Genomic DNA, 115,343 nt, shown 5'->3' with positions numbered 1-115,343 from the left:
GAAATTGTCTGGGTAGTAACCATAACTATAAATACGGTTTTGTTGCAGTAATTTCATCCAATCAATGAGTTCTACTTCTGGAATTGGCTTTTGGGTTCTCCAATTCACTACTTGAAATTCAAATAGGACTTTATTTAATGGCACTTGCGCTTTGACTTTTTCAATGAGAGATGAGAACCATCGATGAGCTTCTTTTTCTGAAATAGAATGCTCGTTTTCCATATATGGCATTGCCATAATTGCGGTTGTATCATAATTTTCAGTGAGCGTTTTTAAATTTTGAGCTAGCCATTCTTCTGCATTTGGATCTGTTATAACTGATGCATAAAGATTACGAGCAGTTTTAAGCGAGTAAGAGCCACGTAAGAAATAAGGTTTTAAGGCATCACTAAGTTGGTGGGTTAAGCTAATAAGATCTAGTGTTTTTTGTTTGGCTTGAGAGCTAACAACTCCAGTTGCATGATTACCTTCGTTTCCTTCAAAATCAGTTAGAAATGCATCATCATGGAATAAAATGCCATTAAATTTGGCATAGAAAGATAAATCGTTGTAAATAGATTTAATAATTTCAATATTCTTACGATTATAGGGGGAAAGACGTAAATATGACTCTTTTGATGGTTTTCCAGTACGGCTATCGATAACATATTTTGCATCTTTTACTTTATTACGTAAATCAAAGGCAAGCACAGGCATCCAAGCATATACTTCAACACCAGCACGGGTTTGTAATTGCCATGCTATACGGCCAAAAATATCATCTCGAACAGGTAGATATTGGTTTGGAAAATATAAAGCGTCAGCTACACCATTCCCATCCGGATCAGAGAACGCTTGAAGATAAACGGTTGTAATTCCATAGTTATGAATTCTTTCAATAAGTTTATCAAGGTTTTTAGCTTGCTGTTTTTTATCTACATCGTAAACATAATCTAAGTCAATATGCACTACACGTTGAATTTTACGTTCTTCATCTACTCTGTTTAAATAGTTTTTTATTGTGGCTAAGTCAGTTTCAGTATTTAACAATAAACGGCCGATATGTCTATCCCCGACCTTGTTGATAAGCTTTTCTCCTAAAGAAAAATGATAGGGCATGTCTGTTTGTTTAGCTGTTTCAACAGCAATATCATTAAATTGTCCATAAGGCCATACTATAATTCGAGGTTTTTTCCCAATATGATTGAAAATAGTTTGAGATGAATGTTTAAAATCTTCTAATAACCTTTTTTGATAGGATTCTTTAGTTTCATATTTACCATTTTTATATTCAGGTACGATTGCTGCAGGTATTTTGCTACCAGCAGGGTTAGCATTTACCCCTTTATGCATATCATGAGTATGAGAGGCTATTTCAATTAGACCGCTTTGCTCCATTTCTTTTACTTGTTCCCAGGTAGCAAAGACGGAACGATCTAGTATTTTATCGGCATAATGAATTTTTTGATTTTGAGGTGTATCCAACCAACTGGTTACAGGTGCAAAAATAGCTGGATAGTTGTACGCTTTTAATAGTGGAAAAATAACGCTATACATAGTTTCGTAACCATCATCAAAACTTAATAGTACTGCATTATCGGGTAATGTACCTTTCCCATTTTCCGCATCAATGACTTGCTGCCAGCTAATAATGTTGTACTTATTTTCTTTAAGCCAGTTGAAATGTTTAATTAACAATTGGGCCGAAATGGTTTGTGGAAAATAGATTTTTTTATCTTTAGATGCAGTTTCATCTACGACCGAATGATAAGCCAGAACACTATAGCGTTCTTGAGCAAAAGAAAAAGCAGATAAAAGAGAAATGGAGCAAATAATTGCTCTGAAAATATTTTTTAGAGATTTCATAAAATAGTACCACTTAAATAGAATTAATTAGTAATAAATTGAAAAAGTTAAATTTCCAAAGTTATTAAATTCAGCTGATCCATCATAAATATTTTTTTTACGGCCAACTTCATAGGATATTGCATAGCTTTTCCCAATGCGCCAGTTGTGGCTATAACTAATTGACCACATTTTTTCTCGGTATTGTTCAGCTTGTTTATAGGCACCTATACTAGCTTTAAGATGATGAGTTAAGACTAAACCGTAGTTTAGGGGCTGGTAGTAACTTAAATCGGTGCCAAATTCTACGCTTATTGTTTTTGATGGGTTGTAGTATTCAGCTGAATTTATGGTTTTATTTTTGCTGTAGTCTACTCTGAAATTATTAGTAAGCGCCCAACGATCATGTTTGAACGTATTGAGATTCAACCATAAATTGGCTTCTTTTCTTAAGTTGCCGTCATCAAATTTCATGACGCTGCCACCTAGTCCAGCTTGGAAAATATCGGAATAGGAATACGTGGTAGAGAAACCAATATCTTTAGTATACACACCTTTATTGATAGCTTTAATTAGGGTATCGCTACCATTGATATTGGCATCTAAATTAAATGCCCAATGTTGATTAAGAGTGTAATTTACCTCTGTCGAGAAGTATGCTTTTTCATTGAGCTTAATACCTTTGCCGCTTTCTATTTTTAATTGAAGTGGATAGAAATTAAATTCTGTTCCTACGCCAATTCGACGAGAAATGAGACTTTCTTTATCATAAGGAGAGCGAGTTTCTAAGTAATGAACATAGAGATCATGCCCATTTGCAGTCTTGGGTGTATAAATAGCGTAATCTTGGTGGCTTTCATTATGATAATTTGCTGGTGATGATGTTGCAAACCGATATTACCAACTATCTTTCCTAAAAGAGCCCGATCATAACTATTGATTAATGTTTTTGCAGATCGACGTTGATCTTTATCCATAGCATTCAATGTTTTTGAAACAGTTGAAAAATCATTTTGGCTTAATGCAATTTCAGCTAGGCTTTTGCGAGATTCCAGTTGGTCATTTTCATTTAAAAAATAGCTCGCTTTTTCAGCCCAAAATTTAGCGTCGTCATAGTTTTTTCGATTTCTTTCTAATTCTGATTTTTGTAACATTACCCAAGGGTCACCTGGGGTTTTATTGAACACACGATCGTCAATAAGTTGTTGGGCTAATTGGCTATTCCCTCGCCACAATGCAAGATGAGCTAAGCCGAAATATCGTAGGTCATAGCTAGGATTTATAATTCTAGATGTTCTAGTATAATCATTGATATAAGCATTAGATGTTATTTGCTCTAAATACTTTTGAGCTAACTTAAATTCTCCAGCATCACTTGCAGCAAGAGATAATTTTTGAAGCAAAACATCACTTACCGCACGTTTATTTTTTGATGATCTTTGTTCAATATTTTGATAAGTGCTTAGAGCTTTATGTGGCGAGCCTTTTGCCATCCAGTAATCACCAAATGCTTCTTCTAAATAATCAGGTGTATTAGGCTGAGATTGCAATAATTGAAAGTCATCATCAATTTCGTTGAATTTATTTAGCCGAACGCCCACTACAAAACGATCTTGTAATGTCTGTTGGTAGAGTGGATGTTGAGGATTAATTTTTGCTAAAAGTGCGGTTAATTCATCAAATGATCTTTCTTGCTGTGTTATTGTTGAGGCATTTTTTGCAGAAATGATAACCTTATCATGTTCCAACCACATAATATCTTTAGAATTAAATTGTTCTGGATAATTGTTTTGCAGTTTTTCTCGTAATGGTTGAACGTTATACTTTGAGGCTAAACGATATAGCTCTTTCATTAAAGTAAGATTTTTAGGATTATTTTCTAATTGACGTTGCCAACGGCCAAGTTTAGCCATATCAGATTCAGTAAAATCAAGTAAGTAACTTTCAGCATCAAGGTAGGCATTATCTAGCCCAAAGTGTTTTCTATAGCTATTTAATGCATGTTTAGCCACATCATAGTTTTTATTTTCTGTCGCAGCTAACGCGGCACCAAGCCATCCATTAGGGTTTTTAGGGGAGAGTTTTTGTAGTTGTAAATAAAAGGTAAGTGCTTGATTATATTGCTTTTCATTTCGAGCGGCTTTGCCTAAATTTTCGAGTTCATTTTGGGAAAATTGCGCTGGAGCGCAGCTTTCGCAAAGTGAAAGTGCTTTAGCGGATTGATTCGTCCTCAGATAGAGTGTCATTAAATCATCGCGCACTTTCGAATCCTGAGTCCTCTTAAATAAGGCCTCAAGTTTGGGAATAGCTTGATTTAATTGGACATCGCCTTGACGGGAGAAAATGATGATGTTTTCTCGTTCGGTATCAATAGCGGATTTTTGGGCATAGGCAACCTGCGCTACCGAGGTACTGACACCTACTAATAGCACAGTCTTAAAGACATGGGATAGAGACTTCATATTAACTTCTACTATGTTTAATTATAATTATTTATTGTGGACTCCATATTTATGACAATGTAAAGAAAGTGTAAGTTTTGTAAAGTGATCCGACCTCAAGTTGAGCTATGAAAAATATTAGTTATGTATAACAGCGGATGTTTTAGGTGAAAAAATAGGCGTTTTAGTAAAATAAAACGCCTATTTGATATTTAGAGAAGTGATTGAAAGTTATTTCAAAATAAACATCGGTGTGTTGCTGATAGGATCACGATGAATGATGACATCCAAATCAAACACATCCTTCAGCAACTCTTCGGTCATCACTTCATCGGGCGTACCTTGTGCCATTACGGCACCTTTTTTCATGACGATTAAGTAATCGCAATAGCGGCAGGCTTGGTTGAGATCATGCAACACCGTAATCACGGTTTTGCCATTTTGTTGCATTTGTCGCATCATGCCCATGAGTTCAGCTTGGCGGTTTAAATCCAGATAAGTAGTCGGCTCATCGAGTAGCACTAATTCAGCATCTTGCGCAAGTGTCATGGCTAAGAAGACGCGTTGTTGCTGACCACCGGATAAATCGGAAACCAACTGTTCGGCGAGTTCTGCAGTTTGCGTTTGTTCCATCGCCCAAGTGACCAATTCTTCATCTTTTTGACTGAGTTTACCCCATAGATTTAAGTAAGGCGAACGCCCGTAAGCGATCAATTCGCGTACTTTAATGCCTTCAGGTACCAGGTGTTGCTGCGGGAGAAAAGCCAATTCTTGGGCATATTCTTTAGGGCTTTTTTGCCAAATGTCCTTGCCTTTATGGGTGATTGAGCCTTGTTTCGGTTTGAGCAATCGCGCTACCGCTTTTAATGTGGTGGATTTACAGCAGCCATTTGGGCCGATTAACGCAATCACTTTATTTTTCGGGAATTTTAGCGACAGATTTTTAACCACGAGTTTATCTTGATAACCTAAAGATAAATTATTGATTTCAATGCTCATTATTTAGTTCTCATCAATAAGTAGAAGAAATATGGCGCACCGATAATTGCAGTCAGAATACCTGCCGGCAGTTCAGTTGGTGGGTCAATCACCCGCGCCAAAATATCCGAAAGTTGTAATAAGAGGGCGCCAATAATCAAGGCTGCCGGTAATAGGGTACGATGTCTGCCACCGACTAAACGACGGGCAAGATGCGGCGCAACTAAGCCTAAAAAGGCAATTGGACCACAAATTGCCACGGCTGTAGTGGAAAGGGCGACCGCTAGCACTAAAACGCTGATTTGCACTTTATTCACGGTTACACCCAAGGTGGAGGCTTTATTTTCACCTAAACCAAGGGTGTCGAGATCGCGACAGAAAATAAATGGCAAGGGCAGCAATACTAGTAACCATGGCAATACCACATTCAAATAAGACCAGCTGCGCCCCCACAAGCTTCCTGTGAGCCATAACATCGCCGTGTTGATCTCGACTGGATTGGTAAGCATTAGATAATGACTAATAGCAGCCCATAATGCGGAAAGTGCGACCCCAATGATTGCCATTTTGATAGGGCGGAAGTTAAAACCGCACACGACCCATAAAATGACAAAAGAGAGCACACCACCTAAAAAGGCAAAAATTGGCATCCAGTAAAATGCTAAGTTTGGTAAGAACATCAATACCGAAACAGCAACCAACCCCGCCGCATTGTTAATCCCTAAAATATCGGGAGAAGCAAGCGGATTACGCACTACGCTTTGCACTAGCACACCGGAAATTGCTAAGGCGCCGCCTAATAAAATCGCTAACACCGCACGGGGGAGGCGATATTCCATCAAGGTAAAATAGTTTTTATCGTCAGGCTGAAAGGCTGCCCAAATTTCTTCAAAGGAAAGTGTATAAGTGCCGAGACGAATACTCAACCCAAAGAGTAGTACCATCAGACTAAGCGTAATGACATAAAAGCCGATAGCGCGAAAAGATACATGAGAAGCTCGCATTAGTGTCTTCCTCTGGCAAATAATACAAAGACTGGTGCTCCGATTAAGGCAAGCACCGCACCAGCAGGCACTTCGCTAGGAAAGTTGACCGCGCGGGCAATGGTATCTGCAGCGAGCATTAAAATTGCGCCGAGTAACATCGCCATCGGGAGTGATTTTCGCAAGTCATAACCAATCCAATAGCGTGCCAGATGGGGCACGAGTAAGCCGATAAAGGCTACTGGGCCAGCAACACTCACGCTTGAACCTACAATCAATAACGCCATGATATTAGCGTACCAACGTAAACGGAAGAGATTGATGCCTAACGAACGCGCAGATTCATCGCTTAAATTGAGTAAATTTAAACGACTAGCAAAGAATAGACAGAAAAGTGCGGTCAAAATAAAGAACGGAAATAACGTCAATAATTCATTCCAACGAGCATGTGCAATGCCGCCAGCTAGCCAGCTCATAATACCGAAGGCATGATCTTCCGCGATAATGAGCACCAATTTCGTGAGCGCTGCACAAAGTAGTGATACGGCAATCCCCGCTAAAATCACTCGGCTACGATCTCCACTATTATCTTTCCATCCGTTGCTGATCAGCATCACCACAAACCAACTTATACCACCACCGATACTAGCCACTAAGGCAATGCTATAACCAGAAAGAATCAAGGGGCTAAACGCACTGGCGGTCACCATGGCAAGACTAGCACCCGAGTTCACGCTGAGTAGCGTAGGGGAGGCAAGCGGATTGCGCGTAATGGTTTGTAGCAACGCTCCTGCCACCGCAAGATTGGCGCCTAAAATCATGCCAACTAATGCGCGCGGTAGGCGTAAATCGGTTACCGTAATTTTGGCAATTTCATCGCCATCGGGGAGGAACGCTTGTAACGCTGCAAGCGGTCGAATTTCGATGGGATAATACAAAAACAGGCTTCCCCATAATAGGAAAGCCAGAATGATAAGGGGAAGTCCCCAACGGAAAGCAGACTTCATCATTATTTTTGTTTCACGAAACCTTCAATTTGTTTTGCCATAATTTTGCTCGCTTCTAAGCCACGACCACGCGCCCACATGTCGGAGTCAACACTGTAAACATGGTTTGCTTTTACCGCAGGAATGGCTTTCCAAAGTGGCTCAGCTTCCCATTTGCGCGCAATGCTTTCATCACGATAATGGGCAATGAACAAGTATTCTGGTTTTTCCATCACTAATTGTTCAAGGTTGATTTCTACGAAAGATTGATCACTATTGAGTTTAGTTGGGGCAAAACCTAATGTCGTTAAGAAACTACCCACATAGCCATTGTCATTTTGGATATTAAATTTATCTTCTCGGGAAGTACCAAATGAGGCTTTTTTGCCTTGCACACCTAAATTTTTTGCGATGTTGGCAATGTAATCATTATGTTCATTGATTTTTGCTTTCATTTCGCTACTTTTACCGACTAAATCACCAATTTTCTGCGCGGTTTCAAGATTTTCTTGGTAGCTTTCATGACGGGAATCAAACATCACCGTTGGCGCGATTTTTTTCAATTCTTCAAATACTGCAGTATGGCGAGATGGATCAGCAATAATTAAATCGGGTTTGAGAGAAGCAATCACTTCAAGACTCGGTTGAGAACGCGTGCCAACGGATTGCCATGCAGCAATTTTTTCGCGCACTTGCGGCAGAATACGATCGACTTTGTTGTCGTCAGCCACACCTACTGGGCTTACACCGACTTGGGCTAAAGCATCCACAAAAGAATATTCCAATGCCACAACACGGCTTGGGGTTTTATCAAGGATAAATTCACCTTTCGCATCTTTAACCGTCACGGCGCTAGCGAATGCGGATACCATTAATAATGCGGAAGCTAAAGTAGTTTTGAATAATTTTTTCATGTTGTGTCCTCAATAATAAAAAGCATTTGGATTATACACTCAAACAATGTTATTGAGAATAGTTATATTTTAGCTATTTGGTCGGATTTCTCTATTTTGCCCGCATTCTAGCAAGTAAACTGACGGCAATAATAATAACTAATGAACCGATCCAGAAATTTAGGCTTGGTACGTTATCCCAGAATAACCAGTCACAGATACTGGAAAAAATGACACCGGTAAAAGCAAAAGGCGTAATGACATTGGCAGGCGCGTATTTAAAGGCGCGAGTGAGTAATAATTGGAAAATAAGACCGAATCCACCCACTAAAAGCAGTAATGTGAATCCATGTAGTGTTGGTATTTTCCATTGAGCAATAAAAAAGAGCGGCAACAAAATCGAGCCTAATAAGTGAAAGTAAAACACGATATTTTTAGGTGAGTTGTGTTTATTGAGTTCTTGTAAACTGATAAACGCCATCGCAGCCAAGACGGCAGCACCTAAGGCATAGCCTACATGGATAGGGTTGATATTCATTGAGCCGTTGGTCAGCATAATGATGGATACACCAATAAACCCCATAAAACTGCAAGCTAATACTTTTAATGGTGTTCTGACTTTAAAGAAAAACAGCAATAAAGGCACAAAAAGTGAGGACGTATTCATCAATAAAGTCGCAATGGAAATTGGTAAATATTTAATCGCGTAAAAGGTTAACAACATACTGGCAATGCCGGCGAGATTACGCAAAACGAGAAACTTCCATTGCGACATATCAACTTTGAAATCGCCATCTTTAATTAAAAAAGGCAGGAGAAACACAAAACCAATAAAAAAACGGGAAAATAAAATTTCACTGGACGGTAATTCATCAGAGGCGTATTTTACAAATACGCCCATTAAGGCAATGCTGATGTAAGCTAACACCATACAAACAACAGCTTTTTGATAATTATTGCGGAGATGTATGTTTGGCATAAGGGTTCCTTGCATAAAGTGCGGTAAAAAATTGCCTTATTTTGTAAGAAAGTGGGCTTCTCTTCGTCTAATGAAATGTAGGCTGAAGATTTTTCTATAATAAGGAAAGAAAATGAAATATACAAAAACATTTCTCATATTGACCGCACTTTTTGGCGGTTTGCAAAGTAGTTTAACGTATGCTGATGATCCAACTTCATCAAAGGAGCAAAAAATGACAATGGAAAGTAAACAAGAACAACGCATTATTTATCTTGCAGGTGGTTGTTTTTGGGGACTAGAAGCTTATATGGAACGTATTCAAGGCGTGACCGATGCCGTTTCGGGCTATGCCAATGGAAAAGGTGATACCACGAATTATCAATTATTGCATGCGACAGATCATGCAGAAACCGTGAAAGTGACTTACGATCCAAATAAAATTTCGCTAGATAAATTGTTGCAATATTATTTCCGTGTTATCGATCCAACCAGTATTAACAAGCAAGGCAATGATCGTGGCAGACAGTATCGCACGGGCATTTATTATCAAAACGAACAAGATAAAGCGGTTATAGAGGCAGCATTGAAAACTTTACAAAGCAAATATCAAGAACCGATTCAAATTGAAGTAGAGCCACTGAAAAATTATGTGAAGGCGGAAGAGTATCATCAGGATTACCTCAAGAAAAACCCGAATGGCTATTGTCATATCGACATCAAAAAAGCCGATGAGCCATTAATTGATGATAAAAAATACCCAAAACCAAGTGATACAGAATTAAAGCAAAAATTGACCGCACTTCAATATGACGTGACACAAGGCAAACATACCGAACGTTCTTTTAGTAACGAATATTGGGATAATTTCGCGCCTGGTATTTATGTGGATATCACCACGGGAGAACCGTTATTTTCTTCTAAAGATAAGTTTGAATCCGGTTGTGGTTGGCCAAGTTTTACCAAACCGATTGCCGCTGAAGTAGCGGAGTATCAAAGAGATAATAGCTTTAATATGACTCGTATTGAGGTGTTAAGTCGCAGTGGTCATGCCCATTTAGGCCATGTGTTTGATGATGGTCCGCGTGATAAAGGTGGTTTGCGTTATTGCATTAATAGTGCATCGATTAAGTTTATTCCATTAGATGAAATGGAAAAACAAGGCTATGGCGATTTGATTCCCTTTGTGAAATAAGAGGAAAAAATGAAAAAAATATTGACCGCACTTTTATTGTTTTTGAGTCCATTGAGTTTTGCACAAGAGAAAGTGTCTTTGGCGGATATCCCCTTGAAGACGCTGGATAATCAAACCGTCTCTTTATCACAATATCAAGGCAAACCGCTTTATATCAAAATGTGGGCATCTTGGTGTCCAATTTGCTTAGCAGGCTTAGCGGAAATTGATGATCTAAGTGCAGAAAAAAATCTTAATTTTAATGTGATTACGATTGCCTCACCTGGACAAAAGAACGAACAAAATAGCCAAAAATTTATCAATTGGTATAAAGGCTTGGAGTATAAAAATATCACTGTATTATTGGATGAAAACGGTGAAATCATTAAACGAGCCAATGTATTAGGCTATCCGTTTAATTTACTATTGGATAAGGATTTAAATCTTATCAAAGCACAGCCAGGTCATTTGAATTCAGATCAAATTAAACAATTTGTGAAGGAATAAAAAAGTGCGGTCATTTTTGACCGCACTTTTTATATTGGCTTGATTATGCAAATGCCTGTAATTCAGGGTTGATTGGGGTTTCAGCGATGTTGTTCACATAGTTGCATAATGTGGCGAGGCTGACACCTAAAATCACATCAATGGCATTTTCTTGGGTATAACCTGCATCAAAGAACGCTTTAAGCTGTGCTTCAGTTAATTTTGCTTTTTGCAAAATAACGGCAAGGGTGAAACGCGCTAAAGTATCCAGTTTTTTATCACTTTCAATACGAGCAGTTGCACGAATTTGGTTTACAAGCTCTTCTTCAAGTTTTAATACTTTTAAAGCGATCTTCGTGTGGCCAGCTACACAGAAACCACATCCATTGACTACGGCAGCGGTAATTTGCACCACTTCGCGTTCTGTTGCCGTTAAGCTGTTACGACCATTAATACCGCCTACCGTGCGATAAGTTTCAAGTGCAGTAGGGGCATTCGCGAGAACACCAATTAAATTTGGAATAAAACCATTGGCATTTTGTACGGCTTTTAAGGCTTCTTGTGCTGCTTCAGGTGCTGATTCAATGGTGTGAATTTTAAATTGAGACATAAACTACTCCTAAGGGATAAATCATAAATTTCCGCTTGATAATACCTTTCTAACTTAAATAAGAAAAAGAAGAAAAGCTTATTTCATATAGCTAAAAGTTATGATTATTTTGGCGTCGCTAGGCTAAATGCGTTTTGACGACAGACAGTAATCTCTCCAACTCTTTTTTGCCTTTTTCGGAAAGCACTTTGTTGTCGCGCAACATTTGGGTGGCTCGAGCTTCAATAAAGCGGAGATAATCGCTGTTTTGGGTTTCTTGGAATTGCTTTTCGGCTAATTGCATTTCGGTGAAGTCTTTATTGGTTTGAGCAATCAGCATTTTTTGTCCGATTAATACAATTAATGCGGCAATTAAAGCGATGACGGCGCCATAGCCATTAGTGGGATAATAAAGAATGCCCGCCAGAACAAAAAGAGCGGTCACTAAATTGGATGAATTTTTAATATAGCCTTCAGCCGGTGGTGGCTTGATGAGATCTTTCAGGTTCATAGGATTTATATGTCATGCTAAAAATTTGCCTTCCCTTAAGCGAAAGAGGGAAGGCAATATCATAATATATTACGCTAACACACCAAAATGATAGCCTAAAATACCCACGCCGAATAAGGCGAAGATGATGTACATGGCGTTGACTTTTTTACGTAATAAATACATACATAAGAAAGTTAAACCTAATGCTGCAAGGCCAGGGAGAAGATCGTTTAACACGCTTTGTACGGTGGTCACCACTTCTTCGCCCATTTGGTTTTTATAGCGAGAAAGTTCTAATGGAATGTTGATACTCGTCCATTTCGATACCAGTGAGCCCATGACAAAGAGACCGAGGATAGACGCCCCCTGCGTCAATTTTTGTAAGCGGCCACCGCCCATATCGTTAACGATGGTGGTGCCTTTTTCATAACCATATTTAAAACCATACCAACGAGTTAACCCACGGCAAAGGTTAATACCGATGAAGAAAAGCAATGGCCCTAAAAGGTTACCGGTAATGGCTAAGCCCGCACCAAGTGCCGCTAGTACAGGACGTAATGTTCCCCAGAAAATTGGGTCACCCACACCGGCTAATGGTCCCATTAAACCGACTTTCACCCCGCTGATTGCTGAGTCATCAATATCGTTGCCATTCGCGCGTTCTTGTTCCATCGCGGCGGTTACACCGATGATAGATGAGGCTACCCAAGGCTGGGTGTTGAAGAATTCTAAGTGGCGTTTTAATGCCGCCGCTTGATCTTCTTTTTTGCTGTAAAGACGTTTAATGGCTGGGATCATCGATACACAGAAACCCATTGCTTGCATACGTTCAAAGTTGAAGGAACCTAGCAAGAAAGTTGAACGCCAGTAAGTGCTACGAATATCGCCTTTTGTTAATGATTTTTTAGTTTGTTCAGTCATAATTTCTTCCTTATAGTCCTTCAAGTTCATCGTCAGCTAATTCACGTTTTGCAACTGCTTGTGGAGCAGTAGATTGATGGAAACGTGGGTTTAATTGAATGTAAATCATCGCTAAGCATGTGCCTAAAATACCGAGACCTACAAGGTTGTAATTGGTGAAAGAGGCGATTACAAAGCCTAGGAAGAAGAATGGCATTAATGCGCCTGCACGCATCATATTGATGACCATTGCATAACCTACGACTACGATAAAGCCACCGGCAATTTGTAAACCGCGAGTGACCACTTCTGGAATGGCATTCAATGCTTCAGTCACCGTATCTGTACCGGCCACTAACGCAACGAAGAAGGTTGGAATTGCCACACGTAATGCTTGTAATGCAAGACCGCTGAAGTGACAGAATTCAATGCCACGGAAGTTCGCTTTTGCGGCAAAATCATCGGCTTTGTGTTGAAGGAAGATGGTTAAAGTACGAACGAAGATCGTTAATACTTGACCTGCTGCCGCTACTGGAATCGCAATCGCTAATGCGCTCCCTTTATCTTGGCCGCCTTTGATGACGAGGATAGTTGCAATCACACTGGCTAATGCTGCATCCGGTGCCATTGCCGCACCGACGTTCATCCAGCCTAATGCCACTAATTCAAGGGTACCACCGACAATAATACCGGTTTCTAAATTACCTAATACTAAACCGATTAGGGTACAAGCAACTAAAGGACGATGAGTTTGACGTTCGTCCAATACACTACCCATACCGCAAATGGCGGCAACGAGCGTGACTAAAATAATTTCCATTGTTGTCATAATGAATTGTCCTCGTAATTAAAATTGAATCGCATCAAGCTCTTTGTGCGTGAGCATTGATTTCGGGCTGCTCGCCACTTGTTGTAAGCTTAATTCCACACCTTTATCTAAAAGCTGTTTAAATGCGGCGACATCTGTTGGGTTGACCGCAACCGCTTGAGAAATAAGTTTGTCTCCTTCGCGATAGGTCATGCCGCCCACGTTGACTTTATCAATTTTCACGCCGCCTTCAATTAAGCGTACGATATCTGTTGGGTTGGTCACTAACCAAAGAATGTTTTTACCCGCATATTTCGGGTTGTGATACACCTTAATGGCTTTTTCCACTGGAATCACATAAGCTTTCAAATGTTCAGGCGCGATTTGGAGTAACAAATCACGACGAAGTGGATCATTCGCCACATCATCATTTACTGCAAAAATCGCTTCACATTTCACCGCTTTTGCCCAAGAGGTTGCCACTTGACCGTGGATCAAACGGCTATCAATACGCAATAAGGAAATGTTCATATTGCCTGAAAGTGCGGTTGGATTTGGAGCGGTTTTTGGTGCTTCAGCTGGTTTGGCTGCTGGCGTTGGAGCAGGCTTGCTTTCTTTAGGTTGACGGAAGGATTTTACGGCAGCGACCCCGACTTCTTTCGCGGTTTCTACCAATTTATCTAAGCTGGCGCCATCTTTGGCATCGAGCACTTCTAGTAACATCGGTAGATTAATGCCAGTGACGATATCGGTATTATTTCTTTCACTGGCGACTCGGCTTGCCGCGTTATAGGGGCTACCACCAAATAAATCAACCAGAAAGAGCACCGGTTCATTTTCAGGCAGCGTGGCAATAATCGCATTGTATTTCTCGATTAAATGCTCACCGCCTTCACCCGGTAAGAAAGTCACGACATGGCAGTTTTCATCTTCGCCATACACCATAGCGGCGGAATTGACGATTTCTTCAGAAAACTTACCGTGCGTTGCAACGATAATGTGGGTCATGGATATTCCTCCCATTGAGTTGATAAAATCAGTCTATTTTGCTTTCAATACGTTAGGCAAACGATTGCTTCAAATGGAGTCAAGTGTATTGATTTGAAGATTACCGTCAAATCAAGAATAGTCAAATGGTGATCGAGATCAAATAAACAGGTAAGATGACTTACAACTTTTGAGGTATTTATAAATGAAATGCAAAGTGCGGTAGATTTTTGATTATTTTTTCAGAATGGAAAGCATTTCGCGACAAGACAAATAGGAAAAGGTTAAAATAAGCCAAATTTTCTGTTGGGAGTTTCAATGTTTTTTGTTTATCTCATTATCGCCTTAGCGGCAGGTGTCGCACTCGCCACGCAATCGGCAATTAATACACAACTCGCGAAAGCCATGAGTGGCGAAGCGGTGATCGCGACCTTTATTTCTTTTGCCGTGGGAACGATAGTTCTCTTTTTTATTGCTTGGGTGAAAACCGATTTATGGGGAAATTTGTCTGCTATCCCTTCACAACCTTGGTGGAAATTAATCGGTGGGGTACTTGGTGCAATCGTCGTCTTCACAACGGTTTTGCTTGCGCCTAAATTAGGCATTACCGCGATGTTATTTTTTATCATCGTAGGGCAATTAATCACCGCAACAACCATCGATCATTTTGGACTTATCGGTATGCCAATTCGAGAAGTAAATATCACGAAATTCATCGGATTAATCATTGTTGCTTTTGGATTAGTATTTTATTTCTTTGGAGATAAGTTGGTTGAGCTATTTAGATAAAATTAATGTTAAGAAAATAGTTTTTATATCACCTAAGTATAAATATTTATAATATGAAAAAAGTTATTTTATTATCTTGTGTATCAAAGAAAGCAAATGAAAAGGCAAAGGCAAAAGATTTGTACCTTAGTCCACTATTTAAAAAGAGCCTGGCTTATGCCTATAAACTTAAGCCTGATGCGATATATATTCTATCGGCAAAGCATCATTTACTTGAGTTAGATAGTGTAATAGAACCTTATGATGTAACACTGAATAAAATGAAAAAAAATGATAGATTGAACTGGGGCAAAAAAGTTATTGAGCTACTGGAATGGAAAGTTGACTTAGAAAGTGATCGATTCATTATTTTAGCGGGTAATAACTATATTTTACCAATTAAAGATAGCTTAATTCATATTGAACAGCCGTTCTATAAAATGAGATTAGGTGAGAGATTAAGTTTTCTAAATAAAGAACTAGAGGATTATAAAGAAGAATGACTTCATTAGCTTGTGAATTACATTGTCTGCTGAATAAGAAAGAACGATTTACGTTTCCTTTTGACAAGTTTAAGCTACCTAAGAATGGTATTTATATCATCTTTGAGAAAGGTGAAAGTTTTGGAAAAATGGACAGAATAGTTAGAATCGGTACTCATACAGGTGAAAATCAGTTACGTTCACGTCTGATGCAGCATTTTGTCAAAGAAAATAAGAATAGAAGTATTTTTAGAAAAAATATAGGTCGCTGCTTTTTGAACATAGAAAATCAAGATTATTTAGATTCATGGGAACTTGACATAACTTCAAAAGAAGGAAGAGAAGATAAACTGAAAAGGATTGATCTTGAGTTTGAAAAAACGTTAGAAAAACGTATTAGCCAATATATTCAGACTAATCTTTCATTTTGCGTTTTTGAAGTTAATGCTAAAGAAGAACGCTTATTTTGGGAAAGTAAAATCACTTCAACACTTTCTAATGCTGCTAAATTCGGTGAAATTAAACCTTCAGAAAATTGGTTAGGCAATCACTCTACAAAAGATAAAATTAGAGAAAGTGGCTTATGGCAGGTTAATGAGCTATATAAAGAGAGTTTAACTGAAGCTGAATTAGAAAAACTATTGGCTCTTGTGAAATAATTATTTAGGTCTAGATATTTCTATTTGTAACTGTGTAATTGGGGAATCTATGCGAAAGCGTTGCCTGTGGGCATTGATTATTTTGTTGCTGTTGATCGTAGTAAGCGTTGGTTTAGTGCGCGTTTTTGCGACCCCAAAACGTGTGGAACAACTTGCCAATCATTTTTTAGCACCGCATTATCACATTGAATTAGCCGATGACTGGCAATGGGAAACAACAGGTTTAACGCTGCCAGAGCTAAAAGTGAAAACCGACCAATGTACGCTTGTGAACCTGAATAATACTCAGGTGACTTGGTGGAATACGCGTAGTCTTGATGTTGAAAAGGCTAGCTTGAACTATGATTGTTTAACCCATTTATCCAGTGATAATACCGAAAAAACACCGCCAAATTTGACCGCACTTTGGGCGGCACTGCCTATTTCTCATGTTAACGTTAAACACTTTCAATTAACGAATACCGAAGCATTGACACAAGGGGCTTTAAAACCTTTCTTATCGGCTGATTGGGCGTTAGACGCAAACTATAACGGCAACCAATTAGCACTCGAAGCTCAAGCCAATAATGACGGTCTTGAGCTTCATCATCAATCGACTGTCACGCCACAAGATGGCATTTTCCAATGGGCGGGGAGTAGTGAAATCAAACAAGCGGGAGATAAAACCTACGATCTTCATTTCTCTGCGAATTTTGATCCTGATCTGTCTCAACTCCCTCAACAAGGCAATGTTTTACTCAATTGGAATAATCCTGATCTCGCTGTGACAAAAGGCGAGGCAAAAGTCTCTTGGCAAGGCGCAGATGGCCAGTTAAATGCTCAAGATTTAACAGCAAATTCACCGTTGTTGGATGTACCTTTCGTCTTCACCAAAGACGGTTTGGATATTTCATGGGGGAAATTTTATTGGACTTTCGACAGCTATCAACCGATTAAAGGTTTCCTTGGCTTATCTATTCACCGTGCGGCAGAAGGCTTGTTGCCATTAAGCATTGATATGAACGTGATCTTGCAAACCTTTGGCGAAATGGGCAAAGGGGAGATCGTGATTTCAGGAAAGAACGGTGAAATTGGTGGTGGCGATGACAATAATGAATTGGATTTTGAGCTGAAAACACGTGGGGATTTACGTTATAACTCGACTGTGGCTCTTACCAATTTAACCTATCATTTTGGCGGAATTTTTACGCATCCTGTGGTGTATTTTTACCCGGGTTCTGTCTTTAAAATGGATAACGAGCAAGAGGATACCAAGTTACATGTTCGTTTGCCGTTAGATGACATCATCATTGGGCGTTATGGCTTGGAAGGACGATTGCAGGCAACGTTGAACGGCACAACCCCGCAGTTTGAAAATCTCAATTTAAAATTAGACGGAAACGCTCGTGAGTTTATTGCCGGTATTAAGACTGTGTTTGATTTCCGAGATGAAGAACATAAGTATCAGTCGGTGGAAAATCAAGCAACAAACCGTTGGGATTGGATTATCAATGGCAGTGCAAACTGGAAATCCTTAAATACGCCAGTCAAAATGGAAGGTAAAGGATTTTGGGAAGCCGATCATATTGAATTAAATCAACTTTCTGCTCATTCCAAAGAAGTCAAAATGAAAGAGGTAAAAATGGCACCACTTTCATTGGAACTTAAAGATCGACTCCGATGGGATTATGAAGAAGAACATATTCGAGGCTTGTTACAAGCGAAAACTGATTGGATTGAACTGGCTTATGGCGGTCGTTTTATTTCGCCTGTTTTTGGCTTAGGCATTGATGGTAAGAGTATCAGTAACTTCAATTTTGCAGGTGATTTAAAGGCGGGTTCGCTTGGGCCTTTAGATGTTTTGGGTGTATATCAGAATAGTGCACTTTCAGGTGAAATCAGTTGGAAAGAACAATCCGCAAAAGTATTCCAATCACTCTTCCCACAAAAATGGAACTGGTTAATTCATGAGGGAAGCATCAAAGGACAGAGCAAATTCGTGATTAATACCAATGGCGTGAAAATGGGCGGAGAGCTGAATCTGAAAAACGGTAAAATCACCATGCCAGATGGTGAGATTTATGGCTTGAATATTCGTTTTCCAATGAATTATGAAAACGAGGCATTACAAGTGGCTTCGGGTAAACCGATCCATATTTCGACTAAAAATATTCGCTATGGCGCGATTTCTGTCGCAAATGGGGAATTGGATTTATTCGGGCGCTATCCGAATACGATGAAAAATCCACTTATCTTAAAAAATGTGAAAGTTTCCTTATTTGATGGTGAATTGACGGTACCTCAGCTCACGTTCCCACAAAGTAAAATGGCGACACTTTCTTTTACCAATATTGATTTAGCCCAAGTGTTAGCTTTGGCACAATATAATCAAGTAACCTTAACCGGCCGTGCTAATGCGACCCTGCCATTTTGGCTCGGACATAAGGAATGTTTGATTTGTAATGGCACATTGGAACAAGTGGGAAATGTGTCCATCAAATTAACGGATGAAATGGTGAAAGGGCTGAAAAAAGGTGGTTGGACAGAGAATATTTTGGTGGATTTATTAAAAGAAATGGAACTGCAAAATTCCCATGCGGCAGTGACGCTCGATCCGAAAGGACAAATGACGTTGCGTGCGAGCATTAGTGGATTTAATCCAACCAAGCGAACTAATAATCCGATAACGTTAAATTATACGCACCAAGAAAATATGTTTGAATTGTGGAATATGATTGACTATGGCTCACAATTTGAACAAAATCTGCAATATAAACTTTATAAGCAATTAGACAAAGACAAATGATAAAACACCTTAAATTTCACCCGCACTTTTTTATTTTTGCGGCAATGTTCACGCTAACAGCTTGCACTCCAACCATTCAATTAGATACACCAAAGGAAGGCATTACCATTAATATGAATGTGGTGGTGGACCACAATATTAAAGTAGAAATGGATGAAAAATCCCAGAAAGCTGTGGGTGAGGTAGAGCCTGCGAAGAAATAATTGAATAAAAAAGACAATCTGAAAAGATTGTCTTTTTTATAGTTTATTCGGTTTGTATTATTTTTATAAAAAGGAAAATTGAAAAATGCTCTAGTGAACATTTTAGATTTGATATTTTATTTTGACATGATTCCAGCACTTTGGATGGAAAGCTTTATTAGCCATCCGAAAATTATTCAGGCTCAGATTCTTCTAATCTTCGTTGTAGATGAGATAACAAACCTAATGCATCTAAACAATCTTTCTCTGTAAATAAACTAGAATTCTTTAAATCTTTAATTTCTTCATGAGCAAGTGGATTACGGCAACCGCTTACTACCCCCATTGAAAGAAATTTTTGACCCTCTTCTATTGCAAATAATGTATTTTCGGTAAATGGTTGTCCATTTGGTTTGAGTTGGCGTTTTCTTGTAACCGTTAATTTTCTTTTAGATTTATCTCCGCCAAACGCATCTCCCATTAGTCCTTGTTCAGAAGATTGTGTACTTTTTGATTTTTCCCGAGTGTTGGCGATATATCTTTTTATGCTTTCAGTAAATGCTTGATAATAGTCTTGTTGCTCATAATAATTTTTTGAGGCATCTTTGATTTCTGAATGTAAGCCTCTCCAATGGTAATAAGGATACTCTGGAATCAAACCATGTAAATCTTTAATTAAATCTGCTTGTTCATCATTAGCTAATTCAGAATTTCTAACCTTATTTAAAATATTATTAATTGGGGCTCGTATTTCCTCTGGAAGTTTATTTTTCCAATCTTTAATATTAATATTATTCTTATTTTGAATATTTTTATCTTGATGTTCTCTTCTTTTTTTTCTCCAATCCCGTTCAATAGCGATAACAACTTCTCCTAAAAACTCTCTTAACATCGTTGTAATAGGTTGTTTCCAATCTAAAGAAGTTCGATCCGTAGAGATCAAATCCTCATGATCATCATCGATAAAATCGACATTTAACCACCCTGTTAAGTAAGAATAAAAGTGGCTGGATTCGCTACTTCTGAAAAACTCAGGAGCATTAACCATACGCCCATTTGCAAAAAGCGTAATACCTTTCATATTATTTTTTAAGGGTTTTTCTGTAGTGATGAATTTACCTTTAATTAGTCCAGAGGACATATATTTTTCAGCTTTTTCTGCCAATACGTCCGTAAGAATTAGCTCTTCATATTTCCATTCAAATTGGGGAGTTACGGATTTATACTTCAACATACTATCTATAATTTTGGGTTCCCCATCATTTAAACTAATTTTGATGATGAAGTTAGGATCTGGGAAATCAAATAACCTTGCAAGATGATCTGTGTAGTTATCTAATGGATAGCCTTGTTTTTTTGTCAATTCTGTTAAGGTAATGACTGTTCCATTCGGAACGGACGAGTCTACGGGGTTACTATCGAATTTAGGTTCATAATCTCCTTCACTCTGTAAAATATCGGCATAATCCAAAATAAAAGTAACCTGTTCACCATCCTTTACAGTAGATATTTCAATTCTATTTCCTAAACCAAATAATGCTAACTTGCCTAATCCTTTTTTTCCAGTAGGCTTTCTATTTAAGCAAGAAGGTTGATTTTCTCTACGTCTATTTCTACCAATTCTTAGATAAAAATCATTAATTTCATCAAAGCTCATCCCTGTGCCGTCATCTTTTATAACTATTTTATGTTCTGGTTTGTCATAAAGCAGAACCTCCGCAACTGTTGCTCCAGCATCATAGGCATTTGCCACAAGTTCTGCGATAGCTGGTACGGTATGTGAATACATTTTTACACCAAGATGCTCGATTACGGTCGGTTGAAAACTCATTTTTAATTGTTTGTCAGGCATTTTTTATTCTCCATATTTAGTTCTATAGGCATTATTAACTATTGCCTTACCGATTTGTTCCGCATATTTGGGAGGAACTGCATTACCTATTAATCGTGCGATCTTATCTCTGCTGTTTGTTTTGAAAACATAAGTTTTAGGAAAAGATTGTAATGTTGCGCCTTCTCTCAAAGATAGGGCACGATCTTCTTCGGGATGAACGAAACGACCGTTGGAAATGCTGAAAAATTTGGTTGTGATGGTTGGAGCTGGTCGATCCCACCATAATCGACCAAAAGTGTCTTTGAAACTATCGTCTTTTCCGATAAAACATTTTAATTGCAAATCAGGACAATCGGCGAACGCTGAACGGTTACCACCATCTTTTGGTATCAATTTCAAACGTTGTAGATTGATCTCGGAAAGCCCTGCGCAACTGTGCATATAATCGCTTCCATCTTGATACCCAGCTGGTATTTTTGGAAATCCGTTTTCTACGCCAAGAACATCCCTAACAGTCAATACTTTATCTTGTAACTCAATCGGCTCAAGCTTGTCTTCTGTAACCCTATTTGCCACTAATGTAAAACGTTTTCGGCTTTGTGGTACACCATAGTTCTTCGTATTGTGAATATCGAAATGAACGACATAACCCAAAGATTCCAGTTTTTCGATAAAAACGTCCAAACCGCTTTCTTTACGACGACTAAAAACACCAGGAACGTTTTCCACAACGACATAACCTGGAGTAAAATATTCGACAAATCGTTGAAATTCAGATAATAAGTTTTTAGATTGTTCGGATTTTTTTTTGCTGGTTTGAATAACGCTCCAATACTGACATGGGCTACAACCAATCAATATTAAGTCGTCATCATTTTTGGAAAGATTAAGCGTACTCTCTAATTCCTTTTCTGTTAATTCGAAAACATTTGCATGGATAAATTTGGCGTTCTTGATATTTGCCTCATAGGTTTCCTTACAGCTAATTTCATAGTCAATTCCTGCGAGAATCTGAATGCCCGCATTTTGTAAACCATAACTCATGCCACCGCCACCGCAGAAGAAATCAACTGCTTTCAATAGATTATTCTTCATATTTTTTATTAAATGGAATTAATTTACTATTTTTTACTATTTGTTGATAGTAACATTTTTTTGTTTTTTTCTCATTATATAGGCTACTTATTTTCAGGGGCAATTTTACTATTTTAAGATTAAATGTGTATTTTTGTGTTTCAAAATTTATAAAGTGCGGTCAGATTTCCAAATGTTTTTGTAAATATTTTATCCCACTAAAACCGACGTCATACTGAGCGAACCAGCAATCAAGTTATCGTTGAAAAACGTAATATCGTCTTGCGATTCGCGTAACGCCATAATGTAAAGCAACGGCAAGTAATGATCTGGTGTTGGGACAGAAAGCTCAGCTTTTTCGCCTAGCTGTTCATAATGCACCAAAGTTTTATCATCTTGTGTCGCAATTGCTTGATTGACTGTTTCACGGAAAGCAAACGCCCAGTCATAACCTGCACCGATTTGGTCGATATGTTCCCAACTTATCGCTCTTAGATTATGCACAATGTTGCCACTGCCAATAATCAACACACCTTGTTCTCGCAAAGCAGATAATTTTTTTGCCAAATTGAAATGCCATTCTGCTGATTGCAAGCGGTTAAGGCTCAGTTGCACCAAGGGAATATCAGCATCAGGATAGAGATATTTCAACACCGCCCAAGCACCATGATCAAAACCACGCGTTGGATTTAGCTCAACATTTTCTGGCTGTAATAATGACTGCACTTGCTTTGCTAACTCAGGCGAACCGGGCGCAGGATATTGCACTTGGCTGAGTTCATCAGGAAAATCGTAGAAATCGTAAATCATTTCAGGGTGTTCACCTGATGTCACCTGCAAACGGCTGCTGTACCAATGCGCTGAAATCATCAAAATGGCTTTGGGTTTTGGAAAGTTTTGTGTAATTAGGCTGAAATTCTGATTGAACGGGTTTTCTTTATCTAACACGTTCATCGGGCTACCATGCCCAACAAACAATACAGGCATTTTTTTCATTATTTTCTCCTCAATATTTGATGGGGCAGATTGTACGGTTAAATCTTTGTGTGAAAAATACTACTTTATGAACAACATCTTTTACTAATCAGAAATAATGAATAATGAGGTTTAGAGAGATTGATGTGTTAAATAAGGTAAATATTACAAAGTGCGGTTAAATTTTACGAAAATTTTACTTAAAATTTACTTCATTTACAGTTTATTATCTTTATATTTAGGCGTATGATGACTATTAGTTTTACATAACCCCTAAATTTATTTAGGTAAATATATTATTTCTATTTAATAGGAGATTGAATAATGAAAAAATTATTCACAGCGGTACTTTCTGCGGCAGCCATTGCTGTACCTTTTTTTGCTTCTGCGAATACTGCGCCACAAACAGAACAAAGTGCGGTACAACCTGAAAAAGCAAAAGGCGTTTGGATTGATGTACGTTCAGCTGAGGAGTTTAATGCTGGTCATTTACAAGGTGCGGTGAATATTCCACATGATAAAATCATTGAAGGTGTTAAAGCGATTGGCTCAGATAAAGATGCACCGATTAACCTTTATTGCCGTAGCGGTCGCCGTGCCGAAGCCGCACTCACTGAGCTGAAAAATGCAGGCTATACCAATGTCACCAATCATGGTGGTTATGAAGATTTGGTAAAAAAAGGTTTGAAATAGATAACATATTATTTAAAGCAAAAATCCCCTAGATAAGTATTTAGGGGATTTTTTGTATACGATTTTTTTCAACAAACCATGATAGACTAATATCTAATCAATCCTTCTATACTAATGTGGGGAGACTATATCAAGAATATCTTTGAGAGAGTTTCCAACGGACCTCTAGATTAGTGGTAGTAAAATGATATCAGATGAAATTAAAAAATTACTTTCAAATATAACAAAATCTTTAACTAAGGTTGATGTAAAAGATTTGGATGCCTTTATTTCAGGTGAGTTTACTCATGTAACTAATATTGATTTTCATAGATATGAAATATCTCATAAGGAAGTCATTAATGTTAAATTTTCTTTGAGCTCATTTCGTGGCGCTTTCATAATGTATAGCTCATTTACTAACTGTAGTTTTGTTAATTGTTCTTTTATCGCAACAATGTTTAGCAATACAAGATTTACCAATTGTACCTTTACTGATTGTGTATTTAGGGCGATGCATATAGAAGATAATGTAATACGTAATTGCACTTTTAAAAATTGTTTTATTGGTGATAACATATTTTCTTCAGATGAAAGTGTAAGTTGTTGATTTGTATCTATTACGTATGTGAAATATGTGTAAAGTCTTTAGACTAAGTTATAGTTGATTTGATAATTTAACTTGCCTACTAAGGTTATAATGTTATGGATATAAGAAAAGAATCTAACGATTATATTTTAAAATTAAACGGTGATGAGGTATTGGTTTTTTTGAATGGATCGTTAAGTTTAATAAAGATAATGAACTAAGTGATAAGGCTGAACAAAAGATATTATCTAACTTAGAGTGTTTATTAGAGTCTGTATTAGAAGAACCTTTTATGGAAGATTATAAAGATATAATAAATCGAGCAAAAAGATACATTATTGATAATTAGTTATTGTAGGTGACTTCTTCCTTATAACGCCCATAACAACCAGTTAAATGAGTAACGAAACCTTCTATATTCTAAAGTGCGGTCAAATTTTCCAGTATTTTTGCAAATGCTCTTCAAAAATTGACCGCTTGTATTTTTACTTTAATTTAACTGTAGTAGTCGTTGTTTAAAGTCGTTTTTTCAATGTCGGCAATATTGCATCCCAAGCGGTTAAAGCCTCTTTCTCACTGAGTGGCGAACCCTTGGTATTTTTCTTATTAGTACCGAAAGTCATCTTAAATCTCACGCTGCCATCATCTTTTTCCCAGATAAATAGATAGCGTTTTCCTTGCCATTTCACCAATTTTTCATTACCCGCCATACCATTAATATCGCGTTTTCCTTTGCGGATGGTGCTGTATTTCGCCCACGAGAGGAGTTTATCCCAGGCACTATCTTTAGCGAAAAGATCTCGTTCTAATAGTGGTTTATCACCTTCCTCCAAAGCTCCACCTGTCGTTAGCTCGGCATAAACGTCTTTATAGTCTTTGATTTTGATGCCCGCACTGCCAAAAAACGGCTCAGTTCCCTTATCGGCAATAAATCCTTCTGTTAAACAGACACCTTGTTGCTGTGGCATTTCACTATCTTTACGATCTCTCAGCTTGTCGAAAAAATCATTCCGCATATGCCCAATAGCTTCGTCAACTTTACTTTTTTCCAGCTGCTTAAGGTTTGGGGGAGCTTTGCCGTTAACAGGCATAATGCTTGACAGGGTTTGAATGGAATAAGCATCATTCTTGCCTAACTTGAAATAGAACGTGACATAATAGATCATACCTTTTAGGTGCTTTGACACCGCGTGTTCCCATGAACCAGGAGCCTGTGTGACCATCGCTATCGCTTTATTAGGAATAATAGTGCGGTTTTCTATAAAACTCTCGCTTCCGTTATATCCTTTTTCTTTAACCTCTAATACGGATTCTACTTCTAGATTCCAATAATCTGGTCGCACTCTTATTTGCCAACCATTGTATTTAAGCCAACCAGTCCCACTTATACGGTTGGCAGGTAAATTAATTTGGTAACGCCCGCTGCAAAATGGCTGCTCAGTCCAGTACGTAGCCGCTTTTTGAGCATAATTGCTCGCTGTATTTTCAACTGTTGAGTGGGTTTGGGCGTGTTGACTACAAGAAGACAACATAACACTAGTTAAAACAGTGCTATAAAACATCAATTTAGAAATTTTCATCTTCGGCATGTGATCTCTTCCTTACTGTAAATTTGAGAATGCTAAATAAAATGGAAATTCGGCTAATACTTTTCTTTCCATATTGATCTTAATATGATGAGTTTACATGTTTTTAGTGTAAAGTGCAACTTTACACTATTTAGAAGGATATTGAGTTAATTAAGAGGGGATTCAATGCATTTTAGAGAGAATAAAAGGCCTGTTGACATTTCAAAAGACCTTTTTCACGCCAAAGTGCGGTAGATTTTCGTTTACTAAATACAATAATCTTCTTTTAATAAGTGACGATAAGCATAAAGATAAGACGCGCCGACAAATGCTGCACCACCCGTGACATTGCCTAAAAAGACAGGAATCATATTGAAGAAGAATTGGCTCCAAGTTACATTAGCACCAGCAAAAATCCCAGCTGGAATAATAAACATATTGGCGACAAAGTGTTGTAATCCGATAAGCACAAAAATCATCACTGGGAACCATATGGCGAGGATACGACCGGAGGTTTGTTTGGCGCCAAAATAGAACCAAATCCCCATGCAGACCATCCAGTTACAGGCAATAGCAGAAACAAAGGCGCGACCAAAATCCATTTGCACTTTTGCCTCGGCGATAGCAATGGTTTTAGCAGAGGCAGCACCTTCTGATAAACCGACATAATGCCCTAAGAAATATGCCATAAACAGTGCACCGAGCAGGTTGCCTAAACTCACAACAATCCAGTTACGAAATAATTTTTTAAGGCTTACTCTTTTTGTTAAGCGGCCTAATGCCATCATCATCATATTTCCCGTGGCTAATTCACCACCACCGATTAGAATACAAATCAAACAAATAGGAAACACGGCTGCACCAAGTAATGTTGATAGCCCACTCCACTCTGGAGGAATACCGCTCACGACTTTTAAATAGGCCATATAACCAAAACTCACATAGCCACCACCTAAAAAACTTAAAATAGCCAGTGTTTTTAGGTGTCCTTCCGACTTAGCATAACTTTTATCAATAACATCTTGTAAGATTTCATGGGGATAAAGATCGCGATGCTGCATAATTGTACCTCTAGTGAAAATAAGATGGTAAAAATGTAGCAAACCACATAGTAAAACCGAAAGAATTGTTAAGTATATATATTGATTTTTAGTTATAACGAAATTGAATAATAATCCGAACCTAAAATTAGGTGTTTGAGTTTTTTGGGGAGGAGAAAAAAGAGCGGTCAAATTTTCAGGTGTTTTTGCTAAAAGTTATAAAAATCTGACTGCTTGTATGTATAAAAAAGCGTTGCTCTAGTGATATAGAACAACGCTTTTATTTTTAAATTATATGTAACTTAGAATGGTTGTTTCTATATTATAGAAAAATGTAAATTGTATAATCGCTCAAAATCAATTAGTTGATTTTAATATTTCAATTTATCGCATAAATATGTAAAAATAAAGTGAAAAAGACCAAATTTTAGATCTTATTTTTTACACGGCGTTATAATCTCGCGCACATTTTGTCACTATTTCGCTATCGTTTTGTCATCGCGCAATGACAAAATGGCTGCAAAGCGATATGCCAATCAACATCAAAACGCTCCATAGCAGCTCTGAACAGCAATTTGATAAAAGCATAAGGAATATCGCAAATACTTTACCGCCAAATTCCTTCCTATACACCGAGATCTTTGCAAAATCCCCCTAAACTCCCACCAAGACATTTAGAGGATTTTCCATGAGCACCTTCTTCCGGCAAACCGCCCAAGCCGTGATTGCCAAACACATCGACCGCTTCCCTCTATTGAAGTTGGATCAGGTGATTGATTGGCAACCGATCGAACAGTACCTGAACCGTCAAAGAACCCGTTATCTCCGAGACCACCGCGACCGTCCCGCCTATCCCCTGTTGTCCATGTTCAAAGCCGTCCTGCTCGGACAATGGCACAGACTCTCCGATCCCGAAATCGCCATTGAGTTTGACAGCGACCCCAAACAGGCACGCGCCAGCCGCCAAGCCGCGCTCAAAGATGCCGCCACACGTAAAATCTGGATAGCTGGCGCACATATGCCCTTCCCCGGCATCGGACACATCCGTGCCGAAAGCAACGGCAGCTATACTTGGGTGCCGGTGGAATATACCCCGATCGAAATCGACGGCAAAGTGCAATAAATTAACAAAAACCGACCGCACTCTTCTTAGAGGAAGCCGTCAAATGACGGCTTTCTTGTGTTACGGCGATTTTTCTTTATAATACGAAAAATTTTTATGAATTAACAAAGGCAGGAATTATGGCGGTAGAAGCGGCTGACAGCGATTTATTGCACGTGGTGGTGTTATTGGGGGCGGCGGTAGTTGCCGTGCCGTTATTTAAACGTTTAGGTCTAGGCTCGATTCTGGGTTATTTGGCTGCGGGGCTGGTTATCGGACCCTTCGGATTAAAGCTCATTACCGATTCCCACGCTATTTTGCATATTGCGGAATTCGGCGTGGTGATGTTTCTGTTTTTGATCGGGCTGGAAATGAAGCCGTCGCATTTATGGAAATTGCGTAATCAGATTTTCGGCTTGGGTACCCTGCAGGTGACGATTTCCAGTCTGTTCCTTACCCTAATCGGGCTAGCTTATGGTTTTTCTTTAGTGATGTCGTTTATTGCGGCGGTAGGTTTTACACTCACCTCCACCGCAATGGTCATGCAGATTATGGACGAACGTCATGAAATCAGCACACCGCAAGGTCAGCGCATTGTCTCCATTTTGCTGTTTGAAGATTTGCTGATTGTGCCCATGCTGGCGATTGTAGCATTTCTAGCACCCGATAATCCCAATGCCGTTGCCGATGCCGTACCGCTATGGCAGAAAATCGGTGTTGCCGCGCTTTCTTTGGCAGCGTTGATTGCGACAGGTATTTGGCTGCTCAATCCGCTGTTTAAAATTCTGGCAAAATCCAAAGCACGCGAGGTGATGACTGCCGCCGCGCTGCTGGTGGTACTCGGTGCGGCTTATTTAATGGAGCTGGGCGGTCTGTCTATGGCGATGGGGGCGTTTCTGGCGGGAGTGCTGCTGTCGGAATCCGACTTCCGTCATCAGCTTGAAGCGGATATCGAACCGTTCCGAGGCCTTTTGCTCGGGCTGTTTTTCTTAGCTGTCGGGATGTCGCTGGATGTGGCAACGGTGCTCAATAACTGGAAGGTAATTCTTTCCGCCACTGTACTGATGATTATCTTGAAATGCCTTGCCATTTATGGAGTGGCGCGTTTTGCCAAAGCAAGCCATTACACCGCGATACACCGCGCCGTACTGATGTCGCAGGGCGGTGAATTCGCCTTCGTATTACTCGCCTCCGCTGCCGCACAACGGGCGATTAATGCGGAAGTGCTAGCGAATATGACGGCAATCGTGGTGCTCTCCATGATTACGACACCCTTCTGCGTTATGCTGTTCGACCGCTGTGTCAAAGAACCCCGCGCAGCTGCGGCAGTGGACGATGTGGAAGAACATGCGGGTGAACTCAACGGCAACGTGCTGATTATCGGATTCGGGCGCATGGGGCAGGTGGTCAGCCAAATGCCGCTAGCCTACGGTGCCACCATTTCTATTCTGGACAACGATCCCGACATCATCAACGTCGCACGCGAATACGGTTTCAAAGTCTATTACGGCGAAGCTACCCGCGCCGACGTGCTACATGCCAGCGGCGTGGAACACACCAACATCGTAGCGGTATGCGTGGACAACGGAGAAAGTGCGGTCAGAATTGTGGAAAATATTCATCATATCAACCCGAACGCCAAGGTGTTCGTGCGCGCCTGGGACAGACGCAATGCGCTGGCCCTAGTGAAAGCGGAAGCGGATTTCGTAGTGCGCGAAACCTTCTATTCTTCCATGAAAATGGGCGATGAAATCGTCAAGGCATTGGGTGCTAGCGTGCAGGAATTACGTGCCGTACACGACAAAGTACGCGACGCCGACAAAGAACGCTTCGCTTTGGAAATTGCCGGCAAGGAATTTGAAGGGCGCAGATTACTGTTGGGGAATATAAAGAAAAATTCGTAAAATAGAGCGCACTTTTGTAGCTACAAGCGATGGAATTTAAGCGAAAAATTGCAAAAATTCCACCGCACTTTTTACGCCCAAGAGCGGTCAAATTTTCAGGTGTTTTTGCTAAAAGTTATAAAAATCTGACTGCTTGCATGTATAGAAAAAGCGTTGTTCTAGTCACATAGAACAACGCTTTTATTTTTAAATTATATGTAACTTAGAATGGAATGTTGTCGTCAAATGCGTCCATTGGTGGCTCAGCTTGTGGTGTTGGCGCAGATTGTGCTGGACGAGATTGATAGCTTGGTTGTGGTGCTGATTGAGCTGGTGCATAACCGCCCATCTCTTGATTACGACCACCTAACATTTGTAAGTTATCACCTTGGATTTCAGTGGTGTAACGATCTTGACCATTGTTATCTTGCCATTTACGGGTTTTTAAACGACCTTCAACATAAACTTGTGAACCTTTGCGTAAGTATTGTCCCGCAATTTCCGCTAAACGACGATATAACACGATACGGTGCCATTCGGTCACTTCACGGCGTTCGCCTGTGTTTTTATCTGTCCAGCTTTCACTTGTTGCCACGCTAATATTTGCTACCGCTTCGCCATTTGGCATCGTGCGGATTTCAGGATCATTACCTAAATTACCCACGATGATTACTTTATTAATACCTGCCATAGAATCCTCTATATTTTAGAAATAAGGTGAAAAATTTTGGCTATTTTGCCTTAAATGAAACAAAAGATCCATAAAAATTAACTGGATATTTGCACAGATATTGAAATATGCGATAATGGTCGCAATTTTTGAATTTATTTTCTTAAGGCAATCGCTTTTTTATGGATACTATCGACATTCGTGGGGCAAGAACCCACAACCTCAAAAACATCAATTTAACCATTCCGCGCGATAAATTAATTGTCATTACAGGCTTGTCCGGTTCGGGCAAATCTTCTTTAGCATTTGATACGCTTTATGCGGAAGGGCAGCGCCGTTATGTGGAATCGCTTTCTGCTTATGCGCGTCAATTCCTCTCTTTGATGGAAAAACCAGATGTGGATTCGATTGAGGGCTTGTCGCCAGCGATTTCTATTGAGCAAAAATCTACTTCTCATAACCCGCGTTCAACCGTGGGCACTATCACCGAAATTTACGATTATCTGCGTTTGCTGTTTGCTCGCGTAGGGGAGCCGCGTTGTCCTGATCATGATGTGCCATTAACGGCACAAACCATCAGCCAAATGGTGGATAAAGTTTTAAGCTTGCCTGAAGAAAGCAAAATGATGTTGCTAGCACCCGTAGTGAAAAACCGTAAAGGTGAGCACGTTAAGCTGTTAGATAGCTTGGCAGCACAAGGTTATATTCGCGCAAGAATTGATGGTGAGATTTGTGATTTATCCGATCCGCCAGAACTTGCTTTACAGAAAAAACATACCATTGAAGTGGTGGTGGACCGTTTTAAAGTGCGGTCAGATTTAGCTACACGTTTAGCCGAATCCTTTGAGACAGCTTTAGAGCTTTCGGGTGGTACAGCGGTTGTGGCAGATATGGATAATCCTAAAGCTGAAGAATTGGTTTTCTCGGCAAACTTTGCTTGTCCGCATTGTGGCTATTCTGTACCGGAATTAGAGCCTCGCTTATTCTCATTTAATAACCCAGCAGGGGCGTGTCCAACTTGTGATGGCTTAGGTGTACAGCAGTTCTTTGATGAAAGCCGAGTGGTGCAAAATGAAAGCATTTCCCTCGCAGGCGGTGCGGTGAAAGGTTGGGATCGTCGCAATTTCTATTATTACCAAATGCTTACTTCGTTGGCGAAACATTATAAATTTGATATTGAAACGCCATACGAAGATTTGCCTCAAAAAATTAAAGATATTGTGATGCACGGCTCAGGCAAAGAAGAAATTGAATTCCAATACATGAATGATCGTGGTGATGTGGTGATCCGCAAACATCCTTTTGAAGGGATTTTGAATAATATGGCACGCCGTTATAAAGAAACGGAATCCATGTCTGTGCGCGAAGAATTGGCGAAAAATATCAGTAACCGCCCTTGCGTGGATTGTGGCGGCTCGCGTCTTCGTCCAGAAGCTCGCAACGTGTATATCGGTAACGTTAACTTGCCTCAAATTTCAGAGAAAAGCATTGGTGAAAGCCTCGAGTTTTTCCAAGGGCTTACTTTAACCGGTCAAAAAGCACAAATTGCGGAAAAAATCCTGAAAGAGATCAGAGAGCGGTTAGAATTCTTAGTGAATGTAGGCTTAAATTATCTTTCCCTTTCTCGCTCAGCCGAGACCCTTTCAGGCGGTGAAGCGCAACGTATCCGTCTTGCGAGTCAGATTGGTGCGGGCTTAGTGGGTGTCATGTATGTGTTGGATGAGCCTTCTATCGGTTTGCATCAACGCGATAATGAGCGTCTGTTAAATACGTTGATTCATTTGCGTAATTTGGGCAACACCGTGATCGTGGTGGAACACGATGAGGATGCCATTCGAGAAGCCGATCATATTATTGATATTGGCCCTGGAGCAGGTGTACACGGTGGCCAAGTGATTGCTCAGGGGACGGCCAAAGAGATTATGGCGAACCCAAATTCGATTACGGGTAAGTTCTTATCAGGCGAAGAAAAAATTGAAATTCCGAAAAAACGAACCGCACTTGATAAAAGCAAACTTTTAAAATTAAAAGGTGCGACAGGGAATAATCTGAAAGGTGTGAATTTAGAGATCCCAGTGGGCTTATTTACTTGCATCACAGGGGTGTCAGGTTCAGGCAAATCAACGCTAATCAATGATACGTTATTCCCATTGGCACAAAATGCTTTAAATCGTGCGGAAAAAACGGATTTTGCGCCTTATAAATCCATTGAAGGCTTGGAATATTTTGACAAAGTGATCGATATTAACCAAAGTCCGATCGGTCGTACACCACGTTCTAACCCTGCGACTTACACGGGCTTATTTACCCCAATTCGTGAATTATTTGCGGGCGTGCCAGAAGCGCGTGCGCGTGGTTATAACCCAGGACGCTTTAGCTTTAACGTACGCGGTGGTCGTTGTGAAGCATGCCAAGGTGATGGCGTACTAAAAGTAGAAATGCACTTCTTGCCGGATGTGTATGTGCCTTGTGATCAATGTAAAGGTAAACGCTATAACCGTGAAACCTTGGAGATCCGTTATAAAGGTAAAACTATTCACCAAGTATTAGATATGACGGTAGAAGAGGCGCGTGAGTTTTTTGATGCGATTCCAATGATTGCTCGTAAACTGCAAACCTTGATGGATGTAGGCTTGTCTTATATTCGTTTAGGTCAGTCTTCTACCACGCTTTCAGGTGGTGAGGCACAACGCGTTAAGTTAGCGACAGAGCTTTCAAAACGCGATACCGGTAAAACCCTTTATATTTTGGATGAACCGACAACTGGTTTGCATTTTGCCGATATTAAACAACTGCTCGAAGTGTTACATCGCTTGCGCGATCAAGGCAATACTATCGTGGTGATCGAACACAACTTAGATGTGATCAAAACTGCAGACTGGATTGTGGATCTTGGGCCAGAAGGGGGCAGTGGCGGTGGTCAAATCATCGCGACAGGCACACCAGAAGAGGTCGCTAAAGTCAAAGGCTCGCACACCGCGAGATTCCTAAAAGACATCTTAACAAAAGGCTAGAAAAACCAACCGCACTTTTGAACATCATTAAAGTGCGGTTATTTTTTTGGATGTTTTTAATGTTTGCTACTGAACGGTGGTTTAGCAAACCAAATGAGAACAACCAAGGAAATGAACGTTATCGCAGAAACTAAGAAGATTTCATTGGCACCAATAATAAAGCCTTGAGCAGTGATTTGTCTGGCAATATATGATGCCGTTTGTTCTTCACTTAAACCAAAACTCCCCATAGTTTGGAAGAATTGTTGGGAAATCGGATTATATGGATTAATGACTTCTGCGAGTTGCGTGTGATGCACGGCTTCGCGATTATACCAAATAAAAGTAGTAAGTGATGTGCCTATTGAGCCGGCAAGGGTTCGGAGAAAATTAAATAAGCTCGACGCCGAAGCCATTTTTTCAGGTGGTAAACCTGAAAGGGTAATGGTTGTCAGTGGCATAAAGAAGCAAGCAACGGCTAAGCCTTGCACAAATTGCGGTAATGCCACATCCATAAAGGTCATTTCAGGTTCAAAGGTCACAGCTCGCCAATAAAAGGTCAGCGCATAAACCATAAAACTGATGGTGATTAAAATCCGCATATCAATTTTATTGCCGAATTTCCCTATAATCGGTGCAAGTAGAATCGGCAATAATCCTACTGGAGCTGCCGCAAGTCCCGCCCATGTTGCTGTATAGTTGTAAACCTGTTGGAGCAGAAGAGGGATAAGCACGACCGTCCCTGAATACACCAAGAAAGCAAGGCTGGTTGAAACACAACCTACGGTGAAATTTCGGGATTTAAATAAGGAAACATCCACAACTGGATTATCGTCCGTGAGTTCCCAAATGATGAGGGCGATTAAACCTACCGCCGCGATAATGGTAAGTACCACAATTTCAGTGGAATTAAACCAATCTAGCTCACGACCTTGATCCAGCATTAATTGCAACGCACCGACGCCAAGCGCCAATAAAATAAGCCCAATAGTGTTAACTGGTTGATGAGAAATTCTACTTTCTCGGCCTTCTAAAATTTTCCAACTGATTAAGACAACGGCAAGCCCAATCGGAACGTTGATAAAGAAAATCCAACCCCAGTGAATATTATCGCTGATCCAACCGCCTAAAATCGGACCACAAATTGGGGCGACGACGATCGTCATTGACCAAAAAGCCAATGCCATTCCGCGTTTTTCAGGCGGGTAGTTATTCAATAATAAGCTTTGAGAAAGGGGGATAATTGGGCCGGCTACCGCACCTTGAAGGACGCGAAAAACGATCAACATTTCCAAGCTATTTGCAATACCACAAAGCCAAGAGGCTAGCACGAATAATAGCGTTGCGATTAAAAATAACCGCACTTCACCAAAACGTTTTGCCAGCCAGCCCGTTATCGGAATCGAGATAGCATTTGCCACACCGAACGAGGTGATCACCCACGTTCCTTGGCTCGATGACGCACCTAAATCACCAGCTATGGTTGGAATGGCTACGTTAGCGATGGTGGAGTCTAGCACGAGCATAAAGGTGGCTAATGAAAGCACCAATGTAAGCATCGCTAACGCACCGCCTTGTAGCGGTTTGAAATGAGATTGCGGCATAACGGAACCTAATAGCTATTATCGCGAATAATAGATTCGATCAAATTATTGACCGCACTTTCATCATATTGCAGTACATTTGTGGAATAAAGCGTTGTAGCAGGCGCTTGGTCACGCAAGGTTTCACCCTTACTATCACTCACATTTACTTTCACAGTGGCAGAAAGACCGATGCGTAATGGATTTTCAGCCAGTTGTTGCGGATCTAATTGAATACGCACAGGCACACGCTGCACCACTTTGATCCAGTTCCCCGTCGCATTTTGAGTGGGTAATAATGAGAATGCACTGCCCGTACCCATTTCAATTCCGACCACTTTTCCATTAAAGGTTTTATCCTTGCCATAAAGGTCGAAATGAATTTCAACCGGCTGACCAATTCGCATATGGGTTAATTGTGTTTCTTTGAAGTTGGCGTCTAACCACATTTGCTCGGTAGTCACCACTGCCATTAATGCACCACCAACAGACACCGCTTGCCCCACTTGCGCATTGCGACGAGCCACATAACCTTTAATTGGACTGCGGATTTTTGTGCGTTCTAAATTTAGCCAAGCTTGTTTTAAATTACTGATTGCGCTTTGAATTTGCGGTTGTTCACTTAACGGACCGTCTAACAATAGCGCTTGATTTGCGCCAAGCTGATTTTGTGAGGTGGTTAAGTTCGCTTTTGCTAGCTCTACAGCTTCTTTGGCGTGTTGGAAAGATTCTTTATCAATCGCCCCATCTTTGACTAATTGCACACGACGGTTCAAGTTTCCTTGTGCTTGAGCAAGGGTAATTTCATTCGCACGAACAGCAGATTTCAATTGTTTTACGGTGTAATTCAGTTGAGAAACTTGGCGAACTGCATTGGCTAAATTGCTTTTTGCTTGCTCAAAACTCAATTTGGCATTGGTGTCATCCAATTCTAATAACACATCGCCTGCTTGTACGGGATCCATATTATCGACATTAATTTTCGCAATATTTCCTGCCACCTGTGCTGAGACCATCACCTGATTGCCGCTGACATAGGCATCTTCCGTTTCTTCAAAGCCTTTAATAAAGAAATACCAATAAGCCGCAGAACCGATTGCAATCAGAAGAAGCAAAAGAATAAAAATAGAAAGCCCTTTTTTACGTTGTTGAGATTTATTATTTGAGGAAGTTTGTGTATCTGTTTGTTGATCGGACATAATGCGAGCCTTATGAGAAAATGCTGAAGTAAAAAAGGCTTCAGTCTATAAAATATGAATGTTCGTTCATTATGAACGTGAATTAGAATTATTTCAAGAATGACCGCACTTGTTGAGATAAAAGTGTGGTCAATTTTAATGATGTTTTTTCATTAAGCCATTTATGCCAAGCAAAATCAAACTGGTCCAAATCGGTACATAAGTAAAGTAATCGGAAAGGGAAACTTGTGTGTTGAGCCAAAATATCGCAATTAAAAAGAGCAATGTAGGTTCGAGATAACTGAGCACGGCGAACACACTGACTGGAATTTGTTGACTTGATTTTAAATTGGCAGACAAACCGATTGCACTCACTAAACCTAATGCAGGCAATAAATACCAATATCGGCTTTCACTGATTACAAAAGAAAATTGCTGTTCTTGTATGAGCAAATAAATGAGACAAGGAATGGCAATGAAGCATACATCAAGTGTGATCCCTTGCAATGCAGGAATTTTCATGGCTTTACGGCTTAAATAATAATAGGGATACACTAGGCACACCCAGAGACTGCTCCATGAAAAGGTTTGATTGTGCCACAATTCATGTGCCACACCGCAGGCAGCAATACATAAAGCGATAATTTGAATGGTAGAAAGAGTTTCTTTCAGCCAAATACGCCCTAGTAATGCCATCACTAATGGGAATAAAAAATATCCCATAGCGATGTTTACTCCTTCGCCATTAACGGGGGCCCACATAAATAACCAAAATTGACTGCCAGCATCAAGTGTACCGAGCAAAAACAACATCCAACGTTTTTTGTCTTTGCCTAATGTTTCATTGACTAATTTTGATAACGAACGACAACCGACAGTAGGAAAGATAATCAAAAAGAGTCCAAATACCATCATGACCATTCGACAAGCAAACACATCCGTACCGTTAAGCGGCTGTAGCCATAAGCTGAATAGATATAGCAATCCAAATAAAAATTGCGAGATGATGCCGAGAAAAATACCTTGAGCCATTTTATCATTTCCTTAGGTTTGATAACGTCATTATAAAAGTCTAGCGTGGTAAATTTTCTCAATATAAAATAATTGGTGATTATTTTTCTCAAGTTTTGGAATTATTTTGCATTTATTTTCAAGGATTAAAAATGGAATTAGATAAATTAGATCGGGATATTTTAAATATCCTCCAACAAGATGCGACTCTGCCATTAAAAGAGCTTGCGGAAAAAGTGCATAGCTCGGTAGCAACCTGTCAGCGTCGAATTCAATTACTGACAGAAAAAGGGGTTATTACTAAGCAAGTGGCAGTGGTATCGCCAAAGGCAGTGGGTAGAGGTATTAGTGTAGTTGTGTAAATAAAAAAGAAAATCCTTTGCTAAAGTGGCAAAGGATTTTTTTATTAAGACTCGGTTATTTCGGTAATGTTGTTGTGGCTTTTAACGCCATATACCCCACAATCGCAGAAACAGTGGAGCCTAATAAGATCCCTAATCGAGAAAGGGCATTAATGCTTTCACCCGCATCAGCATTAAAGGCTAGGCTAGCTAAGAACATTGACATGGTGAAACCGATACCACATAAAATCGCCACGGCAAAAATTTGTTTGAAGTTGATGCCTTGCGGAAGTTTTGCTATGCCTAGTTTAACGGAAAGATAGCTGAAACCAAATACACCAAGTGGTTTTCCGATAATTAAGCCTAAAGAAATCGCAAATAATAATGGTGATGAAAGCATGCTTGAGTCGATACCATCAAAACTTACCCCCGCATTGGCAAAAGCGAATAAGGGTAGGATAACAAAGGATGACCAAGGCGCAAGAATATGTTCAAAGTCATGTAACGGTGTTTCGCCATTTTTGCCTTTCAATGGAATACAAAACCCGATGATAACGCCTGCAAGGGTAGCATGTACGCCCGATTTTAATACAGAAGCCCACAAGATTGTTCCTACCACCATATAGGCACAAAGTGCGGTTACTTTAAAGCGATTTAATGCAATAAGTACAGCAATTGCAATGGCAGCAAAGACGAGTGCTTGCACGCTTAATCCATGGGAGAAGAAGAGTGCAATCACGACAATCGCGCCTAAGTCATCAATGATGGCTAAAGCAAGTAAAAAGATCTTGAGTGGGAGTGGCACTTGTTTACTTAATAACGCCATGATGCCCAGTACAAAGGCAATGTCGGTTGCCATTGGGATTGCCCAGCCATCGGCTAAAGTAGGATCTTGTTGTGCAATAAAAATATAAACCAAGGCAGGAATAACCATTCCGCCAACGGCAGCAATGGCAGGGAAAACCGCTTGTTGATAGCTTGAAAGGGAGCCCTCAAATAATTCTCTTTTGACTTCCATTCCCACTAAAACAAAGAATACCGCCATAAAACCATCGTTGATCCAGTGAATTAAGGTTTTATCGATAGAAAAAGTTCCTACTTGAATGCTGACTGGTAAGTTTAAAAAGTCGTTATAGTTTTGATTGAGCGGTGAATTGGCTAATAGCATTGCGACTACCGCTGAAAAAAGTAATAAAATTCCGCCAGCTGATTCCAATTTGAAAAAACGCTGAATTTGTTGAATCAAACTCAGTTTATTCATTCATTTTCTCCTAAAAAAGTAATAATAAAGCTTGGATACTATCACAAATTTACTAATTTAGGGAAATAGGCTGTGGATAATGTGTGATTTAATCGGAATGTGATAGATTTCGTGATCTGTTTCACAAAATTTATTTTCATTTTTGGAATAAAAAACAATTTAATAGTAAAATCCTTAAAATTTATTTATTCGAGAATACTTATGTTTTCAAAAAAAGACATCATCGTACTGGGTATGATGATTTTTGCTTTATTTTTAGGCGCGGGAAATATTATTTTCCCACCGATGGAGGGGTACTCCGCAGGCAACCATTGGGCAACGGCTTCGCTAGGGTTTGTGATAACAGGCGTACTCATGCCATTTATTACATTGGTTGTGGTGTCAGTGTTAGGACGTGGCGAAGAACTGACTAAGGACTTACCCAAGTGGGCAGGCGTATCCTTTTTAACCATTCTTTATTTAGTCATCGGTTCAACCTTTGCAATGCCTCGAATTACCAATGTCGCTTATGAAATGGCATGGTTACCATTGGGGCTCGTTGAAGATAGTGCGACGACACGTCTTATTTTCTCTGTGATCTTTAATATTATCGCGATGGGATTCATGATTCGCCCAAGTACCATTATTTCAACGGTGGGTGAAGTGATGACGCCAGCATTGTTGGTATTATTACTCGTTGTTGGGATCACGGTTTTTGTTTCACCTCTTTCTGACATTGTTGCTCCGTCGCAGGCGTATGCCGAGAATTCAGCATTAACTACAGGCTTAATTAGTGGTTATCAAACGATGGATGTTCTGGCTGCGATTGCCTTTGGTGGTATTGTTGCACGGGCGTTGTCTGCCAAAAATGTGACTAATCCACAAAAGATTGTTCAATATACGATTTCAGCGGGTTTTGTTTCTGTCATTTTATTAGCTTGTCTATATTTTGCCTTATTCTACTTAGGGGCGACTTCTGATGCTGTGGCACAAGGTGCAACAAATGGTGGACAAATTTTCTCTCGTTATGTGAATAGTTTATTCGGCACGGCGGGAACCTGGATCATGGCAGGTATCATTACTTTAGCAAGTTTAACCACGTTAGTGGGCGTAACCAGTGCTTGTGGTGATTATTTCTCCAAGTTTTCGACACGTTTTTCTTATCCATTTTGGATTGTCTTCTTCACCGCCATGACGACAATTATTTCACAATATGGCTTAACAAAATTACTCCGAGTGACAATTCCAGCCTTGTTGTTGATTTACCCAATGGCGATCATGTTAGTGGTTTTACAGCTTGTGCGTAATAAATTGCCTTCTATTCGATTGAGCTATTACGTAACCATCTTTGTGACAGTTTGTTTTAGTTTGGTTGATAGTTTGAAAAACTTAGATGTTTTGCCTGAAGGGTTGCATCAAGTCATGATTCATTTCCCGCTCTATTCACAAGGGCTCGCGTGGCTTGTACCCGCATTATGTACTTTAGTGCTTTCCATACTATTAGGGAAAACGATTTCAAAATAACAAAAATGCCGACAATGATTTGTCGGCATTTTTTTATATCAAGTGCGGTCGTTTTTTCACGCGTTTTTAGGCGGCTAGACGTTGTCTCACAATTTCAAATAAACATACACCTGTTGCAACAGAAACATTCAGGGATGAAACTGAGCCCGCCATTGGAATACTAATGAGTTGATCGCAGTGCTCACGGGTAAGGCGACGCATGCCTTCACCTTCGGCTCCCATCACTAAAGCAAGAGAACCAGTAAGTTTACTTTGATAAATGGTTTCTGTTGCTTCACCAGCTGTACCCACTACCCAAATATTATGGTTTTGTTGTAGATCTCGCAAAGTACGCGCTAAGTTAGTAACACGAATTAATGGTACAGTCTCCGCAGCGCCGCAAGCCACTTTACGTGCGATAGAGGTAAGTTGAGCCGATTTATCTTTTGGCACGATAACGGCATTCACACCAGCTGCATCCGCAGTACGTAAACAGGCTCCTAGGTTATGGGGATCCGTCACACCATCAAGTACTAATAAAAGAGGATTTTGTTTACGAGTAAGAAGTTCATCCAAATCATGTTCATTCAGCTCTTTGGCTTCTTGCACGCGAGCAATCACACCTTGATGCACTTCACCGTTGGATTTTTTATCTAATGTTTGACGGTTTACAAATTGCACCGCAATACCTAAAGCATAGAGCTCATTGAGTAAGGGTTGTAGGCGTTTATCTTCACGGCCTTTCAGCACAAAAACTTCAATTAAACGCTCAGGACTATTTGCTAAAATGCTGTTTACAGCATGGATACCATAGATATTTTCTGACATAGGGTTCTCTTATTTATTATTTTTTCCGTTTTCTAGTCGGTTTCTTCGAAACATCTTTATTTTTGACCGCACTTTTACGTTTTTTTGACGCTTTAGGTGGCAGCTCCTTAAAGATTTTTTTCGCTTTTTGTTTTGCTGTTTTTCCCACTCGACGTGGTTTTCTCGCACTTTCGACTAAACTGAAATCTACCATTTTTTGTTCTAAATGAACGGCGACCACGCGAATTTTTACTTTATCGCCAAGGCGATAAATCATACCACTATTTTCACCGATTAAACGTTGTTTAGCTGCATCAAATTGATAGTAATCGTTATCTAAAGTGGAAATATGGACTAAGCCGTCAATGAATAAATCATCTAAACGTACGAATAAGCCAAAGCCCGTTACAGATGAGATCACTCCGCTAAATTCAGCGCCCACGTGATCTTGCATATATTCACATTTCAGCCAATCTGCTACTTCGCGAGTAGCATCATCGGCACGGCGTTCGGTCATCGAGCAGTGATCGCCTAATAAATCCATTTCATCAAAGGAATAGTGATAGCCGCCAGTATCTGTTGTTTTACGTTTAGCGCCTTTTTCTTTTGCTAATAAATACTTAATTCCACGGTGAAGAGTTAAATCTGGATATCGGCGAATCGGGGAAGTAAAGTGTGCATATTCCTCTAAAGCTAAACCAAAGTGACCGATATTATCCGCATGATAAACCGCTTGGCTTAATGAGCGAAGCAACATGGTTTGAATGAGTTCGTGATCTGGACGATCTTTCACTTGTTCTAACAATTTCGCATAATCTTTTGTGGTCGGTTTCATGCCACCTTCAAGGCTTAAACCACATTCACTTAAGAATGCACGGAAAGACGTCAGTTTCTCTTCACTCGGAGCAGCATGAATACGATAGAGTGCAGGCTCTTTATGTTTTTCCATAAAGTTTGCCGCTGCAATATTCGCAAGAATCATGCATTCTTCAATGATTTTATGAGCATCATTTCGCACAACAGGCTCAATGCGCTCAATTCGTCCCATGGCATTGAAAATAAATTTGGTTTCAATGGTTTCAAAATCGATAGCACCACGTTGTTTGCGTGCATTGAGTAATGCTTGATAGAGGCGATGTAATTCTTCTAAATGTGGCACAAGCCCTTGATAACGCGTGCGAAGTTCATCATCGCCGTCTAAAATCGCTGCGACTTTCGTATAGGTTAAACGAGCATGGGAGTTCATTACCGCTTCATAAAAACGATAGTCCGTGAGTTTACCTTTGGCGGAGACGTGCATTTCACACACCATACACAAGCGATCAACTTGTGGATTCAGTGAACACAATCCGTTGGATAAAATCTCAGGCAGCATTGGCACAACACGATTTGGGAAGTAAACGGAGTTACCTCGGTTATAAGCTTCAGTATCTAATGCTGAACGTAAACGCACATAGTAGCTGACATCGGCAATCGCCACCCAAAGTTTCCAGCCTTTACCACTTTTTTCGCAATATACAGCATCATCAAAATCGCGCGCATCTTCGCCATCAATGGTAACCAGTGGCAGATTGCGTAAATCCACACGGCCTTTTTTTGCTTCTTCAGGCACTTCTTCAGTGAATTTTTTAACGTATTTTTCGACCGCACTTGGGAATTGGTGAGGAATGTCATGATTACGAAGGGCGATTTCCACTTCTATCCCTTTTGCCATATTGTCACCCAGAATTTCGGTGATGATGCCAACAGGTTGAGTAAAGGATGCAGATCGTTCTTGCAATTCAACCACGACAACTTGTCCCATTCGGGCACCATTGCGGTGTTCATTAGAGACTAAAATATCTCGTCCAATGCGGCTATCATCAGGCACCACATAGCTAAAACCATTTTCTAAGAAGAAACGGCCGACAATTTGTTTTTTACGACTTTCAAGCACACGAACAATACGGACTTCACGACGACCACGACGATCTAGGCCTGCAGGTTGGGCTAATACAAAATCACCATGCATTACACGTTGCATTTGGTGATTAGGAATAAAGAGATCCTCTTTTTTACCTTCGACTTGTAAAAAACCATAGCCTTCGCGGTGGCCAATAACCATGCCTTTGAATAAATCTAATTTTTCAGGCAAGGCATAGCGTTTACGTTTAGTAAAAACTAACTGTCCATCATTTTCCATGGCGCGTAAGCGGCGGCGCATGGCTTCTTGTTGTTCATCACTTTTAATTGAAAGTGCGGTCAGAATTTCTTCCCGACTCATCGGGGCATTATTTTCACGAATAATTTGCAGAATGTAGTCTCTGCTTGGGATCGGATTACCGTATTTGGCTAATTCTTTTTGATAATTCGGATCCGCTTTTTTAAAAGATTTTTTGGTCATTTATTATTTATTTTATGATTAATTTTTAAGTTGTGGGGTAGTTTACAGGTTAAAGGGGGGAATGCAAGCTTGTTATCAGACGTTTGTGGCAGGACGGTTTACGGTAAACAAAAACCGCACCAAAGTGCGGTTTTATTTTTAAGCTGTTTTAATGCTTTAATTACGCTAATTTTTTGATTTGAGCAGCTAATTTAGCTTTGTGGTTTGCTGCTTTGTTAGCGTGGATTAAGCCTTTAGAAGCCATACGGTCAACAACTTTTTGCATTTCAACGAATGCTGCTTCAGCTGCTGCTTTTTCACCTGCTGCTACTTGAGCATATACTTTTTTGATGTAAGTACGCATCATAGAGCGTTGGCTTGCGTTGTGTTGGCGGCGTTTTTCAGATTGAACCGCGCGTTTTTTTGCTGACTTGATATTAGCCAAGGTCAAACTCCTAAAATTTCTGTTAGATGATTATGACAAAATAAGGGCGTAGAATATGCCGATTTTTTATACTTTTGTCAATGAATAATTTGTGTTGATTTCGGTGAGACACAACCGAAAGTAAGCATCGTTATTTAAAAAAAGCGCTTTCTATTGGCTCACACAAACGATGTGGGCAGGATTTTATCAGTTTTTTTCGTTGGAATATAGCGTAAAAACAAAAATTCTATACAATTAAGGCAAATTTTTTTGAAGAGACCCCTATTTTGAGTAAACGACTTTTAAAATCCGGCATTATCGTAAGTGGGATGACATTAGTGTCCCGTGTGTTAGGTTTAGTCCGCGATGTGGTGATTGCCCATTTAATTGGTGCAGGTGCGGCAGCAGACGTGTTTCTATTCGCTAACCGTATCCCAAACTTTTTACGTCGTTTATTTGCGGAAGGGGCATTTTCTCAGGCTTTCGTCCCCGTATTAGCCGAATATCAAAAATCGGGCGATCTTTCTAAAACGCGAGAATTTATCGGGAAAGTGTCGGGTACACTTGGCGGATTAGTCAGTATTGTCACCTTGCTTGCTATGGTGGGATCACCTGTTGTGGCGGCGATCTTTGGGATGGGCTGGTTTACCGATTGGCTAAATGACGGGCCCGATGCGCACAAATTTGAACAAGCGTCTTTACTCTTAAAAATTACTTTTCCTTATTTATGGTTTGTCACCTTCGTGGCACTTTCTGGCGCAATTTTAAATACGATAGGCAAATTTGGTGTGATGTCGTTTTCGCCTGTTTTACTCAATATCGCCATGATTGCAACCGCACTTTTCCTCGCGCCAAGATTAGACAATCCTGATCTTGCCCTTGCTATCGGGATCTTCTTAGGTGGTTTGCTACAATTTTTATTCCAGATTCCTTTTTTGAAGAAAGCCGGCTTGCTCGTAAAACCAAAATGGGCATGGCATGATGAAGGGGTAGCCAAAATCCGTCGATTGATGGTTCCTGCCTTGTTCGGGGTTTCCGTAAGTCAAATCAACTTGCTGCTTGATACGGTCATTGCCAGTTTCTTAATGACGGGATCCATTAGTTGGCTTTATTATTCTGATCGTCTATTAGAGTTTCCACTTGGGCTATTTGGTATTGCGATTTCCACTGTGATTTTACCGACGCTTGCTCGCCATCATGTGAATCGAGAAGATAATTCTTCCCAAAGTGCGGTTGATTTTCGCAACACAATGGACTGGGGCGTACGAATGATTTTATTACTCGGCGTGCCTGCCGCGATTGGTATTGCCGTGTTAGCCCAACCAATGTTACTGGTATTGTTTATGCGTGGCAGTTTTACCTTAACAGATGTGCATGCAGCCTCTTATTCTTTATGGGCATTCAATGCCGGTTTGCTTAGCTTTATGCTGATTAAGATCCTAGCTAATGGCTATTACGCACGCCAAGATACCAAAACGCCGGTGAAAATCGGGATCATCGCTATGGTGAGCAATATGGGCTTTAATGTATTGGCGATTCCATTTAGTTATGTGGGGTTAGCGATTGCTTCTGCCATGTCAGCAACCTTAAATGCTTATTTGCTTTATCGTGGTTTAGCTAAAGAGGATGTATACCATTTTTCACGTAAAAGTGCGGTCTTTTTTCTGAAAGTTTTAGGTGCAGCCTTAGCCATGGGCGGTTTGGTTTGGTATAACTGCCCGTCGATTCAAGAATGGGCAGCCATGACATTTTTAATGCGTATCTATTGGTTGGTTTGGTTAATTGGACTGGCTGCGGTCGTTTATTTAGGCGTATTGGTGCTCTTGGGTGTTCGTAAACACCATTTACTGACAAAACATTAAGTTACCGCTATAATGCACCGATTATTTTTTGTTTTTTGGATAAGATGTAATGCAATTAATTCGTGGACTTCATAATTCACCGCCATATTTGTCAGGGTGCGCATTAACCATTGGCAATTTTGATGGGGTGCATTTGGGGCATCAGGCGATTTTGCGTCATCTTCGTCAGAAAGCGAATGCGCTGAATTTACCCATGGCGGTGATGCTTTTCGAACCACAACCGCGAGAATATTTTATGGGTGACAAAGCCCCTGCGCGCTTAATGCGTTTAAGAGATAAATTGCATTATTTGGCTCAGGCGGGTGTGGATGTGGTAATCGTCGCGAAATTTGACCGCACTTTCGCTGATCTTCCAGCAGAACAATTTATTGAAGATTGGCTTGTACGCAAATTAAATGTGAAGTTTCTCAGTATTGGCGATGATTTCAAATTTGGTGCGAAACGTTTAGGCAATTTTGCGATGTTGCAACAAGCCGGAAAGCAGTTTGGTTTTGAAGTAGAAGACAGTCGCACCTTCTGTTTAGATGAGTTACGTATCAGTAGCACCGCTATTCGTGAAGCGTTGGCTAAAGATGATTTACAGCATTCGGAAAATTTGCTCGGTAAGCCTTATCGTATTTTTGGTCGAGTGATCCACGGTAATAAATTAGGGCGAACCATTGGTTTTCCTACCGCGAATGTTCGCTTACATCGCCAAGTGAACCCAGTAAAAGGGGTTTATGCGGTGAAAGTGCGGTTAAAATCGGGCGAGATTTTTAACGGCGTGGCAAACATGGGAAAACGCCCAACCATTAACGGTACGATACAATTATTAGAAGTTCATTTATTTGATTTTTCTCAGAATATTTATGGGCAAATGGTCGAAGTGGAATTCTGCCAGAAGATTCGCGATGAGATAAAGTTTCCTTCTTTTGAAGCGTTGAAAGCTCAAATTGAACAAGACGTAAAAACAGCGAAAGCATTTTTTGCAAAATAGAATTATATTGAAATATAAAATTGGAAAATAACATGACAGTTGATTACAAAAACACGTTAAATTTACCTGAAACAGGTTTCCCAATGCGTGGCGATCTAGCCAAACGCGAACCTGTAATGTTAAAAAATTGGTATGACAAACAGTTGTATCAAAAAATCCGCCAAGCAACGAAAGGTAAAAAATCCTTTATTTTGCACGATGGCCCTCCGTATGCGAACGGCAGTATTCATATCGGCCACGCCGTTAATAAAATTCTGAAAGATATTATTGTTAAATCTAAAACCGCATTAGGTTTTGACTCGCCTTATATCCCAGGTTGGGACTGTCATGGCTTGCCAATTGAATTAAAAGTAGAAGGTTTAGTGGGCAAACCAAACGAGAAAATTACAGCAGCTGAATTCCGTCAAAAATGCCGTGAATATGCCGCAGAACAAGTAGAAGGGCAGAAAAAAGATTTTATCCGTTTAGGCGTATTAGGCGATTGGGATAATCCTTATTTAACGATGAACTTCAACACCGAAGCAAACATCATCCGTACACTCGGTAAAGTGATTGCGAATGGCCATTTATACAAAGGTTCAAAACCAGTGCACTGGTGTTTGGATTGCGGTTCTTCTTTAGCAGAAGCTGAAGTGGAATACGAGGACAAAGTTTCTCCATCTATCTATGTGCGTTTCCCAGCAGTAAGTGCGGTTGAAATTGAAGAGAAATTTAACGCAGTAGGCAAAGGCCATGGCAAATTATCTGCGGTGATTTGGACAACCACTCCTTGGACAATGCCATCTAACCGTGCGATTGCGGTAAATGCAGACTTAGAATACAACTTGGTACAACTTGGCGATGAGCGTGTAATTTTAGCCGCTGAATTAGTTGAATCCGTAGCGAAAGCCGTGGGTGTAGAACAAGTTGAAGTTTTAGGTTCAGTAAAAGGTCAGGCGCTCGAGTTAGTTCGCTTTAACCATCCGTTCTATGATTTCACTGTACCAGTAATTTTAGGTGATCACGTGACCACTGATGGCGGTACGGGTTTAGTACATACCGCACCTGATCACGGTTTAGACGACTTTGTCGTGGGTAAACAATATGATTTACCGATGGCGGGTCTTGTATCGAATGACGGTAAATTTATTTCAACGACTGAATTCTTTGCAGGCAAAGGTGTATTTGAAGCCAATCCATTGGTTGTTGAAAAATTACAAGAAGTGGGCAACTTATTAAAAGTTGAGAAAATCAAACACAGCTACCCACACTGCTGGCGTCACAAAACCCCGATTATTTTCCGTGCGACTCCACAATGGTTTATCGGCATGGAAACACAGGGTTTACGCCAACAAGCATTAGGCGAGATCAAACAAGTTCGCTGGATTCCAGATTGGGGTCAAGCGCGTATCGAGAAAATGGTTGAAAACCGCCCTGACTGGTGTATTTCCCGTCAACGTACTTGGGGCGTGCCGATGACCTTATTCGTGCACAGAGAAACCGAAGAACTTCATCCGCGTACCTTAGAGTTACTTGAAGAAGTGGCGAAACGTGTAGAGAAAGCCGGTATTCAAGCATGGTGGGATTTAGACGAAAAAGAATTATTAGGTGCGGACGCAGAAACTTATCGCAAAGTGCCTGATACGCTTGACGTATGGTTTGACTCAGGATCAACCTATTCTTCTGTTGTGGCAAATCGCCCAGAATTTAACGGTCAAGATATCGATATGTATTTAGAAGGTTCTGACCAACACCGTGGTTGGTTTATGTCTTCTTTAATGCTTTCTACGGCAACAGACAGCAAAGCACCATACAAACAAGTATTAACTCATGGTTTCACCGTGGATGGTCAAGGCCGTAAGATGTCAAAATCTATCGGTAACATCGTGACTCCACAAGAAGTCATGGATAAATTCGGTGGTGACATTTTACGTTTATGGGTAGCTTCTACCGACTATACGGGTGAAATGACCGTTTCCGATGAAATTTTAAAACGTGCCGCAGACAGCTATCGTCGTATTCGTAACACTGCGCGTTTCTTACTAGCGAACTTGAATGGTTTTGATCCACAACGTGATGCCGTTAAACCGGAAGAAATGATTAGCTTGGATCGTTGGGCGGTAGCTTGTGCGTTAGATGCACAAAAAGAAATTAAAGAGGCGTACGATAATTATCAATTCCACACAGTCGTACAACGTTTAATGCGTTTCTGTTCTGTGGAAATGGGCTCTTTCTACCTTGATATTATCAAAGACCGTCAATATACCACCAAAGCAGACAGCCTTGCGCGTCGTAGCTGCCAAACAGCGTTATGGCACATTGCAGAAGCATTGGTTCGTTGGATGGCACCAATCCTGTCATTCACGGCGGATGAAATTTGGGGTTACTTACCACAAACCGCGACTGCACGTGCAGAATTCGTCTTTACTGAAGAATTCTACGAAGGCTTATTTGGCTTAGGCGAGAATGAAAAATTAGATGATGCTTACTGGCAACAACTGATTAAAGTTCGTTCTGAAGTGAACCGTGTATTAGAAATCGCCCGTAACGATAAAGTGATCGGTGGTGGTTTAGAAGCAGAAGTAACGGTTTATGCTAACGATGCATATCGTGCATTATTAGAACAATTAGGCAATGAATTACGTTTCGTGTTAATTACCTCAAAAGCAGAAGTGAAAGCATTAGCAGAAAAACCTGCGGATGTGGCTGCGGGTGAGTTAGAGGGAATTGCCGTAAGCGTAGCGCGTTCTAACGGTGAAAAATGTCCACGTTGTTGGCATTATTCTGACAAAATCGGCGTGAATCCTGAACATCCTACACTTTGTCCACGTTGTGTGGAAAACGTAGCGGGTAACGGCGAAGTACGTCAGTTCGCGTAATCTTAATATCATAAAGAAAAAGTGCGGTCGAAATTGACCGCACTTTTTTATGTTTAAATGAACAGAAATAAAAAAGGCTGATATTAACCAGCCTTAAAGATCTTATTGGTTAAAGGTATTACATACAGAAGGGTTGGCACTTTGTAAGCCTTTTCTGAACCATTCTAGACGCTGTGCAGATGTACCGTGAGTGAAACTATCCGGTACCACATAACCTTGGCTGCGTTTTTGTAAACGGTCATCACCCACAGCTTCTGCTGCATTAAACGCTTTTTCTTCATCACCGCGTTCAAATAAACCACTTTTCACCGCTTGGCTCGCCCAAACACCGGCGAAACAGTCAGCTTGAAGTTCTAATTGAACAGAAAGTTGATTTGCCGTTTTACGATCGCTGCTTTGTTGTGCGCGATTCACTTGCGGCAGAATACCAAGCATATTTTGTACGTGGTGACCGACTTCGTGCGCAATCACATAAGCAAAGGCTGAATCACCCGCTGCACCCAGTTTATTTTTCATTTCATTATAGAATGATAAATCAAGGTAAACTTTGCGATCGCTTGGGCAGTAGAATGGGCCCATTGCAGATTGACCGGTACCACAAGCAGTTGGCGTTACACCATTGTAAAGCACCATGGTTGGCTCGCTATAGGTTTTACCCATTTGTCTAAAATATTGTCCCCAAACGGTTTCAGTATCCGCTAATACAACTTTAGAAAGACTCGCAAGCTGCTGTTCTTCTTGGGTTTCTAATCGTTGAGAGCTTTGTCCTGAAAAATCCGGTGTGCCCACTAAGCCTGAAAGATCCACGCCATAATAAGCACCAACTAATAAGATAATAATACCGAAAACGCCAGTCCCTCTTCCGCCACCGAAGTTACCGCCGCCAGAGCCACGTCTATCTTCAATATTTGAGCTTTCTTTACGACCTTGCCAACGCATAATTTTTCCTTTCTGAGTGAGTAAATTAAAAATCGGCGTATTCTATCAAAGTGCGGTCAATTTTAGATCGGTTTTCTTGAAATATTTACATAGCTTTACACTCTGGTTTATGGACTTCTGAAGGGAATTTCAGTATCGTAATAACCCCTTAAACAAACATACAAAAGGAACTTTAAAATGGGTTTATTTGATTTTGTCAGTGACATTGGTAAGAAAGTTTTCTCTAAAGAAGAAGATGCGTCTAAAGCAGTGACTCAACACATCGCAGAAGACAATCCAGGTGTGGAAAACTTATCTGTTACCGTGGAAAATGGTGTAGCAAATATCCAAGGTGTAGCATCAACTGCAGCGGCATTAGAAAAAGCAGTATTAATGGCGGGTAACATTCAAGGTATCCACTCAGTAACAAGCGATGCAAGCATCAATAACGGTGAAACCTTAGGCAGTGATGAAACATTCTATGTAATCCAAAAAGGTGACACCTTGTGGAAAATCGCTGAGAAAGCTTATGGAAATGGCGTGAAATATACCGCTATCGTTGAAGCGAACAAAGAAGTGATTAAAGACGCGGATAAGATTTTCCCAGGTCAAAAAATTCGTTTACCGAAAGGTTTATAATTCGATAAAAAGTGCGGTTATTTTTTACCGCACTTTTTTCTTTATTCAAATTTGTTGATAAATTGTGCAATTTTAGCTGGTTTTCTATTGAATTTTCCGGTTTCTATCGACTGTTTGATTTTCTTTCGCTATAATTTGGCGGTTTTTTATTTTTATAAACAATAACGTGTTCGGTGTGGTTTTTACCGAGTGCAACATTAATTGAGGTTACAAATGTCATTAAATATTGAAACAACTCAAGGTTTAGAGCGTCGTGTGACGATCACCGTTCCAGCTGAAGCTGTAGAAAAAGCAACTCGTGAAGAATTCAAACGTGCAGCAAAAAATGTACGTGTTGATGGTTTCCGTAAAGGTCACGTACCAGCTCACATCATTGAACAACGTTTTGGCGCATCAATCCGTCAAGATGTATTAAACGATTTATTACCACGTCATTTCTTTGACGCAGTAATCGCTGAGAAAATCAACATCGCAGGTCGTCCAACTTTCGCTATCGAAACGTTCGAACCTGGTAAAGATTTATCATTCACTGCAACTTTCGAAGTATACCCAGAAGTTGAATTAAAAGGCTTAGAAAACATCAAAGTTGAGAAACCAACTGTTGAAATCACTGAAGCAGATATCGATAAAATGATCGATGTATTACGTAAACAACAAGCAACTTGGGTTGAAAGCAAAGCAGCAGCGGAAGCAGATTCTCGTGTAACCATCGACTTCGTTGGTTCAGTAGATGGCGAAGAATTCGAAGGCGGTAAAGCGACTGATTTCGTTCTATTCATGGGCCAAGGTCGTATGATCCCTGGTTTTGAAGAGGGCATTGTAGGTCACAAAGCAGGTGAACAATTCGATATCAATGTGACTTTCCCAGCAGAATACCATTCTGAAAACTTAAAAGGTAAAGACGCGAAATTTGCGATCACCTTGAAAAAAGTAGAAGAAATGGAATTACCAGAATTAACCGATGAGTTCGTTGCTAAATTTGGTCCAAACACCAAAACTGTGGCGGATTTACGTGCAGAAATCCGTAAAAACATGGAACGTGAATTGAAAAACGCATTAGTTTCTCGCGTTAAACAACAAGTAATCAACGGTTTAATCGAACAAAACCCAATTGATGTTCCAGCTTCTGCAGTAGAAGAAGAAATCAATGTATTACGTAACCAAACAGCACAACGTTTCGGTGGCAATGCACAACAAGCTGCACAATTACCACCTGAATTATTTGAAGCTGATGCAAAACGTCGTGTTCAAGTTGGTTTATTATTCTCTGAAGTGATCAAATCAAACGAATTGAAAGCGGATGAAGAACGTGCGAAAGCAATGATCGCGGATATCGCTTCTGCTTACGAACAACCAGCTGAAGTAGTTGAATATTACAGCAAAAATGAAGAGTTAATGAACAACATTCGCAATGTAGTATTAGAAGAACAAGCAGTTGATGCCGTTCTTGCTAAAGCTCAAGTGACTGAAAAAGCGTCTTCATTTGATGAGATCATGAATCCACAAGCATAATAATTGATAGAAAGTGAATTAAATTCACAGGTATATCATCGAAAAGTGCGGTCGTTTTTTTAAATGAAAAGCGACCGCATTTTGTTTTTACTGATTTTCGGGTAGAATATTGCCCGATTTTTTAGCACATATTTAGGGGCAAAAATGAGTGTAATTCCTATGGTTGTCGAACAAACCTCTCGTGGTGAACGTTCGTACGACATTTATTCCCGCCTATTAAAAGAGCGCGTGATCTTCTTGAATGGTGAAGTAGAAGATCATATGGCAAATTTGATCGTGGCACAGCTACTTTTCTTAGAATCAGAAGATCCGAAAAAAGACATCAATATTTATATTAACTCACCGGGCGGTTCAGTGACTGCGGGTATGGCAATTTACGATACCATGCAATTTATTAAACCGGATGTGCGTACTCTTTGCATTGGTCAAGCTTGCTCAATGGGCGCATTTTTACTTGCAGGAGGTGCAGCAGGAAAACGAGCTGCATTACCGAATGCACGAGTGATGATTCACCAACCGTTAGGTGGTTTCCGTGGACAAGCATCAGATATTCAGATCCACGCGCAAGAAATTTTAAAAATTAAACAAACCTTAAACGAGCGTCTTGCTTTCCATACAGGTCAAAGCATCGAGCGTATCGAAAAAGACACCGATCGTGACAACTTTATGTCGGCAGAAGAAGCAAAAGCTTACGGCTTAGTGGACGATGTGTTGATTAAACGTTAAGGATTTAACATGACAACAAATGATAACGATCTTCACTGTTCTTTCTGCGGAAGAGAAAAAAGTGAAGTAGGTAAATTAATTGCGGGTACAGATGGTTATATTTGTAACGAGTGTATCGAGCTTTGCCACAGTATGTTGGAAGACAGTGGAGAAATCGAAACACCTAGCGAACTGGCCGTTGAAGAAAAATTACCGACACCGCACGAAATTCGTGCGCACTTAGATGATTATGTGATTGGGCAAGATTATGCGAAAAAAGTCTTGTCAGTGGCGGTTTATAATCACTATAAACGTTTACGCACGAACCACCAAAGCAATGATGTGGAATTAGGTAAAAGTAACATCTTGTTAATCGGTCCAACAGGTAGCGGTAAAACCTTATTAGCACAAACCTTGGCGCGTCGTTTGAATGTGCCTTTTGCTATGGCCGATGCGACGACGTTAACTGAAGCCGGTTATGTGGGCGAAGACGTGGAAAATGTTCTGCAAAAATTATTGCAAAACTGTGATTACGATACGGAAAAAGCAGAGCAGGGCATTATCTATATTGATGAAATTGATAAAATCAGCCGTAAATCAGAAGGTGCGTCTATTACTCGCGATGTGTCTGGTGAAGGTGTGCAACAAGCCTTATTGAAATTAATTGAAGGCACTATCGCATCTGTACCGCCACAAGGTGGACGTAAACACCCTCAACAAGAAATGTTGAAAGTGGATACCTCAAAAATCCTCTTTATTTGTGGTGGGGCATTTGCTGGCTTAGATAAAATTATCGGTAAGCGTACACAAACGGATACTGGAATTGGTTTTGATGCAAAAGTAGAGAAAGAAGAAGACAAAGAAAATCTTTCTGAATTATTCCGTCAAGTTGAGCCGGATGATTTAATGAAATTCGGTTTAATTCCAGAATTTATTGGTCGTCTTCCGATGATTGCACCATTAAGCGAATTAGATGAGGAAGCGTTGATTCAGATCCTTACTCAACCGAAAAATGCACTGACCAAACAATATCAAGCATTATTTGGCTTAGAAGATGTGGAACTTGAATTCACCCCAGAAGCATTGAAAGCGATGGCGAAAAAAGCCCTTGAACGTAAAACCGGTGCACGTGGTTTACGATCAATCGTTGAGGCTGTATTGTTAGATACGATGTATGATTTACCTTCAATTGAAAACTTGCAAAAAGTGATTGTGGATGAAGAAACCATCGTTGATAACAAACCACCAAAACTCGAATATAAAAATTAACAGAAAGTGCGGTTGTTTTTTCTAATATTTTTCATAGGCAATCCCGAAAGAAAATGCTACAATCGCACGTTCTAAAATTAATTTAAAAATTATTTATCCCTTATTTTATACGGATTCACTTATGGCAACTGAAATTGTTGAGAAAAAGAAACACGACCAAGAACAAGTCGTAGAAGGAAAATCAAAAGGCTTAAACACGCTTCTTTGGATTCTTTCTGTGGCATTTTTTACCGCTGCAGCGATTGGTAACATTTATTTTAAAGAAGCCTTTTCTTTACCTGTGCGTGTAGTTGGCGTAGTTGTCGCCTTATTAATTGCCTTTGGTTTCGCTGCAATTACTAACCAAGGTACAAAAGCCCGTACATTCTTTAGCGAAGCAAAAGTTGAAGGTCGTAAAGTGGTATGGCCAACTCGTGCAGAAACACGTCAAACAACTTTAATCGTTATTGGGGTAACCGTGCTTACCTCTTTATTCTTCTGGGCAATTGATTCAATTATCATTGCATTGATTAACTTCTTAACTGATTTGAGATTCTAAAATGAGCGAAACTGAAAACATATCCAAAAAACGTTGGTATGTATTGCAAGCATTCTCAGGCTTTGAGAGTCGTGTTGCAATCACATTGCGTGAATATATCAAACAACAACAAATGGAAGATCAGTTTGGCGAAGTGTTAGTGCCTACTGAAGAAGTCGTTGAAAACGTAGCAGGTAAACGTCGTAAAAGCGAACGTAAATTCTTCCCTGGCTATGTATTAGTTGAAATGGCAATGAATGATGACACATGGCACTTAGTGAAAAGCGTACCACGTGTAATGGGCTTTATCGGTGGTACACCAGATAAGCCTGCGCCAATTTCTAAACGTGAAGCAGATTTAATTTTAAATCGTTTAGAGCAAAGTGCTGAAAAACCACGTCATCGTAAAGAATATCAACCAGGTGAAGAAGTACGTGTGACAGAAGGTCCATTTGCTGACTTTAATGGTACGGTTGAAGAAGTGGATTACGAAAAAGGCCGCTTAAAAGTGTCTGTATCTATCTTCGGTCGTGCAACACCAGTTGAGCTTGAATTTGGTCAAGTGGAAAAAACACGTTAATTTCCCTTTTCCAAAATAAGAAATTTAATGACCGCACTTAAAAAATAAAGTGCGGTTGTTTTTCGAGTAGTTTTTCTGCTTGAAATTTCGAGGCTGATTAATTAAAATACAGCCTTTCATTAACAGGGGAGCCGATTTCGGCGTTATCACCCATTTAGAGGAAACTAAAAAATGGCAAAAAAAGTCCAAGCATACGTTAAGTTGCAAGTTGCAGCTGGTATGGCAAACCCATCACCACCAGTTGGTCCTGCATTAGGTCAACAAGGTGTGAACATCATGGAATTCTGTAAAGCATTCAACGCTCGTACTGAGAGCTTAGAAAAAGGTTTACCAATTCCAGTTGTTATCACTGTATATGCAGACCGTTCATTCACTTTCATTACTAAAACTCCACCAGCAGCAGTATTATTGAAAAAAGCTGCAGGTATCAAATCTGGTTCTGGTAAACCGAACAAAGATAAAGTGGGTAAAGTAACTTTAGATCAAATTCGTCAAATCGCTGAAACTAAAGCAGCAGATATGACTGGCGCGACTATCGAAACTAAAATGAAATCAATTGCTGGTACTGCTCGCTCAATGGGCTTAGTGGTGGAGGAATAATACGATGGCTAAATTGACTAAAAAAATGAAAGCAATCAAAGCTGGCGTAGATTCTACTAAAGCATACGAAATCAACGAAGCAATTGCGTTATTAAAGCAATTCGCAACAGCTAAATTCGTTGAAAGTGTTGATGTTGCAGTAAACTTAGGTATCGATCCTCGTAAATCAGACCAAAACGTTCGTGGTGCAACAGTGTTACCACACGGTACTGGTCGTGAAGTACGCGTAGCTGTGTTCACCCAAGGTGCTAACGCAGATGCAGCTAAAGAAGCTGGCGCTGATTTAGTAGGTATGGAAGATTTAGCAGAGCAAATCAAAAAAGGCGAAATGAACTTTGACGTTGTTATCGCTTCTCCTGATGCAATGCGTGTTGTTGGTCAATTAGGTCAAGTATTAGGCCCACGTGGTTTAATGCCAAACCCTAAAGTTGGTACCGTAACACCAAACGTTGCCGAAGCAGTTAAAAATGCTAAATCTGGTCAGATCCGTTATCGTAACGATAAAAACGGTATCATCCACACAACAATTGGTAAAGCAAACTTCTCTGAAGTTCAATTAAAAGAAAACCTTCAAGCGTTATTGGCTGCTTTAAACAAAGCAAAACCAACTACTGCAAAAGGTATCTTTATCAAGAAAGTAAGCATCTCTACAACTATGGGGGCTGGTGTGGCTGTTGATCAAGCTTCACTATAATTAAGCGTTAAAACTTAATTCAAATTAACCGCACTTTGGGTAACTGAAGTGCGGTTAATTTTTGTTTGATAAATTGAGATATTTTTAGATTCATTTAGGTGTAGAGCGTATTAAAGAAAACGGAATATCTCAGACAAATTAAATGTTTTATATGTATGCTCTTTTATTTCACCAGAAGAAATCATCATATTCATTTGATTAATAAAATAATCAATGTCATCACATTTACGATTATCTGGTAAATCAACATAGTTGTAGTTCCACCATTTGATTTTCATTAATTCATCGATAACATCGTGGCTAAATCTATATCGAATAATTCTTGCAGGAATCCCTCCAACAATGGCATAAGGTGGCACATCTTTTGTGACAACTGAGTTAGCTGCAATTACTGCACCATCGCCTATAGTTATTCCTCCTTTTAAAACCACATCTTCTGCAATCCAAACATCGTTACCAATAGTTAGCGGCTCAGGAATGGTTTTTATAGGTTTTAATACCCATTCTTTACCAAATTCACTTACTGCAAACTTATCAAACTCTCCATTATAAGTAAGCATATGTGTAGTAAATCGATTTAATGGGTGGCTTCCAGCCATAATTTTTACATTAGATGCAATGCTGCAAAATCTCCCGATTTTTACATTACATGAAAAGTGACAAGTTGGAAGGGAAAAAGCGCCTACACTAGAAAAATTTCTAACAGGCATTGTTGAATATTGTTCAGCAATAACATTATCTTCAATTTCAATTTTTGTACCTTTTGTTATAAGGAATTTCTTTTCCTTATAAATTTTTTCTCCTTTATGTGAAAGATAAATGTCATTATCCATACAAAATTCATAGTGTTTTTTTGTCCAACGAAATGAATATGTATTTCTAGATTTTTCAGTGAATTTATATAAAGTTACTTGCATAAATTGGTCTATTTGAATAATTTAAATGAATAATATAAATTGATTATCTTACCTATTTAACTTTTAGGATATTGTTTTTTATGAGAATGAGAGATTACTTCGCTAAAGTGAAAATTGCTTCAATAGCTTCTTTTGTATAAATCTTATCCATTTTCGCCTTGATAGCAGTTTGAACCGCATTATCGATAATTTCAGCTAAGGTTTCATCATCAATACCAAGTTGTTCAAGACTCGTTGGTGTACCGATTTTATCAAACCAAGCTTTTAAGGCTTGAATACCATCGTCAGCATTATCTAAGCCAAATATTTCTTTAGCAAAGCGTTTGAATTGAGCCGGTCTTTGAGATTGATACCATTGCATCCACGCAGGCATAATCACGGAAAGGCCAGCACCATGTGGCACATCTGAAATCGCACTCATGGAATGCTCAATCATATGATTTGGGAAACCGTAAGGTGAGATACCTAAATGGGTTAAACCGTTCAACGCAAGTGTAGCAACCCAGGCAAATTCACCACGAGCATTGAGATCTTGTGGATCATTGAGCAGGATTTCAGTCGTACGGATAACGGTTTTAATATTGCTTTCTACTAAGAAATCAATAATTTCAGGACGATATTCTGCCGTGAAATAGGCTTCAATAGAATGAGCAATAATATCTGCGGCAGAATACACTAAATAATCACGGCTGACGGTCGCTTGCAATTTCGGGTTAATGACTGATACTTTTGGGAATAAATGATTGCTGTGAATTGAATATTTTTGCTGCGTTTCTTCATTGGTAATAACGGCTCCCCAGTTCATTTCACTGCCTGTTGCAGCAAGGGTTATTACATCAAAAATCATTAATGCTTTTTGCACCGGTGTGCCTTTAAAGAAGTCCCAAGTATCACCGTCATAGCACGCACCTGCTGCGATCGCTTTCGCACTATCAAGGCAAGAGCCGCCACCAATACTCAACACACTATCTGCACCAAAGGCTTTTGCCATTGCAACGGCTTCACGGACTTTGCTGATTGTCGGGTTGCTTTTTACGCCACCACATTCAATGTATTCAATGCCATACTCACGTAAGCTTTTAGCCACATCTTCAAATAAACCAGATTGTTTGACACGCTCACTGCCATAGATAATTAAGGCTTTTTTTGCACCGTATTCGTGCATATATTTACCCATCTCTTTTTCTTTATCGAGGCCAAATTCAATGCGAGTAGGGTTTTGAAAACTAAATGGATACATATTTATCTCCTTATTATCTGTTAAGTGCGGTCAGTTTTTGCGTTGTTTTTATTCCACAAAGTAATGCGGAATGAAATGGCTATCATTGCCGGTAACTGGGGTAAAATCTTCTCTCAATCCAATGCCACAAGCCACATCACCCACTATCCAAGAACCAATCATAGGGTACATGCCATCAAAATTTGGCAGTTCAAATTTTTGTTGATAGATGTAGCCTGCTTGATCGTAAAAGGCAGAATGTTCACTGCCTTTGGCGGCAAATTCTAGACCATTACGTTTTTCATAGTAAGAAACATTGGCACCCTCACGGCCCAGAGTCGGTTTTTTCACCCATATTGATTGGCGATCGGTAATATCATGTTTACTAAAGTAAGCAGGGAGTAATAATGGGTGATTTGGGTACTTTTGCCATAATTTAGCTAATAGCACTTTATTGCTTAATAGTAATTTCCACGCCGGTTCAATAAAGATTGTGGATGAGTTAAGCATGTGTGGCGCATATTCTGTAGTGGTCATCCATTCAAGTGGGTAGAGCTTAAATAAACAATCAATAGGTTGATTATTCAGATCGAGGAATTGCTGACTGTCTTTATCGTAACCCACGTCTTCAATAGCAAGCTGATGAATATGCCAACCTGCGTTGTAAGCCACATCCGCCAGGTAATCAATATTGCCCCAATCTTCACGCCCCGCTTCTTGCATGGCACTAAAATGGAAATCTTTTAGCTCAGTTTGCTGTTGAATAAACTGAAAGCGATTGAGTAATTCTTCGTGAATCCAATTAAATTGGTCACGATGTGCTAAGCCTTCAATTTGCTCTAACCATTGCCATTGCACCACGGCAGCTTCAAGCAGAGAAGTAGGCGTATCGGCATTGTATTCAAACATTTTGAGGTTTTCACCGTCATAACCAAAATCAAAACGGCCATATAAGTGCGGTACGTTTTTAGCCCATGTTTGTTCAATCAGATTTTTCTGCAAATCGGTGAAGCGATAATGGGCATAATCACCTTGTTTCACTTCATCGGCAACAAAGTCCATACACATCGCGTGCAATTCGTTGGTGGCATCTTCAATACGATCGATTTCCGCTAAGGTAAATTCATATGCCACATTGTCCGACCAATAATGGGAGCCATCAGAGGAAGGCAGATCATAGTAATCAAAGCCTACATCTAATAATTGTTGTACCATATTAGGGCGAGTAGGAAAGCGTGTGATTCGTTTCATATTTAACCGCCTGAGCTACGGTTACTGCTTGAATTTGAGCTTTTAAAGCCGCCACGTGAAACCGGTTTGCTGTAAGTGCTGCCAGCATTGCCTTTAACTAATACAGGTTTACCGACAGAACGATTAGTTTGCGGTTGGATAACTTGGCCAGTTGGTGTTGAAACAGCGCGATTGCTCGGATTGTAGCTAGGGCCTAAAAATGAGCCCATTGTACGCGCGATCATATAACCCATTGCGGCACCAGCAATCGCACTGCCCATGCTACCGTGTCCTTCTCCTGTTGCAGAACTCGTATGGCTTGCTCCTTCTGAACTGTTTGAATTGCCAGAGTGAGTTGCTCCATCTGGATTTAAGGTTTGTTTGACGGTTTGATTGTCTTCTGACCATTCACTATTATTGCTTGGACGTGTATTCAAATTGCCCGAGAGAGAGGAGCCTGAACCAGCATGTGCAGTTGTACCGCTGTTATTTTCATTAGATTGGTCAGCTTCGCATAATTCGATTTTTTGCCAATCGGCTAAACAATCCTCAAGGCTGTTATAAACATCACGTTGAACTTGCTCTTCAGAGCAGCCGCCCAATAAAGCTACAATGGAAAGGCTGACGAGAACTTGATTTTTCTTTTTCATCATAGGGTTAAAGTGTTAATAATTCAGTTAAGTGATTGATTTCTAATGTAGGCAAAACACTTGCTTCAGTAAATGAATTGAGGGTTTTGCCCGATAAATTAATCCATACAGATTGGCAGCCGGCTTGAATGGCGCCTTGAACATCCGTAGTTAAGTTGTCACCGATATGTAAAATTTCATTCGGTTTTACGCCAAAATGATCGGCGGTTTGGTGGAATAAATCTTGATGAGGTTTTGCTCTGCCTTGCTCTCCACCATGTAAGCTCAGCTGAAAGTGTTCAAACCCAATGCGTGTTGCAATCACATTACCATTGGTAATCACGCTAAGCGGGTAGCGATCTTTAAGTCGATTTAGCACCTCAATACTTTCTGCGGGTACATCAATTTTATGTCGCCATTTAATAAACTCTTCCATGGCAAGCGCTAAAGTGCGGTCAATTTCAACCGCACTCTTACCATGATGCGCTAGTAAGTGCCGTAACGTTTCGACACGCCAGGCAATCACATCTTCAGCAATCAAGGGATCTTTCTCCGCCAGTTGCCATTTCCATCCTCGCCAATATTCTGAGGTAAGCTCGCTCAGTTGTGCGTGTTCTTGCACACATTGAAGAAAGCGTTCTTCGGCTAAACGAATGACATCACTGTTATCGTAAAGGGTATCATCAAGATCAAAACTCATAACCTTGAAAGGCTGAAGACCGCGGTAAAATCGCATAGTTAATCCTATTTAATGGTATTCACATCAAGCCATGCGGTCGCACGTTCATTGGTGATTTCTTCGTGTGTCCACATGCTCATTAAGTCAGGCTGAGGATGTTTGTTAGTGTTATAGCCGATCAAATGAGCAAAATCAAATACGGCATGGGGATAGCCGTTAATAAGCAATAAGGCTAAATAACCGCTTTCATCCCAGCAAATTTCTAATTTACGGGCTTCGTGGTGATTGCGAGTGTTATCGACGTTATAAACATGTAAACAATCGACAACAGGCTGCGCATTTTGACGCATATCTAACGCATAAAAATAGCCGGTTTCACCATCATCTTCAAACATTACCGCCAGATGATCATGCACAGTCGAGTGTGTGCCGACTTGCTTTGGTTGACCGAGAAAGAGTTGATCTTCGAGGGTTAAATGTAACATTTTCTTTCCTTTAAATATTAGATAGAAAAACACCGCACTTTTTGCAAAGTGCGGTGCTATTTTACATTAAATTAAGCAAAAATTATGCTTGACCTTTAACCGCTTTTAAACCTAAGAACGGAGCTGGGGTGCCAGCGCGTTCTAATGCTTCTTCGATACGGATTAATTGGTTGTATTTCGCAATACGGTCAGAACGGCTCATAGAACCAGTTTTGATTTGACCTGCTGCTGTACCAACCGCTAAATCAGCGATAGTCGCATCTTCGGTTTCACCTGAACGATGAGAGATAACCGCAGTGTAACCTGCATCTTTAGCCATTTTGATTGCTGCTAAAGTTTCAGTTAAAGAACCGATTTGGTTGAATTTGATTAAGATAGAGTTTGCGATACCTTTTTCGATACCTTCTTTTAAGATTTTGGTATTAGTTACGAATAAGTCGTCGCCCACTAATTGAACGCGGTCACCTAACACTTTAGTTTGGTATGCGAAACCATCCCAGTCAGATTCATCTTGACCATCCTCGATAGACACGATTGGGTATTGTTTAGTTAACTCTTCAAGATAGTGTGTGAACTCTTGAGAAGTGAATGAACGACCTTCGCCTTTCATTTCGTATTTGCCAGTTTCTTTGTTATAGAACTCAGAAGATGCACAGTCCATTGCTAAAGTGACGTCTTTACCTAATACATAACCTGCTTTTTCAACTGCTTCTTTGATACATGCTAAAGCGTCAGCGTTAGATGCTAAGTTAGGTGCGAAACCACCTTCATCACCTACAGCAGTGCTCATGCCTTTAGATTTTAATACTTTCGCAAGGTTGTGGAATACTTCAGCACCGATACGAAGTGCTTCGCGTAATGTTTTCGCACCAACTGGTTGAATCATGAATTCTTGGATATCAACGTTGTTATCTGCGTGCTCACCACCGTTGATGATGTTCATCATTGGTAATGGCATAGAGTAAACGCCTGGCGTGCCGTTAAGTTCTGCGATGTAAGCGTAAAGAGGTAAACCTTTAGATGCAGCTGCTGCTTTTGCGTTTGCTAAAGATACCGCTAAGATTGCGTTTGCACCGAAGTTAGATTTGTTTTCAGTACCGTCTAAATCGATCATGATTTGGTCGATTTCAGCTTGGTTAGACGCTTCTTTACCCACTAATGCATCTGCGATAGGACCGTTTACTGCTGCAACTGCTTTTAATACACCTTTGCCTAAGAAACGAGATTTGTCGCCGTCACGTAATTCTAATGCTTCACGAGAACCAGTAGATGCACCTGATGGAGCAGCTGCTAAACCAACGAAACCACCTTCAAGATGAACTTCAGCTTCTACAGTTGGGTTACCACGAGAGTCGATGATTTCACGACCAATGACTTTAACGATTTTTGCCATTTTGTTTTCCTCTGTTTAAAGTTAATTAAAATTAGTTAGGCGAACCTAAAGTGGGAATATAATAAAGCAAATTTAGAAATTTGTCTTGGAAAAATGACCGCACTTTGATCTGTATCTTATTTTTCAATCAAGTGCGGTGAGTTTTAATCTAATATCTATTTAATTTTAGTGGATTTGTCCATAAAAGTTCGTTAAAGTGCCAGAGAATTTCCATACTATTTTAGTATGAATTATTAAGTGTTAAATAAGGCTTTATAGAATAAAAAAGGAATGATTATGTCTGCTTCAACATTTTTCGAAAAGACTAAAGCCCAAATGAAAAATGCGGTATCTACGCATCCGATTGAAATTTTTATGATTACCTCGTTTGCGATTGGGATTTGGTTTATGGAATTAGGATCTCATCAAGGGAATGATCACTTAGCTTATTGGATATTTGCGCCAATCTTATTTATCTTTGTTTATCTCTCTCGCCCATATTCTTGGTATCGTTTTTCATGGATTGTACCATTGGTGGCGCTGGCTATTATTGGTATGACTAATGATAGTTCAGCGTTTTATTGCTCAAGCCCGAAATTCTGGGGCACAAATTTTATTGCGTTATTTGTGTTATTAGGTTTTCCATTTGAAAAAAATAATCAAGTGTTTACCTACCGTAATTTTACCAATTTATTCCATCTTGGCTTAGCTACGGCGGTATGGTTGCTGGTGTTTGGATTAGTGGCGGCTATTTTATTTACGATTACAACGCTATTTAATGTCGAGTTTTCTGATAGTTTCTATGAGCATTTTTATACATCTTTAGGCATTTTCACTTTGCCACTCTTTTTCTTAGTGTTTCAACAGCGTCAAGTAAAATCGGAAATGACGTTAAATCGCATTTTTGACATTTTAGTTAATTTCGTATTAGCACCAACATTGATGATTTTCACTGTGTTACTTTATGCTTATGTTGTGCAAATTATTTTTGAAGGCATATTACCAAAAGGCATGTTAGCTAATATTACTTTGCCTTACCTGCTTGGTGGGTTAGGCGTATATGCACTATGTTCTATTTGTGCTAAAGCCCGCTGGGAAACTTTCTTTAAGTTCTATCCATATCTTGCTATTGTGCCAATCGTATTGCTATGGCTGGCGATTGACCGCCGTATTAGTGCCTATGCTTGGACTGAACAACGTATTTATTTAGTAGCATTGGCTGTGGCGATTATTATTGTTTATGCCATTCTAGCTTTGCCTAAGGTTCGTCAATATCGTTTAATTTCTGCGGTTGTAATGGTGGCAATTTTTGCCATGACTTGGGTTGTTAAACCACAAGAAATTGCTTACCAAAGCCAAACTGTGAGGTTTGAACAGTTATTGAAAAAACTTAATTTATCAGATGGTTCAGGCAAAATTCGTGATGATATAGATTTTGTTGAACGTTTAGAGAATATGCCAAAAAGCGAGCTTAAAGATTGGGAAGAATTAGACAATGTATCATATTATTTGGTTCGCCATATAGAGCTAGACTCTTATGTAGAAGATCCTTATAAAGAAAAACAAGAGATTTTTAAGCAGCAATATGGTGAAAAATCGAAAGAACTTTTTACATTAGATATTTATGGTGATCATATCAGCATCAATGACCAAGTAATTCGAGACAACGAAATAACAATAGAAGCTCGATGGGAGTCAATTGATGTCACTCCGTATAAAAAATGGATTCGTGTGCCGACCTTTACATTTTATCGTACAGAGCCTCAGACTTATATGAAATCTGATGAAAACGTGGATAAGCAAGGGGAAAAACCAGAGGTTTGCTTTGTTGAAGATCACGACAGATATTGCACTAATATGGATGAACATATTCATAAAGTATTTAAAGATCATCAACTAGACCCGATGAAAAAAATGTCTAAAGCTGAGATTAAATCACTTAGCCAAGATTTATTAAAAATTGATAGACCAAGCTTTGCGATCTATTTGAGCGAACTTGAAGTGAAATTTAGACCAGAAAGTGGTTATTACTATAATAGAATATATACGAAAGCTATTTTTGATAAGTAACAGTAAGTTTAAAACGCTGTGATTTTTCACAGCGTTTTTGCAAAAATTAGCTAAAAATGACCGTTTTTTATTTCTGTCATGTTGTTTTCTGTCCATAAAATTTAATGGTTGATAGGTAAATTTAATATGTCCGCAATTTCTATTATGCGGGTTTCTGCTGATTTTGGGCAAACTAAGCAATAGAAATTGTCGGAACCCGTATCAACATAAAGTAAAGTATAATCACTTTCTGTTTCTACTTTATTCTTAATGCGTGCAAACTCATGCTGTGCTTCTTCGAAAGTGATTTCAAAAGTTTGTTCAAGAGCTTCTGAAATAAAATGATTGAGTGAGTCATAATCAATTTTCCAATCATCTTGATAGCAATGAAGATAACTTCTGATAAGCTCTAATTTAGCGTATTCTTCATCGAAATTCTCGTCCTCGTAGATATCGCCAAATGCGATCATTTTTTCTCGACATTTCTCTAGGTCTTTATTTAACCATTTATAGAGGTTTTTTACTTGCTTAATATACTTTGCTTTGATGTGTTTTTTTGTTTCAAGCAAAGTAATTAATTCATCAAATAGGATATCTTGGTTGATTTCAGTTTCACGTCTGTCAATGCTATTGCAAATCAAATCAACGGCTTGTTTTAACAAAGCAAACTTGTAATGTTGTTCATCAAGCGGTTTGGCGTAATAAATTGCTGCCATTAAATTAGAAATAAAAAGCTGATCAGCATGTTGTAACGAATATGAGGCATCGCTAATAGGTTGTCCAGCAAATAGCTCAATTCTTTGCGGAAGTGCAAATTTAGTGTCTTTAATAATATGTTCATATTCCTTATGCGGTTTTATGCCGAACCCAATATTTAAAAAAGAATAGCCAGAACCATTAAAAAATTCTTCTCGAGAAGCAGGTACGAATCCCATTGGGTTACAGAATTGACTTTGTAAATCATACATATCGCCGTCAAAATCTAGTTCATTAAATTTTTCTTTTGAGTAATCGTCCCAATTATCAGAATAATAAAATTGATAGGCGTAAATATCTGTTTCAAAGATATTGTTTTTGACAAGTAAATCGCCATTAGGTTGATTTTTAAGATAATGCTCAATTTTGGCGAGTTTTTGGTCTAATAATGCAAAATCTTTAGGCTTTTCAATGGCGTTTAATATCGCATCAACTGAAGATAAAAATTGCTCATAATGTGGACTATGTTGATTAAATGGTTTTGCCTGCATCATGCTCTGAAAAAGGTTATTCGTTCGATCCGTTTCGGCGAAAACAAAGCTATCCTGATCAGGGAAAACAAAAACTCTAAAAAGCGTGCTCTCTGTTGGGGCTAATTTGAAATCAATAGAAAGAAATAATTGAACCCAATTTTCCTCTTCAAATTCTATGCGCGTAATACAAGGCAGTTTCATTGTTTTTGTCAGGAGCAATTCTAGAGGTTGATATAAATCAGATACTCCCGTATTTTCTAACAATTCAGTTTCATCTAAATTGGCTTTACCATAATGCCAATAGGTTGCGATTGCCATTGGTGCAACCTTGTGATTTCGAGCAAAAAGCAACTCAGGTGGTTCTTCTTCCACATTAAAATATTGAAAGATTTTGTCCAGTTTGGTTGTTAGTGTTTTGTCTAATTTTTCAGCGCATGGTTTAGATTTAAAAAACATAATAAGCAACTATAGTTAGAATAAGTGGTTTATTGATAATATTCATATTTCTTTGTGGTTTTATCTAACCATCTGCCTTTTTCATCATACATAATGCTTTCAATCACATTACCGTATTGATCAAATTTATGACGCGTTGTGAGCGTTTCTTCTAATTTCCCATGTTGATCAAAAATTTGGCGTTTTAATTCATTGTGGTTTTTGTCATAAGTAAAATCTGCTCGTCCCTCATTAAAAGGCGTGTTATGTACAAAGTCGCCATTTTCGAGATAACGATAAGTTTCGCAATTACTTTCTTTTCCACTGTCATCAAAATCACAAACCTTGATGAGTTTATCGTCCTTGTAATGGAATTTTTTCGCATGGCCGTCAATCATCTTTGCATAATAAACGGCTTCAGAGATGAGTTTACCATCTTTATCGTAAACTCTTTTGATGTAATCTTCTTGAAAATTCGGTTTTTTCGGCTTTTTGCCTACATAGGTGATTTCTAAAATGATACCCGAACCATCGCTGTTTTCTTGATAATGGTAGAGTTTTCCATGAGCCTCTTTATCGATAGTGTAACGAATTTCTTCTAATTGATTGTTTTGATCATATCGATAATTCGCCGTCGTTTTATAGGAATATTCAGATTCTTGGGTAATCTCTTCAGTTTTAATTAAAAAGCCTTGCTCGTTATAAAATTGACGAACATCGTTCGTGACCACTTCTCCTTCTACCGTTTCTGGATTATCTTCCGACTGTGAAATAACGGACTTCACTTTGCCTTGTAAGTGATTAGCTTGCCAATCAGTTTGAATAGGGAAAAGTGCGAAAGCACAGGTAGAAAGGCTAGAGAGAAGGGTTGTCAGTAAAAATTTATGCATGGTTATTCCTTTTATAACAAGCAGTTGAATTGAAGAATGTTTTATAAATATATTTAAAAGTAACCACTTATTTAAGTTAGATAAATAGTTGACTAAAATGTTATACTAATTCAAATGTTTTTTGAAGTGTAATTAAATAAATTTGCTTTTTTATGGGGTAAGAAAATGATGAAAGTATTCCGGGAAGTGGTAATTTTTCTGTCTTGATAAGAAAAGCATAATACACAAATATATTGATTAAGAGAGATATTAGGAAATATGAAGCTTTTAAAGACACCATTAGAAATATGTTTGTGGACAATTGGTATATTGCTTGGAATTGCCACATTATTATTTATTTTGAGTTATTTCGTATTTTATTTTTTGTTTTCTTCAGCTCCACAAGATTGGGCGCTTAGAGGTGTTCAGTTACAAGATAAACCGTATTTAGCAGGTATTTATGATTTATCTCCGAATGCATTTGTTTTTGCAACAACCGGAGAAGATGCGCCAGATTATGTTATTACGCTCGATAATACATATTTTAAGTGGGGCGATTTTCGTTTAAATAAACTTTCATTAAATAGTCATGTTGTTAGAATCAATAATTTGGTTAGATTGGGTGAACAACATGATACTGACTTAGGCATGCCAGAAACGATTTCTATTAATGGACAGTCTTGTTTGAGTAGAGGAAGTTTTGTTTTTGTACGAATAAAAGGTAAGGGGCCTTCGATGTCTTATTCTGATTTTACCTTAGCTAGTTGTGAAATACCTGAAGGCGAGGTTATTCTACCGACGATTCGTTTAAAGAGTAAAGTTGCATTTTATGAAAATCGCCAGCTTAATTATGATTACCTTTGGAAACATAATGAGTTAATAAGTTCACAAATAATGCAAGCTCATAGTTATAATGCGAACTTTATCGAGCCGAGTTTGCAAGTTCAGCTAGCCAATGATAAAGATAAATTTGATATTTGGTGGTATTACACTGATTTAACCAATCATGCGAAGCTTATCCAAGTTGTTCACGGTGATTACATGGATGAAGCAAGTAGTGAAAGGAATTTTGTTATTGGTGAGTGTCGTTATAAAGTAGGTAACACTCGAATTTATCTCACTGATTTAACAAAAGATACCGCACATTGGCATTTTATTGATGATTTCGATTCAGGCGATATTTCTGATAAATGTAAAATGCAGATCTTGCCTTATCGTTTAGTGAAACAGTAATAGAATCAATCAAATTAAAATGCTTAAAAATGCAAAGTGCGGTCAAAAATTCTTGTGTTTTTGACCGCACTTGTTTATTGAAGTATCAGTAAATTACTTTTCAGTTTTTAACTGATTTTCTCTTGCTGCTTTGACAAAGCCTTCGAATAATGGGTGGCCATCACGTGGTGTTGATGTAAATTCTGGGTGGAATTGACATGCCACAAACCATGGGTGGTTTGGTACTTCAATGATTTCCACTAATTTACGATCCGCCGATAAACCAGTTACTTTAAGGCCCGCTTTTTCAATTTGTGGAAGCAGGTTATTGTTCACTTCATAGCGGTGACGGTGACGTTCTTCGATGGTTTCTTTGCCATATAATGCACGCGCTTTTGAGCCTTCAATTAAATGACATTGCTGTGCCCCTAAACGCATCGTACCACCGAGATCTGAATTGTCGTCACGGGTTTCAATGTGGCCTTCCGCATCTTGCCATTCTGTAATCAAACCCACAACAGGTTGCTCACAGTGACGATCAAATTCAGATGAGTTGGCTTTTTCAAGACCAGCGACATTACGCGCGTATTCGATTAACGCAATTTGCATCCCTAAACAAATACCGAGGTAAGGAACATTGTTTTCACGTGCATATTTTGCAGTCAAGATTTTGCCCTCTACACCGCGATAGCCAAAGCCGCCTGGTACTAAAATACCATCGACACCTTTTAATACGTCAGTACCTTTGGTTTCAACATCTTGAGAATCAATGTATTTGATATGCACGCTTAAACGGTTTTTTAAGCCAGCGTGTTTTAAGGCTTCATTCACTGATTTATACGCATCCGGTAATTCAGTATATTTACCTACCATACCGATGGTGACATCGCCAACAGGGTTTGCTTCTTGATAAAGCACTTGTTCCCATTCTGAAAGGTCCGCTTCTGGACAGTCTAAATGGAAACGTTGGCAGATGAATTCATCCAAACCTTGTGATTTCAATAACGCAGGAATTTGGTAGATTGAATTTACATCTTTTAATGAGATGACAGCACGTTCTGGTACGTTACAGAATAAGGCGATTTTTGCACGTTCGTTTGGTGGAATCATGCGATCTGAGCGGCAGATAAGCACATCTGGCTGAATACCAATCGAAAGTAATTCTTTTACAGAATGTTGCGTTGGCTTGGTTTTTACTTCGCCCGCAGTCGGAATGTAAGGCACTAAGGTTAAATGCATGAATAGCGTATGTTCACGACCTACTTGTACGGCAAGTTGACGAAGTGCTTCTAAGAATGGAAGCGATTCAATATCACCCACTGTTCCGCCTACTTCCACAATTACCACATCATGGCCTTGTGCGCCGGCAATCACGCGATCTTTAATTTCATTGGTGATGTGTGGAATCACTTGAATTGTCGCACCTAAATAATCACCACGACGCTCTTTGCGTAATACTTCAGAATAAATTTTACCTGTGGTGAAGTTATTACGTTTTGTCATTTTGGTACGAATAAAACGCTCGTAGTGACCTAAGTCTAAATCGGTTTCCGCCCCGTCTTGTGTCACGAACACTTCACCGTGTTGGGTTGGGCTCATTGTACCCGGGTCCACGTTGATGTAAGGGTCTAATTTCATAATAGTCACGTTTAAGCCACGTGCTTCTAAAATTGCTGCTAATGATGCTGCAGCAATACCTTTACCTAACGATGAAACCACACCGCCTGTGACGAAAATATAATTTGTAGCCATAGTGAGAGACCTAAATATGTTGGGATAAAAATGATTATAGCCAATCATCTTTTATGCAAATTTGTGCAGAATGCTGAAAAGTGCGGTCAAAAATAAAAGATGATTAGCTATCAAGACGGGAGGATAGTCTACCTTATTTGTTGAATTAACTCAACGATTGAATAATCGATCAGGGTTAATTTTCATAGATGAATTATTTAAATGCCAATCTATAGATTTCTAAAATATCCTCTGCTGTACAATTACGTGGATTGCCTCCAGTACAAACATCTTTAAGAGCATCTTGAGAAAGAGAAACGAGATCTTTCTCTTGAACACCTATAGAGTGTAATTTCTCTGGAATTCCGACATCTTTAGACAGCTGTCTTACAGCATTAATTGCCGCTTTGCGATATTCATCTTGGCTCATGTCATCTACGCCTTTTACACCCATTGCTCGGGCAATTTCACGGAATTTTTCACCCGTTTCAGGCGCATTGAATTCCATAACATAAGGCAATAAGACAGCATTGGCGATACCATGCGGGGTGTCATAATAGGCAGAAAGCGGGTGCGCCATGCTGTGTACGATACCTAAGCCTACGTTCGAAAAGCCCATACCGGCAACATATTGACCAAGCGCCATACCTTCACGTCCTTCTTTGGTGTTTTCTACCGCACCACGTAAATGTTTGGCAATTAAACGAATCGCTTCCAAATGCAAAGCATCGGTAAGTGCCCAAGCTGCTTTGGTGGTGTAACCTTCAATAGCATGGGTTAGTGCATCCATGCCGGTGGCAGCGGTCAAACCTTTAGGCATGCTGGACATCATGTCAGGATCGACTACAGCGACTACTGGTATGTCGTGTACATCTACGCAAACAAATTTGCGTTTATTCGCTTCATCGGTAATCACATAGTTGATAGTGACTTCAGCGGCAGTGCCTGCTGTAGTCGGAACAGCGATAATGGGTACACATTTGTTCTTGGTCGGCGCAACACCTTCAAGAGATAGAACATCTTCAAATTCAGGGTTATTGATAATAATGCCGATAGCTTTTGACGTGTCTGTAGGAGAACCTCCTCCGATGGCAATTAGGTAATCTGCATCACTTTGTTTGAATTTTGCCACACCTTTTTTGATGACATCGACGCTTGGGTTGGCTTTCACTTCGTCAAAAATCTCGTAAGCAAGCCCCGCCTTATCCAAAAGTGCGGTGACTTTTTCCACTACATTAAATTTAATCAAATCTTTGTCTGTGACTACTAAAGCTTTTTTAAAGCTACGACTTATGACCTCATCTACAATATGTTGAATGGCGCCAGCACCGTGATAGCTGGTTTCATTAAGAATCATTCGATTAGCCATAAAATATACTCCTTTACTTAAGATGATAAAAATACTTAAAAAAACGACCGCACTTTTAAGTGGAGTGCGGTCATGTTTTACGTTATTTTAGAACTTTCCAACTTCTGAAACCATAAATTGCGATAACGACGAAGCAGATTAACGGTAGGATAAATGAGAAGTTGACAGCCGGTAATCCCATTACTTGACCTTGGTCGATGATCATACCTTGCAATGGAGGCATTAATGCACCGCCCACAATAGCCATCACTAAACCGGCGGCACCTAAGGTAGATTCTTCTTTTAAGCCGTAGAGTGCAATGCCGTAAATGGTTGGGAACATGAGTGACATAAAGCCTGAAGTTAAAATTAAACAGTACAAGCCCCACACACCATCAATGAAAATCACACCGAGGATGCTGAAGAAACCGCCGATAGCGAACAACATGAGCATGAATTCAGCTTTAAGATATTTCATTAAGCTTGTGCTGATGAAACGGCTGGTAATAAAAATCCCCATAGCGATGATGTTGAAGTTTTGCCCTTCCGCTTTGGTGAAGCCTAAACGTTCCGCATATTGCACGATAAAGGTCCAGCACATAATTTGTACGCCAACGTAGAATACTTGAGCAATTACACCTTCGCGATATTTCGGCTTCTTAATTAAGCGAGCTACGGCCTCTTTAAAAGAAAGGCGGGTATCACTCTCCTCTACCTTCACTGAAGGCATTTTATATAAGGCGATGATGACTAACACTGCAACAACGACAAAACCAAGTGCAACGTAAGGGTCACGGATTTCGGCTAAGTCGTGGGTGCGAATGCCCATTTTTTCTGTTTCGGATAAAGTATGGTAAATCAAGTTTCCAGCAGCATCCCGTTTATCGGATTCCAAATTGGTTAAGACTAATTGAGATGCGACGAACATCCCGGTAATAGAGCCAAGCGGGTTAAAGGATTGGGCAAAGTTTAAGCGACGGGTAGCCGTTTGCGGATCACCCATGGCTAAAATGTAAGGATTTGCTGTTGTTTCAAGAAATGCCAAGCCAAAAGTCAAAATATAAAGAGAAATTAAGAAGAAATTGAACACTTCATATTTAGCGGCCGGCCAGAATAAGAATGCGCCGACCGCATAGAGCGCTAAACCTAGAAGGATACCTGCTTTATAACTATAGCGACTGGCAAATAATGCAGCCGGAATTGCCATGGTTCCATAACCACCATAAAAAGCAAATTGTACTAAAGCGGCTTCAGATGCCGGAATTTCCATGACTGTTTGGAATACGGCAACCATAGGATTTGTAATATCATTCGCAAAGCCCCACAATGCAAATAAGCTTGTAATAAGAATGAAGGGCACAAGATATTTTTTTTCTAAAACTTTAGCGCTCATAATCTTTTCCTTGTTTAAATAAGTGATGAATCTATTTGTGGACTATTCTTCAATGCGCAGCCCATAAGTGTGGAATTTTCCTAAAACCACGTTCATTTGTTCTTTGCTTAATAATGGAATTTCTAAGCCCGTTGATAACAATTTCAAATACCAAGATGCTAATACTTCGACTTCTTGTGCTAACCATAAGGCTTTGTCTAGGTTTTCACCACAAGCGATCAAACCGTGATGAGAAAGTAAAATCGCTTTGCTTTCTTTAATGCCTTCGCCCACATAGGACGCTAATTCGTGAGTACCGAACGTTGCATAAGGCACACAAGGGATATGATCGGTGCCACCAACCGCGACCATGTAATGAATGGCCGGAATCGGTTTTTCCAAAATAGAAAGCCCTGCGCAGTTTATAGAATGGTTATGCACCACCGCATTGGCTTCAGGACGTGCTTGATAGACGGCTAAATGGAATTGCCATTCACTAGACGGCAGTTTGTTTTCTTCGTGTTTACCTTTGCCGTCTACATACACAATGTTTTCCGGTTTCATTAAATGATATGGCATTCCTGTCGGGGTGATCAGCATGCCGTCTTTGTAACGTACACTGACATTTCCCGCTGTACCTTGGTTTAACCCTAGTCGAGTCATTTCAAGGCAAGTATCAATAATTTTTTGTGAAAGTTCTTGTCTGTTCATTTTTTAGTACCTCTAAGCTGTTATAGAACGGGGGTAACCCCTTTTTTGATGATAATGTTGCCGTATTTAGCTGTTTCGCCACTGATTACGACGGCATAAGCTTGTTTGGCACGTTCGTAAAAGGCAAAGCGTTCAATACGCTCTAAATTAGGTGTAAAACCAATCGCATTTTTAATCGCCGTTAGATAATTTTCTTCTACTTGTGGATCGAGAGTATCACCAGGCACCACTTGCATCATAATTAACGGCGCATCGACATAAGCATCAAACTCAAATAATGGTGCAATGCCTTTGAGTAATGTAGATACAGTGATGCCATCTGCACGAATTACTTTTGAATGTAATGAGTGTGCGGGAAAATGGGCATCGGACAGTACAATTTCATCGCCATGTCCCATTTCGGCAAGAATTTTGAGTAACTCAGGGGAGATTGCCGGGTGGATACCTTTTAACATATTGATTTCTCCTATTTATTCTTTTCAAGTTTTATTGCCTCTTAGAAAGAGGAGGGATTAATTCTTTCTAGCCGGATTAACTCGCTTTCTATTTGGTTGCATTGCTTTCTGTGCTTGTTCTGGCGTTGCGTATATCCCAACGCCTGCGAAGGTAAACATTGCAGCGCCGAGCACAGTGCTTTCTGCGACATCCACGACATCAATCGGTAAACCTAAAACATCAGCACGGATTTGGTTCCAAAGTGGATTTTTCGAGCCGCCACCGACGCAAAGCAAGCTTTCCGCTTTGAAGTGGCTGACTTGTTGTAATACGTCCAAGCCTTGTTTGAGTTGGTTTGCCATGTAATAAAGCGCGGCACGGTAGATTTCACCACGAGTGGAGAACATGGAAAGTCCACTGATATTGCCTTGTCCGAGTTGGCTAAATACACCCTGAAAATTGACCGCACTTTGCGAGCCTTTTTCACCGGCAGCGGCACCTTCGGCGATCATGGTCGGGTAATATTGGTCGGTGCCATATACATCGGCGAACAACAATTTACCGAGCCATTCCATAATGCCTGAGCCGACCCATTGTACGGCAGGGTTAAAACAATTCAGTTGTGCGTCAAACTCGGTGGTTAAGCCTTGCGGCACAAAATCAAATTGCGGTTTGGCGTGTTCTGTACGGGCCATTAAGATTTCCCACGTGCCTGAACTGAGTACCGGTTGATTCAATCCCGCACCGGAGCCAAATACGGCAAATTGGGTGTCGTGACCACAGGATATAACTGGAATACGATTTAAACCCCAATGGTCGGCAAGCGCACTAGTTAACTCCCCCACTTTTTCACCTGCGTTATGCAATGGTGGAAAGTGTTTTTGGCTTAAACCAAGCAGTTTTAAAATATCCTCGTCCCAATTGCCTGTTGCGAGATTGGTCATCATAGATGTGCCTGCCATAGTGCGGTCGGTGGTAAATTTGCTGGTTAATCGCTGGGTTAGCATGGAGGAAATGAACACGAATTTATCCATTTTTTGGAAAATATCCGGTTTATTTTCTTTCAACCAAAGTAGTTTAAATAAAGTGTTGAAACTGTATTGACCAATGCCGTTGCGTTGATAAAGGGCTTTTATGTCTAGCAACTGAGGGAGGTTTTCCATCACCGGCACTGTGCGTGGGCATTTCCACGAAATAATCGGGTAAAGTTGTTGTCCGTTTTTATCAAATGGTGCACCATCCACGCCAAAAGTCGTGACGGAAATACCTACGATTTCTTTTAAATCAACCTGTTGTTGCTTTAATTGAGTGATCGTATTATCTGCACACATGGTGAGTTTTTGCCAAATTTCTTCAAAATCCCAAATATGATAATCGGGTGATTCACTACCCTGTTGGGTATTATTAGCAAGGTGATGGGATGCCATGATTTTGCCTTTATCATTCATGGCAATGGTGCGTAAATTAGTCGCACCGCAATCAAAAATCAGTACGATAGACATAAAAGCTCTCCTAAGTGCGGTTTAAAATTCATTTGTTTTTTCAACCGCACTTGTATTTGAATTTTTATGGGATGATGGCGCAAGTTAGGGAAGCTTGCGCCAGTCATAGGTTATTTATAAAGTGGTCCAAAGTTTTGGCAGGCGCGGTAGTCTTGACCTTCTTTGTCTTGACCAAAGCCATTCCAAGAACTTGGGCGGAACACGTCGGCATCTTCAACGTTGTGCATACAAACTGGAATGCGCAACATTGAAGCTAGCGTGATGAGATCAGCACCAATGTGTCCGTAAGTGGCTACACAGTGGTTAGCCCCCCAGTTCGCCATTACAGAATAAACATCAGTAAATGCCCCTTTACCGGTCAAACGAGGCGTAAACCAAGTCGTCGGCCAGGTTTCGTTTGTACGATGGTCAAGGGCATCATTGACTTCTTTCGGTAACTCAATAGACCAACCTTCGGCAATTTGTAGCACAGGGCCTAAGCCTTTGATGAGGTTAATGCGGTGCATGGTGAACGGCATGCCACCTTTGGTTAAGAATTGAGAAGATAAACCGCCCCCTCTGAAGTATTCGTGTACCGCAGGACACCAACGGGTATGCTCCAAACAACGTTTGCCGTCTTCTTCCGTGACTTCCCATGCCGGTTTGATGGTTGGGTTGCCATTGGCATCTTTATGTTGACCTGTACCGTCAAGAGCAGCGGAACCTGAGTTAATTAAATGCAGGAAGCCTTGTTCCGGACGGAAACCGGTAACGCGTTCTACAGAATCCGGGCTCCAGTAAGTCCGCACATCGGCAAAGATTTGCGCCTGACCGGTGAGCTGATTACCAAGCAACATACAAACCGCGTTCAAACTGTCGTTTTCGGTCGCAAGAATGTATGGCGGGCGCACGCCGTTCCAGTCGTAAGTCGAATTTAGCATGGCTTCCATGAAGTCACCGTTCGGTAAATGATCGGTCCAATGGCGTTGACCTTGGAAACCTGCAGCAATGGCATTGTGACCGAGTGCTTCTTCTCCGAAGTTTAATTTCGCCAATTTCGGATTACCCACCATTAAGTCACGGGCGATAATGGTCATTTTCACCACATTTTCCCAAAGTTCGGCGCGTTCTTCAGGTGAGCGTTGATTTTCCGGACTGTTTACGTCAATACCGTCTTTGCAATATTGTTTCACCCAAGAAAGCGCTAAATCCACTTCTTCTTGATCGTAAATTTTGCGATCCAAGCGGCGTTTGATTTCGGTCATGTCCACATATTCGTTACGCATGCCGAGGTATTCTTGGAAGAATTGTTGGTTGACGATAGAACCGGCGATACCCATGGAAACGGAACCGATAGATAAGTAGGATTTGCCGCGAATAGTCGCAACTGCAAGGCCGGCACGCGCAAAGCGTAACAGTTTTTCTTTAACATCAGATGGAATGCTTGTGTCATCCGCTTCTTGCACATCATGTCCATAGATGGAAAATGCCGGTAAGCCTAATTGAGAGTGGCCGGCAAGGGCGGCGGCAAGATAAACTGCTCCCGGACGTTCGGTGCCGTTGAAACCCCAAATGGCTTTTGGCATATGCGGATCCATATCAATAGTTTCAGAACCATAGCACCAACAAGGAGTAACAGTAATTGTTAAACCAACATTGTTGAGTTTGAATTTTTCTGCACAAGCAGCGGCTTCAGCAACACCACCAATACAGGTGTCGGCAATTACACATTCCACGAAGGAACCGTCTGTGTGGCGAATGTGATTTTGCAATAACTCTGCAACTGATTTTGCCATTTGCATGGTTTGTTCTTCTAACGATTCTCGAACTCCCATGCGACGTCCATCAATAGTAGGGCGAATACCGATTTTTACTCGATTTGATTGAGTGACCGATGTCATCATAAAGCTCCTCCTTTTGTGTTTAACATTTATGATGAAATATGGATAAGCTGCTATCAACTTAACTTGGTATTATTTTTGATAAAAAGAATGTGAGAAGATAGGTGAGATACGAAATAGATTTCAGATTTGTGAAATAGATCACACAAAAGTGTTATTTTTTAATAAAATTAATGCCCGATTTAATAATTATTACACCTTAAACGGTCAAATCGGGCATTTTTATCTATATAACGGTCATTGTGTCTACTTTGTCACAGTATTTTTGTAAGGGGAAGGGAAGGGCAGAATCGGTAAAAATAGTGTCTATTTTATTTAAACCACTTAATTGAATTAGGCTTTTTTTCTCAAATTTTGATTGATCTACTAGTAGATAACATTTTTCTGACGCTTCCATCATCTTTCGTTTTAGTGATGCATTGAGTTCATTTGATTCCCAGATATTTCCTTCATTATCAATACCTGAACAGGAAAAAATAGAAAAATTGATGTGTAAACGTTGTAATAAGTATTCTGATAACGGACCATAAAAGGCTTCATATTTGTGAGAATAGACACCTCCAGTAACAATTGTTTTGATATTGGGTTTGTTCACTAATGCGTTGACGTTAAAAATTGAGTTTGTTACGACTGTGCAAGGAATATCTGGCATAAGGTATGCAAAATACCAACTGGTAGAGCTAGCATCGAGTCCAATCACGGCATTTTCATAGAGCAATTCAAGAGCGTTTTTAGCAATATGTCGTTTGGCTGCGGCATTGACATGTTGTCGTATTTGGAAAAAAGATCCAAGATCATTTATTTTTCCGCTAACAGCGCCACCATGAGTGCGATATAGTAAACCTTTTTTTTCTAATCGATTAAGATCTCTACGAATTGTCTCTACTGACATTTCACATTGCTGAGCGACTTCTTGAACGCTAACTTTACCTTGGTGATTTAGCAGTTGTAAGATGATTTCATCTCGGTTGTGCATATGTACCTCTATGGGTTGAAAGGTTTTCACTATTATAGAATTTTCTTGAAAAGATAAACAACTTATCATTCCCTCCATTCTACGATAGAATACGCCTAATTTTTTATCAAGAAGAGAAGAATTTATGACAAATAAAGCATTAAGCGTGGTGATTTTAGCGGCCGGTAAAGGCACTCGTATGTATTCTGATTTACCTAAAGTCTTGCACAAAGTGGCAGGTAAACCGATGGTAAAACATGTGATTGATACGGCAAATCAATTAGGTGCAGAAAACGTGCATTTAATTTATGGTCATGGTGGCGAATTAATGCGTGAGCGTTTGGCAAATGAAAGCGTGAACTGGGTCGTTCAAGCAGAACAATTAGGTACTGCTCATGCGGTTCAACAAGCCGCACCATTCTTCAAAGATGATGAAAATATTGTGATTTTATATGGTGATGCGCCATTAGTGACCAAAGAAACATTGGAAAAACTCATTGCAGCGAAACCAGACAATGGGATTGCATTGCTCACTGTCAATTTAGATAACCCAACGGGTTATGGTCGTATTATTCGTGAAAATGGCAATGTGGTGGCGATCGTAGAACAAAAAGATGCCAACGCAGAGCAATTAAAAATTCAAGAAGTGAATACAGGCGTGTTAGTGGCCGATGGTGCACATTTCAAAAACTGGCTTTCTCGTGTGAAAAATAACAATGCACAAGGCGAGTTTTATTTAACGGATGTGATTGGTTTAGCAAATCAAGATGGTTGTCAGGTTACTGCCGTTCAAGCCTCCGAATTTATGGAGGTGGAAGGTGCCAATAACCGTTTACAACTTGCTGCATTAGAGCGTTTTTATCAACGTAAACAAGCAGAAAAACTTTTACTTGCAGGCGTGATGTTGATTGACCCTGAGCGTTTTGATTTACGCGGCACATTAGAGCACGGTAAAGATGTTGAAATTGATGTGAACGTGATTGTGGAAGGCAATGTGCGCTTGGGCGATCGTGTGAAAATTGGCGCTGGTTGTGTATTGAAAAACGTGACTATTGGTGATGATGTTGAGATCAAACCTTATTCTGTTTTAGAAGATGCAACAATTGGTGAGAAAGCAGCGATTGGCCCATTCTCTCGTTTACGTCCAGGTGCTGAATTAGCCGCTGAAACCCATGTGGGTAACTTTGTAGAAATTAAAAAATCCACAGTGGGTAAAGGCTCTAAAGTAAATCATCTCACTTATGTGGGTGATACCGAAATCGGAGAGAACTGTAATATTGGTGCTGGTGTCATTACTTGTAACTATGACGGTGCAAATAAATTTAAAACAATCATTGGTAACAATGTATTTGTTGGATCGGATACGCAGTTAGTCGCGCCAGTTACCGTTGCAGATGGAGCAACCATTGGAGCTGGTTCAACGATCACTCAAAATATTGAGAAAGATGAGCTGGTGATTACTCGCGTGCCACAACGCCATATTCAAGGTTGGCAAAGACCGGTGAAGAAAAAGTAATTAACATTGAAAGGCGAACCAATGTGTTCGCCTTTTATGATTTGATGCCTTTTACTTTATAAAGGTTGTTCGAGTTGCTAAAATCATCGTCCATTTATAAAGACAGATAATTTCCTATGACAAAAAATAAAACAGGACTTTCATTCCTTTGGATAAGTGCGGTCGCATTTATCCTCGATTTATTGACCAAATATATTGTAGTGCAACGCTTTGATTTATATGAAAGTGTGAATCTATTACCCGTTTTTAATTTAACCTATGTGCGTAACTATGGTGCAGCGTTTAGCTTCCTTGCTGAACATGATGGTTGGCAGAAGTATTTCTTTATCGTGCTCGCGATTGGTATTTCCTTAATGCTAGCTTACTTTATGAAAAAGAATTCTGCAGAACAAAAATTACAAAATTCAGCTTATGCACTGATTATTGGTGGCGCTTTAGCCAATATGGTGGACCGTGCGTATAACGGTTTTGTGGTGGATTTCTTGGATTTTTATTGGGATATTTATCATTATCCGGTATTCAATGTGGCAGATATTGCAATTTGTATTGGTGCGGGTTTATTAGCATTAGATGCCTTTAAAGGTGATAAAAAGAGCGGTCAAAAATGAAGATAATTTTAGCTAACCCTCGTGGATTTTGCGCGGGTGTCGATCGTGCCATTAGCATTGTTGAATTAGCGCTTGAAATTCATGGTGCACCAATTTATGTACGTCATGAAGTGGTGCATAACCGTTTTGTGGTGAATGGTTTGCGTGAGCGTGGGGCGATTTTTGTAGAAGAACTAAGTGAAGTGCCAGATGGCGCCATTGTGATTTTCTCCGCCCATGGCGTGTCACAAGCTGTTCGTCAAGAAGCAAAAGATCGTCAGTTAAAAGTATTTGATGCAACTTGTCCGTTGGTAACCAAAGTACATATGCAAGTGGCACGTGCGAGCCGTAAAGGGACGAAAGCAATTTTGATCGGACACAAAGGCCATCCAGAAGTGGAAGGCACAATGGGGCAGTACAACAACGAGGAAGGTGGTATTTTCTTAATTGAAAGCGTGGAAGATATTGCTCGTTTGCCGGTTCAAGAAAATGATGATTTAACCTTTATGACGCAAACCACACTTTCTCTTGATGATACGGCGGAAACTATCAGTGCATTGAAAGACAAATATCCTGCTATTCAAGGCCCACATAAAAACGATATTTGCTATGCCACAACCAACCGTCAAGAAGCAGTGCGTGAATTAGCAAAACAATGTGAGCTAGTCGTGGTTGTAGGCTCTAAAAACTCATCGAATTCTAATCGTTTAGCTGAGTTAGCATCGCGTATGGGCGTGAAATCAAAATTGATTGATGATCCAAATGATGTGGCAGCAGATTGGTTTGAAGGTGTTGAAACAATTGGCGTAACAGCGGGGGCTTCAGCTCCAGAAGAGTTGGTGCAATCCGTGATTGCTCGATTAAAAGAATTTGGTGCGGATAGTATCGAAGAACTTCAAGGTTTAGAAGAAAATATGTTCTTTGAAGTGCCAAAAGAGCTACGAATAAAAGAAGTAAACTAATTCTATTAAAAAAGTGCGGTTAATTTACCGCACTTTTTTTGTGTTATTTTATTTTTTATTGTGCACTTTAAGCCATTTTTGCATTTGTTCAATTTCTGCTTTTTGAGCGTTAATAATATTCTCAGCAAGCTTACGCATCTCAGGATCTTTTCCGTATTTTAATTCGACTTCCGCCATCTTTACTGCGCCAATATGATGTGGCAACATACCTGCTGCAAAAGCAACATCAGGATCTTTATATTGCGCAGCTGCCATCATGTCTTGATGCATTTGATTCATACCTTGCATTAATTCTTGTTGCATTGCAGAATCTGTCGACATTGGCATATTCATGTGTGCTTGATGCGGTTGTTCATTAGCTTGGGCATAAATTGAAACTGCAGCAGCGCTAAGTGTGATAAAAGTCATAAGTTTTTTCATGTTTTTCTCCTATGTGATAACTGAATGAGCACCAATCATAAACTTTGACCTAAGGTTAAGGTCAATATTTATTCCGAAATTTTTTTGTGAGATGCTAAAATGAGACAATGTTTGATATGAAGGACAAAATCATGAAACAAAAAATTGTGCTTGCCACGGGTAATAAAGGCAAAGTAAAAGAAATGGCAGATGTGTTAGCTGATTTCGGTTTTGAAGTCATTGCTCAGACCAATTTAGGCATTGAAAGCCCAGAGGAAACAGGCTTAACGTTTGTTGAAAATGCCATTCTAAAAGCACGTTATGCATCTGAAAAATCGGGTTTACCGGCTATTGCAGATGACTCCGGCCTTGTGGTGGATGCGTTAAATGGTGCGCCAGGATTATATTCTGCACGTTATGCGGGTGTGGATGGTGATGAAGCTGATGCAAAAAACCGAGAAAAATTACTGGCAGAATTAGCCAATGTACCAACTGAACATCGTCAAGCAAAATTTGTGAGTACGATTGTGTTGTTACAACACCCAAGTGATCCTTCTCCGATCATTGCTCAAGGTGAATGTGACGGAGACATTATTTATGAAGAAAAAGGTGAAAATGGCTTCGGTTACGACTCGCTCTTTTTTAGCCCTGAAAAAGGCTGTACCTTTGCCGAATTAGAAACCGTAGAGAAAAAGAAAATTTCTCATCGTGCGAAGGCATTAGCTGTTTTGAAATCAAAATTAACTGCCTAAAGTGCGGTTGATTTTTAACGAGAATTAAAGGATACAAAATGATTATTACCACTACGCCTAATATTGAAGGTAAACAAATCGTAGAATATAAACAAGTCGTCTTTGGAGAAGTGATTGCTGGGGCAAACTTCATACGTGATTTTTTTGCTGGCATTACGGATGTAATTGGAGGGCGTTCTAGTGTTTATGAACGTCGTATTAGTCGTGCGCGTCAAGATGCGTTGAAAGAACTAGAAGAAAAAGCGTATGCCTTGGGGGCTAATGCCATTGTTGGCGTAGAAGTTAATTACACAACCGTAGGCACGAAAAGCATGTTTATGGTGATTGCAAGTGGCACGGCAGTGGTAGTGCGCTAAGGTTGTTTTTTCATTTACTTAAATGTAATTTTTGCGATCAGGATCGCAAAAGTGCGGTCAATTTCTTGCGTGTTTTCGGTGTTTCTTAAAAATGTCGCTGTTGATATGAATCAACGGTACTTTTTGTTAATAAAGGGCATTTTTATGAAATTGATGAAACATTTATTTAGTTCATTATTTGTTGCGACCACAATGTTGAGCTCGCAAGTGTTTGCAGAAGAAAAGGTGGCTGAACAGGCTCAACCTCAATCGCAAGTTCAGCAACAAACCGCATCACAAACTACACAACAAGCAGTGAGTGATAAATTAAATATTAATACCGCCAGTGCATCAGAAATTCAAAAAGCACTAATTGGTATTGGGGCGAAAAAAGCAGAAGCCATTGTGCAGTATCGTGAAAAGCACGGTAATTTCACGATGACAGAACAATTGCTTGAAGTACAAGGCATTGGTAAAGCAACGTTAGAGAAAAACCGCGATCGTATCGCGTTTTAATCTGCGTTATTTATACATAAAAAGCGGGATAGTGATATCTCGCTTTTTTTGTATTTGAAGATAAAATTTACCAAAACTTGCAAAATATCAAATTTTTTTAGAATAAGTTGGGGATTTCTTGCAATGGTTTTATAAGAGAGTAGAATACCAAATGGGTATAGGAATACCTATGTTGTAGTATAAGAAATAATAAAATAACTATTTGGAGTTAGATATGGCATCAGAAAATTTAAATCAATCTTCTGTTGCTCTCACACCAGTTGAAGCAACGGATTATGCTGAAAGCGTTGCTGCGTATAAAGCGCAAAAACGCCCATTTTTATCATTTCTGTCTGGTATTAGTGCTGGGGCTTGTATTGCATTAGCCTTTGTATTCTATACGACGACACAAACAGCAAGCGCAGGAGCGCCTTGGGGATTAACCAAGTTAGTCGGTGGGTTAGTTTTCTCTTTAGGCGTAATTATGGTGGTAATTTTAGGGTCTGAATTATTCACCTCTTCTACTTTAACCTTAGTTGCCCGTGTAGGCGGTAAGATAACCACAACTCAAATGATCCGAAATTGGATTGTGGTATATTTGGGCAACTTTGTGGGCGGTTTATTTATTGCTGCAGTGATTTGGTTTGGGGGACAAACCATGGTAGCAAATGGTCAATGGGGTTTAACTATTTTGGCAACCGCTCAACATAAGATTCATCATACTTGGTTTGAAGCATTTAACCTTGGTATTTTATGTAACATTATGGTGTGTGTAGCGGTATGGATGTCTTATTCCGGTAAAACTGTTACAGACAAAGCGTTTATTATGATCATGCCGATTGGTTTATTTGTCGCATCTGGTTTTGAACACTGTGTGGCAAATATGTTTATGATTCCACTAGGCATTATCACAGCTCATTCTAGTACGCCAGAATTTTGGCAACAAATTGGGGTGGATCCAATGAAATATGCAGATTTAGATCTCTATCATTTCATTGTGAAGAATTTGATTCCAGTAACGTTAGGAAATATTGTGGGCGGTGCGGTTTGTATCGGCTTATTCCAACGTTATTTAACCAAAGCTCACTAATGTACTAATGAACTAAACAAGACTTATTTTTTATCAATTAAAAAAGGAAATGACTATGTCAGAACTTAATGAAGCACAAAAAGTTGCGTGGGCAGGATTCGTTGCCGGTGATTGGCAAGAAAACGTCAACGTGCGTGATTTTATTCAAAAGAACTACACCCCGTATGAAGGTGATGATTCTTTCTTAGCAGGTCCAACCGAAGCGACAACAAAACTTTGGGAAACCGTAATGGAAGGAATTAAAGTTGAAAACCGCACACATGCGCCATTAGACTTTGACGAACATACGCCTTCAACGATTACTTCTCATGCACCAGGTTATATCAATAAAGACTTAGAGAAAATCGTAGGTCTTCAAACCGATGCTCCATTAAAACGTGCCATTATGCCATTTGGTGGTATTAAAATGGTGGAAGGATCATGCAAAATTTACGGTCGTGAATTAGATCCTGAAGTGAAAAAAATCTTCACTGAATATCGTAAAACCCACAACCAAGGTGTATTCGATGTTTATACGCCAGATATTTTACGTTGTCGTAAATCGGGTGTATTAACTGGTCTTCCAGATGCTTACGGTCGTGGCCGTATCATCGGTGACTATCGTCGTGTAGCACTTTATGGTGTTGACTTCTTAATGAAAGATAAATACGCACAATTCACTTCTTTACAAAAAGACTTAGAAGATGGCGTAAATTTAGAAGCAACTATCCGTTTACGTGAAGAAATAGCAGAACAACACCGTGCATTAGGCCAAATGAAACAAATGGCAGCAAGCTACGGTTACGATATTTCTAACCCTGCAACTAACGCTAAAGAAGCAATTCAATGGATGTACTTTGCTTACTTAGCAGCAATCAAATCACAAAATGGTGCAGCGATGTCATTCGGTCGTACTGCAACCTTCATCGATATCTATATCGAGCGTGATTTAAAAGCAGGTAAACTTACTGAAACTGAAGCGCAAGAATTAGTTGACCACTTGGTCATGAAACTTCGTATGGTTCGTTTCTTACGTACACCTGAATACGATCAATTATTCTCTGGTGACCCAATGTGGGCAACTGAAACCATCGCAGGTATGGGGTTAGACGGCCGTACATTAGTAACCAAAAATACCTTCCGTATTTTACACACCCTTTACAACATGGGTACTTCTCCAGAACCAAACTTAACAATTCTTTGGTCTGAACAATTACCTGAAAACTTCAAACGTTTCTGTGCGAAAGTATCGATTGATACATCATCAGTTCAATACGAAAATGATGATTTAATGCGTCCAGACTTCAACAATGATGACTACGCAATCGCATGTTGTGTATCACCAATGGTTGTTGGTAAACAAATGCAATTCTTCGGTGCGCGTGCAAACTTAGCGAAAACATTGTTATACGCAATCAACGGCGGTATCGATGAAAAATTAGGTATGCAAGTTGGTCCGAAAACTGCACCAATCACTGATGAAGTGTTAGATTTCGACACAGTCATGACTCGTATGGACAGCTTTATGGATTGGTTGGCAAAACAATATGTGACAGCCTTAAACATCATCCACTACATGCACGATAAATATTCATACGAAGCCGCATTAATGGCATTACATGATCGTGATGTATACCGTACTATGGCTTGTGGTATCGCAGGTCTTTCTGTTGCGGCAGACTCACTTTCAGCAATTAAATATGCGAAAGTTAAACCAGTTCGTGGCGACATCAAAGATAAAGATGGCAATGTTGTAGCAAGCAACGTAGCAATCGACTTTGAAATCGAAGGTGAATATCCACAATATGGTAACAACGACAACCGTGTTGATGACATCGCTTGTGACTTAGTTGAACGTTTCATGAAGAAAATTCAAAAACTTAAAACTTACCGCAATGCAGTGCCTACACAATCTGTATTAACCATTACTTCTAACGTGGTTTATGGTAAGAAAACGGGTAACACCCCAGATGGTCGTCGTGCTGGTGCACCATTCGGACCAGGTGCTAACCCAATGCATGGTCGTGACCAAAAAGGTGCGGTAGCATCATTAACTTCTGTAGCTAAACTTCCATTTGCTTACGCGAAAGATGGTATTTCTTATACCTTCTCAATCGTACCAAATGCGTTAGGTAAAGATCCAGAAGCACAACGTCGCAACCTTGCAGGCTTAATGGATGGTTACTTCCACCATGAAGCCGCAGTAGAAGGTGGCCAACACTTAAATGTGAATGTGTTAAACCGTGAAATGTTGTTAGACGCAATGGAAAATCCGGATAAATATCCACAATTAACTATCCGTGTATCTGGTTACGCAGTACGTTTCAACTCTTTAACTAAAGAGCAACAACAAGACGTCGTCACTCGTACATTTACTGAGTCTTTCTAAATAAATAGAATTATGCTTTAATACAAACCACTCACAGACTAGTTTTGTGAGTGGTTTATTTTTATATATAGGAGAGCAAATTATGCTAACAGTTATTGCCCAATTTTCAGTAAAAGCGGACAAAATCAATGATTTTCTAACTCAATGCCAAGAATTAATTAAGCATACTCGTCAAGAAACAGGATGCGTATCTTATGAATTACAACAAAATAGCGAACAAGCTAATCATTATGTTTTTATTGAGCAATGGAACAGCAAAGCTGATTTAGAACAACATTTTGCAACACCACACTTTACTTCAATTGTACCTGTATTGGTTGAGTATTGTGAACAAGCGCCAGTGGTGCAAACCTTTCAAAAAGTTAGCGAATAATGACCGCACTTTGATAAATATATTTTAATTATGAGCCTGATTTTAAGTCAGGCTCATTTTTTATAGATGATATTTTTGGTAAAATTTAGCTAGATTAATTTTTTGGAAATTTATGTATGTCTATGCTAGGAAGAATTCACTCCTTTGAATCCTGTGGAACCGTGGATGGCCCCGGTATTCGTTTTATTTTATTTATGCAAGGCTGTTTAATGCGTTGCAAATATTGCCATAACCGTGATACTTGGGATCTTGATGGTGGGCGCGAAATCAGTGTGGAAGAACTCATGAAAGAAGTCGTGAGCTATCGCCATTTTATGAATGCAACTGGTGGTGGTGTGACAGCATCAGGTGGTGAGGCAATTCTTCAAGCAGAATTTGTGCGTGATTGGTTCCGAGCTTGTAAAGCAGAAGGGATTAATACTTGTTTAGATACTAATGGGTTTGTACGTCATTATGACCATATTATTGATGAACTACTCGATGTAACCGATCTCGTTTTGCTTGATTTAAAAGAACTGAACGACAAAGTACACCAGAATTTGATCGGCGTACCGAATAAACGGACGCTGGAATTTGCGAAATATTTGCAAAAACGTAATCAGCGTACCTGGATTCGTTATGTAGTAGTTCCAGGCTATACAGATAACGATCATGATGTTCATCTGCTCGGACAGTTTATTGAAGGTATGACCAATATTGAAAAAGTCGAACTTCTACCTTATCATCGATTAGGTGCCCACAAATGGAAAACCCTTGGGTTTGACTATGAACTCGAAGATGTATTGCCACCGACAAAAGAGTCGCTTGAGCATATTAAAAATATCTTAGAGGGATACGGACACACCGTAAAATATTAAGCGATAGTATGAAATGGTAAACAGCAAGCTTCAGTAAGCTTTAAGGAGAGAAAAATGAAAAAATTAGCATTAACGTTTTTAGGTATAGCCCTTTTAGCAGGCTGTTCAGCTGTCCAACCGCCACTTTCTCAAGAAGAGGTGAAACTAAGCCCACCTTCTAAAGATAGAGTGGGTTATGTTCGATTGGTAAAAGATAAAAATTACTACATTGATGCTGATTCTATTTGGGTCGATAACCAAGATTTAAACCAAGTGCATTTTGATGCGGTAGTGAATTTGGATAAAGGCTTATATGTGTATCCAAACGAAACTAGACGTTATGCACGTTCTGTTCGCCAATATAAAATCTTAAACTGTAAGAACTACCATTTAACCCAAGTTCGTACCGATTTTTATGATGATTTCTGGGGCGAAGGTTTACGTGCAGCACCGAAAAAACAAGAGAAATACACCATTAGTTTAAAGCCGAATACAACGCTCTATGCTGCCGCACAAATCATTTGTGTGAACTCAGATAGAAAACCATCTTTAGAGTTAGAAGGCTCAAAAGCAAAATAATCAATCAAAGTGCGGTTAGAAATAACCGCATTTTTTATATCACTGAAACTAATGCATAAACAATAAAAAACGGCCAATATTCATTAAATATTGACCGCTCTTTTTATCTCATTATGAAAGATTATTTCACGCGAGAAACGTATTCGCCTGAACGAGTATCGACTTTAATCACTTCACCGATTTGAACGAAAAGAGGTACTTTCACCACAGCGCCAGTGCTTAATGTTGCTGGTTTACCGCCTGTACCTGCAGTATCACCTTTAAGACCTGGGTCTGTATCGATGATTTCTAATTCTACGAAGTTTGGTGGTGTGATGCTGATTGGCGCACCATTCCATAAAGTTACGATACAATCTGCTTGGTCTAATAACCATTTTTCTGCATCACCCACTGCTTTTGCATCAGCAGAGTATTGTTCGAATGTTTCTGGGTGCATGAAGTACCAGAATGCATCATCTTTGTATGAATAAGTCAGGTTAAGATCCATAACATCAGCAGCTTCAACCGAAGTACCAGATTTGAAGTTTACATCTAATACTTTGCCTGAAATTAATTTACGAATACGAGTACGAGTAAAAGCTTGTCCTTTACCTGGTTTAACGAATTCGTTTTCAACGATCACACAAGGCTCACCGTCTTGCATAAATTTTAGACCTGGTTTGAAATCACTGGTAGTATATGTAGCCATATTAAAAATATCCTAAAAAATAGAGATTGTTTGAAAGTGCGTATTTTAACCCGAAATATTGCGATTAGAGAAGAACAAAATTGGTTAGAAACCCTAAAAAATGCGATTTCTGATCCGAAAATCTTGCTAAAAACCTTAAATTTGTCTGTTGAAGATTTTGCCGAGGACATCGTCGCTCGTAAACTTTTTGCTATGCGAGTACCTTTACCTTTTGTTGAAAAAATGGAAAAAGGGAATCCTAAAGACCCACTTTTTTTACAGGTAATGACGGCTCAACAAGAATTTATTGAGGCCGAAGGTTTTAGCCAAGATCCTTTAGATGAGCAGCAAAAAAATGCCGTGCCTAATATTCTGCATAAATACCAAAATCGCTTGCTATTCATGGCAAAAGGGGGCTGTGCAGTCAATTGTCGTTATTGCTTTCGTCGTCATTTTCCTTATGATCAAAACCCAGGCAATAAAACGAGTTGGCAACAAGCAATAGACTATATTGCCGCACATCCTGAAATCGAAGAAGTGATTTTTTCGGGGGGCGATCCGATGATGGCGAAGGATAGTGAATGGGCGTGGCTATTAGAACGCCTTGAAAAGATACCGCACTTACAGCGTTTGCGTATTCACTCTCGTTTGCCGGTCGTGATTCCAGAACGCATTACGGATGAATTTTGTGATTTATTGCTAAAAAGCCCATTACAAACAGTGTTTGTGACGCATATCAATCATCCAAATGAAATTGATGAAGAACTCGCTTTGGCTATGCAAAAACTGGTAGGCGCTAAGGTCACGTTACTCAATCAATCAGTCCTTTTAAAGGATGTGAATGATAACCCACATACATTAAAAGTATTAAGCGATAAGTTGTTTCAAGCGGGCATTCTGCCTTATTACTTGCATTTGTTGGATAAAGTGCAAGGTGCGAGCCATTTCTATATTTCAGATGAGAAAGCGTTACAAATTTATAAAGAATTACAGGCGCTCACTTCTGGCTATTTAGTACCCAAATTAGCTCGAGAAATCGGTGGAGAGTCAAATAAGACTTTATACACAGCGTAAGATCCGATAAAATACGATCCAATTTTTCACCGCACTTTTTATGCGATCTTTAGTTTAGCAAATCGAGGTAATACCGTGGATAATAAAAATCAACCTAACGACAATTCATCGCAAAATGAATTAGATTTAGGATTTAATCACTCTGACTCTGTGACACCAAGAAAAACGATTCAACAAAGTGGCTCAATTTTTGATAAAGCCAAAGGTTTATTTGGTAAAAAACAACAAGCAGATACGCAATTTCATGTTCGTCGCGAGCCAACTTTTGGAGCAGCCACAAGCCAACCTTTTTCGCCATCTCAAACATTCCAAAGTGAAAATGTCGAACAAGTAGCTCAAGCAAGTGCTTTCAGCCCTCAGGAGCCTGTTGAAAATGTTCAAGTAGAAAACGTAGCGGAAGAAAAAGTGATTTTTGAAAATTCACCTACAGAAGAGGTTGTGGAAGACGTGACAACTCAAGCAGAAACCGTTGCACCAGCCGCTGCAGCAAGCTTGAAATCACCTGAAAAATGGAAGGTTTTACAAATGTTACCAGAAAAACATCGTCGTTTATTTATTGCGATTTTGGGTTTAGTGGTATTACTAATCATTTTCTTCACCTTAAAACCAAATTCAGATACGGTAGAGTCTTTTGAACAACAAAACAGCAATGAAATTCCGGTTCAATTCCAATCATTGGATCAGTCTCAACCGGTTGAAACCACAGTATTAGATAATAATAACAATGCAGCGCCGGCAACAACGGAACAAGCCGCAAATGAAGCTAAATCAGATGCACTTCCAGCCATGGAGTACGTAGGTGATAAAGCAGATGCTGCGAAATTACAACCTGCAGAGCCTGCACAACAAACTGTTGTTCAACAACCAGCAACTCAACCAGCTGTTGCTCCTGCACCAGTTAAAGAACCCGTGAAAACAGTACAACCAACTGTAGAAAAACATACCGCAACGATTGAGCATAAAGCAGAACCTCGTCGCGAACAGACACCTGTGGTTCAAGAGAAAAAACAACCTAAACCTGTAACTGAAAAAGTGACAGTTCAGCCGACTCAAACCGTGAAAAAAGAGTCAAGCAAAATTCAAGAAGCGAAACCGGTTGCAACTAAAGATAGTAAGGTTCAAATTGTGGATGCGAAATCAGCAACCCACAATGCGGTGAAAGCAACAGAACCAACAGTACAAACCGCTTCAACAGGTGCAACAAAAACATTAACGGTGCCGCAAGGTGTTTCATTGATGCAAGTATTCCGTGATAATAAATTGAATATTTCAGATGTGAATGCCATGACAAAAGCAAGCGGTGCAGGTAATGCATTAAGCAGTTTCAAACCTGGTGATAAAGTACAGGTATCTGTGAATAGTCAAGGTCGAGTGAGTGAGCTTCGTTTATCAAATGGCGGCAAGTTCATTCGTCAAGCCGATGGTTCATATCAATATAAAAAATAATTTTTAGTGGGCGAGTAATCGCCCATTTTTCTAGATGAGATTGTTTATCCTTGCTCATTTCGAAAAGTGAGCAATCATAAACAAACCTTGATGGAAATAGAATTCATGTTAAAAAAATTAAGCGTAATTTTGACCGCACTTTGCCTTTCCGCTTGTTCACAAAATGTTGAATTAAGCGACCCCGCACCACAGAAAATGAAAGTGCAAACCGTGGATAAAAAATCTCAAAAGGGTTCGGCGACGGTTTATTTGTGTAAAGGCAATAAAGAAGTGAGTGTGGTTCATACGAAGCAAAAACAGAAAAGTAAAAAAACACTCAGTCAGGTGACCGTTACTTTTAATGATGTAACCGAAAAATTGACTCGTGTGATTTCTGAACGTGGTAGAAATTATGCGAATATTCGTTGGTATTGGCAGGAGCGTGATGACTTCAGTCAATTACAAACTAGCGTAGGTGAAGTGCTCGCAGAACACTGTGTGAAACAACCAAGTGAATTAAAATCAGGCAAATAATTCTTGTATGGATCTCCAACGCGGCTTTGTGTTACATCGTCGTCCTTATAGTGAAACCAGCCTTTTGGTGGATTTATTCACTGAAGAAACAGGGCGTTTGACGGTTATTGCAAAAGGTGCACGTGCGAAACGTTCTGCATGGAAATCTGTCTTACAGCCTTTTACGCCATTACTTCTTCGTTGGTCAGGAAAAGGCGCATTAAAAACACTCACGAAAGCAGAGCCCGCAGCAATTACGTTGCCTTTGCAGCAAACGGCTTTATATAGCGGGTTTTATGTAAATGAGCTGATTACTCGAGTGATCGAGCCCGAAACGGCCAATCCACAACTTTTTCAGCATTATCTTCAATGCTTAACAGGCTTAGCCACTCAACCACAGGTTGAGCCCACATTGCGTCTATTTGAATTTCATTTACTTAAAATCTTAGGTTATGGCATTGATTTTCTGCATTGTGCAGGATCAGGTTTACCAGTAGATGAATCGATGACTTACCAATATCGTGCGGAAAAGGGTTTTATCGCCTCGTTAGTGAAAGATAACTTAACCTTTTATGGGCGAGATTTGCTTGCTTTTGACCGTTTGGAATTCACCGATGAATCCGTCTTGCTAGCAGCAAAGCGCTTTACTCGAATCGCGCTCAAACCTTATTTAGGCGATAAGCCGCTGAAAAGTCGAGAGTTATTTACGCAAAACGTGCTTTATTTAAAATAATCCTTTTCTTTGATACAAACAGATTAATACACCATCATGGCTTTACTTTACGCTCCACAAAAAAAACAGAAAACCACCCAAAAAGTTGTCGCTGAAATTCAGGATTTAGATTATCAAGGGTTAGGTGTCGCCAAAGTTCAAGGTAAAACCTGGTTCATTGAAAATGCTTTGCCAACGGAAAAAGTTGAAGCGGTAGTGACCGATGAAAAACGTCAATATGGTTTAGCCACTGCACAAAAGTGGCTACAAAAGAGTAGTCAGCGTGTTGAACCGCAATGCAGTTATTATGAACGTTGTGGTGGATGCCAAGGGCAGCATATCCCTGTAGAAATGCAGCGTAAAACCAAAGAAAACGCTCTTTTTTCTCGATTAAGTAAACTGCAAGCAGAACCCATACAATTAATGCCTATGATTTGTGGCGAACAATGGGGCTATCGTCGTCGTGTACGATTAAGTTTGCTGTGGAGTGCTAAAAATAAAACTGTTAAATTGGGATTTCGTCAGAAAAACTCCAATCAGTTAGTGAGTATTCAGCAATGCTTAGTCGCAGAGCCTGCGATTAATCATCTTATCCCCAAATTGAGCGTACTTTGGGCTCAATATTCAACCCCGAAACAATTAGGGCATATTGAATTAGTTTCAGCGGATAATGGCGTAGCCATGTTGTTACGCTATAAAGGAAATTTAGCCGAAACTGACCGCACTTTGTTGCTCGAGTTTGCACGCGTAAATGCTGTGAATTTATTCCTGCAAGATGATCAAAATATCCAACTTGTGCATGGTGAAATGCCTTATTATTCTCTGGACGATATTCGTTTATCTTTTGATATCCGCGATTTTATTCAAGTGAATACCCGCCTAAATCAGCAAATGGTTGAGACTGCTTTAGATTGGCTTGATTTGAATCAGAATGATCATGTCTTAGATTTATTCTGCGGCATGGGCAATTTCACATTGCCTTTAGCCAAACGCGTGAAAAGTGCGGTTGGAATTGAAGGTGTTTTGGATATGGTGAAAAAAGCCCAAGCGAATGCGCAGTTTAACCATCTTGAGAATGTTGAATTTTATCAAGCCGATTTAGACCAAGCTTTTTTAGAACAACTTTGGGCAAAACAACATTTCAATAAAATTCTTCTCGATCCGCCTCGCAGTGGCGCCGCTTTTGCACTGAATGCGTTATGTGAGCTGGGTGCAGAAAGCATTCTTTATGTATCTTGCAATCCCGCAACCTTAGTACGGGATGCTGAGATTCTTCGCGCTTTTGGCTACCGCATTATAAAAACCGCCATGATTGATATGTTCCCACATACCAGTCATTTGGAGTCGGTGACATTATTTATCAAATAAGGTGTAAATTCTGATAGAATAGTCAGACTTTTTTGTTGTCTTAAAAAGACAACTCGGCTGACAGGATGTTGCCGAGACATATTCATCAACAAGGGGGTATTATGGTTGCAGTTCGTGGTTCTCACTTATCAAATCCACATGATTTTGAGATCGAACAATGGTGTTCGAGCCTTAAACTTGCTGCCCCCGTAGAAAAGTCTCTGATTGATGCATGGTATTATGCCCAAGCCAAAATAGCTGAACATGCCGATCAAATGGAGAATGCAATCCTCACATTGCAATCCGGCGTGGAAATGGTGGAAATTCTGCATGAAATGAATATGGACAGCGAAAGCTTACTCACCGCTATGCTATTCCCCTTAGTAGCAAATAAAATTGTCGATTGGGAGCAAATTCAGGAACATTTTGGTCCTAAAATCACCAAACTGCTTAAAGGTGTGGAGGAGATGGATAATATCCGTCAGCTCAACGCCAGCCATTCTGCCAATGCGTCTCAAGTGGATAATGTACGCCGTATGCTCCTTGCGATGGTGGACGATTTCCGTTGCGTGATCATTAAACTTGCTGAACGTATTACGTTTCTTCGTAATGCGGAAAATCACTTTTGTGAAGAAGAAAAAGTATTGGCTGCCAAAGAATGTTCCAATATTTATGCCCCGTTGGCGAACCGTTTAGGTATCGGTCAATTGAAATGGGAGCTTGAAGATTACTGTTTCCGTTATTTGCATCCAGAACAATATCGAAATATCGCCAAATTATTGCATGAGCGTCGTTTAGATCGTGAACAGTATATTACTGATTTTGTGACAGAATTAACCGGTTATTTAAAAGAAAATATTGATCAGGTTGAGGTTTACGGTCGTCCAAAACACATCTATAGCATTTGGCGAAAAATGCAAAAGAAACATCTGGAATTCAGTGGTTTATATGATGTAAGAGCGGTCAGAATTATCGTGCAAAAATTGCAAGATTGTTATACCGCGCTTGGTATCGTACATACCCATTTCAAACACTTACCAAAAGAATTTGATGACTATGTCGCCAATCCAAAACCGAATGGCTATCAATCCATTCATACTGTGGTATTAGGCAAAGGCGGTAAGCCGATTGAAGTACAAATTCGTACCCAGCAAATGCATGATGATGCTGAACTTGGGGTTGCGGCGCACTGGAAATACAAAGAAGGGACGACCGGTAGCCTTTCTGCTTACGAAGAAAAAATCACTTGGTTGCGTAAATTACTTGCATGGCAAGATGATATTACGGATTCTGGCGAAGTGATGGCGGAATTGCGTAGCCAGGTCTTTGATGATCGAGTCTATGTGTTTACGCCAAAAGGTGAAGTGGTTGATTTACCGGCGGGTTCTACACCACTTGATTTTGCTTATGCGATCCACAGCGAAATTGGTCACCGTTGTATTGGGGCGAAAGTCGGGGGACGTATTGTGCCATTCACTTATCACCTGCAAATGGGTGAGCAAGTGGATATCATCACGCAGAAAAATCCGAATCCAAGCCGAGATTGGGTAAATCCTAATTTAGGGTTTACACATACGTCAAAAGCGCGTGCGAAAATTCAAGCGTGGTTCAAAAAACAAGATCGTGATAAAAACGTTCCTGCGGGTAAAGAGCTATTAGATAATGAGCTTGCGCGTTTGAATATCAGTTTAAAACAAGTAGAGCAGGTTGCATTACCTCGTTATAACTTAAAAAATCTCGAAGATTTATACGCTGGAATTGGTAGCGGGGATATTCGTTTAAATCAGTTGGTGAATTTCTTGCAAAGCCGATTGATTAAAGTGACGGCTGAAGAGGCGGATCAAGAAATTCTCCGTCATGTGGCGAGTAAAAGTGCGAATACCGCACAGCAAAAGGCGCAACAAAAAGCAGACCAACAGCAGAAAAAAGGCTATGTGATTGTTGAAGGTGTCGGTAATTTGCTGCATCATATGGCGCGTTGTTGCCAACCTATTCCAGGCGATGCAATCGCGGGCTACATTACTATGGGGCGTGGTATCTCAATTCATCGCTGCGATTGTGAGCAATTTATTGAATTACAAGCTGCACATCCTGAACGCGTGGTGGAAGCCCTTTGGGGGGATAATTACGCGGCAGGTTTCCATATTAATATTCGCATCGTGGCGAGTGATCGTAATGGTTTATTACGCGATATTACGACTGTGCTGGCGAATGAAAAAGTCAGTGTACTAGGTGTTTCAAGCCGTGCGGACACCAAAAAACAAGTGGCAACGATGGATATGGAAATTGAACTGAAAAATGTGGAAAGTTTAAGTAAAATACTGGCCAGATTAGCGAAGTTAGACGACGTTATCGAAGCAAAACGTTTATAGATTACAACATAGGAACTTTTATGTATAAAACCACGGGATTAACCCATTTAATTAACTCCACAAAATATTCCTTGCAAGGTTTAAAGAGTGCATTCAAAAATGAAACTGCATTTCGCCACGAATGTTTTCTTGCGTGCATTCTGATTCCGCTCGCATTTTGGCTCGGCGAGACTAAAATTGAGATCGCACTGATGATTTCATCGGTTTTACTTGTGATGGCAGTGGAACTGTTAAATAGTGCTGTTGAAGCGGTGGTGGATCGTATTGGCACAGAACGCCATGAACTTTCAGGGAGAGCCAAAGACCAAGGCTCAGCAGCGGTATTCATTGCTCTTTGCATCGTTGTCGTGGTTTGGGGAAGCATTTTATTTTTTTAAAGTGCGGTCAATTTTAAGTAAAAATTTCGGCTTATGTGTTTTACATAAGCCGTTTTTATATAATGTACACAAACATTTATATACCTCAGCGGTATTGGATATAAGTAGGTATTTATGACAGCAGTTTCGTCTTTCGGTGCATTAGTTGCGCTTATTGTGGCCATTTTTCTCATTTTGAAAAAAGTCTCGCCAGTCTATGGCATGTTGACGGGGGCTTTGATAGGCGGGCTAGTTGGTGGTGCAGATTTATCCGAAACAGTGAACTTAATGATCGGAGGGGCGCAAGGAATTACAACAGCCGTCATGCGAATTTTAGCGGCGGGTGTATTGGCAGGAGTGCTCATTGAATCGGGGGCGGCCAGCACGATTGCCGAAACTATTACACATAAACTTGGTGAAGCAAGAGCGTTATTGGCTTTAGCCTTAGCCACATTAATTTTAACCGCTGTTGGCGTGTTTATTGATGTGGCTGTTATTACGGTTTCCCCGATTGCGCTCGCGTTAGCTCGTCGCACCAATTTATCAAAATCAGCCGTTTTATTGGCGATGATTGGTGGGGGTAAAGCAGGAAACTTGATGTCGCCGAATCCCAATGCGATTGCTGCCGCAGATACCTTTCATCTGCCTTTAACATCGGTAATGGTGGCGGGGATTATCCCTGGGATCTTTGGATTAGTCTTAACCTACTTCTTAGCAAAACGTTTAAAAAACAAAGGCTCTTTTGTATCCGCACAAGAGAGCGTTGTCGTTGATACTCAACATTTACCCTCATTTTTGACCGCACTTGCTGCACCATTAGTGGCCATCTTATTACTGGCGCTGCGTCCATTGGCGGACATTAAAGTCGATCCTCTCATTGCATTACCTCTAGGTGGTTTAATTGGTGCGTTATGTATGGGAAAACTTCGCCACGCGAATAGCTATGCGATTAGTGGCTTAGGCAAAATGGCACCGGTGGCGATTATGTTGCTCGGTACGGGGGCTTTAGCGGGCATTATTGGTAACTCAGGTATGAAAGATGTGCTAATCGAAGGCTTAAAACATTCTGGTTTGCCTCCTTATATTCTCGCGCCAATTTCTGGTGTATTGATGTCTCTTGCGACGGCATCAACGACGGCAGGCACGGCAGTCGCATCCAATGTATTTAGCTCAACATTATTAGAACTGGGGGTAAGCAGCCTTGCGGCGGCTGCCATGATCCACGCAGGGGCGATCGTATTCGACAATATGCCACACGGTTCTTTCTTCCATGCGACTGGCGGCAGTGTGAATATGAATATGAAAGAACGCTTAAAACTGATTCCTTATGAAAGTGCGATCGGTTTGCTTATGACCGCCGTTTCTACGCTCATTTTCGGTGTGTTTTATTGATGTCAGGAGAGTGTATGAAAATTGTCATTGCGCCTGATTCATTTAAAGAAAGTTTAACCGCACTTGAAGTGGCTAATGCGATTGAAACGGGTTTTAAACGTATTTTCCCAAATGCTGAATATGTGAAATTACCAATGGCAGATGGGGGAGAGGGAACCGTACAATCTTTGGTAGATGCCACTCGGGGGCGCTTAATTGAGGCAGAAGTCACTGCACCGTTAGGCAACCAAGTAAAAAGCTTTTTCGGTTTATCGGGCGATGGTAAAACGGCGATTATTGAAATGGCTGCAGCATCGGGATTGCATCTTGTCCCGATGGATAAACGTAATCCTTGTCAAACCACCAGTTTTGGTACGGGTGAGCTGATTAAGCAAGCCCTAGATCTTGGCGTACAACATATCATTTTAGGGATTGGTGGGAGTGCCACAAATGACGGTGGTGCGGGTATGCTGCAAGCATTAGGCTTACGTTTATTGGATAAAAATGGGCAATTCATTGGCTTTGGTGGTGCAGCATTATCTAATCTTGCTGAAATTCAACAGGTTGATTTAGATCCTCGATTGCAACACGTACAAATCGAAGTGGCTTGTGATGTGAATAATCCACTTTGTGGTGAACGAGGTGCCTCTGCAATTTTTGGCCCTCAAAAAGGTGCGACGCCTGAGATGGTGAAGGAACTCGATACTGCGTTAGCCCATTTCGCCGAAATTGTCGAGCGGGATTGTGGTAAAAAAATTCAAGATCAACCTGGTGCGGGTGCGGCCGGTGGTATGGGTGGTGGTTTATTGCTCTTACCTAATGTGCAACTGAAAGCCGGTGTGCAGATCGTGTTAGATAATTTGAAACTCGCTGAGCAGGTTAAAGAGGCTGATTTAGTGATTACTGGTGAAGGCCGTATGGATGCACAAAGTATCTTAGGTAAGACCCCAATCGGTGTGGCGCGCACGGCGAAACAATTTAATAAGCCTGTCATTGCGATTGTAGGTTGTTTGCGTGAGGATTATGACGTGGTGTATGAACATGGCATTGATGTGGTGTTTCCAATTATTCGTAATCTGGGTGATTTACCGACAATTCTCAAACAGGGCGAGCAGAATTTAATCTCAACAGCTCAAAATGTGGCGAGATTGCTATCATTGAAATAACCTTTTCATACAAAAGTGCGGTCAAAATTAATGATAAATTTGACCGCACTTTTTGATCTTATCCCCTCGGATGAAATCGTTCATGAAGGTGTTTCAAGCGTTCTTTAGCCACATGAGTATAGATTTGCGTGGTGGAGAGATCGCTGTGTCCGAGAAGCATTTGCACAACACGGAGATCCGCACCGTGGTTCACTAAATGCGTCGCAAAGGCATGACGGAGAACATGTGGTGAAAGGGCATCCGTATCGATTCCCGCTAACACCGCATAATGCTTTATACGATGCCAAAAGGTTTGGCGAGTCATTTGCTGAGCTCGTTGACTTGGAAAAACCACATCTGAACTTTGTCCATTAAGCAAAATAGGACGACCGTAAAGCACAAATTGTCGCACCCAAAAAGCGGCTTCTTCCCCCATTGGTACAATACGTTCTTTATTACCTTTACCAATCACACGCACGACACCTTGTTGTAAATTCATATTCTCAATGGTGAGCGTGACCAATTCCGTGACACGTAATCCAGTGGCGTAAAGTAATTCCAACATGGCTTTATCGCGTAACTCGAGCGGAATTTCTACATCAGGCGTATTTAATAAATCCGAGACTTGTTGCTCGGTTAAATATTTAGGTAACCGGCTTGGCAATTTAGGTGAGCTCAGTACGGCACTTGGGTCATCCGTACGATACTTTTCACGATATAAATATTGGAATAATTTCCGCATCGCACTTAGCATTCGTGCGGTGCTAGTCGCTTTGTAACCTTGCTCTAAACGGCTGCCTAGAAATTGTTGTAGATCTAATGGTTCAAGGGTTTCGAGGGATAAATTTTGTTTATCCAACCAATCACAAAGTGCGGTCAAATCGAGACGATAAGACTGCACAGTGTTTTCAGACAATCCTTTTTCAATCCAATATTCATTTAAGAATAAATCGACTAGTGTAAGGTTATTCATGTTTACACTCTATGGGGTAAAAAGGCTTTTACACCACGTGGGGTGATAAATAAACCCATGAATGCAAAGGCGGCCATTAAGCTGAAAGCATAAACTGGCGAAATTGGATAAAGCACGCCAGAAAGTGCGGTGAAAATGGCAATGGCTGCACATCCCGCTAAAGCATTGTATAAACCTTGTAATTTCGCAATATGGTTTTGTGGTTGAGTCGTGATATAACGTACGGTCGCGTAATGCCCCGCAACATAAGTAAGGCTGTGAAAACATTGCAATAGAACGATTTCAACAAAGGTGTCGGCATAACCGAAAGCAAGCCAACGTACGATAGCAGCGATGCCTGTGAGATAGAAAAGGGCAGTAATGCTCCAATTTTTGAATAATCGGGTGGAGAAGAAAAAAACGACAATTTCTACTAATACGCTGATTCCCCAAAATAAGCCCGCATCGGAAACAGAATGACCGTGGCTTGTCCAGAAGATAGTGCTGTATGAGTAATAAGCCGCGTGCGATCCTTGAATGAGAGCTATCGCAATAAACAAACGAAGGGTGGTTTTATTTTTGAGTAAGCCTAAAAATCCAACAGAATTTTCGACCGCACTTTGAGGCTCATCTTGTGGCATTGGATTGGGATGAAGTAATTGCACAATGCTATAGAAAATAAGGATTCCTGTAATCATCCATGTGATGTATTGCTCACCAACCATCCCCGCTAAATACCCAAACACCATCACGCCGACAACAAATGCAAAGGAGCCAATCAAGCGTACTTTGCCGTAATCTAAATGAATTTGTTGTTGCCATGTACTCGCTAGGCTATCACCAATCGGCATCCCCGCCGCATTCACCATGGAATACAAGGCAAGTCCAATAAATAATAACCAGAAATTATGCGACATGAGCCCGATTAACGCCATGGTGACAGCGCTGGCAACAGCTAAGTAACGTAAGCCATTCACTAAAAGGGAAACGCGTTTTATCAAGCCAGAAAATAAAATACTGCCGCTAAAACGGAAAATATAACCACAGGCCAGCAATAAACCGATGCATTCTTCACTATAAGATTGCGTTTTCAACCACGCAGGGAAAAGGGGAAGAAACACACCGTAGGCACAATAGTAACCAAAAAAGCTCAGGGTGAGCCAGGTAAAAGGACGAACTTGCATTAGAATAATTTTTCCATTTCTTGTGAGCGTGCCACACAGGCCTGTATCGCTTGTTTAATGATGTCATTAAATTGGTGTTGATTGAACACATTTAATGCGGCTGCGGTGGTACCGCCCTTTGAGGTAACATTTTCTCGTAACGTGGAAAGCGTAGTCTGTGGGTTTTCAATCACCAGCTTCGCCGAGCCTAACATAGCTTGTTGTACGAGTTCACGAGATTGCTTTTCATCTAAGCCCGTTTCTATTAAGCCTTGTTGCATAGCCTCTAAAAATTGGAAGAAGTAAGCAGGGCTACTGCCAGATGCTGCGGTGACTGCATGCATTTGATCTTCATTCGTCACCCAAGTGGTTTTCCCTACAGCTGAAAGTAAATCTTCCGCAAAAGTGCGGTCAATTTCAGGCGTGTTTTTGTCCGCAAATAAGCCAGCCATGCCTTCACCCACTAATGCAGGCGTATTTGGCATCACGCGAACAATGGATTTTGCTGTTGGAATGAGTTCGGCTAATCGAGCAGTCGAAATACCCGCAGCAATAGAAATGATTAATTTATCAGAAAAATCAACCGCACTTAATGGCTTGCAGACATCAGCGAAGACTTGCGGTTTAACCGCAAATAAGACTACTTGAGATTGTGTGATGGATTGATCGTTATCCGTAGAAACCGCGACGCCATATTGAGCAAAAAAAGCACGTTTCTCTTCGTTCGGATCATTCACAATAATTTTATCGGCTGGATAACCTTGTTTTAATAGACCTAACACAATCGCTTGTGCCATATTGCCACCGCCGATGAAGGCAATTAATTTCTGTTGCATCATTTTTTCCCGTGAGTTTATGGGCTACAATGTCGCGTATTTTACCCTATTATGAAGGAAGTGTTACGATGTGGTTTAAAAATTTAATGTCATATAGGCTGACTAAGCCCTTAGATTGGGATCTTAATGAATTACAACGCCAGTTGTCAGATTGCGAATTTCATCCTTGTGGCTCACAAGATCAAAGTAAATTTGGTTGGACAAATCCGTTGAAAGATAGCGAATTATTACATTTTTTAGTGGGTAAACACATTTTGTTAGTTGCGAAAAAAGAAGAAAAAATGTTGCCGGCGAATGTGGTGAAACGTGAATTAGATGAACGCATTGAAAGTCTTGAGCAAAAAGAAAACCGCAAATTGAAGAAAACGGAAAAACAAACGTTAAAAGATGATGTGGTGATGAATTTATTACCACGTGCATTCACTAAAAATCAGCAAACTGCCGTATGGATTGATACGGAGAACAACCTTGTTCATGTCGATGCGGCATCCAGTAAACGTGCAGAAGATGCCTTGGCATTATTACGCAAATCCCTTGGTTCTTTACCGGTTGTGCCGTTGGCTTTTGCGAATGAACCTTCGACCATTTTAACGGATTGGATTTTGCAGGAAAAAATCCCGCATTGGTTGGTGGCATTAGAAGAGGCTGAATTGCGTGGAAGCCAAGAAGACAGCGTGATCCGTTGCAAAAAACAGCCTTTAGAAAATGAAGAGATTCTCGCGCTTTTACAAGATGGCAAAAAAGTGGTGAGTAAACTCGCATTGGAATGGGAAGACACACTGACTTTTGTGTTTAATGAAGATTGCACGCTCAAACGTTTAAAATTTGCCGATGCCGTGCGTGAGAAAAATGCGGATATTTTAAAAGAAGATTATGCGCAACGTTTTGATGCTGATTTTGTATTGATGACGGGGATTTTATCTAAACTGACAGAAAACTTACTCGATGAATTCGGTGGCGAGAAAGTCAGATTAGGCTAGTTTTAATCATGAAATAAAAAGGCGAATATCACGTTCGCCTTTTGTTTGTTTAAAAGTGCGGCCAAATTTCCGCACGTTTTTAATTAGTGTGTGCTCGTACTGGTTGTCGTACGGTTTGCACGTTTACGATCGTTTTCCGTTAAGAGTTTTTTACGGATACGGATCGACTCTGGTGTCACTTCCACTAACTCGTCATCATCGATAAACTCGATAGCTTGTTCAAGTGTAAATTTTACCGGTGTGGTTAATACGATGGCATCATCTTTACCCGATGCACGCATATTGGTGAGTTTTTTACCTTGCAAACAGTTTACCGTTAAGTCGTTTGTGCGGCTGTGAATACCGATGATTTGACCTTCGTAAACCTCTACGTTAGCTTCGATCATTAATTTACCACGCTCTTGTAAACCAAATAGCGCATAAGCTAATGCTTTACCTGTCGCGTTAGAAATTAACACACCATTTTTACGTTGGCCAATTTCACCTGGTTTGATGTCATCGTAGTGATCGAAACTAGAGTAAAGTAAACCAGTACCTGACGTCATTGTCATGAATTCACCACGGAAACCGATTAAGCCACGGCTAGGGATGATGTATTCTAAACGTACACGACCTTTGCCATCTGGCATCATGTCACGAACTTCACCTTTACGGATACCTAATGCTTCCATAACAGAACCTTGGTGCTGTTCTTCCACATCGATAGTTACTTGCTCATAAGGCTCTTGTTTTTTACCGTTGATTTCGCGATAGATTACTTTAGGGCGAGAGACCGCAAGCTCATAACCTTCACGACGCATATTTTCAATTAATACAGAAAGGTGTAGTTCACCACGACCAGAAACACGAAATTCATCTGGGTTTGGTGTTTCTTCTACGCGTAGTGCCACGTTGTGAACTAACTCTTTGTTTAAACGTTCAAGAATTTGACGAGAAGTCACATATTTACCTTCTTGACCTGCAAACGGAGAGGTGTTTACACAGAAGAACATGGTTACGGTTGGTTCATCAACGGTTAATGAAGGTAAGGCTTCAACCGCATTGATATCACAAAGGGTGTCAGAAATATTTAATTCACCTAAACCGGTAATCGCAATGATGTCACCTGCATAAGCGATATCTTCTTCATAACGTTGTAAACCAAGGTGGCCTAAGACTTGCCCTACACGACCTTGGCGAGTTTTGCCTTCACCATCAATAATCGTTACAGGTTGATTTGGTTTGATTGCACCACGTTTGATACGACCGATACCGATAACACCCACATAGCTGTTATAGTCTAATTGTGAGATTTGCATTTGGAATGGTGCATCAAGTTCTACTTTTGGCGGTTCAACGTGTTGAACGATCGCTTCAAATAACGGCGTCATATCTTCCGCTAATTCTTCGTGTTCGAGACCCGCAACACCATTTAATGCTGAAGCATAGATAATTGGGAAGTCTAATTGCTCATCGGTTGCACCAAGGTTAACGAATAAATCGAATACTTGATCCACAACCCAATCAGGACGTGCGCCTGGACGGTCAACTTTGTTGATAACCACAATTGGTTTTAAACCGTGAGCAAAGGCTTTTTGGGTCACGAAACGTGTTTGTGGCATTGGGCCATCAAAAGCATCTACCACTAAAAGTACAGAGTCTACCATAGAAAGTACACGTTCCACTTCACCACCGAAGTCGGCGTGTCCTGGGGTATCTACGATGTTAATGCGATAACCATTCCAGTTAATTGCGGTATTTTTTGCAAGAATGGTAATACCACGTTCTTTTTCAAGATCGTTTGAGTCCATTACGCGTTCATCAACATCACCACGAGTTGATTCAAATGTACCGGATTGTTGAAGGAGTTTGTCAACGAGGGTGGTTTTACCATGGTCAACGTGAGCGATAATTGCGATATTGCGCAATTTATTAATATCAATGTCGTTTTTCATTTATTACGTTCTTAAAGTTTAAGTTTTGTAGGGTGGAATTTTTATGCCACCGAATAGTCCAAGTAGTTTGAATTAGTGAGTAAACCCACTCTACGAGAATCTCGAAAGGGCAAAAATTATACACGATATTTCGCTGCTCTGCTATGCCATGGGATAAAATAAATCTTATGAAAAAGGCAAGCGATTGCGTTATAATGCTTTTTTAATTTTTATAAAGATTATATACATAGCAAAATAGAGGACTCCTTATGCCTAATGCAAATGCAATTGCCAACGTATTCAAACTGATCGAAGAGAACGATATTAAGTTTGTGCTACTTCGTTTCACCGACATTAAAGGTAAAGAACACGGTGTTTCCATCCCGGTTAGCCTTGTTGATGAAGATATGTTTGAAGATGGCAAAATGTTCGATGGCTCTTCTGTTGAAGGTTGGAAAACCATTAACAAAGCCGATATGCTTTTAATGCCAATTGCTGAAACTGCAGTAGTCGATCCATTTGCGCAGATCCCAACACTTTCAATTCGTTGTAGCGTTTATGAGCCAACAACCATGCAAAGCTATGATCGTGATCCGCGTTCAATTGCTATTCGTGCAGAAAACTATATGCGTTCAACCGGTATTGCTGATCAAGCATTCTTTGGTCCAGAGCCAGAGTTCTTCTTATTTGATGATGTGCGTTTTGATGTATCAATGAACCGCGCTTCTTTCGCCATTGATGATATTGAAGCCGCTTGGAACACCAACAAAAAATATGAAGGTGGTAACAATGCTTATCGTCCATTGAAAAAAGGTGGTTATTGTGCGGTGGCACCAATTGATACGGCACACGATATTCGTTCTGAAATGTGTTTAATTTTAGAAGAAATGGGCTTAGTCATCGAAGCTCATCACCATGAAGTGGCAACAGCTGGTCAAAACGAAATTGCAACGAAATTCAATAGCTTAACCTTAAAAGCAGATGAAACACAAATCTATAAATATGTGGTGCAAAACGTTGCCTTAGAACACGGTAAAACCGCTTGCTTTATGCCGAAACCAATTACGGGTGATAATGGTTCAGGTATGCACTGTAATATGTCATTAAGCAAAGAGGGCAAAAACATTTTCCAAGGTGATAAATATGCAGGCCTTTCTGAAACCGCACTTTATTATATCGGCGGTATCATTAAGCATGCAAAAGCATTAAATGCATTCACTAACCCAAGTACTAACTCATACAAACGTTTAGTGCCTGGTTTTGAAGCACCAGTATTGTTGGCTTACTCTGCAAGTAACCGTTCTGCGTCAATTCGTATTCCGGCAGTAACTAGTCCGAAAGCAATCCGTATTGAAGCGCGTTTCCCAGATCCGATGGCAAATCCATATCTGGCTTTCGCTGCATTATTAATGGCAGGTCTTGATGGTGTGGTGAACAAAATCCACCCAGGCGATGCAATGGATAAAAATCTTTATGATCTTCCACCGGAAGAATTAAAAGATATTCCAGCAGTCGCGAGCTCGCTAGAAGAAGCATTGAATTCATTAGAAAAAGACTATGAGTTCTTAACGCAAGGTGGTGTGTTTACGAAAGACTTTATCGAAGCATTTATTAATATTAAACGTAAAGAAGTAGAACGTTTAAATATGACACCACATCCTGTTGAGTTTGAGATGTATTATGCTTAATTAATATATAATCAATTGATTTTTATATAAAAGATATCACTTCTAAAGTGATATCTTTTTTTTATTTATATTAATAATTTATAGTGTTATTACAGTTGACCATCATTCATTAAGATTATTTTAATTCCCTTGTTAGGGTAGGGAAACTCAGGTAGAATGCAATAAATTTATAGTATGTTCAATTGACCTGAAAGGATTAATAATGAGTGATAGTCGTTATCAAAGAATAAATGAGTCGGATGAGATTGATTTGATTGAATTAATTAAAAATCTATGGAAGAAAAAGCTATGGATTATTTTATCTGCTTTCGTTTGTACTGCCATTGCGGCAGGCTATGCTTTTACAGCTAAAGAACAATGGACATCAACAGCAGTCATTGTGGCTCCTCGTTCTACTGAACTAGGTAAGCTATTATCCGTACGAGCGGAGTACGCACGAATTATAGGTGATAATGACTTTTCAACTGGAGGTTTATCAAATTCACTTTATGGGCAGTTTAAACATTTTCTTCTATCGAACGATTTAAAAAGAGAATTCTTGTCACAATCAAGTTTGATTAAGAATTACACTAAAGATATGACAGAAGAGCAGCGGGAAGATTACATTGAGAATGCAATTTCAAAGTATCTTGTTATCCATGAAGTAGATCCTAATAAAAAAGATTTGACAGCGTTAGATAAAATAGGCTTAAAAATTACTTTTTCTGCGGAAACTCCTAAATTAGCTCAAGCTGTATTATTGGATTACGTTAATTTTGTAAATCAGTTTGTTTTGAATCAGATTAATAAAGAATTTAAACTTGGATTTAATTTACGCCTAGATGCTTTGAAATTTACTAAAAATCAAATTGAAGAAAGTTTAACTGAAGCTAAGACTGTTCAAGTAGAGAATTTAGATAAGGCTTTGAATATTGCGAAGAAAGCAGGTATTAGAGATTTTTCGAAAGGTAATTCAAATAACCTTTCTGTTCCTGAATATATGTTAGGTGAGGGGCGTTTAAATATTTCTGATTCTAAATTAGCCGATGGTACTTACCTTTTTATGCTAGGAGAAAAATATTTGCAAGCGCAACTAGATATTGCAAAGAATACAGAAATTGTTTATCCAGTAGATTATTATAGTACAGAAAGACAGTTAACAAAATTAACAAAATTAGAGCCTAGTTTAGATAATATTGGAGAAGTAAAAAGTTATTATTATTTGAGTTCTCCAGACTATCCCGTTCAACGTGATTGGCCTAAGCGATTGATTTTACTTGTTGTAGGGTTCATTTTTGGCGTAGTACTTTCATCATTAATCATTTTAGGTAGAGAAGTATTTTCAAATAGGGCATAAATATGAAAGATATTAAAATTATTATTGCTACACACAAGCAACATTTTATGCCATCAGATGATATGTATCTGCCATTACATGTGGGCAAATCAGGGAAAGAGGAACTTGGTTACCAAGGTGATGATACTGGTGATAATATTTCAGCTAAAAATCCTAATTTTTGTGAGCTAACAGGGCTTTATTGGGCGTGGAAAAATTTACCTAATGATTATTTAGGTTTAATTCATTATCGTCGTTTTTTTAGCGTAAAAAGCCGTGCAGAGCGTAAAAAGAATCCTTTGGAAACACTCTATCTAACACACGAAGAAGCGAGCCAATTATTAAGCCAATATGATGTAATTGTACCAAGTAAACGAAATTATTACATTGAAACGCTTTATTCACATTATGCGAATACCTTACATGCCGAGCATTTAGATGTAACTCGTGAAATTATTACCGAAAAGTGCGGTGAGTTTTTAGGAAATTTTGATGCGGTAATGAAACAGCGTGGCGGCTATATGTTTAACATGTTCATTATGTCTAAAGAATTAGTGAATGATTATTGCAGTTGGCTATTTCCCATTTTATTTGAATTGGAAAAACGTATTCCTTCGGAACAATATTCAGTATTCCACGCTCGTTTTTATGGACGTGTAAGTGAATTGTTATTTAACGTTTGGTTAAAACAATATTCTCAATTTAAACCATTAAAAGTGAAGTCAATTCCATTTGTTTATGGCGAGAAAATTAATTGGTTGAAGAAAGGAACTGCATTTTTAATGGCTAAGTTCTTTGGTAAGAAATACGAAAAGAGTTTTTAATAATGAAAAAGCAACTTTCTTTAGATGAAATTAAAGAAGTCGAATTGCAGATTTTAATTGAGTTTCGCAGAATTTGTAATGAGCTTGGATTGAGATATTATCTTTCAGGTGGCACATTGCTGGGCGCTATTCGTCATAAAGGCTTTATTCCTTGGGATGATGATATTGATTTAGCAATGCCTCGCAGCGATTTTAATAAGTTGATTGAATTTAGTCGTAGTTATCAAAATGATACTTATAAATTCTTATTTTTTAGTCAGACTGGAACTTTATTGCCTTATGCTAAATTTGTGAATATTAAAACACACATTGATGCTAAGTATGCAGAAGATGAAATGCAGCAACATCTGTGGCTAGATATTATGCCAATGGATGGTTTACCTGAAGATCTAAATGAAGTTGCTAGAATTTATAAGAAGGCAGAATACTATCGAAAAATTATTGGTTTATGTAATGCTAAATTAGGTGAAGGAAAAAGTGCGGTCAAAAAATTAGCTAAATATGTGCTCAAACCTTTAGCTTTAATTTATGGTAAAGAGCGTGCGATAGCTAATTTAAATAAATTAGCGATGAAATATGATTATGATTCAGCTAAATATGTAGGGGCTATTACGTGGGGGCTTTATGGTGAGGCTGAAAAAATATTAAAAGCTGATATTGATAAAAGATATCAAGTTACTTTTGAGAATGAGCAATTTGATTCTTTTAGTTGTTGGGATTCTTATTTAACTGCTCTTTATAAAAACTATATGCAATTGCCTCCAGTTGAAAAACGCATTAATCACGAAATGATTGCTTGGGTTGAAAAATAATATGAAATTAAGTTTAATTTTTTGTTGTTACAATGTCTCTAAATACTTAGATGGTATTTATAAGTGGTTATGTGAGCAACCTTACCAAAATATAGAAGTTATTTTTGTCGAAGATTGTGCAACTGATGATACTAAGGAAAGGCTATTTTCGTTAGTACATGATCCTAGAATGAAAATTGTTGAAAATCCAAGGAATTTAGGTTTATCGGAAAGCCGTAATATAGGATTAAAACACGCTACTGGTGATTATGTTGGTTTTCCTGATCCAGATGACCAGTTTGATGCCAACTGGTTACTAGAAATTGCGGATATTGCTAAAAATAACAATATTAATGTAATTATTACGGGTATGAGAGAAGATTATGAAACTAATGATAAACTTGAGTTTTCAAGGGATATAATTAGCAAATTTTCAGGGGTTATTACTCGTAATAATATTTTTGAGGCTCTAGTTGATTTAGAACAAAGTTTTCTACTAGGTTACATGAATAATAAATTTTATAATCGAGAATTTTTGATTGAAAATAGATTTTCTTGCAAGTCATTGGCTCTAAAAGAGGATTTTGAATTTAATATTAATGTTTTTAGTAAGGTTGATTCATTATATATACTTAATAAACCCTATTATTTTTATAAGAAAAGAACGAATGGTAATACATTGACATCTAAATTTGTGCCAGAATATTTTGATATTCATATGGATACACTGTTGCAATTTAAATCTTTGTTAGAAGTTTACCAATCTAATTTATCTAAACAATCAGAAATACTCTTAGTTAATAGATTTGTTAGATATTTCTTATCTTCTATTGAGCGTAACACAAATAAATCTGCTGGTTTAACCTTTAATGATCAAAAAAAATGGATAGAATCTATATTTTCTAATTCGAAATATAATTATTTCTTAGAGAGACTAGATTTAATAACAGGAAAAATAAAGATAATTAAATGTATTTTTTCAGCTAGGTTTTCTTGGTTTCTTGTAATACTTGGTAATGCAATAAAATATCTGAAAGCGAATTTGCCTATTCTTTTTGCTAAGCTTAAATAGGAATTCTTAATGCTTAATTCTAATAAAAGCATATCTGGATATGTATTTCTGTTAGCCTACTTTCTATGGGTGTTTTTTATCCATATTTTAGGTGGGCAATATTTTACATTATTTGATACTAATTTATTACTGAAGTCATTTAATGCATGTGTAATGTTTTTATTGCTTGTTTATGTTGTAATAGGTTATTCATTTAATAAAGCTTCATTTTTAGATCTGTTAATTACTATCGTGTTTTTTATAGGTTATATGCATTTTAAAAAAGGTGTATTAATTTATCTTTTTATTATGCTATGCCGTAATATTCCATTTTCGAAAGTAATTAAAACATTCTTATTAGCAACATTTGCAGGGATGTTATTTATTTTCTTTACATATCTTTTTAATCTTTATCCTGAAAGTTATTTAAATCTATTTCGTGAAGATGGCACATATCGTTATTTATTAGGCTATCGGTTTCCAACTTTTTTACCGAATTACTATTTTCATTTGGTGTTATGTTGGTTTTTTGTAAGAAAAGAAAAAGTTACCTTTCTGGAGTTATTAGTAATTTTGTTATTGAATTATCCTATTTATGTATTTACAGATACGAAAGCATCATTTGGATTAGTCATTCTTTCTTGTATTGCAATGTTATTTGTTAAATATTTAAAAATTAATTACTCTACGCTGATGTTTGGTAAGTTATATAAATTATTTACAAAATATAGTTTTATTATTTTTGCCGCAATAGCTATATATTTTCAATATACATATAATCCAGAACTTGAGTGGATGGGCAAGTTAAATACTATGTTTAGTGGACGTTTAGCGTTAGGGCATTGGGGGTTCGAATTATATGGTATTCAGCCTTTTGGCAGTTTTGTTGAGTTTACAACAATGTTAGAGGCTACCGAAACAAATAAGTTCTTTTATATTGATTCTGCTTATGTTCAGTTATTATTGGTTTATGGAGCAATTATTTTTGCTTTAGTGTGTATAGGTTATACAAGAATTGGAATAAGAGTTGTTAAGCATAATGATAAATATTTTGGTTTGGTGTTAATTCTTTTATTTGCACATTCGATTACTGATCCTCAATTACTGTCTCCTGAATTTAATCCATTCTTACTTTGCTTGGGGTATTATGGGTTAAATAAATATAGGGAGAATATATTTAGATAAATAATGAAAATTCACTCAGTTAAATTTAACTTTGCAATGAATATGTTATTAACGGTTTCAAACTTTTTATTTCCGTTAATTACGTTTCCTTATGTTTCTAGGGTGCTAAGCCCTATTGGAACAGGGAAAGTTGCATTTGCTTATTCTATTGTTTCTTACTTTAGTATTTTTGCGGCTTTTGGTGTAGCTAATTATGGCATTAGAGCTTGTGCACAAGTAAGGGATGATAAAGAAAAATTATCAAAAATAGTGCAAGAAATATTACTCATTAATATGGTATTGATGAGTTTTGTCTATATTGTCTATTTTTTAGGTATCGTTTTTATTCCTGAATTAAAGGCGGAGAAAACACTTTTTTTAATTTCGGGTTTAAATATTCTATTCACAATTGTGGGGGTGGAGTGGCTATATAAAGGAATTGAGCAGTATTTTTATATTACTATTCGTTCCATTATTTTTAAATTAATTGCTTTTTTACTTGTTTTCACGTGTGTTAAAACTGAAAATGATTATAGTGCTTATGCATTTATCATTATTTTTGCGACAGTTGGTTCTGGTGTCGTAAATTTATATAATTTGCGGAAAATAATAACAATTAAATATTTCTCAAATTATGACTTTAAACGCCATCTTAAGCCAATGATGACTTTTTTTATTACTACGATTGCAGTCGCTTTTTATGTAAATGTAAGTGTGGCATTGCTTGGTTTTATACAAGGGAATGAAGAAGTTGGTTATTATAATGCAGCATATCGCATAAAAGATGTGATGGTGAGTATTGTTACTTCGTTAGGTGCCGTTTTATTACCAAGATTAAGTTATTATATTGAAAATAATATGTGGGATAAGTTTAATGATATTTTATCAAAATCAACACAATTTATTTTTATCTTATCGCTTCCTTTGGTTGTCTTTTGTATTTTATTTGCAAAACCATCAGTTTTGATTTTGGCTGGTTCTGCGTATTCAGGTTCGATTGTTCCGCTGCAAGTATTAGCGTTAATTATTTTTATTGTGGGATTATCTAATTTAACAGGGATTCAGATGCTTATTCCACTGAAGAAGGAAAAATATCTATGCTATTCCGTGGTAATTGCTGCTGTAATCAATATGCTGCTTAATTTAATCTTAATTCCAGAATACGGAGCAATCGGTGCGGCAGTTTCTGTAATGATCTCTGAGGCGAGTATTTTAATCTACCAGATTTATATATTAAGAGCTTATTCTCAAGTGCTATTTGGTGGCGTCAGTTATATGCGGATCATTATGGCATTAGTCTTGGCTATTAGTGTATCAATATGGTTGAATATAAAACTGAATTATAATGAAATTATTGTGTTTTTAGTAAGCGCGAGCCTGTTTTTTATTTGTTATTTCGGTGTTTTGCTACTGTCTAAAGAGCCTTTTATTTTAACTATTCTAAATCAAATTAGATCAAAATTAACTAAGAATTAGGAGATGGATATGAATTCGGCAGTGATTTTTGCAGGCGGAACAGGTTCTCGTATGAATTCTAAAGTATTGCCAAAGCAGTTTTTAAAAATTTATGGTAAGCCAGTGATTATTCATACCCTAGAAGTGTTTGAAAATTGCGATGAAATTGATGAAATCGTTGTAGTGATTTTGCAGGGGTGGGAGCGATATTTGCAATGTTTATTAGAACAATATCGTATTACTAAAGTTAAGAAAGTGGTTACAGGCGGTGAAACTGGGCAACAATCTATTTATAACGGATTAAAGGAAATTAGTGATGGTAT

Annotated in this window: 102 protein-coding genes and 3 pseudogenes (2 of these 105 cut by a window edge); 56 read left to right on the top strand and 49 right to left on the bottom strand. The window is 39.4% G+C overall.

Translation table 11 applies throughout. The annotated features are described in order from the left end of the window. The 7 genes and pseudogenes from pgaB to DPV95_RS05415 form a co-directional block, all read right to left on the bottom strand. Positions 1-1,845: the 5' portion of a poly-beta-1,6-N-acetyl-D-glucosamine N-deacetylase PgaB gene (gene pgaB / locus DPV95_RS05445; RefSeq protein ID WP_049368107.1), read on the bottom strand. 72 nt of this gene lie to the left of the window's left edge; 1,845 of the gene's 1,917 nt are visible here — the first part of the coding sequence; its start codon is at positions 1,843-1,845; its stop codon lies off the left edge, out of view. 27 nt (positions 1,846-1,872) lie between these two features. Then, positions 1,873-4,286, bottom strand: a pseudogene (gene pgaA / locus DPV95_RS05440) (poly-beta-1,6 N-acetyl-D-glucosamine export porin PgaA). A 210-nt stretch (positions 4,287-4,496) separates the two neighbouring features. Then, positions 4,497-5,264, bottom strand: coding sequence for a Fe(3+) dicitrate ABC transporter ATP-binding protein FecE (gene fecE, locus DPV95_RS05435; RefSeq protein WP_111406780.1), 768 nt, complete (start codon positions 5,262-5,264; stop codon positions 4,497-4,499). Beyond that, on the bottom strand, positions 5,264-6,247 hold the full coding sequence (gene fecD / locus DPV95_RS05430) for a Fe(3+) dicitrate ABC transporter permease subunit FecD (RefSeq protein ID WP_111406779.1): 984 nt from the start codon (positions 6,245-6,247) through the stop codon (positions 5,264-5,266). The genes fecE and fecD overlap by 1 nt, the downstream gene beginning before the upstream one ends. Next, positions 6,247-7,236, bottom strand: coding sequence for an iron-dicitrate ABC transporter permease FecC (gene fecC, locus DPV95_RS05425; RefSeq protein WP_111304604.1), 990 nt, complete (start codon positions 7,234-7,236; stop codon positions 6,247-6,249). The genes fecD and fecC overlap by 1 nt, the downstream gene beginning before the upstream one ends. Beyond that, positions 7,236-8,126, bottom strand: a complete 891-nt coding sequence (locus tag DPV95_RS05420; RefSeq protein WP_049368111.1) for a Fe(3+) dicitrate ABC transporter substrate-binding protein — start codon at positions 8,124-8,126, stop codon at positions 7,236-7,238. Before DPV95_RS05420 ends, fecC begins: the two co-directional genes overlap by 1 nt. A gap of 91 nt (positions 8,127-8,217) precedes the next feature. After that, positions 8,218-9,084 carry a DMT family transporter gene (locus DPV95_RS05415; RefSeq protein ID WP_111406778.1) on the bottom strand — a complete coding sequence of 289 codons (867 nt, stop codon included), beginning with the start codon at positions 9,082-9,084 and terminating at the stop codon, positions 8,218-8,220. 112 nt (positions 9,085-9,196) lie between these two features. Between DPV95_RS05415 and msrAB the strand changes: the two genes are divergently transcribed. Next, positions 9,197-10,258 carry a bifunctional peptide-methionine (S)-S-oxide reductase MsrA/peptide-methionine (R)-S-oxide reductase MsrB gene (gene msrAB, locus DPV95_RS05410; RefSeq protein ID WP_111406777.1) on the top strand — a complete coding sequence of 354 codons (1,062 nt, stop codon included), beginning with the start codon at positions 9,197-9,199 and terminating at the stop codon, positions 10,256-10,258. Positions 10,259-10,267: 9 nt separating this feature from the next. After that, positions 10,268-10,744 (top strand): redoxin family protein, encoded by a 477-nt coding sequence (locus DPV95_RS05405; protein ID WP_111406776.1) that lies wholly within the window; start codon positions 10,268-10,270, stop codon positions 10,742-10,744. Between the two features lie 43 nt (positions 10,745-10,787). On the opposite strand, the gene DPV95_RS05400 is transcribed toward DPV95_RS05405, so the two are convergent. The 5 genes and pseudogenes from DPV95_RS05400 to DPV95_RS05380 all read right to left on the bottom strand — a co-directional run bounded on the left by DPV95_RS05400 (position 10,788) and on the right by DPV95_RS05380 (position 14,521). Beyond that, on the bottom strand, positions 10,788-11,333 hold the full coding sequence (locus DPV95_RS05400; RefSeq protein ID WP_005695174.1) for a carboxymuconolactone decarboxylase family protein: 546 nt from the start codon (positions 11,331-11,333) through the stop codon (positions 10,788-10,790). 121 nt (positions 11,334-11,454) lie between these two features. Further along, a pseudogene (locus DPV95_RS05395) lies at positions 11,455-11,823 on the bottom strand (hypothetical protein); the annotation flags it as partial. Positions 11,824-11,892: 69 nt separating this feature from the next. Continuing rightward, on the bottom strand, positions 11,893-12,726 hold the full coding sequence (locus tag DPV95_RS05390; RefSeq protein ID WP_111406774.1) for a PTS mannose transporter subunit IID: 834 nt from the start codon (positions 12,724-12,726) through the stop codon (positions 11,893-11,895). 10 nt (positions 12,727-12,736) lie between these two features. Further along, positions 12,737-13,534, bottom strand: coding sequence for a PTS mannose/fructose/sorbose transporter subunit IIC (locus DPV95_RS05385; RefSeq protein ID WP_049368118.1), 798 nt, complete (start codon positions 13,532-13,534; stop codon positions 12,737-12,739). An 18-nt stretch (positions 13,535-13,552) separates the two neighbouring features. After that, positions 13,553-14,521 carry a mannose/fructose/sorbose PTS transporter subunit IIB gene (locus DPV95_RS05380; RefSeq protein ID WP_111406773.1) on the bottom strand — a complete coding sequence of 323 codons (969 nt, stop codon included), beginning with the start codon at positions 14,519-14,521 and terminating at the stop codon, positions 13,553-13,555. Between the two features lie 297 nt (positions 14,522-14,818). Here DPV95_RS05380 and DPV95_RS05375 point away from each other — a divergent pair, with 297 nt between their 5' ends. From DPV95_RS05375 to DPV95_RS05355, 5 genes are read left to right on the top strand one after another with little or no spacing between them, the layout of a single operon-like run. Then, entirely contained in the window at positions 14,819-15,289 is a 471-nt protein-coding gene (locus DPV95_RS05375; protein WP_111406772.1) for a DMT family transporter, read from the top strand. A 53-nt stretch (positions 15,290-15,342) separates the two neighbouring features. Next, the gene (locus tag DPV95_RS05370; RefSeq protein WP_049368120.1) at positions 15,343-15,771 is read left to right on the top strand and encodes a DUF6884 domain-containing protein; all 429 of its coding nucleotides are present in this window, start codon (positions 15,343-15,345) and stop codon (positions 15,769-15,771) included. Then, entirely contained in the window at positions 15,768-16,409 is a 642-nt protein-coding gene (locus DPV95_RS05365; protein ID WP_049368121.1) for a GIY-YIG domain-containing protein, read from the top strand. The genes DPV95_RS05370 and DPV95_RS05365 overlap by 4 nt, the downstream gene beginning before the upstream one ends. Positions 16,410-16,458: 49 nt before the next feature. Further along, the gene (locus DPV95_RS05360; protein ID WP_049368122.1) at positions 16,459-19,194 is read left to right on the top strand and encodes a YdbH family protein; all 2,736 of its coding nucleotides are present in this window, start codon (positions 16,459-16,461) and stop codon (positions 19,192-19,194) included. Further along, positions 19,191-19,397, top strand: coding sequence for a YnbE family lipoprotein (locus DPV95_RS05355; protein WP_049368123.1), 207 nt, complete (start codon positions 19,191-19,193; stop codon positions 19,395-19,397). The genes DPV95_RS05360 and DPV95_RS05355 overlap by 4 nt, the downstream gene beginning before the upstream one ends. 172 nt (positions 19,398-19,569) lie before the next feature. Here DPV95_RS05355 and DPV95_RS05350 read toward each other — a convergent pair whose 3' ends face one another. The 3 genes from DPV95_RS05350 to ygiD form a co-directional block, all read right to left on the bottom strand. Beyond that, positions 19,570-21,228: a TIGR02391 family protein gene (locus tag DPV95_RS05350; protein ID WP_111406771.1), complete on the bottom strand. Its 1,659-nt coding sequence runs from the start codon at positions 21,226-21,228 to the stop codon at positions 19,570-19,572. Positions 21,229-21,231: 3 nt separating this feature from the next. Next, positions 21,232-22,290 carry a DNA cytosine methyltransferase gene (locus DPV95_RS05345; RefSeq protein WP_239660993.1) on the bottom strand — a complete coding sequence of 353 codons (1,059 nt, stop codon included), beginning with the start codon at positions 22,288-22,290 and terminating at the stop codon, positions 21,232-21,234. Between the two features lie 204 nt (positions 22,291-22,494). Then, the gene (ygiD, locus tag DPV95_RS05340) at positions 22,495-23,280 is read right to left on the bottom strand and encodes a 4,5-DOPA-extradiol-dioxygenase (protein WP_049368164.1); all 786 of its coding nucleotides are present in this window, start codon (positions 23,278-23,280) and stop codon (positions 22,495-22,497) included. A 303-nt stretch (positions 23,281-23,583) separates the two neighbouring features. Here ygiD and DPV95_RS05335 point away from each other — a divergent pair, with 303 nt between their 5' ends. Together DPV95_RS05335 and DPV95_RS05330 are read left to right on the top strand one after the other, a co-directional pair. After that, positions 23,584-23,952 (top strand): rhodanese-like domain-containing protein, encoded by a 369-nt coding sequence (locus DPV95_RS05335; protein WP_049368165.1) that lies wholly within the window; start codon positions 23,584-23,586, stop codon positions 23,950-23,952. A 184-nt stretch (positions 23,953-24,136) separates the two neighbouring features. Further along, entirely contained in the window at positions 24,137-24,541 is a 405-nt protein-coding gene (locus DPV95_RS05330; protein WP_049368166.1) for a pentapeptide repeat-containing protein, read from the top strand. A gap of 494 nt (positions 24,542-25,035) precedes the next feature. On the opposite strand, the gene DPV95_RS05320 is transcribed toward DPV95_RS05330, so the two are convergent. Both DPV95_RS05320 and DPV95_RS05315 read right to left on the bottom strand, forming a co-directional pair. Then, complete coding sequence (locus tag DPV95_RS05320; protein ID WP_049368167.1) at positions 25,036-26,109, bottom strand: T6SS immunity protein Tli4 family protein; 1,074 nt, start codon at positions 26,107-26,109, stop codon at positions 25,036-25,038. A 245-nt stretch (positions 26,110-26,354) separates the two neighbouring features. Continuing rightward, complete coding sequence (locus tag DPV95_RS05315) at positions 26,355-27,149, bottom strand: formate/nitrite transporter family protein (protein ID WP_049364747.1); 795 nt, start codon at positions 27,147-27,149, stop codon at positions 26,355-26,357. A 667-nt stretch (positions 27,150-27,816) separates the two neighbouring features. Between DPV95_RS05315 and DPV95_RS10685 the strand changes: the two genes are divergently transcribed. After that, complete coding sequence (locus DPV95_RS10685; RefSeq protein ID WP_080351292.1) at positions 27,817-28,251, top strand: transposase; 435 nt, start codon at positions 27,817-27,819, stop codon at positions 28,249-28,251. 119 nt (positions 28,252-28,370) lie between these two features. Next, a complete protein-coding gene (locus DPV95_RS05305) occupies positions 28,371-30,134 on the top strand; it encodes a monovalent cation:proton antiporter-2 (CPA2) family protein (protein WP_049367357.1) in 1,764 nt (587 codons plus the stop codon). 202 nt (positions 30,135-30,336) lie between these two features. On the opposite strand, the gene DPV95_RS05300 is transcribed toward DPV95_RS05305, so the two are convergent. After that, positions 30,337-30,804 (bottom strand): single-stranded DNA-binding protein, encoded by a 468-nt coding sequence (locus DPV95_RS05300; protein WP_005699508.1) that lies wholly within the window; start codon positions 30,802-30,804, stop codon positions 30,337-30,339. Between the two features lie 161 nt (positions 30,805-30,965). Here DPV95_RS05300 and uvrA point away from each other — a divergent pair, with 161 nt between their 5' ends. Further along, the gene (gene uvrA, locus DPV95_RS05295; RefSeq protein ID WP_049367242.1) at positions 30,966-33,797 is read left to right on the top strand and encodes an excinuclease ABC subunit UvrA; all 2,832 of its coding nucleotides are present in this window, start codon (positions 30,966-30,968) and stop codon (positions 33,795-33,797) included. A 56-nt stretch (positions 33,798-33,853) separates the two neighbouring features. On the opposite strand, the gene DPV95_RS05290 is transcribed toward uvrA, so the two are convergent. From DPV95_RS05290 to rarD, 3 genes are all read right to left on the bottom strand, one after another. Continuing rightward, positions 33,854-35,380 (bottom strand): DHA2 family efflux MFS transporter permease subunit, encoded by a 1,527-nt coding sequence (locus tag DPV95_RS05290; protein ID WP_049367244.1) that lies wholly within the window; start codon positions 35,378-35,380, stop codon positions 33,854-33,856. 8 nt (positions 35,381-35,388) lie between these two features. Next, positions 35,389-36,558, bottom strand: coding sequence for an EmrA/EmrK family multidrug efflux transporter periplasmic adaptor subunit (locus DPV95_RS05285; RefSeq protein WP_049367245.1), 1,170 nt, complete (start codon positions 36,556-36,558; stop codon positions 35,389-35,391). A 135-nt stretch (positions 36,559-36,693) separates the two neighbouring features. Next, on the bottom strand, positions 36,694-37,569 hold the full coding sequence (gene rarD, locus DPV95_RS05280) for an EamA family transporter RarD (protein ID WP_049367246.1): 876 nt from the start codon (positions 37,567-37,569) through the stop codon (positions 36,694-36,696). Between the two features lie 131 nt (positions 37,570-37,700). Here rarD and DPV95_RS05275 point away from each other — a divergent pair. Beyond that, positions 37,701-37,907 (top strand): annotated as a pseudogene (locus DPV95_RS05275) (Lrp/AsnC family transcriptional regulator); the annotation flags it as partial. Positions 37,908-37,965: 58 nt separating this feature from the next. Here the strand turns inward: DPV95_RS05275 and nhaA are convergent. Further along, positions 37,966-39,150 (bottom strand): Na+/H+ antiporter NhaA, encoded by a 1,185-nt coding sequence (nhaA, locus tag DPV95_RS05270; RefSeq protein WP_049367247.1) that lies wholly within the window; start codon positions 39,148-39,150, stop codon positions 37,966-37,968. A gap of 201 nt (positions 39,151-39,351) precedes the next feature. Between nhaA and brnQ the strand changes: the two genes are divergently transcribed. Continuing rightward, entirely contained in the window at positions 39,352-40,653 is a 1,302-nt protein-coding gene (gene brnQ / locus DPV95_RS05265) for a branched-chain amino acid transport system II carrier protein (RefSeq protein ID WP_049367248.1), read from the top strand. A gap of 66 nt (positions 40,654-40,719) precedes the next feature. Here brnQ and rlmB read toward each other — a convergent pair whose 3' ends face one another. The 3 genes from rlmB to rpsT form a co-directional block, all read right to left on the bottom strand. Next, complete coding sequence (rlmB, locus tag DPV95_RS05260; protein WP_049367249.1) at positions 40,720-41,460, bottom strand: 23S rRNA (guanosine(2251)-2'-O)-methyltransferase RlmB; 741 nt, start codon at positions 41,458-41,460, stop codon at positions 40,720-40,722. 16 nt (positions 41,461-41,476) lie between these two features. Next, entirely contained in the window at positions 41,477-43,822 is a 2,346-nt protein-coding gene (gene rnr, locus DPV95_RS05255) for a ribonuclease R (protein WP_049367251.1), read from the bottom strand. Between the two features lie 160 nt (positions 43,823-43,982). Beyond that, entirely contained in the window at positions 43,983-44,246 is a 264-nt protein-coding gene (gene rpsT / locus DPV95_RS05250; protein ID WP_005695217.1) for a 30S ribosomal protein S20, read from the bottom strand. A gap of 266 nt (positions 44,247-44,512) precedes the next feature. On the opposite strand from rpsT, the gene murJ reads away from it, so the two are divergent. Genes murJ through ileS form a run of 3 tightly spaced genes read left to right on the top strand, consistent with a single transcriptional unit; the run spans position 44,513 to position 49,921 of the window. Then, positions 44,513-46,087, top strand: coding sequence for a murein biosynthesis integral membrane protein MurJ (gene murJ / locus DPV95_RS05240; protein WP_049367252.1), 1,575 nt, complete (start codon positions 44,513-44,515; stop codon positions 46,085-46,087). A gap of 49 nt (positions 46,088-46,136) precedes the next feature. Then, entirely contained in the window at positions 46,137-47,063 is a 927-nt protein-coding gene (ribF, locus tag DPV95_RS05235; RefSeq protein ID WP_049367253.1) for a bifunctional riboflavin kinase/FAD synthetase, read from the top strand. A 32-nt stretch (positions 47,064-47,095) separates the two neighbouring features. Beyond that, a complete protein-coding gene (gene ileS, locus DPV95_RS05230; protein WP_049367254.1) occupies positions 47,096-49,921 on the top strand; it encodes an isoleucine--tRNA ligase in 2,826 nt (941 codons plus the stop codon). A gap of 102 nt (positions 49,922-50,023) precedes the next feature. Here the strand turns inward: ileS and ypfJ are convergent, their stop codons facing one another. Next, positions 50,024-50,860, bottom strand: a complete 837-nt coding sequence (gene ypfJ, locus DPV95_RS05225; RefSeq protein ID WP_049367255.1) for a KPN_02809 family neutral zinc metallopeptidase — start codon at positions 50,858-50,860, stop codon at positions 50,024-50,026. 177 nt (positions 50,861-51,037) lie between these two features. Here ypfJ and lysM point away from each other — a divergent pair, with 177 nt between their 5' ends. From lysM to rplA, 8 genes are all read left to right on the top strand, one after another. Then, positions 51,038-51,478, top strand: coding sequence for a peptidoglycan-binding protein LysM (gene lysM, locus DPV95_RS05220; RefSeq protein ID WP_049367256.1), 441 nt, complete (start codon positions 51,038-51,040; stop codon positions 51,476-51,478). A gap of 213 nt (positions 51,479-51,691) precedes the next feature. Continuing rightward, positions 51,692-52,990, top strand: coding sequence for a trigger factor (tig, locus tag DPV95_RS05215; protein WP_005699631.1), 1,299 nt, complete (start codon positions 51,692-51,694; stop codon positions 52,988-52,990). A gap of 144 nt (positions 52,991-53,134) precedes the next feature. Further along, positions 53,135-53,716 carry an ATP-dependent Clp endopeptidase proteolytic subunit ClpP gene (clpP, locus tag DPV95_RS05210; protein WP_005699645.1) on the top strand — a complete coding sequence of 194 codons (582 nt, stop codon included), beginning with the start codon at positions 53,135-53,137 and terminating at the stop codon, positions 53,714-53,716. Positions 53,717-53,725: 9 nt separating this feature from the next. Further along, the gene (gene clpX, locus DPV95_RS05205; RefSeq protein ID WP_014064253.1) at positions 53,726-54,964 is read left to right on the top strand and encodes an ATP-dependent protease ATP-binding subunit ClpX; all 1,239 of its coding nucleotides are present in this window, start codon (positions 53,726-53,728) and stop codon (positions 54,962-54,964) included. A gap of 121 nt (positions 54,965-55,085) precedes the next feature. Beyond that, complete coding sequence (gene secE, locus DPV95_RS05200) at positions 55,086-55,502, top strand: preprotein translocase subunit SecE (RefSeq protein ID WP_049367258.1); 417 nt, start codon at positions 55,086-55,088, stop codon at positions 55,500-55,502. A gap of 1 nt (position 55,503) precedes the next feature. Continuing rightward, positions 55,504-56,061, top strand: a complete 558-nt coding sequence (nusG, locus tag DPV95_RS05195) for a transcription termination/antitermination protein NusG (RefSeq protein ID WP_049367260.1) — start codon at positions 55,504-55,506, stop codon at positions 56,059-56,061. A 171-nt stretch (positions 56,062-56,232) separates the two neighbouring features. Beyond that, a complete protein-coding gene (gene rplK, locus DPV95_RS05190; RefSeq protein WP_007241834.1) occupies positions 56,233-56,661 on the top strand; it encodes a 50S ribosomal protein L11 in 429 nt (142 codons plus the stop codon). A 4-nt stretch (positions 56,662-56,665) separates the two neighbouring features. Beyond that, positions 56,666-57,355, top strand: a complete 690-nt coding sequence (gene rplA / locus DPV95_RS05185; RefSeq protein WP_005695230.1) for a 50S ribosomal protein L1 — start codon at positions 56,666-56,668, stop codon at positions 57,353-57,355. 110 nt (positions 57,356-57,465) lie between these two features. Here rplA and DPV95_RS05180 read toward each other — a convergent pair whose 3' ends face one another. The 7 genes from DPV95_RS05180 to eno all read right to left on the bottom strand — a co-directional run bounded on the left by DPV95_RS05180 (position 57,466) and on the right by eno (position 63,907). Further along, positions 57,466-58,188, bottom strand: a complete 723-nt coding sequence (locus DPV95_RS05180; protein WP_204370147.1) for a CatB-related O-acetyltransferase — start codon at positions 58,186-58,188, stop codon at positions 57,466-57,468. Between the two features lie 178 nt (positions 58,189-58,366). Beyond that, the gene (locus DPV95_RS05175; protein ID WP_049367262.1) at positions 58,367-59,512 is read right to left on the bottom strand and encodes an iron-containing alcohol dehydrogenase; all 1,146 of its coding nucleotides are present in this window, start codon (positions 59,510-59,512) and stop codon (positions 58,367-58,369) included. 48 nt (positions 59,513-59,560) lie between these two features. Beyond that, on the bottom strand, positions 59,561-60,742 hold the full coding sequence (locus tag DPV95_RS05170) for a glutathionylspermidine synthase family protein (protein WP_049367264.1): 1,182 nt from the start codon (positions 60,740-60,742) through the stop codon (positions 59,561-59,563). Positions 60,743-60,744: 2 nt separating this feature from the next. Further along, positions 60,745-61,371, bottom strand: coding sequence for a hypothetical protein (locus tag DPV95_RS05165; RefSeq protein WP_049367265.1), 627 nt, complete (start codon positions 61,369-61,371; stop codon positions 60,745-60,747). 7 nt (positions 61,372-61,378) lie between these two features. Beyond that, positions 61,379-62,086 (bottom strand): HAD-IA family hydrolase, encoded by a 708-nt coding sequence (locus DPV95_RS05160; RefSeq protein ID WP_049367267.1) that lies wholly within the window; start codon positions 62,084-62,086, stop codon positions 61,379-61,381. 8 nt (positions 62,087-62,094) lie between these two features. Then, a complete protein-coding gene (locus DPV95_RS05155; protein WP_049367268.1) occupies positions 62,095-62,514 on the bottom strand; it encodes a DUF2251 domain-containing protein in 420 nt (139 codons plus the stop codon). A gap of 82 nt (positions 62,515-62,596) precedes the next feature. Continuing rightward, complete coding sequence (gene eno, locus DPV95_RS05150) at positions 62,597-63,907, bottom strand: phosphopyruvate hydratase (RefSeq protein WP_005627703.1); 1,311 nt, start codon at positions 63,905-63,907, stop codon at positions 62,597-62,599. A gap of 276 nt (positions 63,908-64,183) precedes the next feature. Here eno and DPV95_RS05145 point away from each other — a divergent pair, with 276 nt between their 5' ends. Next, positions 64,184-65,956, top strand: coding sequence for a DUF4153 domain-containing protein (locus tag DPV95_RS05145; RefSeq protein WP_049367269.1), 1,773 nt, complete (start codon positions 64,184-64,186; stop codon positions 65,954-65,956). Between the two features lie 101 nt (positions 65,957-66,057). Here DPV95_RS05145 and DPV95_RS05140 read toward each other — a convergent pair whose 3' ends face one another. Then, positions 66,058-67,620 (bottom strand): DUF6630 family protein, encoded by a 1,563-nt coding sequence (locus DPV95_RS05140; RefSeq protein ID WP_049367271.1) that lies wholly within the window; start codon positions 67,618-67,620, stop codon positions 66,058-66,060. A gap of 29 nt (positions 67,621-67,649) precedes the next feature. Then, on the bottom strand, positions 67,650-68,489 hold the full coding sequence (locus DPV95_RS05135; protein ID WP_049367272.1) for a hypothetical protein: 840 nt from the start codon (positions 68,487-68,489) through the stop codon (positions 67,650-67,652). 258 nt (positions 68,490-68,747) lie between these two features. Here DPV95_RS05135 and DPV95_RS05130 point away from each other — a divergent pair, with 258 nt between their 5' ends. Beyond that, positions 68,748-69,701, top strand: a complete 954-nt coding sequence (locus tag DPV95_RS05130; RefSeq protein ID WP_049367273.1) for a hypothetical protein — start codon at positions 68,748-68,750, stop codon at positions 69,699-69,701. Between the two features lie 93 nt (positions 69,702-69,794). On the opposite strand, the gene pyrG is transcribed toward DPV95_RS05130, so the two are convergent. The 8 genes from pyrG to DPV95_RS05090 form a co-directional block, all read right to left on the bottom strand. Next, complete coding sequence (pyrG, locus tag DPV95_RS05125) at positions 69,795-71,432, bottom strand: glutamine hydrolyzing CTP synthase (RefSeq protein ID WP_049367274.1); 1,638 nt, start codon at positions 71,430-71,432, stop codon at positions 69,795-69,797. A gap of 193 nt (positions 71,433-71,625) precedes the next feature. Next, a complete protein-coding gene (gene fucO, locus DPV95_RS05120) occupies positions 71,626-72,780 on the bottom strand; it encodes a lactaldehyde reductase (protein ID WP_049364019.1) in 1,155 nt (384 codons plus the stop codon). 82 nt (positions 72,781-72,862) lie between these two features. Continuing rightward, entirely contained in the window at positions 72,863-74,152 is a 1,290-nt protein-coding gene (gene fucP, locus DPV95_RS05115; RefSeq protein ID WP_049364018.1) for an L-fucose:H+ symporter permease, read from the bottom strand. Positions 74,153-74,194: 42 nt separating this feature from the next. Continuing rightward, positions 74,195-74,842 (bottom strand): L-fuculose-phosphate aldolase, encoded by a 648-nt coding sequence (gene fucA / locus DPV95_RS05110; RefSeq protein WP_049357912.1) that lies wholly within the window; start codon positions 74,840-74,842, stop codon positions 74,195-74,197. Positions 74,843-74,862: 20 nt separating this feature from the next. Beyond that, positions 74,863-75,297: an L-fucose mutarotase gene (gene fucU, locus DPV95_RS05105; RefSeq protein WP_049364017.1), complete on the bottom strand. Its 435-nt coding sequence runs from the start codon at positions 75,295-75,297 to the stop codon at positions 74,863-74,865. A 57-nt stretch (positions 75,298-75,354) separates the two neighbouring features. Then, positions 75,355-76,779, bottom strand: a complete 1,425-nt coding sequence (gene fucK / locus DPV95_RS05100; protein ID WP_049364016.1) for an L-fuculokinase — start codon at positions 76,777-76,779, stop codon at positions 75,355-75,357. Between the two features lie 110 nt (positions 76,780-76,889). Next, positions 76,890-78,659, bottom strand: a complete 1,770-nt coding sequence (gene fucI, locus DPV95_RS05095; RefSeq protein WP_049364055.1) for an L-fucose isomerase — start codon at positions 78,657-78,659, stop codon at positions 76,890-76,892. 226 nt (positions 78,660-78,885) lie between these two features. Continuing rightward, positions 78,886-79,635, bottom strand: coding sequence for a DeoR/GlpR family DNA-binding transcription regulator (locus DPV95_RS05090; protein WP_049364054.1), 750 nt, complete (start codon positions 79,633-79,635; stop codon positions 78,886-78,888). 124 nt (positions 79,636-79,759) lie between these two features. Between DPV95_RS05090 and glmU the strand changes: the two genes are divergently transcribed. The 3 genes from glmU to ispH all read left to right on the top strand — a co-directional run bounded on the left by glmU (position 79,760) and on the right by ispH (position 82,679). Then, the gene (gene glmU, locus DPV95_RS05085; RefSeq protein ID WP_049364015.1) at positions 79,760-81,130 is read left to right on the top strand and encodes a bifunctional UDP-N-acetylglucosamine diphosphorylase/glucosamine-1-phosphate N-acetyltransferase GlmU; all 1,371 of its coding nucleotides are present in this window, start codon (positions 79,760-79,762) and stop codon (positions 81,128-81,130) included. A 116-nt stretch (positions 81,131-81,246) separates the two neighbouring features. After that, the gene (gene lspA / locus DPV95_RS05080) at positions 81,247-81,738 is read left to right on the top strand and encodes a signal peptidase II (RefSeq protein WP_049367275.1); all 492 of its coding nucleotides are present in this window, start codon (positions 81,247-81,249) and stop codon (positions 81,736-81,738) included. Beyond that, the gene (gene ispH / locus DPV95_RS05075; protein WP_049367276.1) at positions 81,735-82,679 is read left to right on the top strand and encodes a 4-hydroxy-3-methylbut-2-enyl diphosphate reductase; all 945 of its coding nucleotides are present in this window, start codon (positions 81,735-81,737) and stop codon (positions 82,677-82,679) included. The genes lspA and ispH overlap by 4 nt, the downstream gene beginning before the upstream one ends. A 48-nt stretch (positions 82,680-82,727) precedes the next feature. On the opposite strand, the gene copM is transcribed toward ispH, so the two are convergent. Beyond that, the gene (gene copM, locus DPV95_RS05070; protein WP_049367277.1) at positions 82,728-83,099 is read right to left on the bottom strand and encodes a CopM family metallochaperone; all 372 of its coding nucleotides are present in this window, start codon (positions 83,097-83,099) and stop codon (positions 82,728-82,730) included. A 131-nt stretch (positions 83,100-83,230) separates the two neighbouring features. On the opposite strand from copM, the gene rdgB reads away from it, so the two are divergent. The 8 genes from rdgB to DPV95_RS05030 all read left to right on the top strand — a co-directional run bounded on the left by rdgB (position 83,231) and on the right by DPV95_RS05030 (position 89,906). After that, positions 83,231-83,830, top strand: a complete 600-nt coding sequence (rdgB, locus tag DPV95_RS05065; RefSeq protein WP_049367278.1) for an RdgB/HAM1 family non-canonical purine NTP pyrophosphatase — start codon at positions 83,231-83,233, stop codon at positions 83,828-83,830. Between the two features lie 38 nt (positions 83,831-83,868). Next, positions 83,869-84,186: a heavy metal-binding domain-containing protein gene (locus DPV95_RS05060; RefSeq protein ID WP_049367279.1), complete on the top strand. Its 318-nt coding sequence runs from the start codon at positions 83,869-83,871 to the stop codon at positions 84,184-84,186. Positions 84,187-84,330: 144 nt separating this feature from the next. Continuing rightward, positions 84,331-84,681 carry a helix-hairpin-helix domain-containing protein gene (locus tag DPV95_RS05055; RefSeq protein ID WP_049367280.1) on the top strand — a complete coding sequence of 117 codons (351 nt, stop codon included), beginning with the start codon at positions 84,331-84,333 and terminating at the stop codon, positions 84,679-84,681. A 214-nt stretch (positions 84,682-84,895) separates the two neighbouring features. After that, positions 84,896-85,750: a formate transporter FocA gene (focA, locus tag DPV95_RS05050; RefSeq protein ID WP_049367281.1), complete on the top strand. Its 855-nt coding sequence runs from the start codon at positions 84,896-84,898 to the stop codon at positions 85,748-85,750. A 55-nt stretch (positions 85,751-85,805) separates the two neighbouring features. After that, positions 85,806-88,118, top strand: a complete 2,313-nt coding sequence (gene pflB / locus DPV95_RS05045; protein WP_049367282.1) for a formate C-acetyltransferase — start codon at positions 85,806-85,808, stop codon at positions 88,116-88,118. A gap of 82 nt (positions 88,119-88,200) precedes the next feature. Beyond that, positions 88,201-88,491: a putative quinol monooxygenase gene (locus DPV95_RS05040; RefSeq protein ID WP_049367283.1), complete on the top strand. Its 291-nt coding sequence runs from the start codon at positions 88,201-88,203 to the stop codon at positions 88,489-88,491. 116 nt (positions 88,492-88,607) lie between these two features. Continuing rightward, positions 88,608-89,348: a pyruvate formate lyase 1-activating protein gene (gene pflA / locus DPV95_RS05035; protein ID WP_049367284.1), complete on the top strand. Its 741-nt coding sequence runs from the start codon at positions 88,608-88,610 to the stop codon at positions 89,346-89,348. A 54-nt stretch (positions 89,349-89,402) separates the two neighbouring features. Then, complete coding sequence (locus DPV95_RS05030) at positions 89,403-89,906, top strand: surface-adhesin E family protein (RefSeq protein WP_049367285.1); 504 nt, start codon at positions 89,403-89,405, stop codon at positions 89,904-89,906. A gap of 121 nt (positions 89,907-90,027) precedes the next feature. Here the strand turns inward: DPV95_RS05030 and efp are convergent, their stop codons facing one another. Further along, the gene (gene efp / locus DPV95_RS05025; protein WP_007241760.1) at positions 90,028-90,594 is read right to left on the bottom strand and encodes an elongation factor P; all 567 of its coding nucleotides are present in this window, start codon (positions 90,592-90,594) and stop codon (positions 90,028-90,030) included. A 36-nt stretch (positions 90,595-90,630) separates the two neighbouring features. On the opposite strand from efp, the gene epmB reads away from it, so the two are divergent. From epmB to DPV95_RS04980, 9 genes are all read left to right on the top strand, one after another. Beyond that, positions 90,631-91,647 carry an EF-P beta-lysylation protein EpmB gene (epmB, locus tag DPV95_RS05020; protein ID WP_049367355.1) on the top strand — a complete coding sequence of 339 codons (1,017 nt, stop codon included), beginning with the start codon at positions 90,631-90,633 and terminating at the stop codon, positions 91,645-91,647. A 75-nt stretch (positions 91,648-91,722) separates the two neighbouring features. After that, positions 91,723-93,093 carry an opacity-associated protein OapA gene (gene oapA / locus DPV95_RS05015; RefSeq protein WP_111406770.1) on the top strand — a complete coding sequence of 457 codons (1,371 nt, stop codon included), beginning with the start codon at positions 91,723-91,725 and terminating at the stop codon, positions 93,091-93,093. A gap of 105 nt (positions 93,094-93,198) precedes the next feature. Continuing rightward, positions 93,199-93,606 carry an MliC family protein gene (locus tag DPV95_RS05010; RefSeq protein ID WP_032822526.1) on the top strand — a complete coding sequence of 136 codons (408 nt, stop codon included), beginning with the start codon at positions 93,199-93,201 and terminating at the stop codon, positions 93,604-93,606. 7 nt (positions 93,607-93,613) lie between these two features. After that, positions 93,614-94,318 carry a DNA repair protein RecO gene (recO, locus tag DPV95_RS05005; RefSeq protein ID WP_005695263.1) on the top strand — a complete coding sequence of 235 codons (705 nt, stop codon included), beginning with the start codon at positions 93,614-93,616 and terminating at the stop codon, positions 94,316-94,318. Positions 94,319-94,354: 36 nt separating this feature from the next. Then, entirely contained in the window at positions 94,355-95,665 is a 1,311-nt protein-coding gene (rlmD, locus tag DPV95_RS05000; RefSeq protein WP_111406769.1) for a 23S rRNA (uracil(1939)-C(5))-methyltransferase RlmD, read from the top strand. Positions 95,666-95,766: 101 nt separating this feature from the next. Continuing rightward, positions 95,767-98,016, top strand: coding sequence for a GTP diphosphokinase (gene relA / locus DPV95_RS04995; RefSeq protein ID WP_111406768.1), 2,250 nt, complete (start codon positions 95,767-95,769; stop codon positions 98,014-98,016). Positions 98,017-98,036: 20 nt separating this feature from the next. Next, positions 98,037-98,393: a diacylglycerol kinase gene (locus DPV95_RS04990; protein ID WP_049367292.1), complete on the top strand. Its 357-nt coding sequence runs from the start codon at positions 98,037-98,039 to the stop codon at positions 98,391-98,393. Between the two features lie 114 nt (positions 98,394-98,507). Continuing rightward, positions 98,508-99,764: a GntP family permease gene (locus DPV95_RS04985; RefSeq protein ID WP_049367293.1), complete on the top strand. Its 1,257-nt coding sequence runs from the start codon at positions 98,508-98,510 to the stop codon at positions 99,762-99,764. A 14-nt stretch (positions 99,765-99,778) separates the two neighbouring features. Further along, positions 99,779-100,909: a glycerate kinase gene (locus DPV95_RS04980; protein ID WP_111406767.1), complete on the top strand. Its 1,131-nt coding sequence runs from the start codon at positions 99,779-99,781 to the stop codon at positions 100,907-100,909. Positions 100,910-100,967: 58 nt separating this feature from the next. On the opposite strand, the gene xerD is transcribed toward DPV95_RS04980, so the two are convergent. The 3 genes from xerD to proC are packed head-to-tail and all read right to left on the bottom strand — an operon-like array spanning position 100,968 to position 103,839. Then, positions 100,968-101,861, bottom strand: coding sequence for a site-specific tyrosine recombinase XerD (gene xerD, locus DPV95_RS04975; protein ID WP_111406766.1), 894 nt, complete (start codon positions 101,859-101,861; stop codon positions 100,968-100,970). Positions 101,862-101,863: 2 nt separating this feature from the next. Beyond that, positions 101,864-103,024 carry a 3-phenylpropionate MFS transporter gene (locus DPV95_RS04970; RefSeq protein WP_111406765.1) on the bottom strand — a complete coding sequence of 387 codons (1,161 nt, stop codon included), beginning with the start codon at positions 103,022-103,024 and terminating at the stop codon, positions 101,864-101,866. Beyond that, entirely contained in the window at positions 103,024-103,839 is an 816-nt protein-coding gene (proC, locus tag DPV95_RS04965) for a pyrroline-5-carboxylate reductase (protein WP_111406764.1), read from the bottom strand. The genes DPV95_RS04970 and proC overlap by 1 nt, the downstream gene beginning before the upstream one ends. Before the next feature lie 68 nt (positions 103,840-103,907). On the opposite strand from proC, the gene rdgC reads away from it, so the two are divergent. Continuing rightward, positions 103,908-104,819: a recombination-associated protein RdgC gene (gene rdgC, locus DPV95_RS04960; RefSeq protein ID WP_111406763.1), complete on the top strand. Its 912-nt coding sequence runs from the start codon at positions 103,908-103,910 to the stop codon at positions 104,817-104,819. Between the two features lie 83 nt (positions 104,820-104,902). On the opposite strand, the gene typA is transcribed toward rdgC, so the two are convergent. Next, positions 104,903-106,753: a translational GTPase TypA gene (gene typA, locus DPV95_RS04955; RefSeq protein WP_049369816.1), complete on the bottom strand. Its 1,851-nt coding sequence runs from the start codon at positions 106,751-106,753 to the stop codon at positions 104,903-104,905. Between the two features lie 248 nt (positions 106,754-107,001). On the opposite strand from typA, the gene glnA reads away from it, so the two are divergent. The 8 genes from glnA to DPV95_RS04915 form a co-directional block, all read left to right on the top strand. Then, positions 107,002-108,420: a glutamate--ammonia ligase gene (glnA, locus tag DPV95_RS04950; protein ID WP_111406762.1), complete on the top strand. Its 1,419-nt coding sequence runs from the start codon at positions 107,002-107,004 to the stop codon at positions 108,418-108,420. 202 nt (positions 108,421-108,622) lie between these two features. Next, positions 108,623-109,756, top strand: coding sequence for an LPS O-antigen chain length determinant protein WzzB (locus tag DPV95_RS04945; protein ID WP_111406761.1), 1,134 nt, complete (start codon positions 108,623-108,625; stop codon positions 109,754-109,756). A gap of 2 nt (positions 109,757-109,758) precedes the next feature. Then, complete coding sequence (locus DPV95_RS04940; protein WP_207974262.1) at positions 109,759-110,559, top strand: DUF4422 domain-containing protein; 801 nt, start codon at positions 109,759-109,761, stop codon at positions 110,557-110,559. A gap of 2 nt (positions 110,560-110,561) precedes the next feature. Next, positions 110,562-111,371, top strand: coding sequence for a LicD family protein (locus tag DPV95_RS04935; RefSeq protein WP_111406759.1), 810 nt, complete (start codon positions 110,562-110,564; stop codon positions 111,369-111,371). A gap of 1 nt (position 111,372) precedes the next feature. Further along, positions 111,373-112,422, top strand: a complete 1,050-nt coding sequence (locus tag DPV95_RS04930; RefSeq protein ID WP_111406758.1) for a glycosyltransferase family 2 protein — start codon at positions 111,373-111,375, stop codon at positions 112,420-112,422. A gap of 9 nt (positions 112,423-112,431) precedes the next feature. Then, on the top strand, positions 112,432-113,586 hold the full coding sequence (locus DPV95_RS04925) for a hypothetical protein (RefSeq protein WP_111406757.1): 1,155 nt from the start codon (positions 112,432-112,434) through the stop codon (positions 113,584-113,586). A 3-nt stretch (positions 113,587-113,589) separates the two neighbouring features. Beyond that, positions 113,590-115,041 carry a flippase gene (locus DPV95_RS04920; RefSeq protein WP_111406756.1) on the top strand — a complete coding sequence of 484 codons (1,452 nt, stop codon included), beginning with the start codon at positions 113,590-113,592 and terminating at the stop codon, positions 115,039-115,041. 9 nt (positions 115,042-115,050) lie between these two features. Further along, on the top strand, positions 115,051-115,343 hold the beginning of the coding sequence (locus DPV95_RS04915; RefSeq protein WP_111406755.1) for an IspD/TarI family cytidylyltransferase. 436 nt of this gene lie beyond the right edge of the window; the window shows 293 of its 729 coding nt (coding positions 1-293); the start codon lies at positions 115,051-115,053; the stop codon falls past the right edge of the window.

This window comes from Haemophilus parainfluenzae (genome assembly GCF_003252755.1).
Lineage (GTDB): Bacteria > Pseudomonadota > Gammaproteobacteria > Enterobacterales > Pasteurellaceae > Haemophilus_D > Haemophilus_D parainfluenzae_N.
Note: the sequence above shows the minus strand (reverse complement) of the source record. Positions and strands in the feature narration are given on the sequence as shown.

Bases quoted from the DNA above. Each gene is read 5' to 3' on its own strand.
- rplA (WP_005695230.1), top strand. From the start codon at position 56,666: ATGGCTAAATTGACTAAAAAAATGAAAGCAATCAAAGCTGGCGTAGAT.
- fucP (WP_049364018.1), bottom strand. From the start codon at position 74,152: ATGAGCGCTAAAGTTTTAGAAAAAAAATATCTTGTGCCCTTCATTCTT.
- clpP (WP_005699645.1), top strand. From the start codon at position 53,135: ATGAGTGTAATTCCTATGGTTGTCGAACAAACCTCTCGTGGTGAACGT.
- ypfJ (WP_049367255.1), bottom strand. From the start codon at position 50,860: ATGCGTTGGCAAGGTCGTAAAGAAAGCTCAAATATTGAAGATAGACGT.
- pflB (WP_049367282.1), top strand. From the start codon at position 85,806: ATGTCAGAACTTAATGAAGCACAAAAAGTTGCGTGGGCAGGATTCGTT.
- DPV95_RS05380 (WP_111406773.1), bottom strand. From the start codon at position 14,521: ATGACCCACATTATCGTTGCAACGCACGGTAAGTTTTCTGAAGAAATC.
- rlmB (WP_049367249.1), bottom strand. From the start codon at position 41,460: ATGTCAGAAAATATCTATGGTATCCATGCTGTAAACAGCATTTTAGCA.
- rnr (WP_049367251.1), bottom strand. From the start codon at position 43,822: ATGACCAAAAAATCTTTTAAAAAAGCGGATCCGAATTATCAAAAAGAA.
- rdgC (WP_111406763.1), top strand. From the start codon at position 103,908: ATGTGGTTTAAAAATTTAATGTCATATAGGCTGACTAAGCCCTTAGAT.
- uvrA (WP_049367242.1), top strand. From the start codon at position 30,966: ATGGATACTATCGACATTCGTGGGGCAAGAACCCACAACCTCAAAAAC.
- DPV95_RS05315 (WP_049364747.1), bottom strand. From the start codon at position 27,149: ATGCAGCATCGCGATCTTTATCCCCATGAAATCTTACAAGATGTTATT.
- DPV95_RS05055 (WP_049367280.1), top strand. From the start codon at position 84,331: ATGAAATTGATGAAACATTTATTTAGTTCATTATTTGTTGCGACCACA.
- lspA (WP_049367275.1), top strand. From the start codon at position 81,247: ATGACAAAAAATAAAACAGGACTTTCATTCCTTTGGATAAGTGCGGTC.
- DPV95_RS05140 (WP_049367271.1), bottom strand. From the start codon at position 67,620: ATGTTTTTTAAATCTAAACCATGCGCTGAAAAATTAGACAAAACACTA.
- DPV95_RS05135 (WP_049367272.1), bottom strand. From the start codon at position 68,489: ATGCATAAATTTTTACTGACAACCCTTCTCTCTAGCCTTTCTACCTGT.
- relA (WP_111406768.1), top strand. From the start codon at position 95,767: ATGGTTGCAGTTCGTGGTTCTCACTTATCAAATCCACATGATTTTGAG.
- DPV95_RS05285 (WP_049367245.1), bottom strand. From the start codon at position 36,558: ATGTCCGATCAACAAACAGATACACAAACTTCCTCAAATAATAAATCT.
- DPV95_RS05390 (WP_111406774.1), bottom strand. From the start codon at position 12,726: ATGACTGAACAAACTAAAAAATCATTAACAAAAGGCGATATTCGTAGC.
- glnA (WP_111406762.1), top strand. From the start codon at position 107,002: ATGCCTAATGCAAATGCAATTGCCAACGTATTCAAACTGATCGAAGAG.
- fucI (WP_049364055.1), bottom strand. From the start codon at position 78,659: ATGACATCGGTCACTCAATCAAATCGAGTAAAAATCGGTATTCGCCCT.
- fucO (WP_049364019.1), bottom strand. From the start codon at position 72,780: ATGGCTAATCGAATGATTCTTAATGAAACCAGCTATCACGGTGCTGGC.
- brnQ (WP_049367248.1), top strand. From the start codon at position 39,352: ATGTTTTCAAAAAAAGACATCATCGTACTGGGTATGATGATTTTTGCT.
- recO (WP_005695263.1), top strand. From the start codon at position 93,614: ATGGATCTCCAACGCGGCTTTGTGTTACATCGTCGTCCTTATAGTGAA.
- DPV95_RS05300 (WP_005699508.1), bottom strand. From the start codon at position 30,804: ATGGCAGGTATTAATAAAGTAATCATCGTGGGTAATTTAGGTAATGAT.
- fecE (WP_111406780.1), bottom strand. From the start codon at position 5,264: ATGAGCATTGAAATCAATAATTTATCTTTAGGTTATCAAGATAAACTC.
- DPV95_RS05305 (WP_049367357.1), top strand. From the start codon at position 28,371: ATGGCGGTAGAAGCGGCTGACAGCGATTTATTGCACGTGGTGGTGTTA.
- fucK (WP_049364016.1), bottom strand. From the start codon at position 76,779: ATGTCTATCGTACTGATTTTTGATTGCGGTGCGACTAATTTACGCACC.
- DPV95_RS05030 (WP_049367285.1), top strand. From the start codon at position 89,403: ATGAAAAAATTAGCATTAACGTTTTTAGGTATAGCCCTTTTAGCAGGC.
- fecC (WP_111304604.1), bottom strand. From the start codon at position 7,236: ATGATGAAGTCTGCTTTCCGTTGGGGACTTCCCCTTATCATTCTGGCT.
- DPV95_RS05175 (WP_049367262.1), bottom strand. From the start codon at position 59,512: ATGTATCCATTTAGTTTTCAAAACCCTACTCGCATTGAATTTGGCCTC.
- DPV95_RS05060 (WP_049367279.1), top strand. From the start codon at position 83,869: ATGATTATTACCACTACGCCTAATATTGAAGGTAAACAAATCGTAGAA.
- DPV95_RS05155 (WP_049367268.1), bottom strand. From the start codon at position 62,514: ATGTTACATTTAACCCTCGAAGATCAACTCTTTCTCGGTCAACCAAAG.
- DPV95_RS05010 (WP_032822526.1), top strand. From the start codon at position 93,199: ATGTTAAAAAAATTAAGCGTAATTTTGACCGCACTTTGCCTTTCCGCT.
- DPV95_RS05145 (WP_049367269.1), top strand. From the start codon at position 64,184: ATGTCTGCTTCAACATTTTTCGAAAAGACTAAAGCCCAAATGAAAAAT.
- tig (WP_005699631.1), top strand. From the start codon at position 51,692: ATGTCATTAAATATTGAAACAACTCAAGGTTTAGAGCGTCGTGTGACG.
- DPV95_RS05290 (WP_049367244.1), bottom strand. From the start codon at position 35,380: ATGCCGCAATCTCATTTCAAACCGCTACAAGGCGGTGCGTTAGCGATG.
- rlmD (WP_111406769.1), top strand. From the start codon at position 94,355: ATGGCTTTACTTTACGCTCCACAAAAAAAACAGAAAACCACCCAAAAA.
- efp (WP_007241760.1), bottom strand. From the start codon at position 90,594: ATGGCTACATATACTACCAGTGATTTCAAACCAGGTCTAAAATTTATG.
- DPV95_RS04925 (WP_111406757.1), top strand. From the start codon at position 112,432: ATGCTTAATTCTAATAAAAGCATATCTGGATATGTATTTCTGTTAGCC.
- pyrG (WP_049367274.1), bottom strand. From the start codon at position 71,432: ATGGCTACAAATTATATTTTCGTCACAGGCGGTGTGGTTTCATCGTTA.
- DPV95_RS05350 (WP_111406771.1), bottom strand. From the start codon at position 21,228: ATGCCTGACAAACAATTAAAAATGAGTTTTCAACCGACCGTAATCGAG.
- rarD (WP_049367246.1), bottom strand. From the start codon at position 37,569: ATGGCTCAAGGTATTTTTCTCGGCATCATCTCGCAATTTTTATTTGGA.
- DPV95_RS05365 (WP_049368121.1), top strand. From the start codon at position 15,768: ATGACTTCATTAGCTTGTGAATTACATTGTCTGCTGAATAAGAAAGAA.
- DPV95_RS05385 (WP_049368118.1), bottom strand. From the start codon at position 13,534: ATGACAACAATGGAAATTATTTTAGTCACGCTCGTTGCCGCCATTTGC.
- DPV95_RS04970 (WP_111406765.1), bottom strand. From the start codon at position 103,024: ATGCAAGTTCGTCCTTTTACCTGGCTCACCCTGAGCTTTTTTGGTTAC.
- DPV95_RS05420 (WP_049368111.1), bottom strand. From the start codon at position 8,126: ATGAAAAAATTATTCAAAACTACTTTAGCTTCCGCATTATTAATGGTA.
- DPV95_RS05090 (WP_049364054.1), bottom strand. From the start codon at position 79,635: ATGCACAACCGAGATGAAATCATCTTACAACTGCTAAATCACCAAGGT.
- DPV95_RS04930 (WP_111406758.1), top strand. From the start codon at position 111,373: ATGAAATTAAGTTTAATTTTTTGTTGTTACAATGTCTCTAAATACTTA.
- DPV95_RS05180 (WP_204370147.1), bottom strand. From the start codon at position 58,188: ATGGATAATGACATTTATCTTTCACATAAAGGAGAAAAAATTTATAAG.
- DPV95_RS04920 (WP_111406756.1), top strand. From the start codon at position 113,590: ATGAAAATTCACTCAGTTAAATTTAACTTTGCAATGAATATGTTATTA.
- fucA (WP_049357912.1), bottom strand. From the start codon at position 74,842: ATGAACAGACAAGAACTTTCACAAAAAATTATTGATACTTGCCTTGAA.
- ispH (WP_049367276.1), top strand. From the start codon at position 81,735: ATGAAGATAATTTTAGCTAACCCTCGTGGATTTTGCGCGGGTGTCGAT.
- DPV95_RS05355 (WP_049368123.1), top strand. From the start codon at position 19,191: ATGATAAAACACCTTAAATTTCACCCGCACTTTTTTATTTTTGCGGCA.
- DPV95_RS05130 (WP_049367273.1), top strand. From the start codon at position 68,748: ATGAAGCTTTTAAAGACACCATTAGAAATATGTTTGTGGACAATTGGT.
- DPV95_RS05370 (WP_049368120.1), top strand. From the start codon at position 15,343: ATGAAAAAAGTTATTTTATTATCTTGTGTATCAAAGAAAGCAAATGAA.
- DPV95_RS05415 (WP_111406778.1), bottom strand. From the start codon at position 9,084: ATGCCAAACATACATCTCCGCAATAATTATCAAAAAGCTGTTGTTTGT.
- DPV95_RS05160 (WP_049367267.1), bottom strand. From the start codon at position 62,086: ATGCGATTTTACCGCGGTCTTCAGCCTTTCAAGGTTATGAGTTTTGAT.
- msrAB (WP_111406777.1), top strand. From the start codon at position 9,197: ATGAAATATACAAAAACATTTCTCATATTGACCGCACTTTTTGGCGGT.
- DPV95_RS05170 (WP_049367264.1), bottom strand. From the start codon at position 60,742: ATGAAACGAATCACACGCTTTCCTACTCGCCCTAATATGGTACAACAA.
- fucU (WP_049364017.1), bottom strand. From the start codon at position 75,297: ATGTTAAAAGGTATCCACCCGGCAATCTCCCCTGAGTTACTCAAAATT.
- DPV95_RS05360 (WP_049368122.1), top strand. From the start codon at position 16,459: ATGCGAAAGCGTTGCCTGTGGGCATTGATTATTTTGTTGCTGTTGATC.
- xerD (WP_111406766.1), bottom strand. From the start codon at position 101,861: ATGAATAACCTTACACTAGTCGATTTATTCTTAAATGAATATTGGATT.
- lysM (WP_049367256.1), top strand. From the start codon at position 51,038: ATGGGTTTATTTGATTTTGTCAGTGACATTGGTAAGAAAGTTTTCTCT.
- DPV95_RS04990 (WP_049367292.1), top strand. From the start codon at position 98,037: ATGTATAAAACCACGGGATTAACCCATTTAATTAACTCCACAAAATAT.
- ribF (WP_049367253.1), top strand. From the start codon at position 46,137: ATGCAATTAATTCGTGGACTTCATAATTCACCGCCATATTTGTCAGGG.
- focA (WP_049367281.1), top strand. From the start codon at position 84,896: ATGGCATCAGAAAATTTAAATCAATCTTCTGTTGCTCTCACACCAGTT.
- DPV95_RS04980 (WP_111406767.1), top strand. From the start codon at position 99,779: ATGAAAATTGTCATTGCGCCTGATTCATTTAAAGAAAGTTTAACCGCA.
- DPV95_RS05320 (WP_049368167.1), bottom strand. From the start codon at position 26,109: ATGCCGAAGATGAAAATTTCTAAATTGATGTTTTATAGCACTGTTTTA.
- secE (WP_049367258.1), top strand. From the start codon at position 55,086: ATGGCAACTGAAATTGTTGAGAAAAAGAAACACGACCAAGAACAAGTC.
- glmU (WP_049364015.1), top strand. From the start codon at position 79,760: ATGACAAATAAAGCATTAAGCGTGGTGATTTTAGCGGCCGGTAAAGGC.
- DPV95_RS04985 (WP_049367293.1), top strand. From the start codon at position 98,508: ATGACAGCAGTTTCGTCTTTCGGTGCATTAGTTGCGCTTATTGTGGCC.
- eno (WP_005627703.1), bottom strand. From the start codon at position 63,907: ATGGCAAAAATCGTTAAAGTCATTGGTCGTGAAATCATCGACTCTCGT.
- DPV95_RS04945 (WP_111406761.1), top strand. From the start codon at position 108,623: ATGAGTGATAGTCGTTATCAAAGAATAAATGAGTCGGATGAGATTGAT.
- nhaA (WP_049367247.1), bottom strand. From the start codon at position 39,150: ATGAATAAACTGAGTTTGATTCAACAAATTCAGCGTTTTTTCAAATTG.
- DPV95_RS04935 (WP_111406759.1), top strand. From the start codon at position 110,562: ATGAAAAAGCAACTTTCTTTAGATGAAATTAAAGAAGTCGAATTGCAG.
- DPV95_RS05405 (WP_111406776.1), top strand. From the start codon at position 10,268: ATGAAAAAAATATTGACCGCACTTTTATTGTTTTTGAGTCCATTGAGT.
- rdgB (WP_049367278.1), top strand. From the start codon at position 83,231: ATGAAACAAAAAATTGTGCTTGCCACGGGTAATAAAGGCAAAGTAAAA.
- copM (WP_049367277.1), bottom strand. From the start codon at position 83,099: ATGAAAAAACTTATGACTTTTATCACACTTAGCGCTGCTGCAGTTTCA.
- typA (WP_049369816.1), bottom strand. From the start codon at position 106,753: ATGAAAAACGACATTGATATTAATAAATTGCGCAATATCGCAATTATC.
- rplK (WP_007241834.1), top strand. From the start codon at position 56,233: ATGGCAAAAAAAGTCCAAGCATACGTTAAGTTGCAAGTTGCAGCTGGT.
- pflA (WP_049367284.1), top strand. From the start codon at position 88,608: ATGTCTATGCTAGGAAGAATTCACTCCTTTGAATCCTGTGGAACCGTG.
- ygiD (WP_049368164.1), bottom strand. From the start codon at position 23,280: ATGAAAAAAATGCCTGTATTGTTTGTTGGGCATGGTAGCCCGATGAAC.
- DPV95_RS10685 (WP_080351292.1), top strand. From the start codon at position 27,817: ATGAGCACCTTCTTCCGGCAAACCGCCCAAGCCGTGATTGCCAAACAC.
- DPV95_RS05040 (WP_049367283.1), top strand. From the start codon at position 88,201: ATGCTAACAGTTATTGCCCAATTTTCAGTAAAAGCGGACAAAATCAAT.
- DPV95_RS04940 (WP_207974262.1), top strand. From the start codon at position 109,759: ATGAAAGATATTAAAATTATTATTGCTACACACAAGCAACATTTTATG.
- DPV95_RS05400 (WP_005695174.1), bottom strand. From the start codon at position 11,333: ATGTCTCAATTTAAAATTCACACCATTGAATCAGCACCTGAAGCAGCA.
- nusG (WP_049367260.1), top strand. From the start codon at position 55,504: ATGAGCGAAACTGAAAACATATCCAAAAAACGTTGGTATGTATTGCAA.
- DPV95_RS05335 (WP_049368165.1), top strand. From the start codon at position 23,584: ATGAAAAAATTATTCACAGCGGTACTTTCTGCGGCAGCCATTGCTGTA.
- DPV95_RS05330 (WP_049368166.1), top strand. From the start codon at position 24,137: ATGATATCAGATGAAATTAAAAAATTACTTTCAAATATAACAAAATCT.
- ileS (WP_049367254.1), top strand. From the start codon at position 47,096: ATGACAGTTGATTACAAAAACACGTTAAATTTACCTGAAACAGGTTTC.
- DPV95_RS05165 (WP_049367265.1), bottom strand. From the start codon at position 61,371: ATGAAAAAGAAAAATCAAGTTCTCGTCAGCCTTTCCATTGTAGCTTTA.
- fecD (WP_111406779.1), bottom strand. From the start codon at position 6,247: ATGCGAGCTTCTCATGTATCTTTTCGCGCTATCGGCTTTTATGTCATT.
- proC (WP_111406764.1), bottom strand. From the start codon at position 103,839: ATGCAACAGAAATTAATTGCCTTCATCGGCGGTGGCAATATGGCACAA.
- clpX (WP_014064253.1), top strand. From the start codon at position 53,726: ATGACAACAAATGATAACGATCTTCACTGTTCTTTCTGCGGAAGAGAA.
- DPV95_RS05375 (WP_111406772.1), top strand. From the start codon at position 14,819: ATGTTTTTTGTTTATCTCATTATCGCCTTAGCGGCAGGTGTCGCACTC.